The following is a 111,588-nucleotide window of genomic DNA, read 5'->3' as shown; positions in this document are numbered from 1 at the left end:
CAAGCCCCTCGCCACGGGAAACGGGTAAGCCATAAGGCAGCATGCGTCCTTCAGGAGAGTAGGAACGTTCCACGTTACGCAACGAAATATCCGACATGCTTTTAGGGTTGCCGCTCGGAAGTGGGCTCTCTAACCTTTTCCTGTCGCTGCCATTCAGCGACCGGGCGTGAGAAACCCGAATAATAGGCATCCAGCCTCTGTACCTGCATAATTGCCGCCAGCTTATCCGCTGCCTGTAGTAGATGCGTTTATGGCGGCTGTGTGCGGGCAGGCCTCGGTCTGGCCGAGTACCTATTCTCGGATTTCTCACCCCTGCACACAGCTGCCACCCACTTAACCGAGTGAGAAACGGTGAGTGATGGCTCACATCACTAAATAGGTACAACTAAAATGGATAAGTCAGTCCCCGACCCACCTTCAACAGGACAAATCCCCTGGCAGAATTCGACGGCATCGAAGACCTGCTGAAAGACCGCGCCGCCGCCGAGCGCGCCCTCAATCATTACCTCAACCCCAAACCTTCAGAACCTAGCACCGATCAGCGCATCGACAGCCTGTTCTCCGTCACCGCCAAAGCCGACGCCGATGCGTTGCTGACCAGCACCTGCGAAACCCTGGCCTCGATCAAAGCCATGGCCGAGGACCTGGCGTTTGAAGTGGAGGGTACGCGGCGCAGCGTGGCGCTGGGGATTCATCAGTTGGTGGAGTTGTGTCAGTTGCTGGTGGACAAGGCGTTGGATCAGCTTGAAGCGCCGGCCAGCCCAGCACCTTGAGAACCTCTGTATAGGCATACACCTGACAGATCTGACAGTAGCGACGCTGTGCGCCTGGAGGTACGTTGGATCCAGGCGCGCTCCTCTTCTGTAGCGATGCCGTTATTACTGAATTCATTGGAAGAGGTGTAATCATGGCTGCTAAAGAAATTCGCATGTCATTCGAAGATTTTGAGGGCGACGGTAAAAAAGAGCTGGTGGTTGAGTTTTACGCCAGAAAACAGCTCAAATTTGCGACGTATCTGACATCGTCAAGAGGCAACGGAACGTATGACAAGGTCGAGGTCAAAGGCGACGTCGACGGAGATGGCGATTTCGATGCCCGCGACAAGAAATTGATCCTCAAACTCGCTCAGGCCGCGACGGCTATGTTGAAGTAGTTTCGCGGTCTGCGTTGTGCTTGCTTCACGTGCGACTCCGATAAGCTTGATGGATGGCGTATGACCATGACGGCCGAAGAAATTCGCATCACATTCAGAAACCTGGACGATGGTGATTGTCCTGAAGTCAGGCTCGAATTCTACTGCGACGAAAGGTGCTATTTCGCGACCTTTGTTTCATCTTTGTTGAAGAATGGGATCTATAACGAGGTCGGTATAAAAATTGACCTGGATGGGGATGGTAAGCGAGATACCGACGATATTCTTCTGCTTACCCGCCTCGCTCAGGCAGCCGCGCCGTTGCTCAAGGTTGCTCCGTAAAGTCACTCTATAGACGGTATTCTCCGTTTCATGCACCCAGGTGTCAGGCTTGGGGCTGCTGCGCTCTAAGCATCGGACCAGTCCAGTGGGAACAAGCTCCCTCGCTACAGGTTTTCGGTGGTTCAGCCAGCAAACGAACTGGCTGAACCACGCCCAACTTATTGCATCAACACCTCAACAACCCCATCCGCCGTCATCGTCACTTTGCTGGTGCCTGCTTCCACTTCCGGCGTGACCGACTCGGCATCCATGGACGCCGCTTTCATCATCATCTGCGGGCGCATGTACGGTTGTGGATAACCGTTGGTGTTGAAGTTCAGGTTGACGATCTTGTAACCCTTGCCGCCCAAGGCTTCGGTGGCGAGTTGGGCGCGGGCCTTGAAGGCGTTGACGGCGTCCTTGAGCAGGGCGTCTTCGCTGGTCTGGCGGGTGGCGGTGGCGGTGGCGAAGTCCATGCCGGCCATTTTCATGTCGGTGAGCAATTCACCGGTGAGTTTGGACAGGGCGGCGAAGTCGGCGCTTTCCAGGCGCAGCTCGGCGCGTTCGCGCCAGCCGGTGATCTTCTGGCCCTTGTTATCGTAGACCGGGTAGCTGTTGCGGCTGCCTTGGCGCAGGTTGATGTCCTTGACCTGCTTGGCCTGGCCAATGGCTTTGTTCAGTGTGGTGCTGACGGTGGCCGCGAGTTTGGCCGGGTCGGTGTTCTGTTCCTCGGTGTAGAGGGTGACGATCATCAGGTCGCGGGCCACTTCCTGGCTGGCTTCGGCGCGCAGGGAAATCTGGTTGTAATGAAGCTCATCGGCGGCCACGGCCGGCAGGCTGGCAACGGTGCCGAGGCTGAGGGCGAGCAGGGCGGCGGGGCGACTGAACGTGTGCATGAAAGCTCCTTGGGATGATGCGCAGGGGTAGGTTCCGGGCCTGCGTGAACGATAAGACTCTAGCGTTTATGGTGCGGTTCGCACAGTTACAACTTCTATACAGATCGCAGCAAAGTGGCGCTTTTGTGGCGAGGGGATTTATCCCCGCTGGGGCGCGAAGCGGCCCCCAAATTTCACCGGTGAACATCTTAGGGCCTGCTGTGCAGTCCAGCGGGGATAAATCCCCTCGCCACAGGTTGGTGTGCCATTTCAGAGCTGTGGCGCTTTGCCGCATATCCGCCGCTGCAAGCCCTGCCTTGGTTATACTCCGTGCGATCCGCCTGGAGCGCTCATCAGGAGAGCTCATGCTCGCCCCTTTGCAAATGACTTCCGCTTCGCGCCAGAACCTATGGCGCCTGACGTTTATCCGCATTCTGGTCCTCGCAGCCCAGGCCGGCTCGGTGGGGCTTGCCTATTGGTTCGACCTGCTGCCGCTGCCTTGGCTGCAACTGGCAATCACGCTGGTCTTTTCCAGCGTACTTTGCGCGTTGACTGCGATTCGCCTGCGCACCTCATGGCCAGTGACCGAACTTGAATATGCTGTGCAACTGGCCTGCGACCTGTTTATCCACAGCGCGCTGCTGTATTTCTCCGGCGGCTCCACCAATCCTTTCGTCTCTTATTACCTGGTGCCGCTGACCATCGCCGCCGTGACACTGCCGTGGCGTTTTTCGCTGATCCTGTCCGGTATCGCCCTGGCGCTGTACACCTTGTTGCTGGCGCGCTTCTATCCGCTGGAAACCTTCCCCATCGCCCGGGAAAACCTGCAGATCTACGGCATGTGGCTGAGCTTCGCCCTGGCGGCTGCGGTCATCACCTTTTTTGCCGCGCGCATGGCCGAAGAATTGCGTCGCCAGGAAGAGTTGCGGGCGATCCGTCGTGAAGAAGGCCTGCGGGACGAGCAACTGCTGGCCGTGGCGACCCAGGCCGCCGGCGCTGCCCATGAACTGGGCACGCCGCTGGCGACCATGAGCGTGCTGCTCAAGGAAATGCGCCAGGACCATAAAGACCCGGCGTTGCAAGAAGACCTCAGTGTGCTGCAAGACCAGGTCAAGCTCTGCAAGGAAACCCTGCAATACCTGGTGCGCGCCGCCGAAGCCAACCGCCGGCTGGACATCGACATGCAGGCGGTCACGTTCTGGCTCGACGATGCCCTGAACCGTTGGCACCTGATGCGCCCCGAAGCCAGTTATCGCTTCCAGTGCCTGGGCAAGGGCACGGTGCCGCGCATGGCGCCGCCGCCGGACTTGACCCAGGCCTTGCTGAACCTGCTGAACAATGCCGCCGACGCCTGCCCGGAAAACTTGGAAGTGGTGCTGGACTGGGACGCCTATGAACTGACGATCTGTATTCGCGATCACGGCGCCGGTGTGCCGCTGGCGATTGCCGAGCAGATCGGCAAACCGTTTTTCACTACCAAGGGCAAGGGTTTCGGCCTGGGCCTGTTTTTGAGCAAGGCCAGCGTGACACGCGCCGGCGGCTCGGTGAAACTCTACCCCCATGAGGAAGGCGGTACGCTCACCGAGCTGCGCCTGCCCCATGCCGACCGAGGAGACGAATATGAGTGACGAGATCCAAGTCGACGGCGAAGAACTGCCGCACCTGCTGCTGGTGGATGACGACGCCACCTTTACCCGCGTCATGGCCCGGGCCATGTCCCGTCGCGGTTTTCGGGTCAGCACCGCCGGTTCCGCCGAAGAGGGCCTGACCATCGCCCAGGCCGACCTGCCGGACTATGCCGCCCTCGACCTGAAAATGGACGGCGACTCCGGCCTGGTGCTGCTGCCCAAGCTGCTGGAGCTGGACCCGGAGATGCGCGTGGTGATCCTCACCGGTTATTCGAGCATTGCCACCGCGGTCGAGGCCATCAAGCGCGGCGCGTGCAACTACCTGTGCAAACCGGCGGATGCCGACGATGTGCTGGCGGCGCTGCTGTCCGAGCACGCCGACCTCGATACCCTGGTGCCGGAAAACCCCATGTCGGTGGATCGCCTGCAATGGGAACACATCCAGCGGGTGCTGACCGAGCACGAAGGCAATATTTCCGCCACGGCTCGTGCCTTGGGCATGCACCGGCGGACCTTGCAGCGCAAATTGCAGAAGCGTCCGGTGCGTCGCTGAACCTGCGCTGAACGAATGCTGTCCCTCTCGCGACAGATCGGGCCGTTGCTCTATCATCGGCCCGAGTTATTCCTTTATTGAGCCTTAACCATGAATCAGAACGCTGAATATTCCGCGGTCAATGACGCGGTGCGCGGCCATTTTTTGCGCCGTGTCTGGCAGATGACCACGCCATACTGGCGCAGTGAGGAGAAGGGCAAGGCCTGGACGCTATTGATCGCCGTGATCGCGCTGTCGTTGTTCAGCGTGGCGATTTCGGTGTGGGTCAACAGTTGGTACAGGGATTTCTACAACGCCCTGCAAGAAAAGGACACCGTGGCATTCTGGCGGTTGATCCTGTACTTCTGCGGCATCGCGGCGGTAGCGATCCTGGGCGCGGTGTACCGCTTGTACCTCACGCAAATGCTCACCATCCGCTGGCGGGCCTGGCTCACCGAGCAGCATTTCGCCCGCTGGCTCAACAACAAGAACTACTACCGGCTGGAGCAGGGTGGCTACACGGACAACCCCGACCAGCGGATCTCCGAAGACCTCAACAGTTTTACCAGCAACACGCTGGAGCTGGGCCTGGGGCTGCTTCGCACGGTGGTCAGCCTGGTGTCGTTCTCGATTATCTTGTGGGGCGTGTCTGGCAGCATCGAGGTGTTCGGCTACACCATCCCTGGCTATATGTTCTGGTGCGCGTTGGTCTATGCGGCGGTGGGCAGTTGGCTGACGCACCTGATCGGCCGTCGCCTGATCGGTCTGAACAACAACCAGCAGCGCTTCGAAGCCGACCTGCGTTTCTCCATGGTGCGGGTGCGCGAGAACGCCGAGAGCATCGCGCTCTATGGCGGCGAGCCTAATGAGAATCGTCGCTTGAGTGGTCGTTTCGGCCTGGTCTGGCACAACTTCTGGGACATCATGCGGGTGTCCAAGCGCCTGACATTCTTCACGTCCGGCTACGGCCAGATCGCAATCATTTTCCCATTCATCGTCGCCGCGCCGCGTTATTTCGCGGGCAAGATCCAACTGGGCGAGCTCATGCAGATCAATTCGGCGTTCGGTAATGTGCAGGAGAATTTCAGTTGGTTCATTACCGCCTACGCCAACCTCGCCGCGTGGCGCGCCACCTGTGACCGTCTGCTGAGTTTCCGCCAGGCGATGAGCGACAACGAAGAGCGCGTGCCGGCCATTGATGTACAGAGCCAGGGCAACGAGCTGAAGGTCCACGATCTCGGGCTGGACCTGAACGATGGTCGGCATCTGCTGACCCATGGCGAACTGAGCGTGGAGCCGGGCGAGCGGGTGATGCTCAGTGGTCGCTCCGGCAGCGGCAAGTCAACGTTGCTGCGGGCGATGGGGCATCTGTGGCCTGCGGGGCATGGCAGCATTCTCCTGCCCTCGGCGCGTTATCTGTTCCTGCCGCAAAAGCCCTACTTGCCGATTGGCAGCCTGCGGGAAGTGCTGAGTTACCCACAGGCCGGCGATGTCTACCCCAACGAACGTTATGCACAGGTGCTCGAAACCTGTCGCCTGCCGCATCTGGTGGCGCGGTTGGATGAAAGCAACCACTGGCAGCGCATGCTCTCGCCCGGCGAGCAACAACGCCTGGCCTTTGCCCGTGCGTTGCTTTACGCGCCACTGTGGTTGTACATGGACGAAGCGACTTCGGCGATGGATGAAGAAGACGAGGCGACGTTGTACCAGGCGCTGATCGACCAGTTGCCAGGCCTGAGCATTGTCAGTGTCGGGCACCGAAGCAGCTTGAAACGTTTCCATCCGCGACACGTGCGTATCGAAAATGGCCAACTGGTGGAGCAGGCCGTGACCGCTTGATTGTCATTGTCGAACGCTGTTGTGGCGAGGGGATTTATCCCCGCTGGGCGCGAAGCGCCCCTTTCAAATCAACGGTCTCGATATTGAGTCTGCCAATAGACCAAGGGGCTGCTACGCAGCCCAGCGGGGATAAATCCCCTCGCCACAGCGATGCATGGCAGTAACCTTTGAAAAGGCCCACCAGTGAGCACGGTGATCGTACAACCACGTTGCGCTATGATGCATACTTAGCCGCCTGTCAGATAGAGACACACCATGGAAAACCCGATCAACGTCCCACGCCTTCCCCGCAAGCGCCGCAGCCTGGCGCAGGAGCTGGTGACGGTGCTGACCGAGCAGATTCGCGACGGCCTGCTCAAGCGTGGCGATAAGTTGCCCACCGAGTCGGCGATCATGGAAGCCCATGGCGTCAGCCGCACGGTGGTGCGCGAGGCAATTTCCCGTTTGCAGGCGGCCGGCCAGGTTGAAACCCGCCATGGCATCGGCACCTTCGTGCTGGACACACCCAGCCCGAGCGGCTTTCGCATCGACCCGGCGACGGTGGTCACGCTGCGCGATGTGCTGGCGATCCTGGAGTTGCGCATCAGCCTGGAAGTGGAATCCGCCGGGCTCGCGGCGCAGCGCCGCAGCGATGAGCAACTGTCGGCGATGCGGGCGGCGCTCGATGCCTTGAACGAAAGCGCGGCCCACGCCAGCGACGCGGTGGCCTCGGACTTCGCCTTCCATCTGGAAATCGCCCTGTCCACCGGCAACCGTTACTTCACGGACATCATGACCCACCTGGGCACCAGCATCATCCCGCGCACCCGGCTGAACTCGGCGCGCCTGGCCCATGACGACCAACAGCACTACATGGATCGACTGAGTCGCGAGCACGAGGAAATCTACGAGGCCATCGCTCGCCAGGATTCCGATGCGGCCCGTGCGGCCATGCGCTTGCACCTGACCAACAGTCGTGAGCGGCTGCGCCAGGCCCATGAAGAGGCGCAGGCGCAGGGCTGAAAGTCGCTCACTGCTCGGGCGCCGAGGATGCTGTTGTGGCGAGGGAGCTTGCTCCCGCTGGGCTGCGAAGCGGCCCCCTCAGCTCTTTGAGCGATCCGTCCTTCTACAGGTTGGCGACTGCTTCGCAGTCGAACGGGAGCAAGCTCCCTCGCCACAGGGTAGTGGTGTCCAGCTTTACGACTTTGCACCGTTCGATAAAGAGTGAATGCGCAGTCCTACGCCTTGATCCGCAACATTAGCGGGTCGGATTTGTCATCCCCGCCGCTCTCATAGGTCACTTCGTAACGAAGCTCAACCGATTCGCCTTTGAAAGCTTCCAAGTCGGCGTTAGTTAGAGCCACTTTCACATTCATGCGTAGCGTACCTTCCTCGCCATCGGTCAAGGGTGTAAACGCGCCTACGGAACGCGTAAGAGTCAGAGTCAGCATGGCGTTCGAGTACTTGTGGAATTCTGCATCCGGAATGTTCACGGTTAACGTCTTTGTCTTTGACAGGTTGATCGTCACTGCGTCTTGGTCTGGAAATTCCTCGAGCGTGGGCTTTGCATACGTCTCCATGTGTCACTCCTGTGAGGCGGCCCTGATCGTCACGTACGGGCGACTCACTTACAGTTTATGAAAAGGATCATGGCCGAGCTTTGCACGGCCATGCCTGGGTTATGCCCCCATGCCGCAACGGCGCCTACTGGCAGAGTTGACAGTGGCGACAAGCGGTTCCGGTTCTCAGTCCACAAGTTTCATCCGTCTCCCATCACCCAAAGCCCCGTTCTACAAGGCTTCCCGCCAAACACCCGTTGCCCGCTTCCCGACAAAAGACGAAATACAGTTGACGCCCACATTTTAAGTTGTACGATGACCTACAACTTCACATGAAGCTGAACCATTTCCACAACACAACATTTGCGTCCAGGGTGTTCGAATAATGAATCCACAAGAACTGAAGTCCATCCTCTCGTCGGGCCTGCTGTCGTTCCCGGTTACCGATTTCACTGCCAATGGCGATTTCAATCGCGACAGCTACATCAAGCGCCTCGAGTGGCTGGCCCCGTACGGCGCCTCTGCATTGTTCGCGGCGGGCGGCACCGGTGAATTCTTCTCCCTGGCCGCCAGTGAGTATTCGCAAGTCATCAAGACTGCCGTCGATACCTGCGCCACCAGCGTGCCAATCCTCGCCGGCGTCGGCGGTGCCACCCGCCAGGCTATCGAATACGCTCAGGAAGCCGAGCGCCTGGGCGCCAAGGGTCTGTTGCTGCTGCCGCACTACCTGACCGAAGCCAGCCAGGACGGCGTTGCCGCCCACGTTGAAGCCGTGTGCAAATCGGTGAAGATCGGCGTGGTGGTGTACAACCGCAACGTCTGCCGCCTGAACGCGACCCAGCTGGAACAACTGGCCGAGCGCTGCCCGAACCTGATCGGCTACAAGGACGGCCTGGGCGACATCGAACTGATGGTGTCGATCCGTCGTCGCCTCGGCGACCGTTTCAGCTACCTGGGCGGCCTGCCGACCGCTGAAGTCTACGCCGCGGCCTACAAGGCCCTGGGCGTGCCGGTCTACTCCTCGGCGGTGTTCAACTTCATCCCGAAAACCGCGATGGACTTCTACCACGCCATTGCCCGCGAAGATCACGAGACTGTCGGCAAGATCATCGACGACTTCTTCCTGCCATACCTGGACATCCGCAACCGCAAGGCGGGTTACGCGGTGAGCATCGTCAAGGCCGGCGCGAAGATCGTTGGTTATGACGCGGGCCCAGTGCGCACGCCGCTGACCGACCTGCTGCCAGAAGAGTACGAAGCCCTGGCCGCGCTGATCGACAAGCAAGGCAAGCAGTAACAGACCCGACAAGGCCGCTGAGCAATCAGCGGCTTTTTGCGTAAGGCTTGATCGTTTCCACGTGCGCGTGGAAACGCAGCCAGGGACGCCCTGCGTTCCTAGACAGCTTTTGTGAGAGGAGAAGCTCCGTGGCAGATGCAAAGCGTTTCGATAACTACATCAACGGTGAGTGGGTGGCCGGTGCTGACTATTGCACCAACATCAACCCGTCTGACTTGTCCGACGTCATCGGTGAATACGCCAAGGCTGACACAGCGCAAGTCAACGCCGCCATCGAAGCCGCCCGTGCCGCGTTCCCGGCCTGGTCGACCTCGGGCATCCAGGCCCGTCACGATGCGCTGGACAAAGTCGGCAGCGAAATTCTCGCCCGTCGCGAAGAGCTTGGCCAACTGCTGGCCCGGGAAGAGGGTAAGACCCTGCCCGAAGCCATCGGCGAAGTAACCCGCGCTGGCAACATTTTCAAATTCTTCGCCGGTGAATGCCTGCGCCTGTCGGGCGACTACGTGCCGTCGGTGCGCCCGGGCGTCAACGTCGAAGTGACCCGCGAAGCCCTCGGCGTGGTTGGTCTGATCACTCCGTGGAACTTCCCGATCGCCATCCCTGCGTGGAAAATTGCCCCGGCCCTGGCCTACGGCAACTGCGTGGTGATCAAGCCCGCCGAGCTGGTGCCGGGCTGCGCCTGGGCCCTGGCCGAAATCATTTCCCGTGCCGGCTTCCCGGCCGGTGCGTTCAACCTGGTGATGGGCAGCGGCCGTGTGGTCGGTGACATTCTGGTCAACAGCCCGAAAGTCGATGGCATCAGCTTCACCGGTTCCGTGGGCGTCGGCCGGCAGATCGCGGTCAACTGCGTGGCGCGCCAAGCCAAGGTCCAGCTGGAAATGGGCGGCAAGAACCCGCAGATCATCCTCGACGACGCCGACCTCAAGCAGGCGGTCGAATTGGCGGTGCAGAGCGCGTTCTACTCCACCGGCCAGCGTTGCACGGCATCGAGCCGACTGATCGTCACTGCCGGTATCCACGACAAGTTCGTTGCGGCCATGGCCGAGCGCATGCAATCGATCAAGGTCGGTCACGCGCTGAAGGCTGGCACCGACATCGGCCCGGTCGTTTCCGAAGCCCAGCTCAACCAGGACTTGAAGTACATCGACATCGGCCAGAGCGAAGGTGCGCGGCTGGTCAGCGGTGGTGGTGTAGTGACTTGCGACACCGAAGGTTACTTCCTGGCGCCGACCCTGTTCGCCGACAGCGAGGCTTCGATGCGCATCAGCCGCGAAGAGATCTTCGGCCCGGTGGCCAACGTCGTGCGCGTGGCTGACTACGAGGCGGCGCTGGCGATGGCCAACGACACCGAGTTCGGCTTGTCGGCCGGTATCGCCACCACGTCGTTGAAGTACGCCAACCACTTCAAGCGCCACTCCCAAGCAGGCATGGTGATGGTCAACCTGCCGACCGCCGGCGTGGATTACCATGTTCCGTTCGGTGGGCGCAAAGGTTCGTCCTACGGTTCGCGCGAGCAAGGTCGCTACGCGCAAGAGTTCTACACCGTGGTGAAGACCTCCTACATCGGCTCGTAATACGCAAGACCGGTCGGCGCCGGGCTCTGGCGCCGACCGTACAATTTGATTTCCCGCATAAAAATAAATAGTGGAAGTAGATTACATGCAAGAGACCAAGCCGACGCACGTCCGCTATTTGATCCTGCTCATGCTGTTTTTGGTGACGACGATCAACTATGCCGACCGCGCCACCATCGCCATCGCTGGTTCCAGCCTGCAAAAAGACCTCGGCATCGACGCCGTCACCCTCGGTTACATCTTCTCCGCTTTCGGCTGGGCCTACGTGGCCGGGCAGATTCCTGGCGGCTGGCTGCTCGACCGTTTCGGGTCGAAGAAAATCTATGCACTGAGCATTTTCACCTGGTCGCTGTTCACCGTGCTGCAGGGCTATGTCGGTGAGTTCGGCATGTCCACGGCGGTGGTTGCGCTGTTCATGCTGCGCTTTCTGGTCGGGCTGGCCGAAGCGCCTTCTTTCCCCGGCAACGCCCGTATCGTCGCGGCCTGGTTTCCCACCGCCGAACGTGGCACCGCCTCGGCGATCTTCAACTCGGCGCAGTATTTCGCCACCGTATTGTTCGCGCCGCTGATGGGCTGGATCGTCTACCGCTTCGGCTGGCAGCACGTGTTCATCGTCATGGGCGTGATCGGCATCGTGTTCTCGCTCGTCTGGCTGAAGGTCATCTACAGCCCGCGCCAGCACCCGATGATCAACGAGGCCGAGTTCAACCACATCGCTTCCAATGGCGCGATGGTCGACATGGACCAGGACAAGGGCAAGGAAAAGAAAGCCGACGGTCCGAAGTGGGATTACATTCGCCAACTGCTGACCAACCGCATGATGCTCGGCGTGTACCTGGGCCAGTACTGCATCAACGGCATCACCTATTTCTTCCTGACCTGGTTCCCGGTGTACCTGGTGCAGGAGCGCGGCATGACCATCCTCAAGGCCGGTTTCATCGCGTCCTTGCCGGCCATTTGCGGTTTCATTGGTGGCGTCCTCGGCGGGGTGATTTCCGACTACCTGCTGCGCAAGGGCCATTCGCTGACCTTCGCCCGCAAGGCGCCAATCATCGCCGGGCTGCTGGTGTCCAGCAGCATCGTGGCGTGCAACTACGTCGATATCGAATGGATGGTGGTGGGCTTCATGGCCCTGGCATTCTTCGGCAAGGGCGTGGGCGCATTGGGTTGGGCCGTGGTGTCCGACACGTCGCCAAAACAGATCGCCGGCTTGAGCGGTGGCCTGTTCAACACCTTCGGCAACCTGGCGTCGATCACCACGCCAATCGTCATCGGCTACATCATCAGCTCCACTGGCTCGTTCAAATGGGCCCTGGTGTTCGTCGGTTGCAACGCGCTGATGGCGGTGTTCAGCTATCTGGTCATCGTGGGCCCGATCAAGCGTGTGGTGCTCAAGGAGCCCACGGCCAGGGAAGCCGACCTATCCAGCCTGTCTGAAGCCAAATCCTGAGGAATGGCGTCCATGAATCTGATTGAACATGCCGATTCGCCCCGTTACATCCGCCTGCACGAGCGGGACAACGTGGTGATTGTTGTCAACGACCAGGGCGTACCCGCCGGGACCGAGTTCCCGGACGGCCTGGTCACCGTGGACTTCGTGCCACAGAGCCACAAGGTCACCCTGGTGGACATTCCCGAGGGTGGCGAGGTGATTCGCTACGGCCAGGTCATTGGCTACGCGCTGCAACCGATCCCTCGTGGCAGCTGGGTCAAGGAAGACCAATTGCGCATGCCCACCGCGCCACCCTTGGACAGCCTGCCGCTGTCCACCGATGTGCCGGCGGCGGATGCGCCACTGGAAGGCTACACCTTCGAGGGCTACCGCAACGCCGACGGCACCGTCGGCACGCGCAACATCCTGGGCATCACCACCACGGTGCAGTGCGTCACCGGGGTGCTGGACCATGCGGTCAAGCGCATCAAGGAAGAGCTACTGCCCAAGTACCCGAACGTCGATGACGTGGTGGCGCTGACCCACAGCTATGGCTGCGGTGTGGCGATCACCGCCACCGACGCCTACATCCCGATCCGCACCGTGCGCAACCTGGCGCGCAACCCGAACCTGGGTGGCGAGGCGCTGGTGATCAGCCTGGGCTGCGAGAAATTGCAGGCCGGGCAGGTGATGCACGAAGGCGATAGCTCGGTGGACCTCAGCGAGCCATGGTTGTATCGCTTGCAGGATTCCAGCCACGGCTTTACCGAGATGATCGAGCAGATCATGGAGTTGGCCGAGACGCGCCTGAAGAAACTCGACCAGCGTCGCCGCGAAACCGTGCCCGCCTCGGAACTGATCCTGGGCATGCAGTGCGGCGGCAGCGATGCGTTCTCCGGCATCACCGCCAACCCGGCCCTGGGCTACGCCTCGGACCTGTTGCTGCGGGCCGGTGCGACGGTGATGTTCTCTGAAGTCACCGAAGTGCGCGATGCGATCTACCTGCTGACCTCCCGGGCGCAAACCCAGGAAGTCGCCCAGGAACTGGTGCGCGAAATGGACTGGTACGACCGTTACCTGGCCAAGGGCGAGGCCGATCGCAGCGCCAACACCACGCCGGGCAACAAGAAGGGTGGGTTGTCGAACATCGTCGAGAAGTCCTTGGGCTCGATCGTCAAATCCGGCAGCAGCGCAATCAGCGGCGTGCTTGGCCCGGGTGAGCGCTTCAAGCAAAAGGGCCTGATCTTCTGCGCCACGCCGGCCAGCGACTTTGTCTGCGGCACGCTGCAACTGGCGGCGGGGATGAACCTGCACGTGTTCACTACCGGTCGGGGCACCCCGTACGGCTTGGCCATGGCGCCGGTGGTGAAGGTCTCGACCCGTACCGAACTGGCCCAGCGCTGGCCGGACCTGATCGACATCGACGCCGGCCGCATCGCCACCGGGCGCGCGACCATCGAAGAGTTGGGCTGGGAGCTGTTCCACTACTACCTGGACGTGGCCAGCGGCAAGAAACAGACCTGGGCCGAGCGGCACAAGTTGTTCAACGACATTACCTTGTTCAACCCGGCGCCGATTACCTGATCCGGCGCTGATCGCGAGCAGGCTCGCTCCCACAGGGATGTGGGGGTGAATGTGGATTCTGTTATCGCTGGAGATCCAATGTGGGAGCGAGCCTGCTCGCGAAGAGGCTCGACCAGACGCCAACGTCGTGAGTGGCTTATCATTAGCCACCTAACGACACCTCCTTCTCAAGGTCCTCGGCATGCTGGCAATTTTCCTCGAAACCCTGAACGTCACCGCGCCGGTGTTCGCCATGCTGTTTCTGGGGACGCTGCTCAAGCGCATCGGCTGGATCAACGACAACTTCATCCACATCGCCTCGTCGCTGGTGTTCAACGTCACCATGCCGGCGCTGTTGTTCCTTGGCATTCTGCACGCTGATTTGCACGCGGCGTTGCAGCCAGACCTGCTGATCTATTTCTCGATTGCCACCCTGGTGAGTTTCGCCATGGCCTGGGGCTGGGCGATCTGGCGTTGCCCGCGGGAGGATCGCGGGATCTACACCCAGGGCGCGTTTCGTGGCAACAACGGCGTGATCGGCCTGGCATTGGCCGCGAGCATGTATGGCGACTATGGGATTTCCCTGGGGGCGATTCTCGCGGCGCTGGTGATCCTGTTCTACAACACCCTGTCGACCATCGTCCTGGCGGTCTACAGCCCGGTGATCAAGTCCGACCCCTGGAGCATCTGCAAGAGCGTGATCAGCAACCCGCTGATCATCAGCGTGCTTGCCGCCGCGCCGTTCGCCTATTTACAGATCGGCCTGCCGAACTGGTTCGAGACGTCGGCCAAGTATCTGTCCCAAATGACCTTGCCCCTGGCGCTGATCTGCATCGGCGGCACGCTGTCCCTGGCGGCCTTGCGCAAGAGCGGCAAGATGGCCCTGAGTTCGAGCCTGGTGAAGATGGTCGGCTTGCCGTTGGTGACTACTCTGGGCGCATGGTTGTGGGGTTTTCGCGGGGCGGAACTGGGGATCTTGTTCCTGTACTTCGGCAGCCCCACCGCCGCCGCCAGCTACGTCATGGCCCGCGCCGCGAATGGCAACCACGAGCTGGCGGCGGCGATCATCGTCATCACCACCTTGATGGCGGCGATTACCACCAACCTGGGGATCTTTGTGTTGCAGTGGGGTGGGTGGATCTAGCTTCAGGTTTGCAGCGTTCTATCGATCCTTTCGCGAGCAGGCTCGCTCCCACAGGGGATTCTTGGTGGGCACAAATCTGGTGTTCACCACCGGCCAAATGTGGGAGCGAGCCTGCTCGCGAAGGCGATCGCCCAATTCACTCAGGTTTCTGGTAACTATCGATCACTTCCTGCGCCGCCCGAAACGCATCGATCGCCGCTGGCACGCCCGCGTACACCGCGCAATGCAGCAACGCTTCGCGAATTTCTTCTACCGTGCAGCCATTGTTCAGCGCGCCACGCACGTGGCCCTTGAGTTCCTGCGGGCACTTGAGGGCGGTGAGGGCGGCGAGGGTGATCAGGCTGCGGGTCTTCAGCGGCAGGCCTTCGCGGCTCCAGACGCTGCCCCAGGCATGTTCGTTCACGAAATCCTGCAGCGGCTGGGTGAATTCGGTGGCGCTGCCCAGGGCGCGGTCGACGAACGCATCGCCCATCACTTTGCGACGCATATCGAGGCCGGTCTTTGGATTGTCAGTCATGGCAAATCCCTCTTGTGGTGTTGGCGGCGCCAGGCGCGCAAGGATGTGAACAGCAGAAACGCGAGCAGGGCCGGCAGCACGTAGAACAACATCAGTCGTTCTAGCTGGCCGGCCAATGGCATGCCGGTGGTGAACGACACCACGTGCAGCCCGTACGCCGTGTACAAGCCCAGGAACAGCAGCCCTTCGGCACGGGTGACGCGATAGCCGGAATAGAACACCGGCAGGCACAGCACCGCGACGCCAAGCATCACCGGCAGGTCGAAGGCCAGGGCATTGGGCGAGACCGAGAGCGCAGAAGGCGCGGCGAGGGCGGTCACGCCCAATACACCCAGAAGGTTGAACAGGTTGCTGCCGATTACGTTGCCTACCGCGATGTCCCGTTGACCCCGAAGGGCGGCGATCAACGAAGTGGCGAGCTCCGGCAGCGAGGTGCTCACGGCAACGATGGTCAGGCCGATGATGCGCTCGGACAACCCCAGGTCGGTCGCCACTTCCACCGCCGCGCCCAATAACAGGTGCCCGGCGAAGACCAGCATCGCCAGGCCCGAAACGATCATCACCAGGCTCTTGGGCCAGGAACCATGGGCAACTGCGCCTCCCAGCGGATGCGGTCGCGCGGAGTGCCGGGACTGGCGCAGCAACAGGCCCAGGTACACCGCCAGGGCTACCAGCAGCAGGACGCCGTCGAGTCGGGTCAGTTCTTCGTTCCAGGCCAGCACGAACACCAGCAGGCTGGCGCCGATCATCAGCGGGATGTCCAAGCGCACCAATTGACGCGAGACGCGCAGCGGAATGATCAGCGCCGACAGCCCGAGGGTGACGAGGATGTTGAAGGTACTGCTGCCGATCACACTCCCCACGGCGATATCAGCGTTCTGTGCCAGGGTCGCTTGCAGGCTGACAGCCATTTGCGGTGCGCTGCTGCCGAATGCGACGACGGTCAGGCCGATAATCAGCGGCCGCACCTGCAAGCGTGCCGCCAGCCCCACGGCGGCACGCACCAGCAACTCGGCGCCGGCGACCAGCAACAGCAGGGCGCCACACAGTTCGATCAGGCTGAGCAGCGGTAAAGCATTGATCAGGGAAATGGCCGGGCTCCGTCTATCAGTCGTCGAGGGCTTGCACACGCACACGCGCGGTACCGCTGCGCAGCATGCCCAATTGTTCGGCCGCGGCGCGGGACACATCGATCAGGCGCCCACGGGTATACGGGCCACGATCGTTGATACGGACCACGACGCTGTCGTTGTTTTTCAGGTTGGTGACTTTCACCCGGGTGCCGAACGGCAACTGGCGATGCGCGGCGGTCAGGCCGTGCTGGTCGAAGCGCTCGCCGCTGGCGGTACGCTTGCCATGGTGCCTGGAGCCGTAATAGGAGGCGACGCCGGTCTGGTCGTAGCCGTGTGGATCGACCGTCCCGCTCTGGCTGGCGCAACCGGCCAGCAGGGACAGCAGGGCGCAGGCGCCGAGGAGACGCTTCATCTGAGAGGTTCCAAATACAAATGTGGGAGCGAGCTTGCTCGCGATGGGGCCATCACATTCAACATCTAGGTTGACTGTCATACCGCTATCGCGAGCAAGCCCGCTCCCACAGGGGGTTGAGCCAGATTCAAAGACTGGCTCCATGGCAATCAGCCCTCGAGCTTGCTTTTCAGCAGTTCGTTGACTTGCTGAGGGTTGGCCTTGCCCTTGGAAGCTTTCATGGCCTGGCCGACGAAGAAGCCGAACATCTTGCCGCGCTTGGCTTCGTCCGCCGCACGGTATTGCTCGACCTGCTCGGCGTTGGCCGCGAGCACTTCATCGAGCACGGCGCTGATCGCACCGGTGTCGGTGACCTGCTTCAAGCCGCGCTTGTCGATGATTTCGTCTGCGCTGCCCTCACCATTGGCCATGGCTTCGAATACCATTTTGGCAATCTTGCCGGAAATGGTGTTGTCCTTGATCCGCAACAGCATGCCGCCCAGTTGCTCGGCCGACACCGGCGACTCGTCGATTTCCAGGCCCTGCTTGTTCAACAGGCTGCCCAACTCGACCATCACCCAGTTGGCCGCCAGCTTGGCGTCGCCGCCGATGCTCACGACTTTCTCGAAGTAGTCGGCCTGTTCGCGGCTGGTGGCCAGGACGTTGGCGTCATAGCTCGACAGCCCGAACTGCGCCTGGAAGCGCTCGCGTTTCTGTGGCGGCAGTTCCGGCAGGGTGGCGCGTACTTCATCGAGGAACGAATGCTCGATGACCACCGGCAGCAGGTCCGGGTCGGGGAAGTAACGGTAGTCGTTGGCTTCTTCCTTGCTGCGCATCGGACGGGTCTCGTCCTTGTTCGGGTCGTACAGGCGGGTCTGCTGGATGACCTTGCCGCCGTCCTCGATCAGTTCGATCTGGCGTTGGATCTCGCTGTTGATCGCCTTTTCGATGAAGCGGAACGAGTTGACGTTCTTGATCTCGCAGCGGGTGCCGAACTCGGCCTGGCCCTTGGGACGGATCGACACGTTGCAGTCGCAACGCAGCGAGCCCTCGGCCATATTGCCGTCGCAGATGCCCAGGTAGCGCACCAGGGCATGGATCGCTTTGACGTAGGCCACGGCTTCCTTGGCGCTGCGCATGTCCGGCTCTGAGACGATTTCCAGCAGCGGCGTGCCGGCGCGGTTCAGGTCGATGCCGGTGGCGCCGTTGAATTCTTCGTGCAGGCTTTTGCCGGCGTCTTCTTCCAGATGCGCGCGGGTGATGCCGACGCGCTTGACCGTGCCGTCTTCCAGGGCGATGTCCAGGTGGCCCTTGCCGACGATCGGCAGCTCCATCTGGCTGATCTGGTAGCCCTTGGGCAGGTCCGGGTAGAAGTAGTTCTTGCGGGCGAACACGTTGTGCTGGCCGATCTCGGCGTCAATCGCCAGGCCGAACATCACCGCCATGCGCACCGCTTCGGCGTTGAGCACGGGCAGTACGCCGGGCATGCCCAGGTCAACCAGGCTGGCCTGGGTGTTGGGCTCGGAACCGAAGGTGGTCGAGCTACCGGAAAAGATTTTCGACCGGGTGGTGAGCTGGGTATGAATCTCCAGCCCGATCACGACTTCCCATTGCATGTGTTTCTCCTCAGAAGTCTTATCAGGGGATTTTGAAACGTCGCGAGCGAAGGTAAGGCAAGGCGAAAACTGGCGAGAAAGCGGAGTTGACTTTAGTCAATGAGCATTTCGAGCCAGTTTTCAACGCAGCATTACCGAGCGCAGCAGTTTCAAAACCCCTGAGGGGTGCGGGTGTGCCAGTCAGTGTTTAACTGGTACTGGTGCGCCACGTTGAGCAGGCGGCCTTCCTGGAAATACGGCGCGAGCAACTGCACGCCCACCGGCAGGCCATCGACGAAACCGGCCGGCATGGACAGGCCCGGCAAGCCGGCGAGGTTGGCGGTGATGGTGTAGACGTCTTCCAGGTACTCGGCGACCGGGTCGCTGTTCTTAGCGCCGAGCTTCCAGGCCGGGTTCGGCGTGGTCGGGCCGAGGATGATGTCGACCTCGTTGAAGGCGGCCATGAAGTCGTTCTTCACCAGGCGGCGGATTTTCTGCGCCTTCAGGTAATAGGCATCGTAGTAACCGGCGGACAACGCGTAGGCGCCAACCATGATCCGGCGCTGCACTTCGGCGCCGAAGCCTTCGCCACGGGAGCGCTTGTACAGGTCGACCAGATTTTGCGGGTTCTCGCAGCGATAGCCGAAGCGCACGCCGTCGAAGCGCGACAGGTTCGAGGACGCTTCCGCCGGGGCGATCACGTAATACGCAGGGATCGCGTGCTGCATGTTCGGCAGGCTGATTTGCTTGATGACCGCGCCGAGCTTTTCCAGCTCCTTGATGCTGTTTTGAATCAGATCGGCGATGCGCGGGTCGAGGCCGGCGCCGAAATATTCCTTCGGCACGCCGATGCGCAGGCCTTGCAGCGAACCGTTGAGGCTGGCGCTGTAGTCCGGCACCGGTTCATCGATGCTGGTGGAATCGTTCGGGTCGAAGCCGGCCATGCCTTGGAGCAGGATCGCGCAGTCTTCGGCGGTGCGGGCCAGCGGGCCACCCTGGTCGAGGCTGGAGGCGTAGGCAATCATGCCCCAGCGCGAGACGCGGCCGTAGGTCGGTTTCAGGCCGGTGAGGTTGGTGAACGCAGCTGGCTGGCGAATCGAGCCACCGGTGTCGGTGGCGGTGGCGGCCGGCAACAGGCGCGCGGCCACCGCGGCGGCGGAACCACCGGACGAGCCGCCCGGTACGTGTTCAAGGTTCCACGGGTTTTTCACCGCGCCGTAATGGCTCGACTCGTTGGCCGAGCCCATGGCGAACTCGTCCATGTTGGTCTTGCCCAGGGTCACGGTGCCGGCGGCGGCCAGCTTGGCGACCACGGTGGCATCGTACGGGGCCTTGAAATTGTCGAGCATCTTCGAGCCGCAGCTGGTGCGGATGCCCTGTGTGCAAAACAGGTCCTTGTGGGCAATCGGCGCGCCAAGCAGGGCGCCGTTCTCACCCTTGGCGCGACGGGCGTCGGCGGCCTTGGCCTGGCTCAGGGCCAGTTCTTCGGTGAGGCTGATGAAACTGTTGAGCTGCGGATCGAGCTGGGCGATGCGCGCCAGCAGGGCCTTGGTCAGCTCTTCGGAGGAAAACTTTTTGTCGGCGAGTCCGCGGGCGATCTCGGCCAGGGTCATCTGATGCATGAGAGGCTCTTTCCCTTTAGTCGATGACTTTCGGAACCAGGTACAGGCCGTTTTCGACCGCTGGCGCGATGGACTGGTAGGCCTCGCGGTTATTGGACTCGGTGACGACGTCGGCGCGCAGGCGCTGGCTGGCTTCCAGTGGGTGGGCCAGCGGCTCGATACCGTCGGTATCGACCGCCTGCATTTCGTCGACCAGCCCGAGGATGCTGTTCAGGGCAGAAGTAATGTGTGGAAGATCGGCTTCATTGAGGCCCAGGCAGGCCAGATGAGCGATTTTTTCCACGTCGGAGCGTTCAAGCGCCATGGGATTCTCCAGTGGAAAACAAAACGGACGCAGTCTGTCCGTGTGTTAGATTGTCGGAACACTACCGCATTTCTACGGCGCTACGGCCGCGATTGTAGGGTTTGGTGCACAGAAAAGCGGCCAATTTAACATATTGGCGCCTTGCCCAAAATCCCTGTCGTTGTTAGAGTTTGCCGCACTTTTTTACCCACGCGTTGCCTAGGGTCCCTTTCCCATGTTCAAGAAACTGCGTGGCATGTTTTCCAGCGATCTCTCCATCGACCTGGGCACTGCCAACACCCTTATTTACGTGCGCGAGCGCGGTATCGTCCTGAATGAACCCTCGGTCGTGGCCATCCGCACCCACGGTAACCAGAAAAGTGTCGTGGCTGTCGGTACGGAAGCCAAGCGCATGCTGGGCCGTACACCGGGCAACATTGCAGCCATTCGCCCCATGAAGGACGGCGTGATCGCCGACTTCAGCGTCTGCGAAAAGATGCTGCAGTACTTCATCAACAAGGTTCACGAAAACAGTTTTCTGCAGCCCAGCCCTCGTGTGCTGATCTGCGTGCCCTGCAAGTCCACCCAGGTGGAGCGTCGCGCCATCCGTGAATCGGCCCTGGGTGCCGGTGCTCGCGAAGTATTCCTGATTGAAGAGCCAATGGCCGCAGCCATCGGTGCCGGCCTGCCGGTGGAAGAAGCCCGTGGTTCGATGGTCGTCGATATCGGTGGTGGTACCACTGAAATCGCCTTGATCTCCCTCAACGGTGTGGTCTACGCCGAATCCGTGCGTGTGGGCGGCGACCGTTTCGACGAAGCGATCATCACCTACGTACGTCGCAACTACGGCAGCCTGATCGGCGAATCCACCGCCGAGCGCATCAAGCAGGAAATCGGCACGGCCTACCCGGGCGGTGAAGTGCGCGAAGTCGATGTTCGCGGTCGCAACCTGGCCGAAGGCGTTCCACGCGCGTTCACGCTCAACTCCAACGAAGTGCTCGAAGCGCTGCAAGAGTCGCTGGCAACCATCGTCCAGGCCGTCAAGAGCGCCCTGGAGCAATCGCCGCCGGAGCTGGCCTCGGACATCGCCGAGCGCGGCCTGGTGCTGACCGGTGGTGGCGCGCTGTTGCGTGACCTCGACAAACTGCTGGCCCAGGAAACCGGCCTGCCGGTGATCGTTGCCGAAGACCCGCTGACGTGCGTTGCCCGCGGTGGTGGCCGTGCGCTGGAAATGATGGACAAGCACACCATGGACCTGCTCTCCAGCGAATAAATCTGGCGCAGTGGTCTATGTTGTTTGCGCTCGGGCGGCACTTTGCAGTGCTGCCCGTTGGCGTTTATCTTCTGTCATTCGTATCCAGGCCGGTTCGATACCGTATGAATAAAGACAACGTTTGCCTGGGAGGAGCGGCTTATTAAACCGCTTTTTGCCAAAGGCCCCTCATTGGGTGTACGCCTGCTGGTGTTGACCGTGCTGTCGGTTGCGCTGATGGTGGTGGATGCCCGCTTCACGCTGCTCAAGCCAGTGCGCAGCCAGATGTCGCTGGTGTTGATGGAGTCCTACTGGATCACCGACCTGCCGCAACGGTTGTGGCAGGGTGTGGCCAGCCAGTTTGGCAGCCGGACCGAACTGGTCGCCGAGAACGAAAAACTCAAGACTGAAAACCTGCTGCTGCAGGGACGCATGCAGAAGCTGGCGGCCCTCACCGAGCAGAACGTGCGGCTGCGCGAGTTGCTCAACTCCTCGGCGCTGGTCAATGAGAAAGTCGAAGTGGCCGAGCTGATCGGCATGGACCCGAACCCGTTCACCCACCGCATCATCATCAACAAGGGCGAGCGCGACGGCGTGGTCCTCGGCCAGCCGGTGCTCGATGCCCGTGGCCTGATGGGGCAGGTGGTGGAATTGATGCCTTATACGTCTCGTGTGCTGTTGCTGACCGATACCACCCACAGCATTCCGGTGCAGGTCAATCGCAACGGCTTGCGGGCAATCGCAAGCGGCACCGGCAACCCCGAGCGCCTCGAACTTCGCCATGTTGCCGATACCGCCGACATCAAGGAAGGCGACCTGCTGGTCAGTTCCGGCCTTGGCCAGCGGTTTCCGGCTGGTTATCCCGTGGCGACGGTCAAGGAAGTCATTCATGACTCTGGCCAGCCGTTCGCGATCGTGCGGGCGGTGCCGACGGCTGCGTTGAACCGCAGCCGCTACCTGCTGCTGGTATTCAGCGACAACCGCACGCCTGAAGAGCGCGCCAACGATGCCGCCGTGGCCCAGGAGGCCCAGGACCAGCAGAGCGGCGAATCGCCTGCTCCGGCCACACCTGCGCCCGCGCCCGCACCTGTACCAGCCACTGTGCCCAAGCCCCAGGCTGCGACGGCCCCGGCAACAACAGCTCCGGCCGCACACGCCGCGGCTCCCGCCCGACCGGCCGCAGCCCAGCAGCCGGCGGTCCAACCCGCCCGGCCCGCGACCAAGCCACCGGCCCCAGCGCCTGCCGCTACGCCCGCCACCAGGGGAGCACGTGAAGAATGAGCAGTACTCGATCCGGTAATGGCTGGATGGTCTGGCTGACCTTTGCCATCGGCCTGTTGCTCAGCGTTTCCCCGCTGCCGCAGTTCATGGAAATCCTGCGCCCGCTGTGGCTGGCCTTGCTGCTGGCCTTCTGGGCCCTGGCCTTGCCGCACAAGGTCGGCATGGTCACGGCCTGGTGCCTGGGGCTGGCCGAAGATGTGCTCTATGGCACGTTGCTGGGTCAGAACGCGCTGATCCTGACCTTGATCACATTCCTGGTGCTGTCGTTGCAACAACGCCTGCGCATGTTCCCGATGTGGCAACAGTGCTTGGTGATCCTGGTGATCTTCGGCTTGGCGCAACTGGTGCAATTATGGCTCAGCGCCTTGACCGGTAATCGCCAGCCGACCCTGGCGCTGGTCTTGCCGGCCCTGGTCAGCGCATTGCTGTGGCCGTGGATAAGTTTCGGTTTGCGCGGCTTGCGGCTGCGTTTCAAAATCAACTGATTCGGTCAGGATATCTACACTTTTTTGATGACTTACATCCCTGTGGCGAGGGAGCTCCCTCGCCACAAAAGCCGGTCGCCTATAAGGGAGATGTCTTGATGAAACCGCTTTACCTCGCCTCTGGGTCGCCGCGCCGGCGTGAATTGCTCACGCAGATCGGGGTGCCATTTACCGCCATCGGTGCGGACATCGACGAAACTCCCCACGATCACGAAACCCCATCGGCCTATGTAGAGCGCTTGGCGCGTGGCAAGGCCGATGCTGGACGACGTGCCCTATCAAATGACATCGATGGCTGCGTGCTCGGCGCGGACACCGCCGTGGTGCTGGATGGACGAATTCTCGGCAAGCCTCAGGATCAGGCCGACGCCGTGTCGATGCTCCTGGGCCTGTCCGGGCGCGATCATGAGGTACTGACCGCCATTGCCGTGCTGGATGCCGAACGCTGCGAATCCCGGGTGGTTCGCAGCCGCGTGCGCTTTCGCCTGATCACGGAACAGGAAGCGCTCGCCTATTGGGCCAGCGGCGAACCGCGAGACAAGGCCGGCAGCTATGGCATCCAAGGGCTGGGCGCGGTGTTCGTCGCCGGGCTTGAAGGCAGTTATTCGGCCGTCGTCGGCCTGCCGCTCTGCGAAACCGCAGAATTGCTCGGCCATTTCGGCATACCCTGTTGGCAAACCTTGAGCGCGCGTTGAGCGCCGTCTGACTAGATGCGGCCATAATCGTGAATATGCCTGAACGAGACCCTGCCATGAGTGAAGAGATTCTGATCAACATCACGCCGATGGAGTCGCGCGTGGCGGTGGTTGAAAACGGTGTCCTGCAAGAAGTTCACGTCGAGCGCACGCAAAAGCGTGGCATCGTCGGCAATATTTACAAGGGCAAGGTGGTGCGGGTTTTGCCGGGCATGCAGGCAGCCTTCGTTGACATCGGCCTGGATCGCGCGGCGTTCATCCACGCTTCGGAAATTTCCATGCGCGAAGGGCCAGCGGTGGAAAGCATCAGTGCGCTGGTCCATGAGGGCCAGAGCCTGGTGGTGCAGGTCACCAAGGACCCCATCGGCTCCAAGGGCGCGCGCCTGACCACCCAGCTGTCGATTCCGTCGCGCTACCTGGTGTACATGCCGCGCACCGCCCACGTCGGCATATCCCTGAAGATCGAAGACGAAGCCGAGCGTGAGCGCCTCAAAAAAGTGGTCAGTGACTGCGTGGAAAAAGAAGGCATCAAGGAAGCCGGCGGCTTCATCCTGCGTACGGCCGCCGAAGGCGCCGGGGCCGATGAGATCCTCATGGATATCCGCTACCTGCGCAGGCTCTGGGACCAGATCGCCGCGCAGATCAAGACCATCGCCACTCCCAGCGTGATCTACGAAGATCTGGGCCTGGCGTTGCGAACCCTGCGTGACCTGGTCAGCCCGAAGATCGAGAAGATCCGCATCGATTCCCGGGAAACCTTCCAGAAAACCACCCAGTTCGTCGCCGAGCTGATGCCGGAAATCGCCGACCGCCTGGAGCACTACCCTGGCGAGCGGCCGATTTTCGACCTGTACGGCGTCGAAGATGAGATCCAGCGCGCCCTTGAACGCAAGGTGCCGCTCAAGTCCGGCGGTTACCTGGTGGTCGATCCGGCCGAGGCGATGAGCACCATCGACGTCAACACCGGTGCCTTTGTCGGCCATCGCAATCTCGAGGAAACCATCTTCAAGACCAATCTTGAAGCGGCCACGGCCATTGCCCGGCAATTGCGCCTGCGCAACCTCGGCGGGATCATCATCATCGATTTCATCGACATGGAAGACGAAGAGCACCAGCGCCAGGTGCTGCGCACCCTGGAAAAACAGCTGGAGCGCGATCACGCCAAGACCAACATCATCGGCATCACCGAACTGGGCCTGGTGCAGATGACCCGCAAGCGCACCCGCGAAAGTCTTGAACAAGTGCTGTGCGAACCATGCAGCAGTTGCCAGGGCCGGGGCAAGCTCAAGACCCCGGAAACCGTGTGTTACGAAATCTTCCGGGAAATCCTCCGGGAAGCGCGCGCCTACCAGGCCACTGGCTATAGAGTGTTGGCGAACCAGAAAGTGGTGGACCGGTTGCTCGATGAAGAGTCGGGCAACGTCGCGGAGCTGGAAACCTTTATCGGCCGCACGATCCGTTTCCAGGTGGAGACCATGTATTCACAGGAACAATACGACGTGGTGTTGCTCTGACGTGGCATGCGCAGTGGCGAGGCCGCGGCGAGAATGCCTTTGCCAAGGGGGGCTGCTGACATGGAGCGTCTGACACGCCTGTTGGGCACATTGACACGCTGGGGGCTTGGCCTGTGTGCGCTGCTGCTGGTGGTGCTGGCCTTGTACGTGAGCCTCGGCCGGGAGTTGGTCCCGCTGGTGGCTGAATACCGTAGCGAGGTCGAGGCCCGTGCCGGCGAAGCGCTCGGCATGCCGGTGCACGTCGGTAGCCTCGAAGGCGGCTGGAACGCTCTGGCCCCCATCTTCGCCGCTCGCGATGTAGTGGTCGGCGACGGCCCCAATGCCCTGCACCTGGATCATGTGCGCGCCGTGCCCGCGGTGTGGGACAGCCTGGTGGCCCGCCAGGTGCGCATCGCCCATCTGGAAATCAGCGGCCTGAAGATCAGCCTCAAGGAAGGCGCCGACGGGAAATGGGCCCTGGAAGGCCTGCCGGTACGGGACGACCAGCCACTCGATCCGCAGCAACTGTTGAACCGCATGCAAATGGTCTCGAAGCTGTCGGTGCTCGACAGCCAAGTCACGTTGCAGCCACTGGACCATCCGCCCCTGAGCCTCACCTACGTTGGCTTGAGCCTGCGCACCGGTGTCTCCCGCCAGCGCCTGGACGCTCGGCTGACCCTGCCCGACGGCCAGCCCGTGGCGATCAACCTGCGTACCCGCATCCGCGCCAGCGATTGGAAAAATGGCGTGGCCGATGCCTACCTGAGCCTGCCGCAAAGCGATTGGTCCCAATGGCTGCCTAAACGCCTGACCCGGCAATGGAATTTTTCCGAAATCAAGGCGGGGGGCGAGTTCTGGCTCAGCTGGGGCGCGGGCACGGTGCAAAGCGCGGCCGTGCGCTTGAACGCGCCGCAGCTCCAGGGCGCCTATGCCGACCGCAAGCCCGTGCAAATCCATAACCTGGCCCTCAACGGCTATTTCCAGCGCAGCAGCCAAGGATTTATCGCAACCTTCGACACTCTGGCGATGAGCCTGGGTGACACCCGCTGGGAGTCGCGCCTGAAGCTGCAGCAGACCGACGCCTCCGACAAGGCCGAGGAACGCTGGCACGTGCAGGCCGATCGTCTCGACTTGACGCCGCTCACGCCGCTACTCAATGCCCTGGCGCCATTGCCGGAAGGCGTCGCCACCGCCATCGACCGACTCAAGGTGACCGGTGGCTTGCGCAACGTCTTGCTCGACTACCGGCCACACAATACCGGTGATCAGAAAGTCAGCTTCGCCACCAACCTCGACACGGTGGGTTTCAACGCCTATCACGGGGCCCCGGCGGCACGTAATGTTTCGGGCAGCCTGAGCGGCGACCTCGGCGGCGGCGAACTGCGCATGGACAGCAAGGATTTCTCCCTGCACCTGGACCCGATCTTCGCCAAGCCCTGGCAGTACTTGCAGGCCAACGCACGGCTGACCTGGAAGTTGGACAAGCAAGGGTTCACCTTGATCGCGCCTTACCTGAAGGTGCTGGGCGAGGAGGGCCGGATTGCCGGGGATTTCCTGATTCGCCTGCATTTCGATCACAGCCAGGAAGATTACATGGACCTGCGGGTCGGCCTGGTGGACGGTGATGGGCGCTACACCGGCAAGTACCTGCCGGCCGTTCTCAGTCCGGCGCTGGACGAGTGGCTGCGCACCGCAATTGTCAAAGGCGCGGTGGATGAGGGCTTCTTTCAGTATCAAGGCTCGCTGAACAAAGGCGCCGAGGATGCGGCTCGCAGCATCAGCCTGTTTTTCAAGGTGCATGACGCTGAGCTGGCGTTCCAGCCCGGCTGGCCTTCGGTCAGTAAGGTCAGCGGCGATGTGTTTGTCGAGGACAGCGGCGTACGCATCTTCGCCAGCCAGGGGCAACTGCTGGGTACCCAGGTAAAAGACGTTTCGGTGAACATTCCCCACGTGCCGACCGGGCAAAACTCTCATTTGCTGCTCGACGGTGGGTTTGCCGGAGGGCTCGGCGACGGGTTGAAGATCCTCCAGACCGCGCCCATCGGCACGGCCGAAACATTCGCCGGCTGGGAAGGCGAGGGCGACCTGCGCGGCAGCGTAAAGCTCGATATCCCGCTCGTGAAAGGCGAGCAACCGAAGATCCTCGTGGATTTCTCCACGGACAAGGCTCGGCTCAAACTCAGCGAGCCGGCCTTGGAATTGACTCAGCTCAAGGGGGATTTCCGCTTCGACAGCAGCAAGGGGCTGAGCGGCAAGAACATTGCGGCCCGGGCATTCGACCGACCCGTGACCGCGCAGATATTCGCCGAGGGCCGCACCGGCGCGCTCAATACGCGTGTCACGGCGTCCGGACGGGTTGAGGTGAAGAAACTCACCGACTGGCTGAGCGTGACCCAGCCGTTGCCCGTCTCCGGCGTGATTCCTTACCAGTTGCAAGTGATCCTCGACGGCGCCGACAGCCAGCTGTCGATCAATTCCAATCTCAAAGGCGTCGCGGTGGATCTGCCGGCGCCCTTCGGCATGGCGGCTGATGCCGGGCGCGACACCGTGTTCCGTATGACATTGCAGGGGCCGGAGCGGCGTTACTGGGCCAATTATGGCGACCTGGCCAGCTTCACTTATGCCGCCCCGAGCGGAAAAACGGCCGATGGCCGTGGCGAATTGCTCCTGGGCGGGGGCGATGCAGTGCTGCCGGGAGCCAAGGGGCTGCGCCTGCGAGGTACGCTATCGGAGCTGGACGTGGGTCCCTGGCAGGATCTGTTGGGCAAATACGCCGGCCAGGACCCGGGCGGCAGCGCCCGGCAAGTGCTCAGCGGTGTCGACCTGAAAGTAGGCAAACTCACGGCGATGGGCACGACGCTGGACCAGGCATCGGTGCAACTGGACCGCAAGCCGGACGCCTGGGCCATGCGGCTCGACAGCCAGCAGGCCAAGGGCAGCGTCAACGTGCCGGACGCAAAGGCCGCCCCCATCGGTATCAAGCTGGACTACGTGCGCCTGCCCGCTGCCGACCCGACGGTGCAGGCCGACGAAAACGCCCCGGATCCGCTGGCTTCGGTTGATCCGAGCAGGATACCGGCCCTGGATATCGCCATCGACCAGTTGTTCCAAGGGCCTGATCTGATCGGCGCCTGGTCGTTGAAGGTGCGTCCAACCGGTAAAGGTATTGCGTTGAACGATCTGGACATGGGCCTCAAGGGCATGGTCCTCAATGGCAATGGCGCTTGGGAAGGTGCGCCGGGCTCGACCAGCAGTTGGTACAAGGGGCGGATCAAGGGCAAGAACCTGGCCGATGTGCTGAAAGGCTGGGGATTCGCCCCCAGCGTGACCAGCCAGGAGTTTCGCCTGGACGTTGACGGCCGTTGGCCTGGTTCGCCCGCCTGGGTGGCCACCAAGCGCTTTTCCGGGAGTCTCGATGCGTCGCTTACCAAGGGGCAGTTCGTCGAGGTCGAAGGCAGCGCCCAGGCGTTGCGGGTATTCGGCCTGTTGAACTTCAACTCCATCGGCCGCCGCCTGCGCCTGGATTTCTCCGACCTGTTTGGCAAGGGGCTGAGCTATGACCGGGTCAAGGGCTTGCTGGTGGCGAGCAATGGCGTCTATGTAACGCGTGAGCCCATCGCCTTGACGGGACCTTCGAGCAACCTGGAACTGAACGGAACGCTGGACATGGTCACTGACCGGGTCGACGCCAAGCTGCTGGTGACGTTGCCGGTGACCAACAACCTGCCCATCGCCGCGCTGATTGTCGGCGCCCCGGCGGTGGGTGGGGCATTGTTTTTGATCGACAAACTGATCGGTGACCGCGTAGCGCGTTTTGCCAGCGTAAGATACGACGTCAAGGGGCCGTGGAAAGAGCCGAAGATCAGCTTCGATAAGCCGTTCTGACGAGTAACGCTAGCCCTTGTGGGAGCGAGCAAGCTCGCTCCCACACGGGGATGATGCACGAAATGAAGGAGACAGCATGCCAGTCGCCGTGATTCAAATGGTCAGCCAAAGCGATGTCCTCGCCAACCTGGCCCGCGCCCGTGTGCTGTTGGAACAGGCAGCGGCTGGCGGTGCGAGGCTGGCGGTGCTGCCGGAAAACTTCGCCGCCATGGGACGGCGGGACGTTGCCGACATCGGTCGCGCCGAAGCCTTTGGTCAGGGACCGATCCTGCCGTGGTTGAAACAGGTCGCTCGCGACCTCAGGTTATGGATTGTCGCCGGCACGTTGCCATTACCGCCGGAGGGCGAGCCCGAAGCCAGGGCTCATGCCTGTTCGTTGCTGGTGGACGACCAGGGCCATATCGTGGCGCGTTACGACAAGCTGCACCTGTTTGACGTGGACGTGGCGGACAATCGTGGGCGCTACCGCGAATCCGATGACTATGCTTATGGTCGCAACGTGGTGGTTGCCGATACTCCCGTGGGCCGGGTGGGCCTGACGGTCTGTTACGACTTGCGTTTCCCGGAGCTCTACAGCGAGTTGCGAGCGGCCGGGGCTGAGTTGATCACCGCGCCTTCGGCCTTTACAGCAGTAACCGGCGCCGCCCATTGGGACGTATTGATTCGCGCCCGAGCCATCGAGACCCAGTGCTACCTGCTGGCGGCAGCCCAAGGCGGGACGCATCCGGGGCCAAGGGAAACCTTCGGCCACGCTGCAATTATCGACCCATGGGGGCGGGTGCTGGCGCAACAGGATCAAGGCGAGGCGGTGCTGCTGGCCGAGCGCGACAGCAGCGAACAGGCGTCCATCCGGGCGCGCATGCCGGTGGCGAGCCATCGGCGCTTTTTCTCGCAGGGCGCCCGACAGCGACCTGCCCAAGACGACGAATTCAAGGCGTAAAACATATGAGCGGGTTGTTGTCCTCAGTCAGTGAACACCTTTTAGCCCCCGGTGGCGTGACCCTCGAAAGCCTGCAAGGCGTGCTGGGTGACCTGGCCGGCCCGGGCATCGATGCCGCCGACCTGTATTTCCAGGGGCAGATTTCCGAGTCCTGGTCGTTGGAAGACGGCATCGTCAAGGAAGGCAGTTTCAACCTTGACCAGGGCGTCGGCGTACGGGCCCAGTCCGGTGAAAAGACCGGTTTTGCCTACAGCAACGCCATCACCCTCGAAGCCCTCGGCGCCGCGGCCCGTGCCGCTCGTTCGATCTCGCGCGCCGGGCAAAACGGCACGGTCCAGGCGTTCAGCAGCCAGGACGTGGCGCAGCTGTATGCGCCGGATAATCCGTTGGAGGTCATGAGTCGCGCCGAGAAAGTCGAGCTGCTCAAACGCATCGACGTTGCCACTCGCGCCCTCGATCCACGGATCCAGCAGGTGTCGGTGAGCATGGCGGGCGTCTGGGAGCGAATCCTGGTGGCGTCCACCGATGGTGGCCTGGCGGCGGACGTCCGGCCCCTGGTGCGGTTCAATGTCAGCGTGATCGTCGAGCAGAACGGCCGGCGTGAGCGCGGCGGTCATGGCGGCGGCGGGCGCACCGACTATCGTTATTTCCTCAGCGAAGACCGCGCCATGGGCTACGCCCGCGAAGCCTTGCGCCAGGCGCTGGTCAATCTGGAAGCGATTCCGGCCCCGGCCGGCACGTTGCCGGTGGTGCTGGGCTCCGGCTGGTCCGGCGTGCTGCTGCATGAAGCGGTCGGCCACGGCCTGGAAGGCGATTTCAACCGCAAGGGCAGCTCTGCCTACAGTGGTCGCATGGGTGAAATGGTCGCCTCGAAACTCTGCACGATCGTCGACGACGGTACATTGGCCGGGCGTCGGGGCTCCCTGAGCGTCGATGACGAAGGCACCCCGACCGAGTGCACCACCTTGATCGAAAACGGCGTGCTCAAGGGCTACATGCAGGACAAGCTCAATGCTCGCCTGATGGGCGTCGCTCGCACCGGCAACGGTCGTCGCGAATCCTACGCGCACCTTCCGATGCCGCGCATGACCAATACCTACATGCTGGGCGGCCAGAGCGATCCGGCGGAAATCATCGCCTCGGTGAAAAAAGGCATCTATTGCGCCAACCTCGGCGGTGGCCAGGTGGACATCACCAGCGGCAAGTTCGTGTTTTCCACCAGCGAGGCCTACCTCATTGAAGACGGCAAGATCACCGCGCCGGTCAAGGGCGCGACCCTGATCGGCAACGGGCCGGAGGCGATGAGCAAAGTGTCGATGGTCGGTAATGACCTGTCGCTGGACAGTGGCGTGGGCACGTGTGGCAAAGACGGCCAGTCGGTGCCGGTGGGTGTCGGCCAGCCGACCTTGAAGATCGATGCAATTACCGTGGGTGGCACGGGCGCATGACGGAGCCTTGGGTGGAGTGCAAGGCCTCCACCCAAGGACGAGACTCAGCGCAGGCCGCGTTGAGTCTCGTCCAGCTCACGGATGTATTTGAAGATTTTACGGCTCGAGGCCGGCGGCTTGTTGTGCGCCAGTTCGTGCTGGGCCTGACGGATCAGGGAGCGCAATTGCTGGCGATCGGCCTCCGGGTAGTCGATGACGAATTTTTCCAAGGTGCCGTCATCGCCAGCGATCAAGCGATCACGCCAGCGTTCCAGGTTGTGGAAGCGCTCGTTGTACTGGCGGGTGGAGGCATCGAGCTGGTCGAGCAAAACCAGGATCGCGTCAGTGTCCTGGTCGCGCATCAGTTTGCCGATGAACTGCAGGTGCCGTTTACGCGCGATATTCGCGGTGTGCTTGGGCGCATCGGCCAGGGCCCGGCGCAAGGCGTCGGTCAATGGCAGTTTGGCCAGCAAGTCAGGCTTGAGTGTTGTCAGGCGCTCGCCGAGGTCAACCAGAGCATGCAGCTCTCGTTTGACCTGGGATTTGCTTTTTTCACCCTCGTAGAGGGAGTCGTCGTAAGAATCAACCATGGTGGCAGTCCGCAAAGAAACGCCGCCATGATAACCAGTCGGGGGCCGCTTGTCCGGCCCGGTCGCTAGAAGGCCAAGGGTTTGTACGAAAAACAGCGCAGGCAGTTTGCGTGCAAACCCGATACCGAAAGCAGAATTTGAGTGGAGAACACCATGAGTGCAGTTCAGAGCGTCGGCCCCCAGGCATTGCCGGCACTGCAGGAGCAAGTCGAGCAGATTCTCGCCGAAGCCAAGCGACAAGGTGCCAGCGCCTGTGAGGTGGCGGTATCGCTGGAGCAGGGATTGTCGACTTCGGTGCGCCAGCGCGAAGTGGAAACCGTTGAGTTCAATCGGGATCAGGGTTTCGGCATTACCTTGTACGTAGGCCAGCGCAAGGGATCGGCCAGCACTTCGGCCAGCGGGCCCGACGCCATTCGCGAAACGGTGGCCGCGGCGCTGGCGATCGCCAAGCACACGTCCGAGGATGACGCCTCGGGGTTGGCCGATGCCGCCCTTATGTGCAAGGAACTGAAGGATTTCGATCTGTTCCACGCCTGGGACATCACGCCCGAGCAAGCCATCGAACAGGCGCTGCGCTGTGAGGCGGCGGCATTCGATGCCGACCGCCGGATCAAGAATGCCGACGGTACGACGCTCAATACGCACCAGGGTTGCCGGGTTTATGGCAACAGCCATGGCTTTATCGGCGGTTACGCTTCGACCCGTCACAGCCTCAGTTGTGTGATGATCGCCGAGGCGGACGGGCAGATGCAGCGCGACTACTGGTATGACGTCAGTCGCCAGGGCACGTTGCTGGCGGACCCGGTGAGCATCGGCCAGAAAGCCGCACAACGGGCAGCCAGCCGCTTGGGCGCGCGGCCGGTGCCGACCTGTGAGGTGCCGGTGCTGTTTTCTGCCGAGCTGGCCGGTGGTCTGTTTGGCAGCTTCCTGTCGGCGGTGTCTGGCGGCAACTTGTACCGCAAGTCGTCGTTCCTGGAAGGCGCGCTGGGGCAGAAGCTGTTCCCGGAGTGGATGACCATTGACGAGCGTCCGCACCTGATGCAGGCCATGGGCAGCTCGGCATTCGACGGCGATGGCCTGGCCACTTACGCCAAGCCGTTCGTGGAAAACGGCGAGCTGGTGTCCTACATCCTTGGTACCTATTCGGGCCGCAAACTCGGCATGCCGAGCACCGCCAACGCTGGCGGTGTGCATAACCTTTTCGTTACCCATGGCGAAGAAGACCAGGCGGCATTGCTTCGGCGCATGGGCCGGGGGCTGTTGGTAACGGAGTTGATGGGCCATGGGCTGAACATGGTGACCGGGGATTATTCCCGTGGCGCGGCGGGTTTCTGGGTCGAGAATGGCGAGATCCAGTTCCCGGTTCAGGAAGTCACCATCGCCGGAAACATGCGTGACATGTTCAAGCAGATCGTGGCGGTGGGGAATGATTTGGAGCTGCGCAGCAACATCCGCACGGGCTCGGTGTTGATCGAGCGGATGACCGTGGCGGGTAGCTGATACTCAAGGCCACAAAAAAAGGCGCGTCATTCATGTGGATGACGCGCCTTTTTTGTGTCGATTAGAGCTCATGGCAAGACCGTTTTTGTGGCGAGGGAGCTTGTTCCGCTGAGCCGCGAAGCGGCCCCAACATCTTGCGGCCGCTGCGCGCTGGAGCGCCAGCCCGGCCGAGCGGGGGCAAGCTCCCTCGCTACGAAATGGCCTTGGGTCCGGAGGAGTTATTCCCCCTCGTCGAAATAGTTGTTGATCAGCGCCACCAAGGCATCCATCGCCTCCTGGGCCTGTTCGCCCTCGGTGCTCAAGTGGATCTTGGTGCCCTTACCAGCGGCGAGCATCATCATCGCCATGATGCTTTTACCATCGACGGTACTCTCAGGCGTGCGCCCGACCCGGATCGTGGTCTCAGGAAACTGACCCGCCACACCTACGAATTTCGCCGACGCTCGGGCATGCAAACCCAGCTTGTTGATGATTTCAATTTCACGAGCAGGCATCGCGGTGTGAATCCTTTAGCTGAGGTCGCGGTGGCGAACCTGGACGTTCTTCAGGGATTGTTGCAGGAGCTGACCCAGGCGTTCGGTCAGGTAGACGGAGCGGTGATGGCCACCCGTACAGCCAATGGCGATCGTGACGTAGGCGCGGTTGCTAGCGGCAAAGCGGGGCAGCCATTTGAGCAGGTAGCTGGAAATGTCCTGGTACATCTCTTCGACATCCGGCTGGGCAGCCAAGTAGTCGATTACCGGTTGGTCCAGCCCGGACTGCTCGCGCAGTTCCGGTTTCCAATAAGGGTTGGGCAAACAGCGGACATCGAACACCAGGTCGGCATCTACCGGCATTCCGCGTTTGAAACCGAACGATTCGACGAGAAAGGCCGTACCCGGTTCTGGCTGGTTCAGCAGGCGCAACTTGAGGGTGTCGCGCAGTTGATACAGGTTCAGGTTCGTGGTGTTGAGCTTGAGGTCCGCCAGGTCCGCGATGGGCCCGAGCAGTTGGCTTTCGTCATGGATCGCTTCGGCCAGGGAGCGGCTCGCATTGCTCAGTGGATGGCGCCGGCGAGTTTCGGAGAAACGCTTGAGCAAGGTTTCTTCGTCGGCATCCAGGTAGAGCACATCGCATTGGATATGGCGGCTGCGCACTTCCTCGAGCAGTTCGGGGAAGCGCGACAAGTGGCTGGGCAGGTTACGGGCATCGACCGACACGGCGACCAGCGGTTGCGCCAGTTCGGTGTGGATCAGGGCGCGCTCGGCCAACTCCGGAAGCAGGCCTGCCGGCAAGTTGTCGATGCAGTAGTAGCCGCTGTCCTCGAGCACATTGAGGGCGGTACTTTTACCGGAGCCGGAGCGGCCACTGACGATGATCATGCGCATGTTTAATGACCGTTCTGCTCGTCCAGGACAACCTGATACAAAGCGTCGTTACTCGTTGCGCTGCGCAGTCTTTCGCGCACTTCCTTGCGGTCCAGCATGCTGGCGATCTGGCGCAGCAGCTCAAGGTGCGCATCGGTCGCCGCTTCCGGAACCAGCAATACGAACAGCAGGTCGACCGGGGCGCCGTCGATGGCGTCAAAATCTATGGGCGCTTCAAGGTGCAGTAGCGCGCTGATGGGCGACGTACAGCCTTTGAGGCGGCAATGTGGAATGGCGATGCCGTTGCCAAAACCGGTGGAGCCTAGTTTTTCACGGGCGATAAGGGCCTCGAAGACGTCCTGCATTTCCAGATCCGGCACTTCGCGGTGGATCAGGTTGGCAATTTGTTCGAGGGCTTTCTTCTTACTGCCACCCGGCGCGTTCACCTGGGAACGGCCGGGGGTCAGGATGGTTTCTAGTCGGATCATGGATTGGGGGGGTTAACGACCGGTTGCGCCCTGGAGGAGGCTCTGGGTCTTTTCCTTATGCTTTTTGAGTTGGCGATCCAGCTTGTCGGTCAGCAGGTCAATCGCGGCGTACATGTCATCATGCTCCGCATTGGCAACCACTTCTCCGCCGGGAATATGCAGTGTGGCTTCGATCTTCTGCTTCAGCTTTTCGACGTTCAGAATGACTTGCACGTTGGTGATTTTGTCGAAATGCCTCTCCAATCGGTCGAGTTTTTCGCCGATGTAGGTGCGCAGGGGTTCGGTCACTTCCAGTTGGTGTCCACTGATGTTGACTTGCATACAGCTTCTCCTTCGTTGCCAGTGCATAAAGCGGCAGGCTGGGTGCCTGCCACTGGAACGCTGTGGCGTGGCCTGTTACATCAACCGCTTGCGTTCGCTCGAAGGTGCGATCCCCAGGGATTCGCGGTATTTGGCGACGGTACGGCGGGCCACCTGAATGCCTTGTGCCTCCAGTAAACCAGCGATCTTGCTGTCACTCAACGGCTTTTTCTGATTTTCCGCAGCGACCAGTTTTTTGATGATCGCGCGGATGGCCGTGGACGAGCATTCGCCGCCTTCGGAGGTGCTGACGTGGCTGGAGAAAAAGTATTTCAATTCATAGATGCCCCGAGGGGTATGCATGAATTTCTGGGTGGTCACCCGTGAAATCGTCGATTCGTGCATGCCCACCGCCTCGGCAATGTCATGCAGGACCAATGGCTTCATCGCTTCGTCGCCATATTCCAGGAAGCCGCGCTGATGCTCGACGATCTGGGTGGCGACTTTCATCAGGGTTTCGTTGCGGCTCTGCAGGCTCTTGATGAACCAGCGCGCTTCCTGCAACTGGTTGCGCATAAAGGTGTTGTCGGCGCTGGTGTCGGCGCGTTTGACGAAACCTGCGTACTGGGCGTTGACGCGCAGCTTGGGCATCGACTCCTGGTTGAGCTCCACCAGCCAGCGATCGTTGTGCTTGCGCACGATTACGTCGGGGACGACGTATTCGGGCTCGGTGGATTCGATCTGTGAGCCAGGACGCGGGTTGAGGCTTTGCACCAGCTCGATGACCTGGCGCAGTTCATCTTCCTTGAGCTTCATGCGACGCATCAGTTGGCTGTAGTCGCGTCCGCCCAAAAGGTCGATGTAATCGGTCACCAGGCGCTTGGCTTCGGCCAGCCACGGGGTTTTGGCGGGCAATTGGCGCAGCTGCAGCAACAGGCATTCGCCCAGGTTGCGAGCACCGATGCCGGCGGGTTCGAACTGCTGGATGCGATGCAAGACGGCTTCGATCTCGTCCAGCTCGATGTCGAGCTCGGGGTCGAAGGCTTCGAGGATTTCTTCCAGCGTCTCGTCCAGGTAACCCTGGTTGTTGATGCAATCGATCAGGGTCACGGCGATCAGGCGATCGGTATCGGACATCGGCGCCAGGTTCAATTGCCAGAGCAGATGACTCTGCAAGCTCTCGCCGGCGGACGTGCGGGTAGTGAAATCCCATTCGTCGTCATCGCCGCTCGGCAGGCTGCTGGCGCTGGTCTGATAGACGTCTTCCCAAGCCGTGTCCACGGGCAGGTCGCTGGGAATGCGCTCGTTCCATTCGCCATCCTCAAGGTTGTCCACCGTGGGGGCGGCTTCCTGTTGGTAGGTTGGTTCCTGGATTTCCGGGGTGGTTTTCTGCTCGACATTGTCGGCCAGTGGATCGGTGTTGTCGAAGTCGTCGCCCTCTTCCTGGCGTTCGAGCATCGGATTGGATTCCAGGGCCTCTTGGATTTCCTGTTGCAGGTCCAGGGTCGACAATTGGAGCAGGCGGATGGCCTGTTGCAGCTGCGGTGTCATCGTCAGCTGCTGGCCCATTCTCAAGACTAGCGATGGTTTCATGGCAGGGGCTTAACACCTTATTTGCCGGCGCACATGCGCCATCCACTACAGGGCGCCGGAGCGCCAAACTTAAGCAAATTATATGCCTGAAACTGAAGTGTTTGCCTAGGGGGCGTCTTCAATTAATTGAGAGCGCCCCACGGGTCGTCATCGGAAATTCGGCACCACCCAGGCCTTCGCCTGAGGCTTCGTGGCTTAAAGGCGGAACTCGTGGCCCAGATACACTTCCTTGACCAGCTCGTTGGCCAGGATGGTGGCCGAGTCGCCCTCGGCGATCAACTGGCCGTCGTTGACGATATAGGCGGTCTCGCAGATGTCCAGTGTCTCGCGCACGTTGTGGTCGGTGATCAGCACGCCGATCCCCTTGGCCTTGAGATGATGGATGATCTGCTTGATGTCGCCCACCGAAATCGGGTCTACGCCGGCGAAGGGTTCGTCGAGCAGAATGAATTTCGGCGCGGTGGCCAGGGCGCGGGCAATTTCCACGCGACGACGTTCGCCGCCGGACAGGCTCATGCCCAGGTTGTCGCGAATGTGGCTGATATGGAATTCCTGCAGCAGGCTCTCCAATTCCTGGCGGCGGCCGGCCTTGTCGAGCTCCTTGCGGGTCTCGAGGATGGCCATGATGTTGTCGGCCACCGACAGTTTGCGGAAGATCGACGCTTCTTGCGGCAGATAACCGATACCGGCCTTCGCCCGGCCGTGCATCGGCTGGTGGCTGACATCCAGGTCGTCGATCAGTACGCGGCCCTGGTCGGCCTGAACCAGCCCGACGATCATGTAGAAACAGGTTGTCTTGCCCGCGCCGTTGGGGCCGAGCAAGCCAACGATCTGGCCGCTGTCGATGGACAGGCTGACATCGCGCACAACCTGGCGGCTCTTGTAGCTCTTGGCCAGGTGCTGGGCTTTCAGAGTTGCCATTACTGCGCCTTCTGCTCGTCGGTTTTCTTTTTCGGCTGGATCACCATGTCGATCCGCGGACGCTGTTCGGTCACCTTGCTGCCAGTGGCACGGCCGGCGCTGGCCAGCTTCTTGACCGTGTCGTAGACGATCTTCTCGCCTTGGGTCACGTTGTTGTCCTTGTCGACGACCTTGGCGCGGTCGATCAATACAACGCGGTCCTGGGCGGCGTGATACTGGATGGTGACCCCGTAACCCTGCACAGGCTTGGTGTCGCCTGCGGTCTGCAACTGTTCGAAGTACGCCAGGTTGCCCACGGATGTCACTACGTCGATATCGCCGGACTGGGTGCGGGTGATGGTGACGGTATTGCCGGTCACCTTCATCGAGCCCTGGGTAATGATCACGTCACCCTTATAGGTGGCGACACCGTTCTTGTCGTCCAGTTGCGCGTCGTCGGCCTGGATGCGGATAGGCTGGTCGCGGTCGTTGGGAAGGGCCCAGGCGCTCGCGCTTCCCAGTGCAGCGCCCAGACTGAGCAAAATAGGGAGGGTTTTAGCGAGCTTCATACTGTCCTCTTACTTTCGATAGCAGGTGTATCCTGCTTTCCTTCAAATACGCCTTCATTCCCACGCCGGTCGACACGCCGCCAGCGCCGTCGATTCTAACGGGTTGCTCGGTCTGCGCATATTCTCGCTGCGGGAAGACCGTCATGCGACTGCTGGTGATGATGGTCGTACGGTTCTTTTCATCGGTCCGTGCGATGCGCACCGAGTCGATCAGTTCGACTTCGGTGCCGCCGGGATTGACCTCGGCCCGTTCGCTCTGCACGTGCCATGGAAATTCGGTACCCCGGAACATGTTCAGGTCCGGTTTGGTCACCAGCGTGACGTCGCTGGCCTTTACATGATCGACCTTGTCGGCCGTCATCTCGTACTGCACCTTTCCGTCCGGCAGGTATTGCAGGGTATGCGTATTGGTCGCATACCAGTCGATGTCATTTTCCTCGACCTTGGCCGCGGGTTGGTCAAGGAAGCGTTCCGGGCTGATGTTCCAATAGCCCACCGCAGCGAAAATCGCGGCGATGCAGCTGAACACCAGAATGGTGCGAATCTTCTTGCTTAGCATAAATGGCTCACAAGTATGCGGCGTTGGCCGCTTCGAGGTGGCCCTGGGCACGCAGGATCAGTTCACAGAATTCACGGGCTGCACCTTCGCCGCCCCTTGCCGTGGTGACGCCATGGGCGTGCTCGCGCACGAACGCCGCTGCGTTGGCCACTGCCATGCCCAGGCCGACCCGACGGATGACCGGCAGGTCCGGCAGATCGTCGCCCAGGTAGGCGACCTGTTCATAGCTTAGATTGAGTTGGCCAAGGAGCTCGTCCAGAACCACCAGTTTGTCTTCGCGGCCCTGGTAAAGGTGGGGGATGCCCAGGTTCTTCGCCCGCCGTTCGACCACCGGGGTCTTGCGGCCGCTGATAATGGCCGTTTGCACGCCCGAGGCCATCAGCATCTTGATGCCTTGGCCGTCGAGTGTGTTGAAGGTCTTGAATTCGCTGCCGTCTTCGAGGAAATAAAGGCGGCCGTCGGTGAGTACACCGTCGACGTCGAATACGGCGAGCTTGATGGTCTTGCCCCGTTGCAGCAGGTCGGTCGTCATTACATTACTCCAGCACGCAGCAGGTCGGACAGGTTGAAGGCGCCGATCGGGCGGTCTTCGTCATCCACTACCACCAGTGCGTTTATCCTGTGGTCTTCCATGATTTTAAGGGCTTCGGCAGCCAGCATGTCGGCGCGGGCGGTCTTGCCGTGCAGCGTCATGACTTCGTCGATGGTTGCGTTGCGAATGTCGATCGCGCGGTCGAGGGTGCGGCGCAGGTCGCCGTCTGTGAAAATCCCGGCGAGCTTGCCGTCGGCTTCGAGGATCACGGTCATGCCCAGGCCCTTGCGGGTCATTTCCATCAGCGCATCTTTGAGCAGCGTGCCGCGTTGCACCTGCGGCAGCTCTTCTCCGGCGTGCATCACGTTTTCGACTTTCAGCAACAGGCGACGGCCCAGCGCGCCACCGGGATGGGAAAAGGCGAAATCCTCGGCCGTGAAGCCCCGGGCTTCCAGCAGGGCCACGGCCAGGGCATCGCCCATGACCAGTGCCGCGGTGGTGGAGGAGGTCGGGGCCAGGTTCAGCGGGCAGGCTTCGTGCTCGACATGGACATTGAGGTTCACCTCGGCGGCCTTGGCCAACGGGGAGTCCGGGTTGCCGGTGATGCTGATCATCTGGATGCCCAGGCGCTTGATCAGCGGCAGCAACGTGAGGATTTCATTGGTCGAGCCGGAGTTGGACAGGGCCAGGATGACATCGTCCCGGGTAATCATGCCCATGTCGCCATGGCTGGCTTCGGCCGGGTGGACAAAAAAAGCCGTCGTGCCCGTGCTCGCCAGGGTGGCGGCGATCTTGTTGCCGATGTGGCCGGACTTACCCATGCCGACCACGACCACGCGGCCCTTGCTGGCCAGAATCATCTCGCAGGCACGTACGAAATCAGCGTCGATGTGGGCCAGTAAGCCTTGTACGGCTTCGAGCTCGAGGCGGATGGTACGTTGTGCCGATTGAATCAGGTCGCTGGATTGGCTCATGTCAGATCGTATAGCCCGATGAAAAGGCGGCGATTATAGCGGTAATGAACGATTCGCTCACGTTAGTTCGTCACGCTTTGTTCGAACGGTTGCAAGGCTGGACATAAAATGTGGTGTTTTACCTTAAGCCAGGCTTAACGGGCGGGGGGTTGGCCTTGGGCGCCTGACGCTTGCAGTGATATAGTTCGCCGCCGGTTCGTGTGCCCGGCGGTACCGGCATTTGTCGGCTGGCCTGGGCATTCGGATATGAGGCTGCATCGCAAGGAGTTTAGATGAGTGCCGACAACGCCTACGCGGTCGAGCTGAAGGGACTGTCCTTCAAGCGAGGGACGCGCAGCATTTTCAATGACATCGATATTCGCATCCCGCGCGGCAAGGTGACCGGCATCATGGGGCCTTCCGGGTGCGGAAAGACCACGCTGCTGCGGCTGATGGGGGCACAACTGCGCCCTAGCGCCGGCGAAGTCTGGGTCAATGGCCAGAACCTTCCAAAGTTGTCGCGCAGCGATTTGTTCGATGCGCGCAAGCATATGGGGGTGCTGTTCCAGAGCGGCGCGCTGTTTACCGACCTCGATGTGTTCGAGAACGTGGCGTTTCCCCTGCGGGTCCATACCGAACTGCCGGACGAAATGATCCGCGACATCGTTTTGCTCAAGCTGCAGGCCGTCGGGCTGCGCGGGGCCCTGGATTTGATGCCGGATGAACTGTCCGGTGGCATGAAGCGTCGCGTGGCGTTGGCGCGGGCCATCGCCCTCGATCCAAAAATCCTCATGTACGACGAGCCCTTTGTTGGCCAGGACCCCATTGCGATGGGCGTGCTCGTGCGGTTGATCCGCCTGCTCAATGACGCCCTGGGCATCACCAGCATCGTGGTGTCCCACGACCTGGCCGAAACCGCGAGCATCGCCGACTACATCTATGTCGTTGGCGATGGCCAGGTGCTGGGGCAGGGTACGCCCAAGGAATTGAAGGATTCGGACAACCCACGCATTCGCCAATTCATGAAAGGTGACCCGGACGGTCCGGTGGCGTTTCATTTTCCGGCCACGGATTACCGTACCGATCTGCTGGGGAAGCGCTGATGCGCAAGAAATCATTAATAGAAAGAATTCGCCTGTTCGGCCGTTCCGGCATCGACGTGCTGGCCGTGCTGGGGCGTTCCACGCTGTTCCTGATGCACGCACTGCTCGGACGCAATTCGACCGGAGGCGGTTTTGGCCTGCTGGTCAAGCAATTGCATTCGGTGGGGGTGATGTCCCTTGTGATCATCGTCGTCTCGGGCATCTTCATTGGCATGGTACTGGCGCTCCAGGGCTTCAGCATCCTGTCCAGCTATGGATCGGAGCAAGCGGTCGGGCAAATGGTCGCGCTGACCTTGTTGCGCGAGCTCGGGCCCGTGGTGACGGCGCTGCTGTTCGCTGGGCGTGCCGGGTCGGCGTTGACCGCTGAAATCGGCAACATGAAGTCCACCGAGCAGTTGTCCAGCCTGGAAATGATTGGTGTCGATCCACTCAAGTACATCATTGCCCCGCGCCTGTGGGCCGGCTTCATCTCGCTGCCGGTGCTGGCGATGATCTTCAGTGTCGTGGGGATCTGGGGAGGCTCCTGGGTGGCCGTCGATTGGCTGGGGGTCTATGAAGGTTCCTACTGGTCCAACATGCAGAACAGCGTCGACTTCCTCGACGATGTGCTCAACGGTGTGATCAAGAGTGCCGTATTCGCTTTCGTGGTCACCTGGATCGCCGTGTTCCAAGGTTATGACTGTGAGCCCACGTCAGAGGGGATCAGCCGTGCCACAACCAAGACCGTGGTCTATGCCTCGTTGGCCGTCCTGGGCCTTGACTTTATTCTGACCGCCTTGATGTTTGGAGATTTCTGATGCAAAACCGCACCCTGGAAATCGGTGTCGGCCTTTTCTTGCTGGCTGGCATCCTGGCTTTGCTGCTGCTGGCCCTGCGAGTCAGTGGACTGGCGCCGACCGCGAGCACCGATACTTATAAACTTTATGCTTATTTTGACAATATCGCCGGTTTGACGGTCAGAGCCAAGGTAACCATGGCCGGTGTCACCATCGGCAAGGTCACGGCAATCGATCTGGACCGCGACAGTTTCACCGGTCGGGTGACGCTGCAACTGGAAAAGCGGGTGGATAACCTGCCGACTGACTCCACTGCATCGATTCTCACGGCTGGGCTGTTGGGCGAGAAATACATCGGTATCAGCGTGGGTGGGGAAGATGCCTTGCTCAAGGACGGTGGGACCATCCACGATACACAGTCGTCCCTGGTGCTCGAGGACCTGATCGGTAAATTCCTACTCAATACCGTGAACAAAGACGCCAAATGAGGAGCTATTGAATGATCTCTATCCTGCGACGCAGCCTGCTGGTCTTGCTGGCGGCCCTGCCGCTGATGGGCAATGCCGTGGCGGCGCCTTCGGCGCACGACATCATCAAGACCACCACGGATCAACTTCTGGCGGATCTCTCTGCCAATAAGGAAAAGTACAAGCAGGACCCGGGTGCGTTCTATGAATCCCTGAACCGTATCGTCGGGCCGGTCGTGGATGCCGATGGCATTTCCAAGAGCATCATGACCGTCAAATACTCGCGCAAGGCTACGCCCGAGCAGATGACCCGCTTCCAGGAAAACTTCAAGCGCAGCCTGTTCCAGTTCTATGGCAACGCCTTGCTCGAGTACAACAACCAGGGCATCACGGTCGATCCGGCCAAGGATGAGTCAGGTGATCGCACCAGCGTCGGCATGACGGTCAAGGGCAATAACGGCGCCGTATATCCGGTGTCCTACACGCTCGAGAAAATCAGCGGCGAGTGGAAAGTACGCAACGTGATCATCAACGGCATCAACATCGGCAAGTTGTTCCGCGATCAGTTCGCCGATGCGATGCAGCGCAACGGCAACGACCTGAACAAGACCATCGACGGTTGGGCGGGGGAAGTCGCCAAGGCGAAGGAAGTTGCCGAAGATGCCCAAGAGAAGCAGCAACAATGAATGCGTCGGTGAGTGAGTCGGCCATTCGCCTGGGCGAGTCTGGCGAGTTGCTGCTCAGTGGCGTGCTGGATTACCGCACCGGCCCGGGTATGCGCAAGCAGGGCCAGGCGTTGATCCAATCCGCCAAGGCCGCCGAGTTGGTCATTGACTGCTCGGCGGTGGAGAAGTCCAGCAGCGTCGGCCTGTCCCTCCTGCTGTGCTTCATGCGCGACGCCAAGGCCGCCGGCAAGACGTGGAGCATCCGTGGGATGCCTGAGGACATGCGCGAAATAGCCCAGGTCAGCGAATTGACCGAGCTGTTGGAGCACCCCTGATTCACAACTTCGTAAAAGCCCCCCGTCAGAGTCCTGCTTCGCGGGGTTCGCAGGCGCGGGGCTTTTTTGTATGATGTGCGACCCGTGCGCACAGGGCGCCGATTGAGGTTGAGCATGCAGGCTGTAGAAGTGAAGAGCTTCCTTGAAGGAAAGCTGCCTGGTACGCAGGTGGAAGTTGAAGGCGAAGGCTGCAATTTCCAGCTGAACGTGATCAGCGATGAACTGGCGGCGTTGAGCCCGGTGAAGCGTCAGCAGAGCATCTATGCCCATTTGAACCCATGGATCGCCGATGGCAGCATCCACGCGGTCACTATGAAATTTTTCAGCCGCGCGGCCTGGGCCGAGCGCACCTGAGCCCAAGGGCGTCGAGATTCTTATGGATAAATTGATTATTACCGGCGGCGTTCGCCTCGATGGCGAAATCCGTATTTCCGGAGCAAAGAACTCCGCGCTGCCGATCCTGGCCGCGACGCTGCTGTGCGATGGCCCTGTGACCGTGGCCAACCTGCCGCACCTGCACGACATCACCACGATGATCGAGCTGTTCGGCCGCATGGGCATCGAACCTGTGATCGACGAGAAACTCGCCGTCGAAATCGACCCACGTACCATCAAGACCCTGGTCGCGCCGTACGAGCTGGTCAAGACCATGCGTGCCTCGATCCTGGTGCTCGGCCCGATGGTCGCCCGTTTCGGTGAAGCCGAAGTGGCGCTCCCTGGCGGTTGCGCCATCGGTTCGCGTCCAGTGGACCTGCACATCCGTGGCCTGGAGGCCATGGGCGCGGTGATCGATGTCGAGGGCGGCTACATCAAGGCCAAGGCCCCTGAAGGCGGCCTGCGTGGCGCGCATTTCTTCTTCGATACCGTCAGCGTGACCGGGACCGAGAACATCATGATGGCCGCCGCATTGGCCAAGGGCCGCAGCGTGCTGCAAAACGCCGCTCGCGAGCCCGAGGTGGTGGACCTGGCGAACTTCCTGATCGCCATGGGCGCCAAGATCAGCGGCGCTGGCACCGACACCATCACCATCGATGGCGTCGAGCGCCTGCACTCGGCCACTTACAAAGTGATGCCGGACCGTATTGAAACGGGCACCTACCTGGTTGCCGCCGCCGTCACCGGTGGCCGCGTCAAGGTCAAGGACACCGATCCGACCATCCTTGAAGCTGTGCTGGAAAAACTCAAGGAAGCTGGCGCCGAAGTCACCTGCGGCGAAGACTGGATCGAAGTGAACATGCACGGCAAGCGGCCGAAAGCCGTCAACGTGCGGACCGCTCCCTACCCAGCGTTCCCGACCGACATGCAGGCGCAGTTCATCTCCCTCAACGCCATTGCCGAAGGCACGGGCGCGGTGATCGAGACGATCTTCGAAAACCGCTTCATGCACGTCTATGAGCTGCACCGCATGGGCGCCAAGATCCAGGTCGAAGGCAACACCGCCATCGTCACCGGCGCCGAGAAACTCAAGGGCGCGCCGGTCATGGCAACCGACCTGCGGGCCTCGGCCAGCCTGGTGATCTCGGCCCTGATCGCCGAGGGCGATACCTTGATCGACCGCATCTACCACATCGACCGCGGCTACGAGTGCATCGAAGAAAAACTGCAGATGCTCGGCGCCAAGATCCGCCGCGTGCCGGGCTAGTTCCGGCTGCATGGCACAAGGATGTGCCAGGATTTCGTTTCAAATCGAGGGTGGTTGCGCCCTCGATGTATGTCCGGCGCCGCTTGCGACCGGGCATGAGTACCTTGATTAGGACTGACGTTTCCCATGTTGACCATCGCACTGTCCAAGGGCCGCATCCTTGACGACACCCTGCCGCTTCTGGCTGAAGCGGGCATTGTGCCGACCGAGAATCCGGACAAGAGCCGCAAGCTGATCATCCCCACGACCCAGGCCGACGTGCGCTTGTTGATCGTGCGCGCCACCGATGTGCCGACGTACGTGGAGCATGGCGCCGCCGACCTGGGCGTTGCCGGCAAGGACGTACTGATGGAATACGGCGGCCAGGGTTTGTACGAGCCGCTGGACCTGCGCATCGCTCGCTGCAAGCTGATGACCGCTGGCAAGGTCGGCGCGCCCGAGCCCAAAGGGCGCCTGCGGGTCGCGACCAAGTTCGTCAACGTTGCCAAGCGCTACTACGCCGAACAAGGCCGCCAGGTCGACATCATCAAGCTCTACGGCTCGATGGAGCTGGCGCCGTTGATCGGCCTGGCGGACAAGATCATCGACGTGGTCGACACGGGCAACACCCTGCGCGCCAACGGCCTGGAACCCCAGGATTTCATCGCCGACATCACCTCCCGGCTGATCGTCAACAAGGCTTCGATGAAAATGCAGCACGCCCGTATCCAGGCTTTGATCGATACCCTGCGCAAGGCAGTGGAATCGCGACACCGCGGCTGATTCACCTGCGCGACCTTGAGTCGCGCCCGTCTATCCGCGTCATAGCCAATTTTCTCAGGTGCCCCCGCGAATGGACTGGTAGCTTAGGGCGCCTGAGCATTTGCCATTAATGAGGCCCTCGCTATGACCGCTCCCACCTCGATTCGCCGACTCAACGCTGCCGACCCGGATTTCGCACATCATCTGGATCATCTGTTGAGCTGGGAGAGTGTGTCCGACGACTCGGTCAACCAGCGGGTGCTGGACATCATCAAGGCCGTGCGCGAGCGTGGCGACGATGCCTTGGTGGAATTCACACAGAAGTTCGACGGCCTGCAAGTGGCGTCGATGGCCGACCTGATCCTGCCGCGCGAGCGTCTGGAACTGGCTTTGACCCGAATCACCGTGGCCCAGCGCGAAGCCTTGGAAAAAGCCGCGTCCCGGGTACGCAGTTATCACGAGCGGCAGAGACAGGATTCGTGGAGTTACACCGAGGCCGACGGCACGGTGCTGGGCCAGAAGGTCACGCCGCTGGACCGCGCCGGCTTGTACGTGCCGGGTGGCAAAGCGTCCTATCCGTCCTCGGTGCTGATGAACGCGATCCCGGCCAAGGTCGCCGGCGTGACTGAAGTGGTCATGGTTGTCCCGACCCCGCGCGGCGAAATCAACGAACTGGTGCTGGCTGCCGCCTGCATTGCCGGCGTGGACCGGGTGTTCACCATCGGCGGTGCCCAGGCCGTGGCCGCGTTGGCCTATGGCACGCAAAGCGTGCCGCGGGTCGACAAGGTAGTCGGTCCGGGCAACATCTATGTCGCCACTGCCAAGCGCCACGTGTTTGGTCAGGTCGGCATCGACATGATTGCTGGCCCTTCGGAAATCCTCGTGGTGTGCGACGGTCAGACCGATCCGGACTGGATCGCCATGGACCTGTTTTCCCAGGCCGAGCATGACGAAGATGCCCAGGCCATCCTGGTCAGCCCGGACGCCGAATTTCTCGACAAAGTGGCCGCCAGCATCGACAAGTTGCTGCCGACCATGGACCGCGCCGAGATCATCAACACCTCCATCAATGGCCGTGGTGCCCTGATCAAGGTCGATGACATGGAACAGGCCATCGAAGTCGCCAACCGCATCGCGCCGGAGCACTTGGAACTGTCGGTTGCCGATCCCCAGGCTTGGCTGCCGAAGATCCGCCATGCCGGCGCGATCTTCATGGGCCGTCACACCTCCGAGGCGCTGGGCGACTATTGCGCCGGACCGAACCATGTACTGCCGACCTCCGGCACCGCGCGCTTCTCGTCGCCGCTGGGGGTTTACGACTTCCAGAAACGCTCCTCGATCATTTTCTGCTCGGAGCAGGGCGCGTCCGAACTGGGCAAGACCGCGTCGGTGCTGGCCCGTGGCGAATCGCTGAGCGCCCACGCCCGCAGCGCCGAATACCGCATCAAAGACGAACGGAAGGGGAACTGAAATGAGTAGATTCTGGAGCCCGTTCGTCAAGGACCTGGTGCCGTATGTGCCAGGCGAACAGCCGAAGCTGACCCGCCTGGTCAAGCTCAACACCAACGAGAATCCCTATGGCCCATCGCCCAAGGCCCTCGCGGCGATGCAGACCGAACTCAATGACAACCTGCGCCTGTATCCGGACCCCAATAGCGATTTGCTGAAAAGCGCCGTCGCCCGGTATTACGGTGTGCAAACCAACCAAGTGTTCCTGGGCAACGGTTCGGACGAGGTGCTGGCGCACATCTTCCACGGTCTGCTTCAGCACAACCAACCGGTGTTGTTCCCGGACATCAGCTACAGCTTCTACCCGGTCTATTGCGGGCTGTACGGCATCGAGTTCGACGCGGTGCCGCTGGATGAACAGTTCCGGATCGACCCGACGGATTACGCCAAGCCGAACGGCGGGATCATCTTCCCCAACCCGAACGCGCCGACCGGCTGCCTGCTGGCGCTTGACGCGGTCGAGCAGATCCTCAAGGGCAGCCCGGATTCGGTGGTGGTCGTCGACGAGGCTTACATCGACTTTGGTGGCGAAACGGCCATCAGCCTGGTGGATCGGTATCCGAACCTGCTGGTCACGCAGACGCTGTCCAAGTCTCGCTCGTTGGCGGGATTGCGAGTGGGCCTGGCGGTGGGGCATCCGGATCTGATCGAAGCGTTGGAGCGGATCAAGAACAGCTTCAACTCCTATCCGTTGGATCGTCTGGCAAATGTCGGTGGCGCGGCGGCGTTCGACGATCGTGAGTATTTCGACCGAACCTGCCGGTTGGTGATCGAGCACCGCGAGTGGGTGGTGGCCAAACTGGAGGCCAGGGGCTTTGAAGTGCTGCCATCGGCGGCCAACTTCATTTTCGCTCGTCACCCCCGGTACGACGCAGCGGGGTTGGCGGCGAAACTGCGTGAGCAGGGCGTGATCGTGCGGCACTTCAAGCAGGAGCGCATCGCGCAGTTCCTGCGGATCAGCATCGGTACGCCGGAGCAGAACCAGGCGCTGATCGACGGCCTAGGCGAGCTCTAAAGCCCTGCATGGATCCTGTGGGAGCGGGCTTGCTCGCGAAGGCTGTGTGTCAGTTAACGCCTGGATGACTGACCCAACGCCATCGCGAGCAAGCTCGCTCCCACATTGATTTCAGGGCGTCCTAACGATCAGCGACACTGAAATCCTTTGTGGGAGCGAGCTTGCTCGCGATAGTGGCCAGATCAGCTCCCACAATTTCAGCGCTTACTCGTGATGCGGCTCGCCAAGGAACGTCAGCGACGTAAACACCCCGCGCGTCGCGACATCCTTATTGTCCTTGAGCGGGATTTCCATCTGCGCGGCAATGACATTCAACCCTTCATTACGTACCGGTACCTTGGCCCGTCCCTCGGCGTCGGTTTGCGTGGTGACAGTACCTGGCGCGCTGCGATAGTCGCCCACCAGTTTCACGCCAGCGGCAGGTTTGCCATCGATCAGCACTCGTACCGGCAAGGGCTGGCCGGGGCCGACGGTCAGTGGGTCGACTTCCGGTACGATGACGAACTTGATCTGATCCAGTTTCGGCAGCTTCGCTCCCGGCTCATAGATCGCCAGGCTGTACTTGAAGGTCTGGGTCGATTCGATCGCCCCGGGTACCTTGCTGCGGCCTTCGTTGATCCACTTCTTGTCGGCGGTCTGTGACCACATGCCGTTGTCCAGGGCGACGGCCAGCACGGCCGGCGGCTTGAGGGGTTGCAAGCGAGCGTGGTCCGGCAGGCGCTCCACGGTGACGGGGATCATGTTGCCGCCCAGGTCGTAGGCCCAGGCGCCACTGATTTTCTTCGCCTTGAAGGCGTTGTCCTCGGCGCCGTGACCGTAGATCACTTCGATGTTGCCGCGTCGCTGTTCTGTCCACAGGCCATGGGCCGAAGCCTGGGTGGCCAGGAGCAGGCCGAGCAGGGTGAAGGTCTTGGGGTATTTCATGCTGACTTCCTTATAGATCGAGGGTGAGGCTGACAGTGAAGTTGCGTGGATCGCCGGGCGTGACCCAGTAATTGCTGTAGGAGCGTTCGTAGTATTTTTCGTCGAAAATGTTGTTCAGGTTCAGGCCCCGAGGTCGAACATCCCCCGTCCTTCAAGTTGAGTAATGCTGTCGTGCCAATTGTTGTCTCGCTCGCGGTAACGACGGTTCACCGTGTGGCCGTCGGCATTCAACGGGCGCGCTTCGGAAGCGAATCCCCAGAGTTCACCCTGCTTGTAATGGCTGGCCAGGTGCACATTGATGGCGTCCAGTTCCAGGGGCTGGATTTCTTCGGCAAAAGCCGGATCGCCGAGCAACCCCAGGGTGAGGCTGGCAACGGAAATCCGTTTCAGAGATGACATGTTATGTTGTTCCAATTTTTAGCATTGAAACAATATAACACTACTAATGAGAATTTATGCTATCTGTAATTTCAGGTGTGGTTGTGGTCGCTGGATATCGAGAAGATGTGGCGAGGGGATAAATCCCCTCGCCAAGTAATCTCGCCAAAGTGGCGTGCTTACTGTTCTTCCTTAAGCACCACCGGCGCGGGTGGCGGGCGCAGGCCAATCTCAGCCGTGAGCTTGAGTTCCTTGCCGTTGCGCATGACCTGAATCGTGACCTTGTCGGTGGGTTTGATCCGCGCCACCTGGTTCATCGAGCGCCGGCCATCGCCGGCCGGTTCGCCGTCGATGCTCAGGATGACATCACCCAATTGCAGGCCTGCCTTCTGCGCCGGACCGTCGCGGAAGATGCCCGCCACCACGATGCCGGGTCGCCCGGACAAGCCGAACGACTCCGCCAGTTCCTGGGTCAGCGGTTGGACCTCGATGCCCAGCCAGCCACGAATCACCTGGCCGTGTTCGATGATGGACTTCATTACCTCCATGGCCAGCTTCACCGGAATGGCAAAACCGATGCCCTGGCTGCCACCGGATTTGGAAAAGATCGCCGTGTTGATCCCGGTGAGATTGCCGTTGGCATCCACCAGGGCGCCACCGGAGTTGCCAGGGTTGATGGCAGCGTCGGTCTGGATGAAGTCTTCGTAGTTGTTCAGGCCCAGTTGGTTTCGGCCGGTGGCGCTGATGATGCCCATGGTCACGGTCTGGCCAACGCCGAACGGGTTGCCGATTGCCAGGGTCACGTCGCCGATGCGGATGCTGTCGGAACGGCCGATGGTGATCGCGGGGAGGTTCTTCAGATCGATCTTCAGTACCGCGAGGTCGGTTTCCGGATCGCTGCCGATCACCCGGGCCAGGGTTTCACGGCCGTCCTTGAGCGCTACCACGATCTGGTCGGCACCGCTGGTGACGTGGTTGTTGGTCAGGATATAACCTTCCGGGCTCATGATCACACCCGAGCCCAGGCTCGACTCCATGCGCTTCTGCTTGGGCGAGTTGTCGCCGAAAAAACGCCGGAATTGCGGGTCTTCAAACAGCGGGTGGTTGGGCTTGTTGATGACTTTGGTGGTGTACAGGTTCACCACCGCCGGCGCCGCCAGGGTGACCGCGTCGGCATAGGACACCGGCCCCTGCTGCGGCGCCTTGGCTTGGGGCGCTTGTTGCAGGTTGACGTCGAGGCTTGGCAGCCCGACCCATTCCGGGTAGCGCTGGATAATCAATAAAGCGACAAGCACGCCGGCCAACAGCGGCCAGCCGGAAAAACGCAGCGCCTTGAACATTAAGCACGTCCTACAAAGGTTGCAGGCGGGATGGGACCGCCCATAATGTCGCGCATTATACGAGGCCGCGCGCGCCTCTGGACGGGATATTTAGGAGTCTTTTCATGGCCGTCGCCCTGAACACCCTGGTAGAAGAAGCGGACCGTTACCTGGCAAGCAGCCGGATCGCCGATTATTGCCCCAACGGCTTGCAGGTCGAAGGCGCCCCGCAGGTGATGCGTATCGTCAGCGGCGTGACGGCCAGCCAGGCGTTGCTCAATGCTGCCGTGGAGGCCGAGGCCGACCTGGTCCTGGTGCATCACGGCTATTTCTGGAAGGGCGAGAATCCCTGCATCACCGGGATGAAGCAGCGGCGCCTGAGAACCTTGCTCAAGCACGATATCAGCCTGCTGGCCTATCACTTGCCCCTGGACTTGCATGCCGAAGTCGGCAACAACGTACAACTTGCCCGACAACTGGACATCACCGTCGAAGGGCCGCTGGATCCGGATAATCCAAAGATCGTCGGCCTCGTGGGTTCTCTGTCCGAACCGATGACGCCTCGGGATTTCGCCCGCAAGGTCCAGGAAGTCATGGGCCGCGAGCCGTTGCTGATAGAAGGTGAGCAGATGATCCGCCGAGTCGGCTGGTGTACCGGTGGCGGCCAGGGTTACATCGACCAGGCGGTACTGGCCGGCGTCGATCTGTACCTCAGTGGCGAGGCGTCCGAGCAGACCTTCCACAGCGCGCGGGAAAACGGCATCAGCTTCATCGCCGCCGGGCATCATGCGACCGAGCGCTACGGCGTCCAGGCGCTGGGCGACTACCTGGCGCGGCGTTTTGCGCTGGAACATATCTTCATCGACTGCCCGAATCCGATCTGACTGCCTATAAACGCTGTGGGCACTTATCCCTGTGGGAGCGAGCTTGCTCGCCCCTACAGAAAAGCAAATGCGAGGCCCGAACCACCGGGCATATCCATATGCTGTTTCGATCTAGTTGGCGCCCTGATTAGAAGAGGTCGCTGTGCTAGGATTCCCCGCTCGAACACGGCCCGCTGGCCGTTCATAAGAAAGCTTTCGTGAGTAGCCATGGTCGACAAACTGACGCATCTGAAACAGCTGGAGGCGGAAAGCATCCACATCATCCGCGAGGTGGCCGCCGAGTTCGATAACCCGGTGATGCTGTACTCCATCGGTAAAGACTCCGCCGTGATGCTGCACCTGGCACGCAAGGCGTTCTTCCCCGGCAAGCTGCCGTTTCCGGTGATGCACGTCGACACCCGGTGGAAATTCCAGGAAATGTACAAGTTCCGCGACCGCATGGTCGAAGAACTCGGCTTGGACCTGATCACCCATATCAACCCGGACGGCGTGGCGCAGAACATCAACCCGTTTACCCACGGCAGCGCCAAGCACACCGACATCATGAAGACCGAGGGCCTGAAACAGGCGCTCGACAAGCATGGTTTCGACGCAGCCTTCGGTGGCGCCCGTCGTGATGAAGAGAAGTCCCGCGCCAAGGAGCGCGTCTACTCGTTCCGCGACAGCAAGCACCGCTGGGACCCGAAGAACCAGCGCCCGGAGCTGTGGAACGTCTACAACGGCAAGGTCAACAAAGGCGAGTCGATCCGCGTCTTCCCATTGTCGAACTGGACCGAGCTGGACATCTGGCAGTACATCTACCTCGAAGGCATCCCGATCGTGCCGCTGTACTTCGCCGCCGAGCGTGAAGTGATCGAGAAGAACGGCACGCTGATCATGATCGATGACGAGCGCATCCTCGAGCACCTGTCCGACGAAGACAAAGCCCGAATCGTCAAGAAGAAAGTACGTTTCCGTACCCTTGGCTGCTACCCGTTGACGGGCGCGGTGGAGTCCGAGGCCGAGAGCCTGACGGACATCATCCAGGAAATGCTCCTGACGCGAACTTCCGAGCGCCAGGGCCGGGTCATCGACCACGATGGCGCAGGCTCGATGGAAGATAAAAAACGTCAGGGTTATTTCTAAGGGGTTGTCATGTCGCACGCATCTGATTTGATCAGCGAGGACATCCTCGCCTACCTGGGCCAGCACGAGCGTAAAGAGCTGCTGCGCTTTTTGACCTGCGGTAACGTCGATGACGGCAAGAGCACCCTGATCGGGCGCCTGCTGCACGACTCCAAGATGATCTATGAAGATCACCTGGAAGCCATTACCCGTGATTCGAAGAAAGTCGGCACCACCGGTGACGATATCGACCTGGCGTTGCTGGTCGATGGTCTGCAGGCCGAGCGCGAGCAAGGCATCACCATTGATGTCGCCTACCGCTATTTCTCCACCGCCAAGCGCAAATTCATCATCGCCGACACCCCCGGCCATGAGCAGTACACCCGCAACATGGCCACCGGTGCTTCCACCTGCGACCTGGCGATCATCCTGGTGGATGCCCGCTACGGCGTGCAGACCCAGACCCGTCGCCACAGCTTCATCGCCTCGTTGCTAGGCATCAAGCACATCGTCGTGGCCATCAACAAGATGGACCTCAAGGACTTCGACCAGGGCGTGTTCGAGTCGATCAAGGCCGACTACCTCAAGTTCGCCGAAGGCTTGAAGATGAAGCCCACCAGCATGCACTTCGTGCCGATGTCCGCTCTCAAGGGCGACAACGTGGTGAACAAGTCCGAGCGCTCGCCGTGGTACACCGGCCAGTCGCTGATGGAAATCCTCGAGACCGTGGAAGTGGCGGGCGATCGCAACTTCACCGACCTGCGTTTCCCGGTGCAGTACGTCAACCGTCCGAACCTGAACTTCCGCGGTTTCGCCGGCACCCTCGCCAGCGGCATCGTGCACAAGGGCGACGAAGTGGTGGTGCTGCCTTCCGGCAAGAGCAGCCGCGTGAAATCCATCGTCACCTTCGAAGGCGAGCTGGAGCACGCCGGCCCGGGTCAGGCTGTCACGCTGACCATGGAAGACGAGATTGATATCTCCCGTGGCGACCTGCTGGTGCACGCCGACAATGTCCCGCCGGTCACCGACAGCTTCGAAGCGATGCTGGTGTGGATGGCCGAGGAGCCGATGCTCCCGGGCAAGAAATACGACATCAAGCGCGCCACGAGCTACGTGCCCGGTTCGATTGCCAGCATCGTCAACAAAGTCGATGTGAACACCCTCGAGGAAGGTCCGGCCAGCGCGTTGCAACTCAACGAAATCGGCAAGGTGAAGATCGCCCTTGATGCGCCGATCGCCTTGGACGGTTACGAGAGCAACCGCACCACTGGCGCGTTCATCGTCATCGACCGTCTGACCAACGGCACCGTGGGCGCGGGCATGATCGTGGCCCAGCCGCTGGCCCACGGCAGCAGCACGCACCACGGCAAACTGGCCCATGTGTCGGTGGAAGAACGTACCCAGCGCTTCGGCCAGCAGCCGGCCACGGTGCTGTTCAGCGGCCTGTCGGGCGCGGGCAAGAGCACGTTGGCCTATGCGGTGGAACGCAAGCTGTTCGACATGGGCCGTGCGGTGTTTGTACTCGATGGCCAGAACCTGCGCCACGACCTGAACAAGGGGCTGCCGCAAGACCGTGCCGGACGTACCGAGAACTGGCGTCGTGCGGCTCACGTCGCCCGTCAGTTCAATGAAGCCGGCCTGCTGACCCTGGCTGCGTTCGTCGCGCCGAGTGCCGAAGGCCGTGAACAGGCCAAGGACTTGATCGGCCGCGAGCGCCTGGTGACCGTCTACGTCCAGGCCTCGCCAACGGTATGTGCCCAGCGTGATCCACAAGGGCTGTACGCGGCTGCCGGCGATAACATTCCGGGCGAGTCGTTCCCATACGACGTGCCGCTGGATGCCGACCTGGTGATCGACACCCAGTCGCTGACGTTGGAAGAAAGCGTCAAGCAAGTGCTGGATCTGCTGCGCAAGCGTGGCGCGATCTAAGGGAAACAGCTGCAAGCGGCAAGTAAAAGCCCGCCGATGAGTGATCATCGGCGGGCTTTTTTGTTGTCTGGAGGGACGCCATCGCGAGCAAGCTCGCTCCCACAGGTATTTGCCTCAGCAGTGACCATTGTGGGAGCGAGCTTGCTCCGGGCGGCGATCCGACGATGAGGCCGGTGCAGCCACCTCAAGACTTGTCGGGATATTCGCGATGCATCTGCTCAAGCAGCGCATCCTTGTCCTGCCACAGCTGGTTGATCCAACCCTGGAACTCCAGGCGATATTCCCCGTCGTGGTCGTAGCTTTTGCCAATGAACTGCGGCGGTATCTTCAGCTCCTGGAAGTGCACCACCACCTCGCCAACGTTGCCGCAGAGCAAATCCCAATACCCCGGGCGGCCGCCCGGATAATGAATCGTCACGTTGATGATCGACTCCAATTGTTCGCCCATCGCATCGAGCACAAACGCGATGCCGCCGGCCTTGGGCTTGAGCAGGTAGCGAAACGGTGATTGCTGCTGGACATGCTTGCTTTCGGTGAAGCGCGTGCCCTCAACGAAATTGAAAATACCCACCGGGTTGTTGCGGAATTTCGCACAGGTCCTGCGGGTGGTTTCCAGGTCCTTGCCTTTCTTTTCCGGATGTTTTTCCAGGTAAGCCTTGGAGTAACGCTTCATGAACGGGAAGCCCAGTGCCCACCAGGCCAGGCCAATCACCGGCACCCAGATCAGCTCTTGCTTGAGGAAAAACTTCAACGGTCGGATGCGTCGGTTCAGGACGTACTGCAACACCATGATGTCGACCCAGCTTTGATGATTGCTGGTGACCAGATATGAGTGTTGGTAGTCCAGGCCTTCCAGCCCGCTGATATGCCAGCGGGTACGGCGCAACAGGTTCATCCAGGCCTTGTTGTTGCTGATCCAGGCTTCGTGGATATGGCTCATCAGCCAGTCGGTAAAACGCTGGGCAGCGGGGAAGGGCAGCAACAGTTTGAAGATCGCCACGATGAACAGCGGCGTGCAGCAGGCGATGGTGTTCAACGCCAACAGCAGCGAGGCGATCACGCCCCGTACAGGGGGAGGCAGGAAATCCAGCATTTAAATATCCAGAGGTCGGTTGGCGGCTTGAATCGCGGTCAAGGCGATGGTGTAGACGATGTCATCGACCTGGGCGCCACGCGGCAAGTCATTCACGGGCTTGCGCAGACCTTGCAGCATTGGCCCGAGGCTGACGCAATCGGCGCTGCGCTGCACGGCCTTGTGGGTGGTATTGCCGGTATTGAGGTCCGGGAAAATGAACACGGTGGCCCGACCTGCGACCTGGCTGTTGGGCGCCAGTTGCCGTGCCACGGCTTCGTTGGCGGCGGCATCGTATTGCAGCGGGCCGTCGATCAACAGCCCCTGTTGCGCCTCATGGGCCAGCAGCGTTGCTTCGCGGACCTTTTCCACTTCTTCGCCGCTGGCCGACTCACCGCTGGAATAGCTGAGCATCGCGACCCGTGGCGTGATGCCGAACGCCGCGGCGGAGTCGGCGCTTTGCAAGGCGATCTCGGCCAGTTCCGCAGCGCTTGGGTGCGGGTTCATCACGCAATCGCCATACACCAGCACTTCCTCGGGAAACAGCATGAAGAATACCGACGACACGAGCGAACAGCCCGGCGCGGTCTTGATCAATTGCAACGCCGGGCGGATGGTGTTGGCGGTGGAGTGGATGACGCCGGAGACGAGCCCGTCCACTTCATCCAGCGCCAGCATCATGGTGCCGATCACCACGGTGTCTTCCAGTTGCTGCTCGGCCATGGGGGCGTTCAGGCTTTTGCTCTTGCGCAGCCGCACCATGGGCTCGACGTAACGCTCGCGAATCACATCCGGGTCGAGAATCTCCAGCCCCGGCGGCAGTTCGATACCCTGGGCACGGGCCACGGCCTCGACGTCGGCCGGTTTTGCCAGCAACACGCAGCGGGCGATGCCCCTCGCCTGGCAAATGGCGGCGGCTTGCACTGTCAGCGGTTCGCTGCCTTCCGGCAATACGATGCGTTTGTTGGCAGCCTGGGCGCGCTGGATCAGTTGATAGCGGAACACCGCCGGTGACAGGCGCATCTCCCGTGGCGTGCCGCAGCGCTGGTGCAGCCATCGGGCGTCCAGGTGGCTGGCGACAAAATCGGTGATTATTTCCGCGCGTTCGCGGTCATCGATGGGGATTTCCTTGTTCAAGCCGTTGAGCAGATTGGCGGTGTCGTACGAGCCGGTGCTCACCGACAGCACTGGCAACCCGGCCTGCAACGCACCGCGGCAAAGGTCCATGATGCGTGGATCGGGCAGGGTGTCGCTGGTCAGCAGCAGGCCGGCCAGCGGTACGCCATTGATCGCCGCCAGGCTCACGGCGAGGATGATGTCGTCGCGATCGCCAGGGGTCACCACCAGTACGCCGGGCTTGAGCAGTTCCACGGTGTTGCGCATGGTGCGGGCGCAAATGATGATGTTGCTCATGCGCCGCGTCTCGTAGTCGCCGGCATTGAGCACCTGCGCGCCCATCAGGTCGGCCACATCGCGGGTACGCGGGGCGTTGAGCTCGGGGCGAAACGGGATGCAGCCGAGCAGGCGGAAGTCGCCGCTGCGCAGCAACGGCGAATGTTCCTTCAGGCGCGCGGTGAACGCCTCCATGCTTTCGTCGGTGCGAACCTTGTTCAAGATCACGCCGAGGACTTTGGGGTCCTTGGGGCCGCCAAACAGTTGTGCCTGCAACTCGACGCGACCGGAAAGCTCCGTCAGCACTTCGTTTTCCGGCGCCGACACCAGGATCACTTCGGCGTCCAGGCTCTTGGCCAGGTGCAGGTTGACCCGGGCGGCGTAGCTCGCGCTGCGGGTCGGGACCATGCCCTCGACGACCAGTACGTCCTTGCCGACGGCGGCCTGCTGGTAGAGGGTGATGATTTCTTCCAGCAGCTCATCGAGCTGGCCATCGCCGAGCATGCGCTCCACGTGAGCCAGGCCCAGCGGTTGCGGCGGTTTGAGGCCGTGGGTGCGGGCCACCAGTTCGGTGGAGCGTTCCGGGCCGGTATCGCCAGGATGAGGCTGGGCAATGGGTTTGAAAAAGCCGACTTTGAGCCCGGCCCGTTCCAGGGTACGCACCAGCCCGAGGCTGATGGAGGTCAGGCCCACGCCAAAATCGGTGGGTGCGATAAAAAAAGTTTGCATGCGGATTCTCTAAGGGTGCATGGCCAGTGCCCTGTATTTGCGAAACAGGGCACCAGGGCGCGACCTATGACTGGTCATCTACCCACAATTCAGTCGCCAAGGTTATCGCTAACCGGGCCTTGAGCGCACCAGCCGCAAGCAAAGGGCTGGCCGATTTTTTCAATACGTTGCGCCGGGTCCAGTACCCAGGCCCGGGATTGCCACGGTGGCTGGTGGCGCAGGTGCTGAGTGTGGCCGCAAGACAGCTCGACGACCCAGTGTCCGTCCTCATCCTGGCGGAAACCCGTGACCGTTGGTCTGTTCGAGCTAGCCCGTTTGTCCGGGTTCCGTTCGCTTTCGGGCAAATCCTTGTTTAGACTTGTCCGTTCTTCATTCTTATGCAAAAGGTCTCGCCCCATGCTGATCGCCGCCAATAAGGCTGTCTCCATCGACTATACCCTGACCAACGACGCTGGTGAGGTCATCGACAGCTCTGCCGGCGGCGCTCCGCTGGTCTACCTGCATGGTGCAGGCAACATTATCCAGGGGCTGGAAAAAGCCCTCGAAGGCAAAACCACCGGCGACGAGCTGAACGTGACCGTCGAGCCGGAAGACGCCTACGGCGAGTACTCCGCCGAACTGGTCAGCACCCTGAGCCGCAGCATGTTCGAAGGTGTGGATGAGCTGGAAGTCGGCATGCAGTTCCACGCTTCGGCGCCGGATGGCCAGATGCAGATCGTCACCATTCGCGACCTGGACGGCGATGACGTCACCGTTGACGGCAACCACCCGTTGGCCGGCCAGCGCTTGAACTTCCAAGTCAAGATCGTCGATATCCGTGACGCCAGCCAGGAAGAAGTTGCCCATGGCCACGTCCATGGCGAAGGCGGCCATCACCACTGATTCCTGCGCTACGTTCAAGGAACCAGTGAACTGGAAAGGCGCCATACGGCGCCTTTTTAGTCGCTTGCTGTTAGCATCACCCATGGCTGTATCGAAAAGATCTGCAAACCCTGGAGTTTCGTCATGAGTGCTTTCCACGACCTTAAACTGACAACCCTGGATGGTCAGGAGCTTCCTCTGGCACCGTTCAAAGGGCAAGTCGTGCTGGTGGTCAACGTTGCCTCCAAATGTGGCCTGACGCCTCAATACGCGGCGCTGGAAAATCTCTACCAGCAGTACAAGGACAAGGGCTTCAGTGTGCTGGGCCTGCCCTGCAACCAGTTCGCCGCACAGGAGCCTGGAACCGAGCAGCAAATCCAGGAATTCTGCAGCCTCAACTATGGCGTGACGTTCCCGCTGTCCAGCAAGCTGGAAGTGAACGGTCACGAACGTCATCAGCTCTATCGTCTGCTGGCGGGCGAGGGCGCCGAGTTCCCTGGAGACATCACCTGGAACTTCGAAAAATTCCTGCTCGGCAAGGACGGCCGGGTGCTGGCGCGTTTCTCGCCACGCACGCCGCCCGATGATCCTGCGGTGATCCAGGCGATCGAAAAAGCCCTGAGCTAAACCGTCAGGCGAACCTTTGTGGCGAGGGGATAAATTCCCTCGCCACGTATTGCGGACCTCAAAACAAAAGCGTTCTCTCGGCTCCCTTCTGATCCTTAATCACTCCAATCAATAGTGCTACCCATCACTGCTTCGGCTCCATATTATCGTCGTCATATATGAACCGTGACCGATCCCGTGGAGTGCCCCATGCCTGTACAAGCCCTGTTCAAACCCTTTCAGCTCGGCACGTTCCAGCTGCCGACCCGGGTCGTGATGGCGCCGATGACCCGTTCCTTTTCGCCGGGCGGCGTACCGAACAGCAAGGTGATCGAGTACTACCGTCGTCGCGCGGCGGCCGGGGTTGGCCTGATCATCACCGAGGGCACGACGGTCGGTCACAAGGCGTCCAATGGCTACCCGAACGTACCGCATTTCTACGGTGACGCCGCGCTGGCGGGTTGGAAGAAAGTAGTCGATGCGGTGCACGCCGAAGGCGGCAAGATCGTTCCGCAACTGTGGCACGTAGGCAATGTCCGACGCCTCGGTACCGAGCCGGACGGCGCCGTACCAGGCTATGGCCCGACTGCAAAGCTCAAGGATGGCCAGGTCGTGGTTCACGGCATGACCCAGGCAGACATCGACGAAGTCATCGCCGCCTTCGCCCAAGCGGCAAAAGATGCCAAGGGTATCGGCATGGACGGCGTCGAGATCCACGGCGCCCACGGCTATCTGGTGGATCAGTTTTTCTGGGAAGGCAGCAACCAGCGCACGGACGGTTACGGCGGCGACCTGGCCAACCGTTCGCGCTTCGCCATCGAGCTGATCCGCGCCGTGCGCGCTGCGGTGGGCGAAGATTTTCCGATCATTTTCCGATTTTCTCAATGGAAGCAGCAGGACTACACCGCGCGCCTGGTGCAGACGCCTGAGGCGCTGGAAGCGTTCCTCAAGCCGTTGGCCGATGCCGGCGTGGATATTTTCCATTGCTCCACGCGTCGGTTCTGGGAGCCTGAGTTCGACGGTTCGGACCTGAACCTGGCCGGCTGGACCCGCAAGCTCACCGGCAAGCCAACGATTACCGTCGGCAGCGTCGGCCTGGACGGCGAGTTCCTGCAGTTCATGGTCAATACCGACAAGGTTGCCCAACCGGCCAGCCTGGAAAACCTGCTGGAGCGCCTGAACAAGGAAGAGTTCGACCTGGTGGCGGTGGGCCGTGCTCTGCTGGTGGATCCCGACTGGGCGCAGAAAGTGCGTGACGGGCGTGAGCAGGACATCCTGCCGTTCAGTCGCGAGGCGTTGATGACCTTGGTGTAAGCGGCGTCTGCCTTCGCGAGCAGGCTCGCGATGGCTGCCTCGGCATCATCGGATAATCAACGCACAGTCGGCGCAGCAGGCAGCACCTGCTCGCCGACACAAGCGCTTCGCAATAACGCCTCGAACTGCTCGATCACCGCCCCCCAGCCCTGGCGGCTGGCATGCTGGCGCGCGTTGAGCCTCACGCAACGCAAGGCCTCTGGCTCTTCCAGCAGCCAACGGGCCGCGTCGCAAAATGCCTCTTCATCCCCAGGCATCGCCAATACGCCGTTATAGCCATGACGGATGTGCTGCGCCGCCGCGGCCTGGTCGTAGGCCACCACGCCCAGCCCGGATGCCAGTGCTTCCAGCACAACGTTGCCGAAGGTTTCGGTCAGGCTCGGAAAGACAAACACATCCCCGGACGCGTAATGGGCGGCCAGCGCTTCGCCACGTTGCGCCCCGCAGAATATCGCCTCGGGCAGTTGTTGCTCGAGAGCGAGCCGCTGTGGGCCGTCTCCAACGATCACCAGTTTGATTTGCCGTGTCGCAAAAGCACTGCGCAGGGTGTCGAAACTGCGTTTGAGCAGCGCCAGGTTTTTTTCCGGCGCCAGGCGTCCCACATGAAGCACCGCGATAGCGTCATCATCCAGGCCCCAGCTCTTGCGCAAGGCGGCTGAGCGTTTGGCCGGATGAAACAAATGGCTATCCACGCCACGGGACAACAATGCCACGCGTTCGAAATGCCGGCGTTCCAGTTCCAGGCGCTGGCTGACGCTGGGCACCAGCGTCAGGCTTGAGCGGTTATGGAACCAGCGCAAGTAATGCGTGAGCCCACGGCTCAGCAGGCCGAGGCCGTATTGCTGGGTGTATTGCTGGAAGTTGGTATGGAAGCCACTGACCACCGAAATACCCAGGCGCCGCGCGGCGCGCAACGCAGACAAGCCCAGCGGCCCTTCGGTGGCGATATACAACACGTCCGGGCGATGACGCTTCCAGCGCCGCAACAGCTTGTGCATCGAAGCCTGTCCCCACTGCAAACCCGGATACCCCGGCAATGGCCAGCCCCGGCACAGCAGCAATTGGTCATCACTGGTCAGACCCTGGTCTCCCGCCTGGCGAGGGCGAATCAGTTCTACCCGATGCCCGCGGGCGCGCAAACCGTCATGGAGACGACCCAGGGTATTGGCTACGCCATTGATTTCCGGCGCAAAGGTTTCGGTGACGAGCGTAACGTGCAGGAGTGTGGTCATGGCCCCAGTGTCGACCGGGGCCGTTTCGCCAGTGTGACGTCAGGATGACGGATTCGTGACCGGGTCAGCCCTGTCGCGCCAGCGCCGTCTCGGCGCCTTGCTCCCGCACCCAGAACAACGTCGCCCCGGCCACCGCCGCCGGCATCATCAGAATGTTCACGAAGGGAATCAGCAGCACCAGGTACACGCTGCCGCCAAAACCCAGGCTCTGCCAGCGCTTTTCCCGCAGCCAGGCGAGCATTTCGTTCCAGCCCAGCTTGTGGTTGTCCGCCGGGTAGTCGATGTACTGGATCGCCATCATCCAGATCCCGAACAGCAACCACAGTGGCGCGGCCACCAGATTGACCACCGGGATGAACGAAAGCACGAACAGCCCCAGGGCCCGGGGCAGAAAATAACCGAGCTTGCGCGCCTCTCGAGCCAGGGTGCGCGGGACCATGGCGACCAACTCGCCCCAACTGAACGCTGGGAAATCATCCGTGCCGCGCACTACCACTTCGACCTTCTCGGCGAGAAAACCGTTGAAAGGCGCCGCGATGATGTTGGCAAGCATTGTGAAAGTGAAAAATACCATCAGCACCACAAGGACGACGAACAGAGGCCACAGGACATAGCTCAGGAAACTCAGCCAATCCGGCAGCGACGGCATCAGCGTGTCGACCCACAAGCTGAACTGGTGGCCGGCGAGGTAGATCAGCCCGACGAACAGCACCAGGTTGACAACCAGCGGCAGCAGAACAAAAAGGCGCAGGCTGGGGCTCAGGACCAATTTGAGCCCTTCGCGCAAATATTGCGGGCCGGACAGGACGGGGGCGGGCATAAGTGGCTCCAAGGGTAGTGGACGCGCCCGACCTTACCGACTTTGCCTTGTGCGGGAAAGTCGCGACACGGCGTGTAACAAAGGTTTAGCGCAGGTTTGTCGCTATCGGCGACGTCGCGGCGGATAGAGCTCACCTATGAGCTGGATTGTTAAACCGTATTTCCTTAATCTTCGGTCCCTCGATACGCTGCACCCATTCTTTTTACAGGACTGTCGAACCCAAGCCTTCCCCAAGTGCATCAACAGTCTTTTTTTATTCCCGCCGCTCAGCCGGCGTTCCGGGCCGCAGGGTCCGGTCAACAGGAGCAGGTCATGTCTGAAGTCCGTCATTCGCGTGTGATTATTCTCGGTTCCGGCCCTGCCGGTTACAGCGCCGCGGTTTATGCGGCACGTGCCAACCTCAAGCCGTTGTTGATCACCGGCATGCAAGCCGGCGGTCAATTGACCACCACCACCGAAGTCGACAACTGGCCAGGCGACGTCCACGGCCTGACCGGCCCGGCCTTGATGGAGCGCATGAAAGAACACGCCGAGCGCTTCGAGACCGAGATCGTCTTCGACCACATCAATGCCGTGGATTTCGCCGCCAAGCCATACACCTTGACCGGCGACAGCGCGACCTACACTTGCGATGCCCTGATCATCGCCACCGGCGCCAGCGCTCGTTACCTGGGCCTGCCGTCGGAAGAAACGTTCATGGGCAAAGGCGTTTCGGCCTGCGCTACCTGCGACGGTTTCTTCTACCGCAACAAACCCGTGGCGGTGGTCGGCGGCGGCAACACCGCGGTCGAGGAAGCGCTGTACCTGGCCAACATCGCCAGCACGGTCACCCTGGTTCACCGTCGCGAAACCTTCCGCGCCGAGAAGATTTTGATCGACAAGCTCAACGCCCGCGTCGCCGAAGGCAAGATCATCCTCAAGCTTAACGCGACCCTGGACGAAGTGTTGGGTGACAACATGGGCGTGACCGGCGCGCGCTTGAAGAACAACGATGGCAGCTTCGAAGAAATCAAGGTTGACGGCGTATTCATCGCCATCGGCCACACGCCGAATACTTCGTTGTTCGAAGGCCAGCTGGAGCTCAAGGACGGCTACCTGGTCGTCAAGGGTGGCCGCGACGGCAACGCTACCGCCACCAGCGTCGAAGGTATCTTCGCCGCCGGCGACGTGGCCGACCACGTCTACCGCCAGGCCATCACCTCGGCTGGCGCTGGTTGCATGGCGGCCCTGGACACCGAACGTTACCTGGACGGCCTGCAGAACGTTTCGTTCTGATTCATCGGGCATTAAAAAAAACCGGCTTCGGCCGGTTTTTTTGTGCTTGGTATTTAACGCAACTTCATGGGCGGTTTCTGTGGGAGCGAGCTTGCTCGCGATGGCGTCAGACCAGTCAATGTCGATGTTGGCTGATATACCGCGATCGCGAGCAGGCTCGCTCCCACAAGGTTATGTGTGGTCAGGAACACCTTGATCAGGCCAGTTCCGCCAGGCACGCCTCCAGGATGTCCAAGCCCTCTTCCAGCACCGCCGCTTCGGTCGTCAACGGCGCCAGCAGCCGGATGATGTGCCGCGATTTACCACTGGGCATCAGCAGCAGGCCCGACTCACGTGCCAGGGCCAGCAGTTGTGTCAGTTGTGCCGGGGCCGGGGTGCCATCGGCGTGGGCCAGTTCGATCCCGCGCATGGCGCCGACGCCGGTCAGGCGGCCCAGGTACGGCGACAGCCCACGGCGGCGCCACGACTCGTAGCGGCTGACGATCGCTTCTTCCTGTTGTGCGCCCCACGCGTGGAGATTGGCGTCAGTCATTTCATCCAGCGTTGCCAGCGCGGCGGCGCAGGCGATGGGGTTGCCGGAATAGGTGCCACCGAGCCCACCCTTTGGCAGGTTATCCATCAGCGACTTGCGCCCTACCACCGCCCCCAGAGGGACACCGCCAGCGATGCTTTTGCCCAGCAGGATCAGGTCCGGGTCGATCCCCAGTCGCGAGAACGCGAAGCGCTGGCCGGTGCGGCCGAAACCGGACTGGATCTCATCGACGATCAGCACGATGCCCTTGTCGTCGCAGAACTGCCGCAACGCCTGGGCGAACGCCACGTCCATCGCCAGGAAACCGGCTTCGCCCTGCACCGGCTCGACGATGAAACAGGCCACGTCGTTTACATCGATCTCGACGCTGAACAGCCTGTCCATGGCTTTCAGCGCTTCGGCGCACGTCACGCCATTGTCGTGGCTGGGGTAGGGCAGGTGATAGACCGGTCCGGGCAGTACGCCGACTTTCTGTTTGTACGGCGCGACCTTGCCGTTGAGATTGAGGGTGGCGAGGGTTCGCCCATGGAAGCCGCCGTCGAAAGCAATCACGGCAGTGCGTCCCGTGGCGCCGCGCACGATCTTCAAGGCGTTTTCAGCCGCTTCGGCGCCGCTGTTGGTCAGCATGCCGCTCACCGGATAACCGACCGGGATGAATGCGGCCAGGCGCTCCATCAATTGGAGGTAAGGCGCGTGGGGCGCGGCATTGAAGGCGTAGTGCGTCAGGCGGGTGGCTTGCTCGCGGATCGCCTCGACGATGCGAGGATGACAATGCCCCAGATTCAACACGCCGATGCCACCCACGAAATCAATATAGCGCTTGGCGTCGCAATCCCAGACCTCGGCATTTTTCCCGTGGCTGAGACTGACGGGGTGAACGAAGGAAATCGATTGGCTGATGCTGTCGCGGCTCATGGATGACGGCTCGGAAGAAGAAAGGATTTGCCTTATCTAAGCCGCGAGAAGCAGTGCCCGGCAAACGAAATAAAGTCGCCGGGTCAATCATAAAAGTCGGGATGTGGTGAGGTGCCACTTAACTTGAGACGTATTCCCCGTAGCGAGGGAACAAGCTCCCTCGCTACGGCAGCGGGTGAATCAGCGGCGTTGCAATGGCTGGGCTTCGAACTTCACGCCCGCCAACCCATGGGCTATCAACGCGCGGATATTGCCGTGGTCGCTTCCTTCGGGCGTGTTCAGTACCGAACGGTAATGCTCGCCGAATGCCAGGAGCGCCTCTTTGTCGCTCAAGCCCTCAAGCAGTGCCAGGCCCAACGTCTTGCAGGAGCCTTCGTTCTGCCCGGCCGCGTTCTTCACGCCACCGTTGTCGAAGGCCTGGGGCTGGTAGTCGTAGCCTTCGGCAATGAACGCCAGGGTGTCGGCAAAGACATGCTCACCGCTCTCGAGGCTGGCGCGGAAAGTGTTCAGGTCAAGCATCGGGGTTTCCTTTGGCAAACGCCGCTTGCTGCTCGGCATTGGCTTCTTTCTGGTATTGGGCTTTCCATTCGGCATAGGGCATGCCGTAGACAACTTCGCGCGCATCATCGAGGCTGACCTCGACCTGACGCTCATCGGCGGCGGCCTTGTACCACTTGGACAGGCAGTTGCGGCAGAAACCGGCGAGGTTCATCAGGTCGATGTTCTGCACATCCTTGCGGCTGTCGAGGTGGGCAACCAGCCGGCGGAAAGCGGCGGCTTCAAGTTCGAGGCGTTGTTGGTCGTTCATGAGGGTCTCTGCGAGACAGCTTCAAGCGGCGAGCTTCAAGCTGCAAGTTGGTTTGCGGTGTTCAGGCTTGAAGGTTACAGCTTGAGACTGTTGGCGGCTACGGAGTAGCCCTGCTTGCTGCGAGCGTGATCGATACGGACTCGGCGAAGCGCAGCGCGTGTGGCTTGTCGACTTCGACCTCGGCGTACAGCACCGACTCGTTCGCCATGACCAGGTCCAGCAACTCCTGGGTGAGGCGTTCGAGCAGGGCGAAGCGATTGCCTTCCACATGGGCAATGACTGCCTTGGTAATGGTGCGGTAGTTCAGGGCGTGGTCGATGTCGTTGTCGCGCACGGCCTCTTGAGCCGCGTAGAGGATGGTCAGGTTGATCAGCACATCCTGCTTGTTGAGGATTTCATCCTCATTGATGCCGATGAACGTACGCAGGCGCAGGTCCTTGACCTTGATACGCGCCATGGCGGGTTGAAGTTGAGGCATTTATTGGCTCCGTCGAATCAATTGCAGAAACTCCTGACGCGTGGTGCTGGATTCGCGAAAGGCACCGAGCATCACCGAGGTGTTCATGGTCGAGTTCTGTTTTTCCACACCGCGCATCATCATGCACATGTGTTGGGCTTCGATCACCACCGCAACGCCGGCAGCCTGGGTGACCTCCTGCACGGCGTCGGCAATTTGCCGGGTGAGATTCTCCTGGATTTGCAGGCGGCGGGCGAACATGTCCACCAGCCGGGCGACCTTCGACAGCCCCAGGACCTTGCCCGTTGGAATATAAGCCACATGGGCCTTGCCGATGAAGGGCAGCAGGTGATGTTCGCACAGTGAATAAAGCTCGATGTCGGCGACGATCACCATTTCATCGCTGTCGGAAGCAAACAGAGCGCCGTTGACGATCTGCTGGACGCTTTGCTCGTAGCCATGACACAGGTACTGCATGGCCTTGGCCGCGCGCACCGGAGTATCCAGCAGGCCTTCGCGCTCCGGGTCTTCGCCCAGGCCGATCAGGATCTCACGGTAATGCTGGGGCGAAAGCGCCATGGATACTTCCTCGAACCGTGACTACTTGATGTGCCGCCCGCCATTTACCGTCAGGGTCGTGCCGGTGACATATGAGTTATCCAGCAGATAACGCAAACTCTGGTACATGACTTCGCTGCCGGGCTCGATACCCAGCGCGGACTTGGCCAGGGCCTTGGCACGATAGGTTGGGTCGTCGCCGGGATTGAACAGTAGCAGGGCCGGGGCGATACCGTTGACTTTGATGGCCGGTGCATACTTCGCCGCAAATGACAGTGTCAGACTTTCGAGGCCGGCCTTGGTGGCGCAATAGGCGATGTGCTTGCTGCTGCCTTTGCGTGTCACGTCATCGCTGATGTGCACGATATCCGCTGGGACCGAACGGCGCAGAAGCTCGGCGCAATGCAGGTTGATCAGGTAAGGCGCGAGCATATGGACGCCAAACATGGCGTTGAACGCGGTGGCTTCGCTATCCGGCGTCTCTGCCAGCCAGGCCGAGGCGTTGTGCACGATGGCTCGCAACTGGTCGGTGTGCTGCTTGAGCAGATCGATGAACGCCAGGATTCCCGGTTCGCTGGCAAGATCGGCAAACAGCACCGTGGCCCCCAGGTCCCGCAGCGTCTGCACGCCCGGGCGTTCGGTGCGGTAAGTGGCTATGACCGGCTGCCCGTCCTCCAATAAACGTCGGGCGCAGTGCAGGCCGACGCGTTGGGCTGCGCCGGTGATCAGGATCGGGGCGGTGGACATGGGACGGTTCGGCTCGGTTCGCGGCACAAGCAAAAACTATAACAGCGACGGCCGGCGCCTCCTATGCGTAAAGACGAGTACAGCGCTGGGGCGCTGTCAGGGGTTAACGATTTCGAGACCGGTTCCCTTGACCGGGGACCCAGACATTTTGTTTCGCTTTGTAACGAGCGCTATGGGAAAAACGCCCCGTGGGCGTTGGGCTGCGCCTGGTAGCAGGGTGCGCGAGCATTGTTCCTTTCGAGCAATAAACAACGAATCCGCAGGGCGGACGTGTTTGTCCTTGTCAGCCCATGGCAGGAAAGGGGTAAACTGGGATCCAATTTTCCAGCTGGGAAATCCAGGCAAATGAGCGCGATAGTCGAGGAAAACCACCCTTCTCAGGCATCTGTCGCTTCGACCCGCGAGGATTTGCTTCCGATTCGGGAAGTCGCCCGGTTGACGGGGGTCAACCCGGTGACCTTGCGTGCATGGGAGCGTCGCTACGGCCTGATCCAGCCCACACGCACCGAAAGCGGGCATCGCTTGTATTCTTTGATCGATATCGAAAAGGTGCGGAGCATTCTCGCCTGGATCGAGCGCGGGGTCGCCGTGAGCAAGGTGGGTAGGATCCTTGCGAAAACCGAATCGGTACGGCCAGTCTCCAGGTTTATTTCACCCGATCTGGTTCGTGCCGATTACAGCGATTGGCAGCAGCAGGTGTCGGATGCGGTCGGCAATTTTGACGACATTGAACTGGATCGTGTCTACGGAAAGATTTTCTCGAGTTACGCCGAGCCCGTGGTATTCCAGGACATTCTGATGCCGCTCTGGCGAGACCTGCTGCATCGCCAGCATGAGTTCGGGCATACCAGCGAATGGCTGTTCTTCGACGGTTTCTTGCGTTCGCGGGTCATGCACCGTCTCTTGCTCAAGCGTGAGGCAACCTCGCGGCGAGTGCTGGTCAGTGCCATTGCTGGTCAATGCCGGGAGTTGGAGTTGCTGGTAACAGCGCTGTTCGTTTCCAAGGCAGAGGTGGGCGTGCGGGTCATGACCGTCGGGCAGCCCTTTGATGAACTGACGCTGGTTTGCCAGAAGATCCGGCCGTTGGCGTTGGTGTTGGTCTCCAATCATGCACCGGCCACCGAATTGCCCAGACGGCTGACCAAGTTGGCGATGGGCCTGGATTGTCCCCTGTTGCTGGCCGGCGATGCATCCGACCTGGCGCAGGAAAGCCTGGCGGGATCGCCGATCGCTTGTCTGGGAAATGAGGGTTCGGTGATGGGGCAGCGCTTGCATCAGTTCCTGGCGGGTAACCTGGATACGTGAACCGCGTTTAGAAGTGCATCGCCGGATGAGTCAGGCGGTGCTGTTGCAGGATGTATTGGCGCAGGCGCTCGGTTTCGTCCTGGTCATGCTGGGCCAGGTGATAGGCATACATGCCTTGCTCTGTTTCCCGTTCGAAAGTCCCGCGAAGAGAAATCCTTTCATAGCCAGACGGGCTGAACCACAGGGCGAATTGCTTGGGCGGCTTGGTGCGATTGCGTATTTCCAGCAATACGCCTTTGCAAGAGACCTCGTGCACCCATAAGGGCCCCGGCTGGCCCTTGGCGTTCTCCAGGGCGACTGGCTCATCGAGCGTCAGGCGCCACGGGCGCACCTTCGGCCCCTCTTCATAGATGCTCGGCACACCCAGGCGAAGGTGCATCGCGTGGAATTCATCTTCGACGAGTTGTAACGGAAAGGTCATCTGTTGGTTTTCGAAATTGGCCTGCAGCGTGACCTGTTCGTTCGCCGCCAGGCGTGTCAGCAGATCACGGATCTGCGAACCACCGTTTACCAGCAAGCTCGACGTGACATCCCGCTCGTTCAACTGCGGGTTGTGCTGCATGGTCCGGATGAAATCCAGCTCATCCTGGGTGAGAAGGGCGTCGCGCTGCATAAGGTGCTCGAAAAAGATTACTTTCACCGGTGATTGTAGTGACTGACCGCTAATTCGGGGTTTTGTTTTCGCCATTCGTCGCATGGAGGCGCGCGACGGTTTCCCGTGCTTCAGCCAACTCCGCTTCCAGTTGGGTAATGCGCTGTTGAGCCTTCACTTGGGCCGTTACGTCTTTTTGCACACCGACGAAATAGGTGTGGCCGTCAGCCTCGTTTTTCACCGTGGACAGCGACAACTCGTTCCAGAACGGTGTGCCGTCCTTACGGTAGTTGCGCAGGATCTGCCGGCAGGAGCCGCCTTGCTTCAACGTTGTGCGAATGAACTCGAGGGAAGGCTGGTCGCGATCACCCGACTGCAAAAAACGGCAGTCCTGGTAGAGGATTTCGTCACTGCTATAGCCAGTCAGCCGCTCGAATGCAGGGTTCACGTAGATCAGTATGTTGTCTTCGCCTTCCTTCTCGGCGATGACGATCCCGTCGTTCGAAGCGTTGATCACCAATTGCATCAGATGAGCGTTGATCATGAAACCTTCCCTGTTGAGCAGCCGAATAAACGCTTTATAAAAAGGAACGTCGATCGATGTCTATTTGCCCTTATCTGGTGTTGAGAGTCAATCGCAGCTTTTACCCGCAGCCTGTTACTATTGCGGTCTTCTATTCAGCTTCAGGATCAGATTGATGAAAGTCGCGATTCTTTCCGGCTCCGTATACGGCACGGCCGAAGAAGTTGCCCGCCACGCCGAAACAATGTTGCGTGATGCCGATTTCGAAACCTTCCTTAATCCGCGGGCAACCTTGGCGGATATCCTGTCCTTCGGACCACAAGCGTTGCTGGCCGTAACGTCGACAACGGGCATGGGTGAGCTGCCGGACAACCTGATGCCGCTGTACTCAATGATTCGCGACCAGTTGCCCGCATCGTTCCGCGGCTTGCCTGGCGCTGTCATCGGCCTGGGTGATGCCAGTTATGGCGACACGTTCTGCGGCGGCGGCGAGCAGATGTGTGAATTGTTCGCCGAGCTGGGCGTGCAGCAAGTACTGCCTATGTTGCGCTTGGATGCCAGTGAAAGCGTTACGCCTGAGTCGGATGCCGAACCCTGGCTGAAGGAGTTGATCGGCAAATTGAAGCCGGCCTGATGTGACCCGCTCGGCCAGTAAGCTGGCTGCCAATGCAACTACCGCCCTCGCTGGAGCTGACTAGACTGGTTTTCTTGTTCACGAAGAAGTGGACGTTTTCTTATAACAAGAAGCCAGAGAGAGGTCATAGCCGTGAGCGTAGCGTCCCTTCAATCGGCAGCCGGCATCAGGGATCAGGTCAGTGCAGCCGAATGGCAAACCCGAGTCGATCTGGCGGCCTGTTATCGGCTGATCGCGCTGCATGGCTGGGACGACCTGATCTTCACCCATATCTCTGCGAAGGTGCCTGGCACGGAAGAGTTTCTGATCAATCCGTACGGCTTGATGTTCCAGGAAATCACCGCCTCGAACCTGGTCAAGATCGATCAGGCTGGCAACAAGCTGATGGACAGCCCCTACGAGATCAACCCCGCGGGCTATACCATCCACAGCGCGATTCACGAGGTGCGGCACGACGTGGCGTGTGTGCTGCACACCCACACCGCCGCCGGCGTCGCGGTGTCGGCGCAGAAGCAAGGAGTGCTCCCGATCAGCCAGCAGTCGTTGTTCGTACTGTCGAGCCTGGCGTACCACCCTTATGAAGGGGTGGCTTTGAATCCTGAGGAAAAAGTCCGCCTGCAAGCTGACCTCGGTGAGAACAACTTCCTGATGTTGCACAACCATGGCCTGCTGACCTGCGGCGGGACGATTGCCGATACGTTCCTGATGATGTTCATTTTCCAGCGAGCCTGCGAAATCCAGGTCCTTGCCCAGACCGGCGGCGCCGAGCTGATTGCCATCGAGCCGCAGGTGTTGGCCGGTGCCCGTGCGATGGTGGCCGGCGTGACCAAGAGCGCCCAGGGCATGGGAGGCGCGTTGGCCTGGCCGGCGCTCCTGCGCAAACTCGACCTGCAAGATCCGAGTTATAAGAGCTGATGCCCATGGTCCAGATCCCCTTGCGTATCTGGCGCCAGCGCGGCCAGACGTTCATGTTTCGTGGCCACGCTATCCGTTACTGGACTGCGGGGCACGGCGAGCCATTGCTGCTAATCCACGGGTTCCCTACCGCAAGCTGGGATTGGCACTACCTTTGGCAGCCGCTGGCACAACGTTATCGGGTGATTGCCTGCGACATGCTCGGTTTTGGTGACTCCGCCAAGCCAGTGGACCATGTCTACAGCCTGCTCGAACAGGCCGATCTGCAACAGGCACTGCTGGCCCACCTGAATGTGACGCAAGCGATCCATATACTGGCCCATGACTACGGCGACAGTGTGGCGCAGGAGCTCATCGCCCGGCATGGCGAGGCACGCGCCAATGTCGCCAGTTGCACCTTTCTCAATGGCGGTTTATTCCCGGAAACCCATCGTCCGGTGCTGATGCAAAAACTGTTGCTCAGCCCTCTGGGTTGGCTGATCGGCCGGGCGTTTTCCAGGGATGGCCTGGTCAAGAGTTTCCGACGGATCTTCGGCCCTTGGACTGCTCCCACCGAGAGTGAACTGGATGATTACTGGAGCCTGGTCGAAACCCATCGCGGGCCTCGGATCATGCACAAACTCATTGCCTATATCCCGGAGCGGCGCGTGCAGCGTGATCGCTGGGTCAAGGCGATGCAGCGCGGCGAGGTGCCCATGCGGGTGATCGATGGGGCGTTCGATCCCATTTCCGGCGCGCATATGGTGGCGCGCTACCAAGCCCTGGTTCCCAACGCCGACACAGTGTTGTTGCCCGATATTGGTCACTACCCCCACACCGAGGCGCCTGTACAGGTGCTCAAGCATTACCTCGCGTTTCGTGAAGCCATCGCTGCGCCTTCCCGGCAACTGGCGTGTTCCTGACGCTTGCCTTCAGGGCGACGTAGCGCAACCGGGGCATCATCCCTGCACCTTATCGGCTGCTATTCACTTTCTCCCTTGTTGATTGTGACTGGTCGGCTTGTACAGGAGACTCGTGGCAATGTCCTATCGGCCTGTTGGAGTTCTGCCCATGAATGATTCTGTGCGCTTCGAAGATAAAGTCGTGATCGTCACCGGAGCCGGTGGCGGCCTGGGTCGCGCCCATGCGCTGTTGTTCGCCAGGCATGGCGCAAAAGTGCTGGTCAACGATCTTGGCGGTTCGGCGCAGGGGGAGGGAGCCAACGCTTCGGCGGCGGATCGGGTGGTCAGTGAAATTCGTGAAGCCGGCGGCGTTGCCGAAGCCAATCACGATTCGGTTACCGATGGCGACAAGCTAGTACAGAACGCCCTCGACGTGTTCGGCAGGGTTGATGTTGTCGTCAACAACGCCGGTATCCTGCGAGACAAGACTTTTCACAAAATGGACGATGCCGATTGGGACCTGGTGTATCGCGTTCATGTCGAAGGCGCTTACAAAGTCACTCGTGCGGCCTGGCCGCATTTGCGCGAGCAGAATTATGGCCGGGTAATCTTCACGGCTTCCACGTCCGGCATCTACGGCAACTTTGGCCAGTCCAATTACGGCATGGCCAAGCTTGGTCTCTATGGCCTGACTCGCACCCTGGCCATCGAAGGTCGCAAGAACAACATCCTGGTCAATGCCATCGCTCCCACCGGCGGCACCCGCATGACCGAAGGCCTGATCCCGCCTCAAGTGTTCGAGCAACTCAAGCCTGAACTGGTCAGCCCACTGGTGGTGTACCTGGCCAGTGAAGCCTGCCAGGAAACCTCCGGATTGTTCGAAGTGGGCGGCGGCTGGATGGGCAAGGTGCGCTGGGAGCGCAGCCTCGGCGCGGGGTTCGACCCGCGCGAAGGTTTCTCGCCGCAAGACGTCGCCGCCCACTGGCAGCAGATCTGCGACTTCCAGGATGCTGTTCACCCGAATGACAACCTCGAAGCCTTGAAAGAGATGATGGCTAACCTGCAGCGTTACGCCGTTTAAACCCATCGCCCGGACCGGTTGCCGTCAGCAGCGGTGACCGGTTCAGGGGAAGTATTTCTTCACCAGGGCAGCCAGGTTCGCGGCGGTCTCGATGTCCATCACACCGTCATACTTGGCCGGGCGGAAGTGCAGTTGGAAGGCGCGTACGAGTCGTTGAAAGCCTACGGTTGTGGTGGCCGCCGACGTGTCATAGCCATACCTCCTGAATAATCCCAGCAATTGTTCGCGAAGCGGGATTCCCTGGGTTTGGTATGCCTGCATGTAAGTTTTCTGGGTGCAATCGTCAAACCAAGCCCCAATTCCCTTGAGATACAGCGCGCGCCAAGGAAACATCGGGCCCGGGTCGCTTTTTCGCCCCGCAGCGATGTCCGAATGCGCCACCACGTTGACCGGGCTGATGTCCGGATATCGCTTGAGAATGTCGGATGCCAAATACTCGATGGCCTCGATTTGCTGGGCCTTATAGGGCGGAAAGGTAAATTGGCCTTGGTTGTCGGTGGCCAGGTTGACAATTTCAACGCCAATCGAAGTGTCATTCAAATTGCTGCGGTTGCCCCAACTGCTCACACCGGCATGCCAGGCCCGCTGGTTTTCGTCTACAAGGTTGAAGATCTGTGGCTCTTTGAAGCCAGCCTTCAAGTAAGTGGGGTCGGCAAAGTCGGGGATAAGGTAATGAGCACTGACCGAAGGACCGGTCAGTGCGGTGATGGAAGAGGCAAAGTTGCCGGCTGTGTAATGGAAGACCAGAAAACGAATGCGGCTATTAAAACTTTTTTTTGAGCGATAACTTGTATTGTTTATCTGCATATCAATAATCCACTGATGAAAATCGAAGCGAAGTGCTGCGATTGACTTCAGCGTAACAGTGAAATTTTTATGTGCGCGTAGTTGGGTTCTCGGTTTGTTGTAGGAACTGGCGCTAGGTGCTTGAGGATTTTTTAATGGCAGTGAGAGTTAGATAGGTAGGAAGAATTTGAATGGCCGAAATAGCTATTCCTGGCGGTCCCGTCGCGAAATTGATAATGGCTAATTAAATAAACTCGGCAGCTGAGGGATTACCTAGGTGTTGTAGGAATCGAGAAGTTTTTATCGAGAAAAATAACCTACAAATAAAAAAGGCCGCTGCAAAAGCAGCGGCCTAAGCATGACGTTGGAAAGGAGCTACAAATCAACGTCAGTTGTACACGGGGACGATGGATTGATGCGCAATCCATCCGAATGACGGTGCGTCAGGCGCGGGGGACGCCAGGCGACTTGTGCTTGCGGGCCCGTTGTCCTGCAAGCCCGGCCAGCATAGTAGGCGCAGGCTGTAGGAAACAGTCCGGTTACGGACATGCACTGTTGCAGTGCGCGCAACAGTTGAGGGCACCATGTTGGTCATGCGCGGCATTGATGACCCCTCATCCAGTCCGTTCATGCTTGCCGCATAAGCCGTTCCCGCACGGGCAGTAATCCTTTTGGGGTACAGCGCGAATACCCCCTTGGTGCGCTTATCGCCCAATGCCGGCGGCAGTAGGGTGAAGGCTCTGTCACTCACCGGGGAAGACGCATGACAACAATAACAATGCGCGCCATCTTCAAGCCGCAGGCGCTGGCCGTCGCGGTGGCCTTGGGTTGCTGTGCCCAGGCGCAGGCCGTTTCTTTCAACATTGGCGAGATCGAGGGGCAGTTCGACTCCTCTCTGTCCGTCGGCGCGAGCTGGGGCATGCGCGATGCCGACAAGGATCTGGTCGGTACGGTCAACGGGGGGAGGGGGCAATCCTCCACCGGTGACGATGGGCGACTTAACTTCAAGAAAGGCGAGACCTTCTCGAAAATCTTCAAGGGCTTGCACGACCTGGAACTCAAGTACGGCGACACCGGTGTGTTCGTGCGCGGCAAGTACTGGTACGACTTCGAACTCAAGGACGAAAACCGGGAGTTCAAGGACATCAGCGACAGCAATCGCAAAGAAGGCGCCAAGTCATCGGGCGCGCAGATTCTCGATGCCTTTGTCTATCACAACTATTCCATCGCCGATTTGCCCGGCACCGTGCGCGCCGGCAGGCAGGTGGTCAGTTGGGGTGAAAGTACCTTCATCGGTAACTCCATCAACAGCATCAACCCGGTGGACGTGTCTGCGTTCCGTCGTCCGGGCGCGGAGATCAAGGAAGGCTTGATCCCGGTGAACATGCTGTTTGCTTCCCAGGGCTTGACGGACAAGCTCACTGTCGAAGGTTTCTACCAGATAGAGTGGGACCAGACGGTCGTCGATAACTGCGGTACGTTCTTCGGCAACGATGTGGTGGCGGATGGATGCACCACTGGTTACACCGTAGGCAGCCCGGCGATTGCGCCGTTCGTGCCGCTGACCGAGGCATTTGGCCAGGGCATCCAGGTGACCAGCGAAGGGGTTGTGATTCCTCGCGGCGGTGACCGCGATGCGCGGGATTCCGGCCAGTGGGGGACGGCGTTGCGCTGGCTCGGCGATGATACCGAGTACGGCCTGTATTTCATGAATTACCACAGTCGTACGCCTACCGTGGGCACCACTACGGCCGGACTGTCCACGTTGTCCGCGCTGCCCGGCATGATTGCGATAGCCGAGGGGATTGCTCCGGGCAGCGGCGCGGGACTGGCACAAAGCGTAATGCTGGGTCGCGGTGGGTATTATCTTGAATACCCTGAAGACATCCGCCTGTACGGGGCGAGCTTCTCCACCACGCTGCCGACAGGCACTGCGTGGACCGGCGAGATCAGCTATCGCCCCAATGCACCGGTGCAGGTCAACACCAATGACCTGACGCTCGCCTTGGTCAACCCGATCGCCGGTGGCGCCGCATCCCCCATCGCCACCTCGCCGGGCGCCGACAATACCGGCTACCGGCGTAAGGAAGTCACCCAGCTCCAGAGCACCCTGACCCACTTCTTCGACCAGGTATTGGGCGCCGATCGCCTGACCGTGGTAGGCGAGGCGGCGGTCGTGCATGTCGGTGGTCTCGAGTCGAAAGACGAGCTGCGTTACGGCCGCGACTCGGTCTATGGCCAGTACGGCTTCAACGGTGACACCGATGGATTCGTCACGTCGACGTCCTGGGGCTACCGCGCTCGGGCGATTCTCGACTACTCCAACGTCATCGGCGGGGTCAACTTCAAGCCCAACGTGTCCTGGTCCCACGATGTGGCCGGCTATGGGCCCAACGGCCTGTTCAACGAAGGCGCCAAGGCCGTCAGCGTCGGCGTCGATGCCGATTACCGCAATACCTACACCGCCAGTCTGAGCTACACCGACTTCTTCGGCGGCGATTACAACGTTCTCGAAGACCGCGACTTCCTCGCGCTGAGCTTCGGCGTGAACTTCTGATCTGGCTGACAAGGAAAACCCAATGCGCAAGACGATCCTGCAATGCGGTGCCCTGGCCCTGAGCCTGCTGGCCGTGAACGTGATGGCGGCGGTCTCGCCGGAGGAAGCGAACAAGCTGGGCACCAGCCTTACGCCTCTGGGCGCGGAAAAGGCCGGCAACGCTGACGGCTCGATCCCGGCCTGGACCGGCGGCATTCCGAAAAACGCTGGCGCCGTGGACAGCAAAGGCTTCCTGGCCGATCCGTTCGCCAATGAAAAACCACTGTTCACCATCACCGCCGCGACCGTGGACAAATACAAGGACAAGCTGTCCGACGGCCAGGTCGCGATGTTCAAGCGCTACCCGGAAACCTACAAGATCCCGGTCTACCCGACACATCGCAGTGTCGGCCTGCCGCCGGAGATCTATGAGGCGGCCAAGCGCAGCGCGCTCAATGTGAACGCCATCAACGACGGCAACGGCCTGGCCAACTTCACCGGCAACCGGTATTACGCGTTTCCGATCCCGAAAAACGGCGTGGAAGTGCTGTGGAACCACATCACCCGGTACCACGGCGGTAACCTGCGGCGCGTCATCACCCAGGCCACGCCACAGACCAACGGTAGCTTCACGCCGATCCGCTTCGAAGAAGAGATCGCCGTGCCGTTCCTGATCAAGGACGCCGACCCGGAAAAAGCCAGCAACGTGTTGACCTACTTCAAGCAGGAGGTCACGGCGCCGGCGCGCCTGGCCGGTAACGTGCTGCTGGTACACGAGACGCTCGACCAGGTGAAGGAACCGCGCCTGGCGTGGATATACAACGCCGGCCAGCGCCGGGTACGACGTGCCCCGCAGGTGGCCTATGACGGCCCGGGGACGGCCGCCGACGGCTTGCGCACCTCCGATAACTTCGACCTGTTCTCCGGCGCGCCGGACCGCTACGACTGGAAGCTGATCGGCAAGAAGGAAATGTACATCCCGTACAACAGCTACAAGCTCGATTCGCCAAGCCTCAAGTACGATGACGTGATCAAGGCCGGCCACATCAACCAGGACCTGACCCGCTACGAATTGCACCGGGTGTGGGAAGTGGTCGGGACGGTCAAGCCGAGCGAGCGGCATATCTACGCCAAGCGTCACATGTACATCGACGAGGACAGCTGGCAAGCGGCGCTGGTGGACCATTACGACGGTCGCGGCCAGTTGTGGCGCGTGGCAGAGGGGCATGCCCAGTTCTACTACGACCATCAGAACCCGGGCTACACCCTCGAGGCGCTCTACGACATCATCGCCGGCCGCTACATCGCGCTGGGCATGAAGAACGAAGAGAAACACGCCTACGTATATGGGTTCGAGGCTCGGGCGGCTGACTATACCCCGGCGGCGTTGCGTTCGAGTGGGGTCCGGTAAGCCCACTGGCGGGACAGCGAAAGGAAGACCGGCAACCGAGTTGCCGGTCTTTTTTTTATGGCCGCCAATCAGCGCGCTGAATACTTCTCCTAAGGTGGTCGACACCGGTCTAGGGTGAAGGAACAACAATAAAAGGGACCTCGCAATGACCGCCATGACCCCGTGTCCGGACCGTCCAGGGCTGCTGCCTCGCCTGTCTTCGACACACGTGCCGCGCAGGTCGTTGAGCGAGCCCCTGTTGGTTTCCGAGGCGCGGGTAAAACTGCTTTGCGCACCGGCGGGAAGTGGCAAGAGCGCATTGTTCGCCGAGTGTTTCCTGCAAGCGCCCGCGGGGTGCCGCTTGCATTGGCTACCCTTGGCGGGCGCGGTGATGGACGCCGCGCAACTGTGCGAATGCCTGGCGCAAGCCCTCGGGCTGCCGGTGACGGATGAGACGAGCCTGTTGGCTCATCTGGCGCGTTTACAAATCCCGACGTGGCTGTTCCTGGACGATTATTGCCGCACGCCCAATCCTGAGCTGGACCTGTTGCTTGACCGTTTGTTGAGCACCAGCAGCCCGGCATTGCACCTGTGGTTGAATGGACGCCGTCGTCCCCATTGCAACTGGCCACGCTTGTTGCTCGATGACGAATTATATGAAGTCGACGCCCCGGCCCTCGCGTTTTCTTGCGACGATGTCCAGCAACTGCTGGTGCATCTGCCCGGCCCGCTGGCAGCGCGCACAGCCCGGGAAGTGATACAGCGTAGCGGCGGCTGGTGTGCCGGCGTGCGCATCACTTTGCTCGAACGCTGTGAATGGGCACGCCGGCACGCAACGCCGGGGCGGCCCGGCACTTTGCTGGATTACCTTGAATACGAACTGTTCGGTACGTTGACCCCGGAGTTGGCCCAGGCCTGGCGCGTGCTGGCGCACCTGCCGCGCTTCAACGGGCAGCTTTGCACCCATCTTTTCGGCGATACGGTGGGCGCCGAATGCCTTCCGTTGCTGCTGGACCTGGGATGCTTTATCGAACCCTCGGAGCAGTCATCGGACTGGCTGCGGATTTTCCCGCCCCTGGCGCGATTGGTGCGTGAGGAGCCCTGGCCACAAGGCCGCTCCTGGCATCGACGAGCCTGCCAGTGGTTTGCGGCCGAGCAGGACTGGCCGATGGCATTCGAACAGGCCATGCAAGCCGGGGAATTCGAGACCGCCGTCAGTCTCCTGCAACACTTTCATTTCGAACATGTCCTGCAAGGCAGCAATGCCCAATTGCTGCTAGCCCTCCATGACCAGCAGGGCGAAGCGCTGTCGCTCGGAACCGCGCAATCGGTCGGGGTGATCACGACCGCCTTGCTCTTCGCCGGACGCTTCGACCAGGCTGAAGGCTGTATCGAACAGCTGACCAGGCTCCTGCCCCAACCCCTGGCTTGTCAGCAGCGAGAGCTGATTGCCCGCTGGCAGGTCTTGCGTGGCTGGTTGTTGCACTTGCGCGGAGACGGCGAACAGGCGCGCGAACATTTTTTCCAGGCCCAGGCCGGCCTGGACCCGGAGGCTTGGGCCCTCAAGGTGCTGTGCCTGATTGGCCAGACACAACAGGCGCTGCTTCAAGGTGAATTGGCGCTGGCGCAGGCGATCAATCGCCAGGCGCTATGTGTCGCGCGCGCCGGGGGCTCGCTGGTGTTCGAAGGGCTATTGGAGTTGGACCACGCGCAAATCCTGGAGCAGCGCGGCGCGCCTCACCGGGCCGACCACTTGTTGGGCGCTGTTCAGGCGTTGCTCGATAAACCAGGGCAGGATTTCTCTGCGTTGCTGGGACGTATCGCCTTGCGGCGGGGACGCCTGGCGTTGCGCATGGGGCTTGAGGAGCAGGCTGGCGAGCATTTTCAGGCAGGGCTCGAAGCCGGCTTGCGCAGCCAGGACAAGCAAGTGCTCTATGGCTTTCTCGGCAAGGCAAGCCTGGCCGCCAACCAGGGCGACTATGGCGAAGCCTTCATGCAGCTTCGCGACGCCGAACGGATCATGCAACAGCGGCACATCCCCGAGACGGTATACCGTGGTGTACTGCTGCAAGTCAGCTGTCAATTCTGGCTGCAGCAGGGGCGCCCGGAACTGGCCCATGAAGTCTTGACCCGAGTGTTGCGGCATTTTCGCGGACCGCAGGCCAAGCACGCGCCGCCAGCGACCCTGGAGTTGATTCCGCGCCTCGAATACTTGCTGGTGCTGACCGAAGTCTATCTGCACCGGGCGCAGGAACCACAGGCCCGGCTCCGGGAAATGATCGCCCAGGCGCAACGTTGCGAAATGCATGGGTTGGAGACCGAACTGGTACTGGTATTGGCGGAAGTCGTCTGGCTGTCGGCCGATCGCTCCCAGGCGCGTGCTCTCATGCAAGAAGGGCTTGAGCGGGTTGCCTGCTGGCGGGCGCAACAAGCCTTGCGCGAGCTGTGCCTGCGTCAACCGGATCTGGTGCGCGCCGCCCAATCCGGTGAACAACTCGAACCGCCACCCACGGTGCCCGAGGAAACCGTGCTCAGCCACCGTGAGTTGGAAGTGCTCGAGTTAATTGCACAGGGTTATTCTAACCAACAGATCGCCGAACAACTGTTCATCTCATTGCACACAGTAAAAACCCATTCGCGTCGCATCCACAGCAAGCTGGGCGTGCAACGACGTACACAAGCTGTCGCCAAAGCCAAGGTCTTGGGCGTGATGAATTAAATAAAGAACTTACGCCCGCTTACATATCATCGGGGAAAGGTCGAAGCGTGTTGGTGTATAAGTTCCGGGCTGAAGTTGGTTCGACTGAAGTTCAGCTGCCCCGGCACCGTAACGAGTGTCGTCAATTCAAGAATCGAACAGGAAGTTTGATTCGATACAGAACAAGGAAGTTTTATGTACGCTCCATTGTTTGCTTCACATTCGCAAAGGCTCGTCGCCCTCAAGAAAACGCGAGTGGACTTCGCTGTGCAGGTGTTATTGGGAGAGGCCCTGGAAGGGCTGGAAGTCAATCCCCACAAAAATTATTTGAACACGCTGACTGATGTTTCTGGCGCCGAGGTGGTTTCTTCCGTCACCTTGTTTGATGAAGCGCTGGCTTGCGTTGAAAAACAACTTGCCCCTCACTACACCCAAGGTGTTAGTGAAGTCTTCAGCAAGCGTTATTCTTTCGCCGCTGAGGATCGGATCAAGGGATTGGACGTGATCGGCTTTGAGAGGATCGTCATCGATATCGTCTCCAGCCTGACTGACGGTCCCTCGATGGATCTATCCCGGCCTGGCCTGAAGTCACTCGCCGTTGCGGACCTTGAGTCGATCCTGAAGGACCACCTGCCAGGCATCGACCTGAATGAAACCTATGTCACCGGTTTTGCGCCCGACGGTCTTGGCGGCCGGGTGATAACCTCATCGCAGAAGTTGGCGGACTATCTCTTGGCTCACTTCGATGATGACAATATTCCCTTTCATGCCAAGGGCGACCATCAGGCCGTGTACACGGTGGCCTTCAGCGGGGAAGCCGGGCACGCTCATCCGCAGCTGACCACTGGCCACCTCAACGACCTACTGATCCGGATCGTGCCGCACTTGCTGGGCTGATCCCGGGGCGCCCTCGTAGCCCATTCGCCAGCTTACGGCCCGGGTCGCCGCCAACAGGCGCTGCGCCGCCGGGCCGTTATCATCGGCGTGGAACAGCGATGTCGGGCCGACAATCGTGATCACCGCCGCGACGTCGCCCATGGCGTTGAACACGGGTGCGGACAACGCATCCACTCCGGGCATCAGCAAACCATGCACATGATGCAGGCCACGATTGCGGATGTGTTCGCACAGCGTTGCATAGGCCTGCTCGTCGGCCAGGACATGGCCGTGGGTGGCGCGTACTTCCTGGTCGCGCAACTCGATGGTCTCGCGCTCCGGCAGATAGGCGCTGAAAACCAGCCCGGTGGATGAGCTGAGCAAAGGGAGTACCGAGCCCAGTTGCGTCACCACGGTCACGGCCCGCACGGCGGGCTCGATCCGCACCACCGTTGCACCGTGGTTACCCCATACCGCCAGGAAACAGGTTTCGTTCAAGTCATCGCGCAACTCGGCCAAGGGCAGGGCTGCCACCTGCAATACATCCATGCCATTCAACGCCGCCAAGCCCACGCGCAAGGCCTCGCGACCCAGGCCGTAGTGATTGGTGGCTGTGTTCTGTTCGGCAAATCCGCTGGCGATCAACGCCTGAAGATAACGATGGACCTTGCTGGCGGGCATTTGCACGTGTTCGGCCAGGCGCGACAGCGACGTGGACGGCGACAGCTCGGCCAAGGCCTTGAGGATATCGGTGCCGACCTCAGCGGAGCGGACTTTCTGTTTACCGTTGCCGGGCGGGTTTTCCATGGAGGTTCGGGTCCGTAGGGCGAATGGGCGTCTTTATAGCTTGACGGTCGTCGCCGAGCAAATTACGTTGTGCGTAATTGGATTACGATAAAAACAACCCGGTACGCCTCAAGTTTTTCATTGAGTGACGGGCCGCATCTCAGGAGGCTCCATGAACCTCGATTCCACGCCGTCGGACGTGCTTTATCAGTCTGGCTTCGGTAACGAATTTTCCAGCGAAGCGCTGCCTGGCGCCTTGCCGGTTGGCCAGAACTCGCCGCAAAAAGCGCCGTACGGGCTGTATGCCGAACTGTTTTCCGGTACCGCCTTCACCATGGCCCGCAGCGAAGCGCGGCGAACCTGGATGTACCGCATCCGGCCATCGGCCAACCATCCGGCCTTTACCAGGCTGGAACATCAGCTGGCCGGCGGCCCGCTGGGCGAGGTCACGCCGAATCGCCTGCGCTGGAGCCCCCTCGAAATTCCCGGCGAACCGACCGATTTCATCGACGGCCTGGTGCGCATGGCCGCCAACGCTGGCGCGGACAAACCGGCTGGCATCAGTATTTATCACTACCGGGCCAACCGTTCCATGGAGCGGGTTTTCTTCAATGCCGACGGCGAATGGCTGGTCGTGCCGCAATCAGGGCGGTTGCGGATTGCCACCGAGTTGGGCGTGCTGGAACTGGCGCCCTTGGAAATCGCCGTGTTGCCCCGTGGCTTGAAATTCCGCATCGAATTGCTCGACGCCCAGGCTCGCGGTTATATCGCCGAAAACCATGGTGCGCCGTTGCGCCTGCCGGACCTGGGGCCCATCGGCAGCAATGGCCTGGCTAACCCGAGGGATTTCCTGTCGCCGGTCGCTCAATACGAAAATCTCGCCCAACCCACTACGTTGATCCAGAAATTTCTCGGGGAGCTGTGGACCTGCGAACTGGACCATTCGCCGTTGGACGTGGTGGCCTGGCATGGCAACAACGTGCCATATAAATATGACCTGCGCCGTTTCAACACTATCGGCACGGTCAGCTTCGACCATCCGGACCCGTCGATTTTCACCGTGCTGACGTCGCCCACCAGCGTCCATGGCTTGGCAAATCTCGATTTCGTGATTTTCCCGCCGCGCTGGATGGTGGCCGAGAATACCTTCCGTCCTCCTTGGTTCCACCGCAATCTCATGAATGAATTCATGGGGCTGATCCAGGGCGCCTACGATGCCAAGGCTGAAGGTTTCCTGCCGGGAGGCGCGTCGCTGCACAGCTGCATGAGCGCCCATGGTCCCGACGGCGAAACTTGCACCAAGGCCATCAATGCCGAACTCAAACCGGCAAAAATCGACAACACCATGGCGTTCATGTTCGAGACCAGCCAAGTGCTGCGCCCGAGCCGTTTCGCCTTGGACTGCCCACAATTGCAAACGGACTACGATGCCTGCTGGGCCTCGTTGCCGGTCACCTTTGACCCGACCCGGAGATAATCCATGACTCAAGTTTCATCCACCCGTAGCTGGGTCGACTCCGCCAACGGCCATGCCGACTTTCCCTTGCAGAACTTGCCGCTGGGTATTTTCAGTCCGGCTGGCGAATCCCCGCGCAGCGGCGTTGCCATCGGCGATCGGATTTTCGACTTGCAGGCGGCGCTGCAAGCAGGCCTGTTCGACGGCGCTGCGGGCGAAGCCATCCGGGCGATGGAAGACGGCCAGTTGAATGCGTTCTTCGACCTCGGCCGTGGCGCCCGCGTTGCCTTGCGTGAACAGTTGCTGGAGTTGCTGCGTGAGGGCAGCCCTCGGCGGGACGAGATCGTGGCCCAGGGTGAAAAGCTGCTGCCACTGGCAGCGAACTGCCAGATGCACCTGCCGGCGAAAATCAACGACTACACGGATTTCTACGTCGGCATTGAGCATGCGCAAAATGTCGGCAAGCTATTCCGGCCGGACAATCCGCTGCTGCCTAACTACAAATACGTTCCCATCGGTTACCACGGACGTGCCTCGACGGTCCGGCCGTCGGGCACCGATGTACGCCGCCCGAAGGGCCAGACCTTGCCGGCTGGGCAGGCCGAGCCAACGTTCGGCCCCTGCGCGCGGTTGGACTACGAGCTGGAACTGGGGATCTGGATCGGCAAAGGCAACGCCCTTGGCGAGCCGATCGCCATCGGCGACGCGGCCGAGCACATTGCCGGTTTCTGCCTGCTCAACGATTGGTCGGCCAGGGATATCCAGGCCTGGGAATACCAGCCGCTGGGGCCGTTCCTGTCGAAGAGCTTCCTGACCAGTGTCTCGCCATGGGTCGTGACCGCCGAAGCCCTCGAACCGTTCCGCCGTCCGCAGCCAACGCGTCCCGAGGGCGATCCGCAACCGTTGCCGTACTTGCTGGACAAACGTGACCAGGCTGAAGGGGCATTCGACATCGAGTTGGAAGTGCTGCTGCTGACCGAAGCCATGCGTGAGCAGAACCTGCCGGCTCATCGACTGACCCTGAGCAATACCCAATACATGTACTGGACGGTCGCGCAAATGGTTGCGCACCACAGCGTCAACGGCTGCCAGTTGAAAGCGGGCGATCTGTTTGGCTCGGGTACGCTGTCGGGACCGCAAAGCGGTCAGTTTGGCAGCCTGCTGGAAATCACCGAGGGCGGGAAGAAGCCGATCGAACTGGCATCTGGCGAAGTCCGCAAGTTCCTGGAAGATGGCGATGAAATCATCCTGCGCGCCCGTTGCAGCCGCGAGGGCGTCGCGTCCATCGGCTTCGGCGAGTGCCGCGGCAAGATCCTGTCGGCACGGTGAGGCATGGGAATGGAACTCTATACGTATTACCGTTCCACTTCGTCCTACCGAGTGCGTATTGCCTTGGCGCTCAAGGGCCTGGATTACCAGGCCCTGCCCGTCAACCTGATCGCCGCGCCGGGGGGCGAGCATCGCCAGCCGGCGTACCTGGCAATCAATCCACAGGGGCGGGTACCGGCGCTGCGCACCGATGAGGGGGCGCTGCTGGTGCAATCGCCGGCCATCATCGAATACCTGGAGGAACGTTATCCACAGGTGCCGCTGTTCAGCGGCGACCTTGCGACCCGCGCCCATGAACGTGGCGTCGCGGCGCTGATCGGTTGCGATATCCATCCCCTGCACAACGTCAGTGTGCTCAACAAGCTGCGCAAATGGGGACACGATGAAACGCAGGTGACTGAGTGGATCGCGGACTGGATCAGCCAGGGGCTGACGGCGGTGGAGCAATTGATTGGTGACAACGGCTACTGTTTCGGCGAATTGCCTGGCGTGGCGGATGTGTACCTGATTCCGCAGCTGTACGCCGCCGAGCGGTTCAATGTTTCATTGCAAGCCTACCCGCGAATCCGCCGTGTCGCGGCGTTGGCGGCTGGGCATGAGGCCTTTAAGCGGGCGCATCCGGCGAACCAGTCCGATGCCCCTGCCTGATTTGGCATAAGTCGGCCTATCGCCGTCGCGAGCAAGCTCTTCAATGCACAATCGAATTGGGCGGCAGATGCCCCAGTCGCTCGGTCAAGCGCAGCCGTTGAATTGGATCTTCACTGAGCATCAAGGCATGCTCAAGGTCAAAACGTTCGGCGTTGGGGCAGTCGAGCCGTTGATAGAGGCTGGCGCGCGCCAGGTAGTCGGCGGCGTTGGCGTTGCCCATTTCCAAGACGCGTTCGGCGTCGATCAGTGCCGCAATGTAATCATCATTGGCCAGATGCAATTGCCGCAGGTTGCGCGACAACCGTTGCAGCATTTGCATCGGCTCGGCATTGATCAGATGTTCAGCCTTGAGTTGCAGGTTCGGGCCATATTGGCGTTGCAGTAATTCCCGGCAATCGTTGGGGTACAACCGACGGCCACCGCATGGGTCGAGCAGATGATCGGCGCCGGGCACCCGCAACAGGAAGTGGCCGGGAAAGTTGACGCCCGCCAGCGGGATTTCCAAGCCGCGAGCCAGTTCCAAGGCTATCAGGCCCAGGGCTAGCGGCTGGCCGTGCTTGCGCGCCAGGACCTTGTCCAGCAACGCCGCGCGAGGGCGTAGCGGGGCGGAATCGTCCTGTGCGAAACCCAGATCATTGAGGCGTCGAAGCAACGGTTGGCCCAGTTCGCTGGCCGGCAGCGTGGGCAGGCCATGGCTGACGTGCCGTTGCAGCTCCTGAAACACCTGCAGCAACGCCGGTACGTCCACCTCTCGATCGTGTTCGGCGGCAATCCATAGCGCGGCTTCGAACAACGCCGGTGGGGAACGGTGCAGACAGTCAAAAAAGGCTTGGCGCGGCTTCATCACAGTCTCCGGACTATGCCTCGTTTTAGCTCTGCCGTGGCTTTTCGTCCAGTCTCGCAAATACGCAGTAACAGGTTATGCCTAAAAAGCTGCGCGACACTTGGGCTTATTCCGGCGTGCTCCAGCAAATTTCGACCGCGCGCCTATACTGGCGAAACAGACAAAAGTGATTCGGGAGCCTGTCGATGTTTGCTCTCATGCAAAGCTCCCGCCTTGAATCGCTGCACTTGAGCGTAGACCCGGCAACCGGGTTGAAGGCGGTGATTGCCATTCATTGCAGCCGTCCGGGGCCTGCCCTGGGTGGCTGTCGTTATCTTTCCTACCCCGACGACGAAAGTGCCGTGGCGGATGCGGTGCGCCTGGCCCAAGGCATGAGCTATAAAGCCGCCTTGGCTGGTTTGCCCGTGGGTGGGGGAGTGGCGGTCATCATGCGTCCGGCGCATGTCGACAGCCGGGCCGCATTGTTCGAAGCCTTCGGGCGCTGCATCGAGCAGTTGGACGGACGCTACATCACCGCCATCGACAGCGGCACGTCCGTGGCCGACATGGATTGTATTGCCCAGCAGACCCGTCATGTCACCAGCACCACCGCCGCGGGAGACCCGGCGCCCCACGCGGCGATGGGCGTTTTCGCCGGCATCCGTGCCACGGCCATGGCCCGCCTGGGCAGCGATAACCTGGAGAGCCTGCGGGTTGCCATCCAGGGCCTGGGCAATGTCGGTTATGCCCTGGCCGAACAACTGCACGCAGCGGGCGCGGAATTGCTGGTCAGCGACATCGATCCCGGCAAGGTCCAATTGGCAATGGAACAATTGGGCGCTCATCCCATCGCCAACGATGCCTTGCTCAGTACCCCTTGCGACATCCTGGCGCCCTGCGGTCTCGGCGGCGTGTTGAACAGCCACAGCGTGGCGCAACTGCGCTGCTCGGCGGTGGCGGGCTCGGCTCATAATCAATTGAGCAATCTGCAAGTCGCTGATCAGCTGGAAAGGCGCGGGATCCTTTATGCCCCGGACTACGTCATCAACTCAGGCGGCCTGATCTACGTCGCCCTGAAGCACCGCGGTGAAGAATTGTCAACCATCACCGCGCACCTGTCGAAGATCGGTGCGCGGCTCACGGAAGTCTACGCCCACGCCCAGGCGGAAAAACGCTCGCCGGCCCGAGTGGCCGACGAATTGGCGGAGCGTTTGTTGTACCGATAAAAAAAGATCGCAGCCTTCGACAGCGTGTGCATGGAATATCTAATGCACGCGCTGCCGAAGGCTGCGATCTGTTGGTTCATTCGTCCGACGGATTGAGCAATTCGGACAGGGCGTCCGGCTGGCTCTTGAATGCCTTGGCGAATACATCGCGATTCTTCGCCATGTAGATTCCCGCTTCCTCCACCTGTTGCTCGCTCAGCGATGGAACGGCTTTTTGCAACACCTCGGCCAGCAATTCGGCGAGCTCCAGCATTTTGTCATGACGGTCAGCTTCGGCTTTATCCATGAACAAGCGCTCCAGATCTCGGCTGCTGCGGTATACCACTTCGACGGCCATTCACCACCTCACATGCCTTCACATTGGTTTGTCTGTGTGACTACTGTATTTATATACAGGGCAAAGAATAAGCGAATCCTTTCCCTTTGGGTAGTGGCTTTTTAATGTAGACCGGTTTCCAGACTTGTCGCGCACGCCATGTTGGTGCTCGGCGTGGCCGATTCAGGTCAGCACGTGTCGAATACCAGCCCATCGCCATCTCATCTCTGACAATGGCCTTTTTTCTGCATGCAGAAAACCGTCACGTCCATCCCGCATCATCCGGTCGAGTCGACCTAAGGAAAACTACATCGTGAAAATCAACTGGGCCGAGAACCTGCGCCAGAACGTGCATCAACTGGCCGAATCCCTGGGCAACCTGTTCGTCGAGACGTTCCATTACCTGGCGTTGTTCGCCATCGGTGCGGTGACCGCCTGGGCGGCGGTGATGGAGTTTATGCAGATGATCGAGGTGGGGCACATCAAGATCGACGATATCTTGCTGTTGTTCATCTATCTGGAACTGGGGGCAATGGTCGGGATTTACTTCAAGACCAACCACATGCCGGTGCGTTTCCTGATCTACGTGGCAATCACCGCGCTGACGCGGCTGTTGATTTCCAACGTCTCCCACCACAGCCCGCCGGACCTGGGAATCATCTACCTGTGCGGCGGCATTTTGTTGCTGGCGTTTGCGATTCTGGTGGTGCGCTACGCCTCGTCGCAGTTTCCGTCGGTAAAGATCGAACATCCGCACCGCAGGATCGGTGCGGGTTCCAGCGAGCATTCGGAGGTTGAGAAAGGCGAGATCTAAACGCCGACAGCGGAGGGTGCCGGGCCTTGTGATTGCGGTGGTGGCACCTTGATGTTGTCGCCGCCGGTCATGGCCTCGAGAATCGCTACGGCGCTATGGCCCTGTTCGATGGCAATGCCGAACTGGATGCTTTGCACCAGGCGTCGAAGCCGTTCCGGATCGTTGCGTTGCTGGGCGCTGATCATGCGCTTGGCGACGATGCGCCCGCCCTTGGACAGGGTCAGCATGATGCTGCCATCCAGGCCCTGGATGCTCAGGTTGATTTGGTATTGCGGCGCGAAGGCGTCCGTAATGATCTGAAAAGGATTGTCCATGATGCGTCACCGCCTGATTGAACGTGCAGTTGTTGACCGGCCTTGATCGGGATTAGTTCGCAACACCGGACCGTCGGCCATTCCATGTTCGTGTTCATCCAGCAATCGAGGGGCCGGGCGGGCGATGGATCGGTAGATCCCTGCCTGCGGCAGCTCCGCCATGAAGTTTGCAAGGCGCATGCCGGAATAACTTCGGACCAATGAGCCGGGGGGCGGGCTGGCGAATGCTCTGCGATGCAGGTCTGGGCGTAGCCCTTTTCAGGGCAGCGAGGGGCGGATGTTCCCTTGCGGTGCAGGCTAAAGAGAGGATTGTCGGGAGGGATGCGGGGCGAGGCAACTCCCGACATTAACAGCGCTTCTGGCGATTGTCCGGCTTTATTTGCAAATGAATATTTATCTTTTTTTGGGGCTTGAATTGTTCCGCTGCCAGCCCGACTCTGTATTCAAGGGGCCGTTGCGCTAACGTCGATGGGCCCCTGGCGAGCTAGCCGAAATAAGGGATGAACTATGCAAATCCAAGTCAACAGCGATAACCATATTCAAAGCAGCATCCGACTGGAGGAGTGGGTACGTACTACCATTGAAAGCACGCTCGAACGTTACGAAGAAGACCTGACACGGGTCGAGGTTCATTTGGGGGATGAGAACGGCGACAAGCCTGGTCCCCACGATTTGCGATGCCAGCTTGAGGCCCGGCCAAAAGGCCATCAGCCAATTTCGGTGACACACAAGGCTGAATCGCTGGAACTTGCCATCGAAGGTGCTGCCACCAAGCTGGAACATAAGCTGGAGCATCTGTTCGGAAAATTGCGCGGCAAGCGTGGCGCCAGCAATGGCCAGACAGAATCGATTGCCCTGGCCGATGCAATGCTGGAGGAAGAATTCCTGGAAAACGAACGAGCCGCGCTCAACGGCTGATCCTTCCGTCTATCGAGACGTCTGACTGAAAACGGGCCTGCAATCGCAGGCCCGTTTACGTTCAGCGCAAAAATGCCTGCCGATATTCTCCGGGCGTCGCGCCCAGGGACTGGCGAAAGCGATTGGCGAAATGACTCGCGCTGGCGAATCCGCAGGCCAGCGCCACGTCGCCCAACGGCTGTGGGGTGGTGCGCAGCAGGTGTCGTGCCCGTGAAAGGCGCCGCGCCAGCAGATACTGATGGGGCGGGAGCCCGAAGCTCTCGCGAAACATCCTGGCGAAATGGTATTCGGACAAGGCACACAGGGCTGCCAGTTGCCCAAGGCTGACGGCCTCGCCCAGATGACTGTCGATGTAGTCCACCAGCAGACGCCGTTGATGAGGCGCCAACCCTCCCTTCAAGCGCAGCCCCTGGCGCGGGCTGACCTGGCTGAGCAGCAGATGACCGAGCAGGTCGTGGGCCAGGCTGGTGCAGAGCAGGCGTTCGGCGGGCTCTTCCCAGTTCAGGCTGATCAACTGATGAAAGCGCCGCGCTTGCTGTGGGTCGTCAAGGAAGGTCGCCTCGTGCAACTGCACCTGCCGGGGTTCGCGGTCGAGCAAAGTGACGCAACCGACGGCAAATTGTTCGGAACTGAAATACAGATGGGCAAGACGGATATCGCCATTGATGACCCACGCCGACTCATGCCCGGCCGGCAAGACGCAGAGCTTGCCCGGCGCCCCGGTGGTATCGGGCCGCTCGCGACGAAACGTACCGGTGCCACCGGCGATGTAGCATGACAGGGTATGGTGAGTCGGCGCCTCGTAATCCCGGGCGTCGTGATGATTGCTCCACAAGGCAGCCGCCATGCCGTCACCGAGCTCGGCGCTGTGCTCGAGGCGAGCATTGGGCGAGCTGTTGAGGGCTTGGAAGACTTGTAGGGTTTGCAGCGTGGCCATGATCGGTTCTCCAACGCTTGCATCCTACTCTGTCGAATGCCCGGTGCCAGCCCGTCATCGGTAAAAACCGCAAGTTTGCGCAAGCGCGGAGCAGGTGTCGGCATGACACTGGAGGCCAATGCCAGGAGTTACCGTCATGAACCTTTCGTTGTATCTGCTCACCGTGCTCATATGGGGCACTACCTGGATCGCCCTGAAGTTGCAGCTAGGCGTCGTTGCCATCCCTGTGTCGATTGTCTACCGCTTCGGTCTTGCAGCGCTGATCCTGTTTGTAATGCTGTTGCTCAGCCGGCGCCTGCAAGTGATGAACCGGCGCGGCCACCTGATTTGCGTTGCGCAGGGGCTGTGCCTGTTCTGCGTCAACTTCATGTGTTTCCTCACCGCGAGCCAGTGGATTCCCAGTGGGCTGATCGCCGTGGTGTTCTCCACCGCAACCCTATGGAACGCTCTGAATGCCCGGGTGTTCTTCGGCCAGCGGATCGCCCGTAATGTCTTGCTGGGCGGAGCCTTGGGATTGTTGGGGTTGGGGCTGCTGTTCTGGCCGGAACTGGCTGGCCACAGCGCAAGCCCGCAGACGTTGCTAGGGTTGGGGTTGGCGCTGCTGGGCACCTTGTGTTTCTCGGCGGGCAACATGCTTTCGAGCCTGCAACAGAAGGCCGGCCTCAAGCCGTTGACCACCAATGCATGGGGCATGGCGTATGGGGCGACGATGCTGGCGGTATGGTGCCTGTTCAACGGCATACCATTCGACATGGAATGGAACGTGCGATATGTCGGCTCGCTGCTGTACCTGGTGATCCCGGGCTCGGTCATCGGTTTTACCGCCTACCTGACCTTGGTCGGCCGCATGGGGCCAGAGCGAGCAGCGTATTGCACGGTCCTGTTCCCGGTGGTGGCGCTGAACGTCTCGGCATTCGCCGAAGGCTATCAATGGACGGCGCCAGCGCTGGTTGGGCTGCTGTTCGTGATGCTGGGCAATGTGCTGGTGTTTCGCAAAGTGCGCCCGGTCGCTATGAAGGTTGCCTTGGGTGCCCGCTGAGCGGGCAAGGATGCAGGCCCGCTGGGGCGGGCCTGGAGTGTGTTTATTTCCAGACTTGCGGGTTGACCAGGTTCGCCGGTCGATCGCCCATCAAGGCGCTGCGCAAGTTTTCCACAGCGAGATTGGCCATGGCCTCGCGGGTTTCGTGAGTGGCCGAGCCGATATGGGGCAAAGTCACCGCATTCTTCAACTGGAACAGCGGCGAAGCGGCCAGTGGCTCTTTTTCATAGACATCCAGCCCGGCGCCGCGAATGCGGTTGTTCTGCAAGGCTTCGATCAACGCCGGCTCGTCCACCACGGGGCCCCGGGAGATGTTGACCAGGATAGCGCTCGGTTTCATCAGGGCCAGCTCGCGTTGGCCTATCAGGTGGCGGGTCTTCTCGCTCAAGGGCACCACGAGGCAGACGAAGTCCGCTTCGGCCAGCAACTGGTCCAGGGAGCGGAATTGCGCGCCCAGCTGATTTTCCAGATCAACCTTGCGGCTGTTCCCGCTGTACAGGATTGGCATGTTGAAGCCCAGTCGACCACGCCGGGCGATGGCCGCGCCAATGTTGCCCATGCCGACGATGCCCAGAGTCTTGCCGTGCACGTCGCTGCCGAACAGCTGCGGCCCGACTGACGCCTGCCACTGTCCGGCCTTGGTCCAGGCGTCCAGTTCAGCGACGCGGCGGGCGCTGCTCATCAGCAGGGCGAAGGCCAGGTCGGCCGTGCTTTCAGTGAGCACGTCGGGGGTATTGGTGAGCATGATCCCGCGTTCGTTGAAATACGCCAGGTCATAATTGTCGTAACCCACCGACACGCTGGAAACCACTTCCAGTTTCGTCGCGTTCTGCAGTTGCTCGCGGCCAAGCTTGCGACCGACACCGATCAGTCCGTGGACGTGGGGCAGGGCTTCGTTGAACTGCGCGTTGATGTCGCCGTTCGATGGGTTGGGCACGATCACGTCGAAGTCCTGTCGCAGGCGCTCGATCATGGGAGGCGTGATACGGCTGAAGGCAAGTACGGTTTTTTTCATCGTGCAAGGCTCTCTGCATGGGATACCAAGCACGCTAACATTCTTGGCGCGGGTTAGGCGAGAGGCGGGGAGTAATCGCAGCAGCGCAAGTCCTTTATGGGGGCGAGCTTGCTCGCGATAGCGGTGCATCAGGCACCGGGAGCTTGGCAAAGATATCGCCATCGCGAGCAAGCTCGCTCCCACTGGTAGTCTCTACGAAATCAGGCGGCCCGCAGGGAAATGAAGGCGTAATTGACCGGTGCCTCGGTGACCACGCTTGCGCCACTGGCCGTGACCTGGCTGGCGATATCATCTCCCGACAAGTGGAACTGCCACTCGGCTTGCTGCTCCAGTGGCTGCAAACGGGCCTGGTCGATAGCCGCGGCAAAGGCCGCCATGTCCGGCAGATACGCGGTAAACCCGTCGCCTTTCAGCGCAGTGGTGTGGATGCCCAGGGACGCGCATATGCGCGCCTTGGTGCCGATTTCGTCACGATCGGCCTGGCGTGAACGAGCGATCAGCCCGGCCAGTTCCTGGTCAACCAGCTCCCCACCGATGATTAACTTCGGGCCCGTTTCCCACGACTCCGGCGGGCAATCCTTGGCGGCGGGATTGAGCGGGATATGCGGGTTGATTTCCATGGGATAGATACGACACACCAGGGGGCGGCGTTCGTAGATACGGCAAAGATTGTCGGCGTCCAGGTTATGGCAGGGGCCAGCGTTATAAGCGGCGAAGGTGATCGCCACCAGGGCTTCGCTCGTGCCACTGCGCACGACGGTGGAACGGCGTTCGGCATGTTCGCGTTGAGCCACCGGCAAGCCGAGGCCATTGGGCAGGAAGGCCTCGGCCAGGACGATCACCTGGCCGCCATCATTGGCCCACATCCGCGCCTCGTCGAGGGTCAGGGGGACGTGGTGACCGGTGCAGCATTTACCACACCCCACACAGGAAAACGTTGTGTTCATTGACTGACCGAATGGGAAAGGCTGGAAGGCGTCGGAAAAACGCCGGCTGAGCCCTGCGTAGCAAATTATGCGCCAGTCACCGGGCAGGACCGGCCGGACGGATCGAGTCCCATTCGGTCACGACGGCGGTCTTGGTTTTCTTGCGGTAAAGGCACAGCTCGGTGCCGGTGGCGCCGTTCATGTGTTTCTGAGGGTACTGGCCTTGCAGCAACAGCGCGGTGTAGCCGACCCGGTCGTCGAATTGAGCGGCGGTGCCGACCGGTTCGGCGTTCTTCAATCCACTGGCCTTGACGCAGCTGGCGAGCACTTTTTTGTCGTAGGCGGCCCAGGCATCGGAGCTCGATGCATGAACCTGCGAAGACACCGCGGCCAGGGCGAGAAGAATCAGGGTAGGGGCTTTCATCAGGAAAATCCTTGTTCTGGGATGCCAAAACAAGAGTATGCCTGAGGTTGCAGGAGAGGGCTGTTATCGAGGCTGATCGCGGTCTCGTTGTGCCTAAAAGCGACAACGAAACCTGCGATCGGCGCCGGTGAAATCAACGACCTTGTTCGGCAACGGCCTTGGCCGCTGTGATCAGGCATTTGGTCAGTTCGGGCGAAGAGAACTTGGTGAGTACGCCGTTGGCGCCGGCCAGCCGGGCTTTTTCGCTGTTCATCGCGCTGTCGAGAGACGTGTGCAGCAGCACGTAGATATGCGCGAAATCGGGCGTTTCGCGCAGGGTCCGGGTGAGGGCGTAGCCGTCCATCTCCGACATCTCGATGTCCGAAACGATCAGGTTGATCTCCTGCGCGGTGCCTTGCAGTTCCAGCAGGCAGTCAATGGCTTCCTTGGCGCTGCGTGCGGTGTGGCATTGCAGGCCCAGGTTGCGCAGGGTATGCACCGATTGTTGCAACGCGACCTGGCTGTCGTCGACCACCAGAATTCGAGCATCGCCGAGCACTTCGGCGTCTTCCATGCTCAGTTCGGTCGGCGCTGTCTCGATTTGCGCCGGTGCGATGCCGTGGATGACTTTTTCGATATCCAACACCTGCACCAAGGTGCCATCCACCGAGGTGACGCCGGTAATGAACGCCCGTACGCCGCCAGAGCCGTAGGGCGGTGGCTTGATGTCTGTCGTCAGGCAATGGACGATCTTGCTCACCGCCTGTACGTGCAGCCCTTGTTTGGAGCGGCTGACGTCCGTCACGATCAGGCAGCCGCCGTCCGGGTCTTCGAGCGGCCGCTCGCCGATGGCACGGCTCAGGTCGATCACCGACAACGATGCCCCGCGCAGCGTGGCGATGCCTTTGACGTGCGGATGCGACTCCGGCAGCTTGGTCAGGGGCGGGCAGGGAATGATTTCACTGACCTTGAGCAGGTTGATCGCCATCAGCTTGCCGCTGCGCAAGGTAAAGAGCAGAAGCGAAAGAGAATCTGCGCGGGCTTTGTTGGAGGACATAAAAACCTTCTGTTGAAAAGGTGGGGCGAGCGCGAACATCGCCAAGACAGCTTTTGATAACGGGTTATCGACGTGTTGGAGGCTGGCTTTAGGTTCTGTTCGAAAACTAATGCGGCGATGGCCGGGCCCTTCTGTCCGAACTGGTATTTCTTACAGGTTCCGATTCGCAGCGTCCGACTCATGCTGCCCCTTCCTTAGCCAGGATGGGAGCAAGCAAATGAATCGGAACAAAGGCATGTTCAAAAGGGCGGTGTGGTGGGTTGTCTCGCTCATCGGCGGGCTTGGGGTCGCAATGACGACATTCGTCCAAGGGGCGGACCTTCAGGGCAAAAGCCCCCAAGGCGTGCGCTATGGCGGTGGCGATGAAATTTTGCTCCAGGGCTTCCATTGGAATTCCACTCGACTGCCTGCGGGCAACTGGTACACGACGCTCATATCTCTTGCTCCCAAGGTTGGCGCCGATGGGTTTACCGGGATCTGGATGCCGCCACCGTGGCGCGATGTCTCCAGTTGGTCGAAGCCGGATGCCGGAACCAGCGGTGGTGGAGAAGGTTATTACTGGAGCGACTTCGACAAGAACGGCGGGTACGGCACTGAGACCCAATTGAAGGCTGTCGTGGCGGCATTACAGGCTGCGAAAGTCAAAGTTATCTTCGATGTGGTGCCCAATCACATGAATCGCCCGAATATCGGGCCGACATTGCAAGCGCTGCTCAATGACAAGACGGCCTGGCGTGACGGTTGCGCGCAATGCGATACCGGGGAGCCCTTCGAAGGAAGTTCTGACCTGAACATTGGCAACAGCAAGATCTTTTCGATGTTCAGGAGCGAATTTGAAAACCTGCGTGACAACTATGGCGCGGCCGGGCTGCGCTTCGATTTTGTTAAAGGTTATGGGGCTGATTCCGTCAACGACTGGATGAACAATTTTGGCAGCACCCATTTTTGCGTGGGCGAATTATGGAAGGGGCCCGGCGAATACCCCGTCGATGACTGGCGCCATAACGCCGGCTGGCAGGACGCGCTCAAGGATTGGTCCGATCGCGCCCACTGCACCGTATTCGATTTCGCGCTCAAGGAGCGCCTGCAGAATGGGACGATCGCCGAATGGCGCAATGGACTCAATGGCAATCCGGATCCTGCCTGGCGCTCCATTGCCGTGACTTTTGTCGACAACCATGACACCGGTTATTCGCCTGGCTTCCTGGGTGGGCAGCATCACTGGGCCCTGCCGGAGCACCTGCGCGACAAGGCCTATGCCTATATCCTCAGCAGCCCGGGTACGCCCATGGTCTATTGGCCGGATATGTACGATTGGCCGAGGGGCGCCTTGATCCGGCAGCTTGTTGCCCTACGTCGAGACGCGGGAGTTCGGGCTGATTCGCCTATTGTGTTTCTTGGAAATTATTCAGGCCTGGTGGCGAAGACCACGGGTGGCAAGCAAACGCTGCTGGTCGCCCTCGGGTCTGATCTTGACAGCGCCAAGGTGCCGGCTGCCTTTACCCCGGCTCTGGACAGCAACAGCGGGGACATCCGTATCTGGCGTTCCGCCCCGCAAGCCAGCAGCGTCAATGTCCAGTTGAAGTGCGACCAAGGCAAGACTCAGCCCGGGGAAAGCGTTTATGCCGTCGGTTCGAGCCTTGAGCTGGGAGACTGGTCGCCGGCTCGGGCCGTGCGCTTGACGGACGTGAGTCAATATCCGCTGTGGCAGGGTCGAATCGACTTGCCTGGGGGCGAGCAATATGAGTGGAAATGCATCGTCCGGCGTGACCAGGACGCGCAGGTGATTCGCTGGCAGGCCGGCGCCAATACGGCATTCGTCGCCAAACAGGACGGGATCAGCGCCGGCAGCTTCTAGAGGATTGCGTACGGCCGGTTACTTGAGTCCCAGCCGTTTCGCCATTCGTCCCAGATTGGCCCGGTCCAGGCCCAGCTCACGGGCCGCGCTGGCCCAGTTATGCTGATGGCGTTCCAGGCAGGCATTGATCATCTGCCGCTGGTAGTTCTCCGTGGCCTGGCGTAAATCCCCCGTCACCGGCACCGTGCAAGTGGATGCTGGGCGGGCGGTAGGAAGGTCTTTCGGCGCGGCATGGGGCAAGTCAAGGTCATTGGCGCTCAAGCTGAGGATTCTCGGTCGTACCGGATGGTTGCCTAATGCTTTCAACGCGCTGCGACCGATCAGGTGTTCCAGCTCGCGCACGTTGCCAGGCCAATCGTAGGCCAGGAGTGCGGCTTGGGCATCGCTGGTCAAGCGCAGGCTGCCCAGGCCCATGCGCGAACGGTTCTGCTCGAGGAAAAAACCGGCAAGAAGCAGCACGTCGCGTCCGCGGTCGCGCAGCGCGGGCACCTGTAGCGGGTACACACTCAGTCGATGATAGAAATCGGCCCGGTAACGGCCGTTGCGCACTTCTTCGGCGAGGTCGCGATTGGTGGCCGCGATCAGACGCACGTCGACGCGGTGTTCCTTGTCCGAGCCCAGGCGCTGCAACTGCCCACTTTGCAGGACGCGCAACAATTTGGCCTGGACAGTCAAGGACAGCTCGCCCACCTCATCGAGGAACAACGTGCCGCCATCGGCCAGTTCGAACTTGCCCCGGCGGTCGTTGGTGGCACCGGTGAAAGCACCGCGTACATGGCCAAACAGCTCGCTCTCCACCAAGGTATCCGGAAGGGCGGCACAATTGAGGCTGATCATCGGCTGGTCGGCACGGTTGGAGGCGGCGTGAATGGCTTGGGCGACCAATTCCTTGCCGACCCCGGTTTCGCCGGTGATCAGCACCGTCAGGTCGCTGCCACCCACGAGCTTGATTTCCTCCACCAGGCGTTTGTGGGCCTTGCTTTGGCCGACCATATCGCGATGCTGCTGGCCGCTCGCCTGACGATAGACCTCGGCGCGGTGATGCTCGTCTTCAGCCTTCAAGGCCAGCCGCTCGATACGTTCGGCAGCGCTGACCGTGGCCGCGGCGAGGCTGGCGAAGGCTTGCAAGGCGCTCAGGTCGATAGGCTCAAAGCGTTCCGGGTCCAGCGAGTCCAGCGTCAGCAAGCCCCACGGCTGCTCATCGACGAACAGCGGGCAACCCATGCAGTCATGCACTTCCAGATGCTCGTCCAAGCCTTCGACCAGCCCATCGTAAGGGTCGGGCAGGTCGCTGTCGGTGGCAAAGCGAGTGGGTAGCGGATTGCCTAGCAATGCCTCGAAGCGGGGGTGTTCGCTGATGCGGAACCGGCGCCCCAGTGTATCGGTACTCAAGCCATCCACCGCCAGCGGCACGAGGCAATCCCCATCCAGGCGCAACAGCGCGGCGGCATCGCACGGCAGCAGGGCGCGCAGGGCGCCGAGCAAGCGGCGGTAGCGCTCGCCCTCCGGCAGCTCGCGGGAGAGGTCTGCCACCAGTGGCAGCAGTGACGTTAGCAGGGAGGTCGCGGTCATAATGACTCCATCTGGTCGTAATGACTATAAACGCTGCCGTGTCTTTATGACTATGTTGTTTTCAACTTACTGAAAAACAAGCATAAATTTTCTGGCATGGAATGTGATAAGCAAGATATCAGTTATCTATGTCACGTGAGGGGTTTACCCATGCTGAGTCAAGAACAGCGCGCCATCATTCGTTCCACCGTCCCGTTGCTCGAGAGCGGCGGGGAAGCGCTCATCACTCATTTCTATCGCATGATGTTGTCCGAATATCCACAAGTGCGCCCACTGTTCAATCAGGCTCACCAAGCCAGCGGCGACCAGCCTCGGGCGCTGGCCAATGGCGTGCTGATGTACGCCCGGCATATCGATCAGCTCGACCAACTGGGCGACCTGGTGGCGAAAATCGTCAATAAGCATGTCGCCTTGCAGATTCAACCCGAGCATTACCCGATTGTCGGCGCCTGCCTGCTGCGGGCGATTGCCGAGGTGCTGGGCGAAGAAATCGCCACGCCTGAAGTGATTTCGGCATGGGGCGCCGCTTATAACCAATTGGCCGATATCCTGATCGGTGCCGAAGCCGGCCTGTATGACCAGAAGGCCGCGGCACCGGGTGGCTGGCGCGGTGAGCGGGCGTTTATCCTGGTCGACAAGGTACAGGAGAGCGCGGAAATCACTTCGTTCTACTTCGAGCCGGCAGACAAGGGCGCCATCCTGCAAGCGGAGCCAGGCCAGTACATCGGCATGAAGCTGCTCCTGGATGGCGAGGAAGTACGCCGCAACTATTCCTTGTCGGCGCTTGCTGACAATGGTCGGTACCGCATCAGCGTCAAGCGCGAGGCGGGTGGTCGGGTGTCCAACTACCTGCACGACCATTTCCCGGTCGGCAGCGGCATTCAGCTGTTTCCGCCGTCCGGAGACTTCTACCTCACCGACAGCGACAAGCCTTTGGTGCTGATCAGCGGGGGCGTTGGCATCACTCCGACCCTGGCGATGTTGCAGGCGGCATTGCAAACCGAACGCCCGGTGCATTTCATCCACTGCGCGCGCAACGGCCGCGTACATGCCTTCCGCGACTGGATCGACGACCTGGCCGGGCGGCATCCGCAACTCAAGCGCTTCTATTGCTACGACGAGCATGACGGCACGAGCCCTGCGGCTGACAAGGTGGGGCTGTTGAGCCAGGATCAACTGGCGCAATGGCTGCCGGAACAGCGTGACCTGGACGTCTATTTCCTTGGACCGAAAGGTTTCATGGCGGCGATCAAGCGCCATCTCAAGGCCTTGGGCGTGCCGGCGGAGCAAAGCCGCTACGAGTTCTTCGGGCCGGCGGCGGCTTTGGAATAGCCTTTATCGCGAGCAAGCTCGCTCCCATAGGGAATCTGTGGCGCGCACAAAATTGTGTCGCCGCGATGAACATTGTGGGAGCGAGCCTGCTCGCGATAGCGGTAGCTCTGCCGACGCGCCATTGGAATTAATCCGCGCTTAACCCCCTTCCTGTTTATTCCCTCGATGCTGCCGGCTGCCGCTCGTTCACTATCTGCGTGTAGACTTCGGCCATCCGACAACGCGCCGAGCACAGTCATGCGGCGCGTCGATCCATGCAGATGAAGGGAAACGCAATGAGTGAACAAATGATGCGCCTGGGCCGTGAGCGGCGCTACCTGGTGTTGCTGGGGGTGATCTGCCTCGCACTGATCGGCGGCGCGCTGTATATGCAGGTCGTGCTGGGTGAGGCGCCATGCCCACTGTGCATCCTGCAACGCTATGCGTTGTTGCTGATCGCCCTCTTTGCCTTCATCGGTGCGGCCATGCGCACCCGCCGCAGCCTGACGATTTTCGAAGGGTTGGTCGTGCTGTGTGCGTTGGCCGGCGCGGGCGTGGCGGGGCATCACGTCTACACGCAGTTTTTTCCGGCGGTCAGTTGTGGCGTCGACGTCTTGCAGCCGATTGTCGATGACCTGCCACTGGCGAAGATCTTCCCGCTGGGCTTTCAGGTTGATGGTTTCTGCTCCACGCCGTATCCCCCTGTCCTGGGATTGTCGCTGGCGCAGTGGGCGTTGGTGGCATTCGTGTTGACCGCCGTGCTGGTGCCCTTGCTGGTGTCCCGTAATCGCAAAGCCCTGCGCTAGAGTCGATCTGCACAGACGCCCCGGTTTTTTACCAAGACCCGGGGCGTTTTTCATTTCGGCGCCGTCTGGGGCCCGCCTTGATCCGAAGCAAGAATGCCCTGCGACGATGTGCGACACGTTGTCACACATCGTGCCTCTGCGTTCCTTTCAAGCGGTGAATTGACGCTGCAACCTGTAACAAATAAACGGCCTGTTATCCTCCCCGACCGCAATATTGTCATCTTCCAAGCAGGCATTTTTAACAGCGAAGCGCCGTGACGCCTAGGCCCCGTAAAACGGGCGCTGACGGGTCATGCAAGCCCGGCGAAAACGTACGCAGCTGTCTAAATCGGGCGTAGTAGCCTTACGTTTTTTGGGGTTCTTGTTGAGAATGTATTTCGATAACATGCTGGCCCGTTGCAATATCGGCGATAGATTGTTGCCGGATCGGATAAAAATTATTTCGGGTTAAGACATGGTCTCCAACGCCGCAGCTCACTACAATCGCCCGCACCGATTTTCCGACCCGGCTCAGGCTTGAGCACGAGAGTGGTCGAAGGGCGCCAGCGCCCCATGCGACCCCAGGTGTCGGTGCCTCCAACTACCCGCACCAAATGGAATTGGGCTTGAGAACTAGGCCTTTGACCAACGAATAAGAACTCACTGCTGGCCCGGGATGTGTCGAACAGCCGCTGACGTTCGACGGGCAGCCCTTATTCAATCCAAGAAAATGCCAACCCTTGGCAGGGTGAAGTGTTGGCGATCAAAACCCAACTGCATTGCGCAAGCTGCTTTAGAGGTCGTGAGATGAGTAAAAACAGGTACCCCCGATTACTAGGCTTGTTGCCGCTGCTCGGCACGTTGCTGCTGGGAGGCTGCAACATGACCCTGCTCGATCCCAAGGGCCAGGTCGGCCTGGATGAACGAAACCTGATCATCACCGCCACGCTGCTGATGTTGCTGGTCGTTGTGCCGGTTATCGTCATGACGTTCTTGTTCGCCTGGAAATACCGCGCGTCCAACACCAGTGCCACCTACACCCCGAAATGGTCCCACTCGACCAAGATCGAAGTCGCGGTGTGGACCATTCCGGTATTGATCATCATTGCCCTGGGTTACATCACCTACAAGTCGACCCACGCACTGGACCCGTACCGTCCGCTGGATTCCGACGTCAAGCCAATCACCATTGAAGTGGTCTCGATGGACTGGAAGTGGCTGTTCATCTATCCGGAACAAGGTATCGCCACGGTCAACAAGATCGTGTTCCCGGCCCACACGCCGATCAACTTCAAGGTCACCTCCGACACCGTGATGAACTCGTTCTTCATCCCGGGCCTGGGCGGCCAGATCTACGCGATGGCCGGCATGCAGACCAAGCTGCACCTGATCGCCAACCAGAACACCGAACTTGAAGGTATCTCCGCCAACTACAGCGGCGCGGGTTTCACCGGCATGAAGTTCAAGGCGACCGCCACCACCCAGGAAGAATTCGACGCCTGGGTAAACGAAGTGAAGAAGGCACCTAAACAGCTTGAAAAAGCTGAATACGAAGCCCTTTCCAAGCCGAGCCAGAACAACCCAGTCGAACTCTACTCGTCGGTCACGCCGAACCTGTTCCAGACCATCATCGATAAGTATGAAGGGATGAATCCGGGCAAGCCGATGCATCACGAGAAGAAAGAGAAGGAAGTGGCCCACAACATGGAAGGGATGGACATGAGCTCGCATTCAGCTGCCGGGGCAGAGGAGTAAACGATGTTTGGTAAATTAAGTTGGGAAGCGATCCCGTTCCACGAGCCGATTGTCATGGTGACCCTCGCCATCATCGGGCTCGGTGGCCTGGCGCTGTTTGCGGGTATCACTTATTTCAAGAAGTGGACGTACCTGTGGACTGAATGGTTGACCTCGGTCGACCACAAGAAGATCGGCGTGATGTACATCATCGTCGCCATGGTCATGTTGCTGCGCGGTTTTGCCGACGCGATCATGATGCGTACCCAGTTGGCCATGGCCACCGAGGGCTCGCCCGGCTACCTGCCGCCTGAACACTATGACCAGATCTTCACCGCCCACGGTGTGATCATGATCATTTTCATGGCGATGCCATTCTTCACCGGCCTGATGAACCTCGCAGTGCCGCTGCAGATCGGCGCCCGTGACGTTGCCTATCCGTTCCTGAACTCCTTGAGCTTCTGGCTGCTGGTTTCCGGCGTCGTGCTGATCAACGTTTCCCTGGGTGTCGGCGAATTCGCCAAGACCGGTTGGGTTGCCTATCCGCCGTTGTCGGGGCTGCAATACAGTCCGGGCGTGGGGGTGGACTACTACATCTGGGCGCTACAGCTATCCGGGTTGGGGACAACGCTGACAGGGGTCAACTTCCTGGCCACCGTGCTGAAGATGCGTACCCCTGGCATGAAGCTGATGGACATGCCGATCTTCACCTGGACCTGCACCTGGGCCAACGTGCTGATCGTCGCTTCGTTCCCGATCCTCACCGCTACACTGGCTCTGCTGACGCTTGACCGCTACATGGATTTCCACATTTTCACCAATGAACTGGGTGGAAATCCGATGATGTACGTCAACCTGTTCTGGGCTTGGGGTCACCCTGAGGTGTACATCCTGATCCTGCCGGCGTTCGGTATCTTCTCCGAAGTCATCTCGACCTTCTCCGGCAAGAAACTGTTTGGCCACCACTCGATGATCTACGCTTCGGGCGCGATCTCGGTACTGGGCTTCATGGTCTGGCTGCACCACTTCTTCACCATGGGTTCGGGTGCAAGCGTCAACGCCTTCTTCGGCTTGGCGACCATGCTGATCTCGATCCCGACGGGTGTGAAGCTGTTCAACTGGCTGTTCACCATCTACCAGGGCCGCCTGCGTTTCACCAGCCATGTGCTGTGGACTCTGGGCTTCATGGTGACCTTCGCCATCGGCGGTATGACCGGCGTACTGCTGGCCATTCCGGGTGCTGACTTTGTGCTGCACAACAGCCTGTTCGTGATCGCGCACTTCCATAACGTGATCATCGGCGGCGCCGTGTTCGGCTACATCGCGGGCTTTGCGTTCTATTTCCCGAAAGCGTTCGGCTTCAAGCTGCACGAAGGCTGGGGCAAGGCAGCGTTCTGGTTCTGGATCTCGGGCTTCTTCGTCGCGTTCATGCCGCTCTATGCATTGGGCTTCATGGGCATGACCCGTCGCCTGAACGCCACCACCAACCCTGAGTGGGTGCCGTACCTGTACGTCGCCATGTTCGGCGCGGTGATGATTGCCGTGGGTATCGCCTGCCAGCTGATCCAGTTGTACGTCAGCGTGCGTGACCGCAAGAAGCCGGAAAACATGTGCGAACACGGTGACCCGTGGAATGCCCATACCCTGGAATGGTCGACTTCTTCGCCACCGCCGTTCTACAACTTTGCCGTGCTGCCGAAAGCGGACGTCATCGACCCGTTCACCGAAGCCAAGGAAAACGGCACCGCGTACCAGGCTCCGGCCAAGTACTCGCCGATCCACATGCCCAACAACACCGCCACCGGTGTGGTCATGGGCGGGCTGTTGACCGTGTTCGGTTTCGCGATGATCTGGCACATCTGGTGGCTGGCCATCGCCAGCCTGGTCGGCACCGTGGTGTATTTCGCCATCCATGCCGCCCGTGACGATCAGGGCTACATGGTGCCGGTGGATGTCATCGAACGCATCGAAGCCGAGCAGCACAAGCGTCTGGTCGCGGCCGGGAAAGTCCCTGCCACCGCCACCCGTGTTGAAACCTCGTTGGAACAGGCTTAAACCATGTCGAACTTAGTGACCAATGTTGGACACGCCCATGGTCATGACCATGGGCACGATGACCATCACCACGACTCGGGCGAGATGACCGTATTCGGTTTCTGGCTCTACCTGATGACCGACTGCATTCTGTTTGCGTCGATCTTCGCGGTGTACGCGGTGCTGGTTAACAACGTCGCCGGTGGCCCGTCGGGCCACGACATCTTCGAACTGCCTTATGTACTGGGCGAAACCGCGCTGCTGCTGTTCAGTTCGATCACCTACGGCTTCGCCATGCTGGCGTTGTACAAGGGCAAGAAAACCCAGGTCCTGGGCTGGTTGGCGATGACCTTCCTGCTGGGCGCCGGCTTTATCGCCATGGAGATCAATGAGTTCCATATCCTGATCGCCGAAGGCTACGGCCCGAGCCGCAGCGGTTTCCTGTCCGGGTTCTTCACCCTGGTCGGCACCCACGGTCTGCACGTGACCAGCGGTCTGATCTGGATGGCGATCATGATGTACCAGGTCCAGAAAAACGGCCTGACCGCCACCAACAAGACGCGCCTGAGCTGCCTGAGCCTGTTCTGGCACTTCCTGGACGTGGTGTGGATCTGCGTATTCACCGTTGTTTATCTGATGGGGACCCTGTAAATGGCTAACGCTCATTCCCATGATGGCCACGACGCCGGCCACGGCAGCGTCAAGTCCTACGCCATCGGTTTCATCCTGTCGGTGATCCTGACCGTCATTCCGTTCGGCCTGGTGATGTACCCATCGCTGCCCAAGAGCCTGACGCTTTGGATCATTCTGATCTTCGCCGTGGTCCAAGTATTGGTCCACCTGGTGTACTTCCTGCACCTGGACCGTTCGGCCGCCCAGCGTAACAACGTGATTGCGTTTGTCTTCGCTGCGCTGGTGATCGTACTGCTGGTCGGCTTGTCGCTGTGGATCATGTTCAGCATCCACACCAACATGATGGCGCACTGAGGAAAGTCCGGATGTCACTGAAGCACTTTATCCAAATCACCAAGCCGGGGATCATTTTCGGTAACGTGCTTTCTGTGGCGGGCGGGTTTTTCCTGGCCTCGAAAGGGCATGTCGATCTGGCCATCTTCCTGGCGGCGATGATCGGCACTTCCCTGGTGGTGGCGTCCGGTTGCGTGTTCAACAACTGCATCGACCGTGATATCGACATCAAGATGGAACGCACCAAGAACCGGGCGCTGGTCCAAGGCCTGATTCCGGTGCAACTGGCCCTGGTGTTTGCCACGGTGCTGGGTGTGGCCGGCGTGGCGCTGCTGTACTGGGTCGCCAACCCGCTGGCGGCGTTGTTCGCGGTGATCGGCTTTGTCATCTACGTCGGCCTCTACAGCCTGTACCTCAAGCGCAAGTCGGTTCACGGCACGCTGGTGGGCAGTCTGTCGGGGGCGATGCCGCCGGTGATCGGTTATGTCGCGGTCAGCAACAGCTTCGACATGGCGGCGGTGACGCTGCTGGTGATGTTCAGCCTGTGGCAGATGCCGCATTCCTATGCCATCGCGATCTTCCGCTTCAATGATTACCTGGCGGCCTCGATTCCGGTATTGCCGGTCAAGCGCGGTATCCAGGTGGCCAAGAAACACATCCTGCTCTACATCCTGGCCTTCCTCGTGGCGACCTTGATGCTGACCTTCAGCGGCTACGCCGGCATGAGCTACCTCGCCGTCGCCGCTGCCATGGGCATGTACTGGCTGTACATGGCGTGGACCGGCTACAAGGCGGTGGATGACACGGTCTGGGCACGCAAGCTGTTCGTGTTCTCGATCTTCACCATCACTGCCCTGAGCGTGATGATGTCCCTGGATTTCAAGGTGCCGAGTGAGTTGTTGCTGACTTACGCGCCTTAAGCGACAGAGGCAGTAAAAAAGCCCCGCCTTCGAGAGAAGCGCGGGGCTTTTTCATGATCGTTGTTACGAAAATTATCGACTTTCCTGTGGTAGCGAGCTTGCTCGCGAAGGCGGTGGGTCAGTTGAGGTGATGTCGGCTGACCGGGTGCCATCGCGAGCAAGCTCGCTCCCACAGGATTTCGCCAGGCTTTATTGCTGGGCGATGCTGTAGCCGTCGAACGCTTTCTGCTGTTGCAGGGCAGTGACGATGCTTTTACGGGTAACTGGTTGTTCGGTGCCGTCATTGTCCAGGAAGGTCTCGCTTTCCAGTTCGGCTTCGTCGCCTTCACCAACAAAGTTGAAACCCAGGAACTCGAAGGCCTCGCGGTCGACGTTCGGCTTGGAGCGCGGGGTGCGCAGGGGCAGGGTGACGCTGATGCCGTCCTTGCTGATGACGAACACCTCGGCTTCCTTCTTGGGCCGCGAGGCCTTGCCTTTGCTACCGCTTGGGTTGCTGATCGCCTGGTGGGTCTGGTTCAGCACTTTCAAGGCCAGGCCGTAGACCAGTTCCTGGAAATCCGCATCATCCTTGTAGCTGGAGAGAATGCGGCTGATGGGGAAGCGGCTGCTCAGGTCTTCCAAAGCAGCAAAATCCGCAGCTTCGGCGTCCTTGAGTTGCTTGAGCTGGCCCATCAGTTCGTAGGCCTTGTCGTCATCGAACGCGTCGTGAGCCTGGCGGATGGCGGTGCGCAGTTCGCGGATCTGGTCGCTTTCGCGGTTCGACTGGAACGCATCCAGGACCATCTCGCTGATGGTCTTGGCCTGGGGCAGATGCTGTGAAAGATTGATGGAGTTTTCGTATTCCGCTTTGGACGACAGGGTGATTACGGATTCAGCGGTATTGGAATCGGACATTGAAATTTCACTACTTCTGTTAGCGGGATATGGCGAGAAAGGGGTTGAGCTTTTTTCCGGCCGCCTAATCTATTGGACGCAGGCGGTGTTGTCACGGTCGGACCGGTCGCCGGTACGCATTTCATCCGCGCAACAGCGCCATCAACCGCAACGCGTCCGGGGTCGCTGCGCCGCTGGCCGTGTTATCGAATATGCACCAGGTCGGTGTGTCCGGGGCGGCTTTCAAGGCTTGGGCGATTTGCTTGAGCCGGACATCATCGTAAGGGGTGTAATAAATCTTCGGCGAACCGTGCATACGGTAATAACGAATGCCGGGCCACCCCGCCGGTTGGTCGCCCCCCGGCAGCGGCGAGGGATCGGCGGCCACGCGACCGATTCGCTGGGTCTGCAGCATCGCCATGGCGGGTGGTGCGAGCCAGCTCGGGTGTCGAGGTTCAAGCACCGCATCGCCTTGGTAACGATCACGCAAAACCTTGAAGAAGGTCTCGGCCTGGGCGTCGTCAAAGGCCAGCGAAGGTGGCAGTTGAATCAGCAGGCAGCCGAGTTTTTCCCCCAGTTGCGAGCACTGCCCGAGGAATTCTTCCACAAGCCCCTCGCAATCGACCAAGCGTCGTTCGTGAGTGATCTGCTTTGGCATTTTCACCGAGAAGCGAAATTCTGCGGCCACGCTGTCCGCCCATTTTGCATACGTGGCGGGGCGGTGCGGGCGATAGAACGAACTGTTGATCTCCACGGCTGGAAAGCGTGCGCTGTAGCGCTGCAGATGGGTGCCTTCATCGGGAAAGGACGGCCATTGCGCCCTGGGCAATGACCAGCCCGCGCAGCCCAGGAAAAGGATTGAAGAGCGTGAGAGTCGAGTTGCCAATGTGGGAGGCCTGATTGCGGGGACAAAGCTATGACCGCAACAAACGCCTCATGGATTCATTCTTCGCAAGCAAAGGTCAGTCGCATATCACGTTCTTGCCGGCCATCTTCGAGCGATACAGCGCCTGGTCCGCCCGATCCATCAATACCTCTTGGGTTTCGTCTTCGATCCGCTGCACCACACCAAAACTCATGGTGATCTGGAAATCCCCTACCGGGAGCAGGTCGGACAGGCTGCGGCGTATGGTTTCGGCCATCAGGACCGCATCGGCCAAGGATGTATTTGGCAAAATCATAATGAATTCATCGCCACCCCAACGCACCAACAGGTCGCTGTCGCGCTCACAACGCTTGACCGCCTGCACCACTTGCACCAGCGCCGCATCACCGAATGCATGGCCGTATCGATCGTTGATGTCCTTGAAATCGTCGATGTCCATGGCGATCAGCGACAACGGTTCGCGAAAGCGCTGGGCGCGTTCGCAAGCCTGAGGCAGCGTCTGCTCCAGGCGATACCGATTAGCGACCAGGGTCAATGCGTCGGTTTCGGCGAGCCTGCGGTTTTCGTCGAGTTGGATCTGCAATTGATGGTTGACCCGCGACAACTCACGGGTGCGCTCTTCGATGACCGCTTCCAGGGATTTGTTGCGCCGTTCAAGTTGCTCGAACAGACGCTTCTTGTCGTCGATGCTGCGATGGGCGCCGATCATTCGGGCCACGCTGCCGTCGGGGTTGCGAGCGATGACGTAGCCGCGGTCTTCGATCCAGATATACGAGCCGTCATGCGTGCGACAGCGGTATTCGGCTTGGTATTTTGCCGAGCGTTGTTGAAGGTAGTCATCGAACAGTGACATCACCTGAGGATAATCCTGCGGATGGATCACGCTCTCCCAAGTCAACACGGTGTTGCTCAGCGAATGAGGCGAGTAGCCGAGCATGGTGTACCAACCGGGGTTGCGATAAACGAACCCAGTATTGGCGTTCCAGTCCCAGATGCCATCGCTGACCAGTTCCATGATGGTGTGCAGCACGCTTTCGTCCAGATCGGACAAATCGAACCGCAGCAAATCGATCTTCGAGGCGTCGTCCATCATTGTTCCCTCAATCAGCCCTGATATCAAAATGCTCTCCGAGGGTGAAGAGTAGCCGATGGGCTTAGGGGTCACTAGGGGT

The 111,588-nt window shown here is 60.6% G+C and carries 110 protein-coding genes and 1 pseudogene; 62 read left to right on the top strand and 49 right to left on the bottom strand.

Annotation, left to right across the window (positions count from 1 at the left end; genetic code table 11):
• Positions 1–590: 590 nt before the first annotated feature.
• From ACLK1G_RS11520 to ACLK1G_RS11510, 3 genes are all read left to right on the top strand, one after another.
• Positions 591–773, top strand: a complete 183-nt coding sequence (locus tag ACLK1G_RS11520; RefSeq protein ID WP_420765542.1) for a DUF6124 family protein — start codon at positions 591–593, stop codon at positions 771–773.
• 134 nt (positions 774–907) lie between these two features.
• Positions 908–1,153, top strand: coding sequence for a hypothetical protein (locus ACLK1G_RS11515; protein ID WP_420765541.1), 246 nt, complete (start codon positions 908–910; stop codon positions 1,151–1,153).
• 60 nt (positions 1,154–1,213) lie between these two features.
• Entirely contained in the window at positions 1,214–1,474 is a 261-nt protein-coding gene (locus tag ACLK1G_RS11510) for a hypothetical protein (RefSeq protein WP_420765540.1), read from the top strand.
• A gap of 158 nt (positions 1,475–1,632) precedes the next feature.
• Here ACLK1G_RS11510 and ACLK1G_RS11505 read toward each other — a convergent pair whose 3' ends face one another.
• Positions 1,633–2,349, bottom strand: coding sequence for an SIMPL domain-containing protein (locus ACLK1G_RS11505; protein WP_420765539.1), 717 nt, complete (start codon positions 2,347–2,349; stop codon positions 1,633–1,635).
• Positions 2,350–2,693: 344 nt separating this feature from the next.
• On the opposite strand from ACLK1G_RS11505, the gene ACLK1G_RS11500 reads away from it, so the two are divergent.
• From ACLK1G_RS11500 to ACLK1G_RS11485, 4 genes are all read left to right on the top strand, one after another.
• Positions 2,694–3,956, top strand: coding sequence for an ATP-binding protein (locus ACLK1G_RS11500; RefSeq protein ID WP_420765538.1), 1,263 nt, complete (start codon positions 2,694–2,696; stop codon positions 3,954–3,956).
• The gene (locus ACLK1G_RS11495; protein ID WP_003177957.1) at positions 3,949–4,509 is read left to right on the top strand and encodes a response regulator transcription factor; all 561 of its coding nucleotides are present in this window, start codon (positions 3,949–3,951) and stop codon (positions 4,507–4,509) included. The genes ACLK1G_RS11500 and ACLK1G_RS11495 overlap by 8 nt, the downstream gene beginning before the upstream one ends.
• 90 nt (positions 4,510–4,599) lie before the next feature.
• Complete coding sequence (locus tag ACLK1G_RS11490) at positions 4,600–6,327, top strand: ABC transporter ATP-binding protein/permease (RefSeq protein ID WP_420765537.1); 1,728 nt, start codon at positions 4,600–4,602, stop codon at positions 6,325–6,327.
• Positions 6,328–6,582: 255 nt separating this feature from the next.
• Positions 6,583–7,329, top strand: coding sequence for a FadR/GntR family transcriptional regulator (locus tag ACLK1G_RS11485; protein WP_420765536.1), 747 nt, complete (start codon positions 6,583–6,585; stop codon positions 7,327–7,329).
• Between the two features lie 215 nt (positions 7,330–7,544).
• On the opposite strand, the gene ACLK1G_RS11480 is transcribed toward ACLK1G_RS11485, so the two are convergent.
• Positions 7,545–7,886: a hypothetical protein gene (locus ACLK1G_RS11480; RefSeq protein WP_420765535.1), complete on the bottom strand. Its 342-nt coding sequence runs from the start codon at positions 7,884–7,886 to the stop codon at positions 7,545–7,547.
• A gap of 364 nt (positions 7,887–8,250) precedes the next feature.
• Here ACLK1G_RS11480 and kdgD point away from each other — a divergent pair, with 364 nt between their 5' ends.
• The 5 genes from kdgD (at position 8,251) to ACLK1G_RS11455 (ending at position 14,875) form a co-directional block, all read left to right on the top strand.
• A complete protein-coding gene (gene kdgD, locus ACLK1G_RS11475; protein WP_186613371.1) occupies positions 8,251–9,162 on the top strand; it encodes a 5-dehydro-4-deoxyglucarate dehydratase in 912 nt (303 codons plus the stop codon).
• 128 nt (positions 9,163–9,290) lie between these two features.
• Positions 9,291–10,736 (top strand): aldehyde dehydrogenase family protein, encoded by a 1,446-nt coding sequence (locus ACLK1G_RS11470; protein WP_420765534.1) that lies wholly within the window; start codon positions 9,291–9,293, stop codon positions 10,734–10,736.
• 85 nt (positions 10,737–10,821) lie between these two features.
• A complete protein-coding gene (locus ACLK1G_RS11465) occupies positions 10,822–12,186 on the top strand; it encodes an MFS transporter (protein WP_420765533.1) in 1,365 nt (454 codons plus the stop codon).
• Positions 12,187–12,198: 12 nt separating this feature from the next.
• Entirely contained in the window at positions 12,199–13,752 is a 1,554-nt protein-coding gene (gene garD / locus ACLK1G_RS11460) for a galactarate dehydratase (protein WP_420765532.1), read from the top strand.
• Between the two features lie 181 nt (positions 13,753–13,933).
• Positions 13,934–14,875 carry an AEC family transporter gene (locus tag ACLK1G_RS11455; RefSeq protein WP_420765531.1) on the top strand — a complete coding sequence of 314 codons (942 nt, stop codon included), beginning with the start codon at positions 13,934–13,936 and terminating at the stop codon, positions 14,873–14,875.
• A 136-nt stretch (positions 14,876–15,011) separates the two neighbouring features.
• Here ACLK1G_RS11455 and ACLK1G_RS11450 read toward each other — a convergent pair whose 3' ends face one another.
• From ACLK1G_RS11450 to gatC, 6 genes and pseudogenes are all read right to left on the bottom strand, one after another.
• Positions 15,012–15,392, bottom strand: a complete 381-nt coding sequence (locus ACLK1G_RS11450; protein ID WP_420765530.1) for a carboxymuconolactone decarboxylase family protein — start codon at positions 15,390–15,392, stop codon at positions 15,012–15,014.
• A complete protein-coding gene (locus tag ACLK1G_RS11445; RefSeq protein ID WP_420765655.1) occupies positions 15,389–16,450 on the bottom strand; it encodes a calcium/sodium antiporter in 1,062 nt (353 codons plus the stop codon). Before ACLK1G_RS11445 ends, ACLK1G_RS11450 begins: the two co-directional genes overlap by 4 nt.
• Before the next feature lie 49 nt (positions 16,451–16,499).
• Positions 16,500–16,877 carry a septal ring lytic transglycosylase RlpA family protein gene (locus tag ACLK1G_RS11440; RefSeq protein WP_420765529.1) on the bottom strand — a complete coding sequence of 126 codons (378 nt, stop codon included), beginning with the start codon at positions 16,875–16,877 and terminating at the stop codon, positions 16,500–16,502.
• A gap of 149 nt (positions 16,878–17,026) precedes the next feature.
• Positions 17,027–18,478, bottom strand: a pseudogene (gatB, locus tag ACLK1G_RS11435) (Asp-tRNA(Asn)/Glu-tRNA(Gln) amidotransferase subunit GatB); the annotation flags it as partial.
• 143 nt (positions 18,479–18,621) lie between these two features.
• On the bottom strand, positions 18,622–20,073 hold the full coding sequence (gatA, locus tag ACLK1G_RS11430) for an Asp-tRNA(Asn)/Glu-tRNA(Gln) amidotransferase subunit GatA (RefSeq protein ID WP_420765528.1): 1,452 nt from the start codon (positions 20,071–20,073) through the stop codon (positions 18,622–18,624).
• Between the two features lie 16 nt (positions 20,074–20,089).
• Positions 20,090–20,377, bottom strand: a complete 288-nt coding sequence (gatC, locus tag ACLK1G_RS11425) for an Asp-tRNA(Asn)/Glu-tRNA(Gln) amidotransferase subunit GatC (protein ID WP_039592252.1) — start codon at positions 20,375–20,377, stop codon at positions 20,090–20,092.
• Positions 20,378–20,591: 214 nt separating this feature from the next.
• On the opposite strand from gatC, the gene mreB reads away from it, so the two are divergent.
• The 8 genes from mreB (at position 20,592) to tldD (ending at position 31,835) form a co-directional block, all read left to right on the top strand.
• Positions 20,592–21,629: a rod shape-determining protein MreB gene (gene mreB, locus ACLK1G_RS11420; protein ID WP_002555108.1), complete on the top strand. Its 1,038-nt coding sequence runs from the start codon at positions 20,592–20,594 to the stop codon at positions 21,627–21,629.
• A gap of 141 nt (positions 21,630–21,770) precedes the next feature.
• Positions 21,771–22,889: a rod shape-determining protein MreC gene (mreC, locus tag ACLK1G_RS11415; RefSeq protein ID WP_420765654.1), complete on the top strand. Its 1,119-nt coding sequence runs from the start codon at positions 21,771–21,773 to the stop codon at positions 22,887–22,889.
• On the top strand, positions 22,886–23,374 hold the full coding sequence (gene mreD, locus ACLK1G_RS11410) for a rod shape-determining protein MreD (protein ID WP_249876151.1): 489 nt from the start codon (positions 22,886–22,888) through the stop codon (positions 23,372–23,374). Before mreC ends, mreD begins: the two co-directional genes overlap by 4 nt.
• A gap of 98 nt (positions 23,375–23,472) precedes the next feature.
• Positions 23,473–24,069 (top strand): Maf family protein, encoded by a 597-nt coding sequence (locus ACLK1G_RS11405; RefSeq protein WP_420765527.1) that lies wholly within the window; start codon positions 23,473–23,475, stop codon positions 24,067–24,069.
• Positions 24,070–24,125: 56 nt separating this feature from the next.
• Positions 24,126–25,583, top strand: a complete 1,458-nt coding sequence (rng, locus tag ACLK1G_RS11400; RefSeq protein WP_420765526.1) for a ribonuclease G — start codon at positions 24,126–24,128, stop codon at positions 25,581–25,583.
• 60 nt (positions 25,584–25,643) lie between these two features.
• Positions 25,644–29,447 (top strand): YhdP family protein, encoded by a 3,804-nt coding sequence (locus ACLK1G_RS11395; protein ID WP_420765525.1) that lies wholly within the window; start codon positions 25,644–25,646, stop codon positions 29,445–29,447.
• A gap of 76 nt (positions 29,448–29,523) precedes the next feature.
• Positions 29,524–30,387 carry a carbon-nitrogen hydrolase family protein gene (locus ACLK1G_RS11390; RefSeq protein WP_420765524.1) on the top strand — a complete coding sequence of 288 codons (864 nt, stop codon included), beginning with the start codon at positions 29,524–29,526 and terminating at the stop codon, positions 30,385–30,387.
• A gap of 5 nt (positions 30,388–30,392) precedes the next feature.
• Positions 30,393–31,835: a metalloprotease TldD gene (tldD, locus tag ACLK1G_RS11385; RefSeq protein ID WP_186710681.1), complete on the top strand. Its 1,443-nt coding sequence runs from the start codon at positions 30,393–30,395 to the stop codon at positions 31,833–31,835.
• 44 nt (positions 31,836–31,879) lie between these two features.
• On the opposite strand, the gene yjgA is transcribed toward tldD, so the two are convergent.
• Complete coding sequence (yjgA, locus tag ACLK1G_RS11380; protein ID WP_420765523.1) at positions 31,880–32,404, bottom strand: ribosome biogenesis factor YjgA; 525 nt, start codon at positions 32,402–32,404, stop codon at positions 31,880–31,882.
• A 153-nt stretch (positions 32,405–32,557) separates the two neighbouring features.
• Here yjgA and pmbA point away from each other — a divergent pair, with 153 nt between their 5' ends.
• Positions 32,558–33,904: a metalloprotease PmbA gene (gene pmbA / locus ACLK1G_RS11375; RefSeq protein ID WP_420765522.1), complete on the top strand. Its 1,347-nt coding sequence runs from the start codon at positions 32,558–32,560 to the stop codon at positions 33,902–33,904.
• A gap of 218 nt (positions 33,905–34,122) precedes the next feature.
• Here the strand turns inward: pmbA and ACLK1G_RS11370 are convergent, their stop codons facing one another.
• The 10 genes from ACLK1G_RS11370 to ACLK1G_RS11325 all read right to left on the bottom strand — a co-directional run bounded on the left by ACLK1G_RS11370 (position 34,123) and on the right by ACLK1G_RS11325 (position 41,165).
• Positions 34,123–34,398, bottom strand: a complete 276-nt coding sequence (locus tag ACLK1G_RS11370) for an HPr family phosphocarrier protein (RefSeq protein WP_420765521.1) — start codon at positions 34,396–34,398, stop codon at positions 34,123–34,125.
• A gap of 15 nt (positions 34,399–34,413) precedes the next feature.
• Positions 34,414–35,271 (bottom strand): RNase adapter RapZ, encoded by an 858-nt coding sequence (gene rapZ, locus ACLK1G_RS11365; RefSeq protein WP_420765520.1) that lies wholly within the window; start codon positions 35,269–35,271, stop codon positions 34,414–34,416.
• A gap of 2 nt (positions 35,272–35,273) precedes the next feature.
• Positions 35,274–35,738 carry a PTS IIA-like nitrogen regulatory protein PtsN gene (ptsN, locus tag ACLK1G_RS11360; RefSeq protein ID WP_420765519.1) on the bottom strand — a complete coding sequence of 155 codons (465 nt, stop codon included), beginning with the start codon at positions 35,736–35,738 and terminating at the stop codon, positions 35,274–35,276.
• A gap of 12 nt (positions 35,739–35,750) precedes the next feature.
• Positions 35,751–36,059 (bottom strand): ribosome hibernation-promoting factor, HPF/YfiA family, encoded by a 309-nt coding sequence (gene hpf, locus ACLK1G_RS11355; protein WP_090281780.1) that lies wholly within the window; start codon positions 36,057–36,059, stop codon positions 35,751–35,753.
• Positions 36,060–36,134: 75 nt separating this feature from the next.
• Entirely contained in the window at positions 36,135–37,631 is a 1,497-nt protein-coding gene (locus ACLK1G_RS11350) for an RNA polymerase factor sigma-54 (RefSeq protein ID WP_420765518.1), read from the bottom strand.
• A gap of 195 nt (positions 37,632–37,826) precedes the next feature.
• Positions 37,827–38,552 carry an LPS export ABC transporter ATP-binding protein gene (gene lptB / locus ACLK1G_RS11345; protein WP_047228667.1) on the bottom strand — a complete coding sequence of 242 codons (726 nt, stop codon included), beginning with the start codon at positions 38,550–38,552 and terminating at the stop codon, positions 37,827–37,829.
• Positions 38,552–39,100: a lipopolysaccharide transport periplasmic protein LptA gene (gene lptA / locus ACLK1G_RS11340; protein ID WP_420765517.1), complete on the bottom strand. Its 549-nt coding sequence runs from the start codon at positions 39,098–39,100 to the stop codon at positions 38,552–38,554. Before lptA ends, lptB begins: the two co-directional genes overlap by 1 nt.
• On the bottom strand, positions 39,087–39,659 hold the full coding sequence (gene lptC, locus ACLK1G_RS11335) for an LPS export ABC transporter periplasmic protein LptC (RefSeq protein WP_420765516.1): 573 nt from the start codon (positions 39,657–39,659) through the stop codon (positions 39,087–39,089). The genes lptA and lptC overlap by 14 nt, the downstream gene beginning before the upstream one ends.
• Positions 39,660–39,666: 7 nt before the next feature.
• Positions 39,667–40,191 carry a KdsC family phosphatase gene (locus ACLK1G_RS11330; RefSeq protein ID WP_039592232.1) on the bottom strand — a complete coding sequence of 175 codons (525 nt, stop codon included), beginning with the start codon at positions 40,189–40,191 and terminating at the stop codon, positions 39,667–39,669.
• Complete coding sequence (locus ACLK1G_RS11325) at positions 40,191–41,165, bottom strand: KpsF/GutQ family sugar-phosphate isomerase (protein WP_420765515.1); 975 nt, start codon at positions 41,163–41,165, stop codon at positions 40,191–40,193. Before ACLK1G_RS11325 ends, ACLK1G_RS11330 begins: the two co-directional genes overlap by 1 nt.
• A gap of 272 nt (positions 41,166–41,437) precedes the next feature.
• Between ACLK1G_RS11325 and ACLK1G_RS11320 the strand changes: the two genes are divergently transcribed.
• From ACLK1G_RS11320 to hisC, 10 genes are all read left to right on the top strand, one after another.
• Complete coding sequence (locus tag ACLK1G_RS11320; protein WP_420765514.1) at positions 41,438–42,247, top strand: ATP-binding cassette domain-containing protein; 810 nt, start codon at positions 41,438–41,440, stop codon at positions 42,245–42,247.
• The gene (mlaE, locus tag ACLK1G_RS11315) at positions 42,247–43,044 is read left to right on the top strand and encodes a lipid asymmetry maintenance ABC transporter permease subunit MlaE (protein ID WP_420765513.1); all 798 of its coding nucleotides are present in this window, start codon (positions 42,247–42,249) and stop codon (positions 43,042–43,044) included. Before ACLK1G_RS11320 ends, mlaE begins: the two co-directional genes overlap by 1 nt.
• A complete protein-coding gene (mlaD, locus tag ACLK1G_RS11310; protein WP_420765512.1) occupies positions 43,044–43,511 on the top strand; it encodes an outer membrane lipid asymmetry maintenance protein MlaD in 468 nt (155 codons plus the stop codon). The genes mlaE and mlaD overlap by 1 nt, the downstream gene beginning before the upstream one ends.
• Before the next feature lie 11 nt (positions 43,512–43,522).
• Positions 43,523–44,176, top strand: coding sequence for an MlaC/ttg2D family ABC transporter substrate-binding protein (locus ACLK1G_RS11305; RefSeq protein WP_420765511.1), 654 nt, complete (start codon positions 43,523–43,525; stop codon positions 44,174–44,176).
• A gap of 8 nt (positions 44,177–44,184) precedes the next feature.
• Entirely contained in the window at positions 44,185–44,490 is a 306-nt protein-coding gene (locus tag ACLK1G_RS11300; RefSeq protein WP_420765653.1) for an STAS domain-containing protein, read from the top strand.
• A 114-nt stretch (positions 44,491–44,604) separates the two neighbouring features.
• Entirely contained in the window at positions 44,605–44,844 is a 240-nt protein-coding gene (locus ACLK1G_RS11295) for a BolA family protein (protein ID WP_003221710.1), read from the top strand.
• A gap of 22 nt (positions 44,845–44,866) precedes the next feature.
• Positions 44,867–46,132, top strand: coding sequence for a UDP-N-acetylglucosamine 1-carboxyvinyltransferase (gene murA / locus ACLK1G_RS11290; protein ID WP_144922830.1), 1,266 nt, complete (start codon positions 44,867–44,869; stop codon positions 46,130–46,132).
• A 126-nt stretch (positions 46,133–46,258) separates the two neighbouring features.
• On the top strand, positions 46,259–46,894 hold the full coding sequence (hisG, locus tag ACLK1G_RS11285) for an ATP phosphoribosyltransferase (RefSeq protein ID WP_047699553.1): 636 nt from the start codon (positions 46,259–46,261) through the stop codon (positions 46,892–46,894).
• Positions 46,895–47,017: 123 nt separating this feature from the next.
• Entirely contained in the window at positions 47,018–48,343 is a 1,326-nt protein-coding gene (hisD, locus tag ACLK1G_RS11280) for a histidinol dehydrogenase (RefSeq protein ID WP_420765510.1), read from the top strand.
• A gap of 1 nt (position 48,344) precedes the next feature.
• Positions 48,345–49,397 (top strand): histidinol-phosphate transaminase, encoded by a 1,053-nt coding sequence (gene hisC / locus ACLK1G_RS11275; protein WP_420765509.1) that lies wholly within the window; start codon positions 48,345–48,347, stop codon positions 49,395–49,397.
• Between the two features lie 204 nt (positions 49,398–49,601).
• On the opposite strand, the gene ACLK1G_RS11270 is transcribed toward hisC, so the two are convergent.
• The 3 genes from ACLK1G_RS11270 to algW all read right to left on the bottom strand — a co-directional run bounded on the left by ACLK1G_RS11270 (position 49,602) and on the right by algW (position 52,039).
• On the bottom strand, positions 49,602–50,321 hold the full coding sequence (locus ACLK1G_RS11270; protein ID WP_420765508.1) for a DUF4198 domain-containing protein: 720 nt from the start codon (positions 50,319–50,321) through the stop codon (positions 49,602–49,604).
• A gap of 120 nt (positions 50,322–50,441) precedes the next feature.
• Positions 50,442–50,720, bottom strand: a complete 279-nt coding sequence (locus tag ACLK1G_RS11265) for a hypothetical protein (RefSeq protein ID WP_420765663.1) — start codon at positions 50,718–50,720, stop codon at positions 50,442–50,444.
• Between the two features lie 158 nt (positions 50,721–50,878).
• A complete protein-coding gene (algW, locus tag ACLK1G_RS11260; protein ID WP_420765507.1) occupies positions 50,879–52,039 on the bottom strand; it encodes a Do family serine endopeptidase AlgW in 1,161 nt (386 codons plus the stop codon).
• 104 nt (positions 52,040–52,143) lie between these two features.
• Between algW and ACLK1G_RS11255 the strand changes: the two genes are divergently transcribed.
• The 3 genes from ACLK1G_RS11255 (at position 52,144) to cysN (ending at position 55,935) form a co-directional block, all read left to right on the top strand.
• Positions 52,144–52,902, top strand: a complete 759-nt coding sequence (locus ACLK1G_RS11255) for a Nif3-like dinuclear metal center hexameric protein (protein ID WP_420765506.1) — start codon at positions 52,144–52,146, stop codon at positions 52,900–52,902.
• A gap of 207 nt (positions 52,903–53,109) precedes the next feature.
• A complete protein-coding gene (cysD, locus tag ACLK1G_RS11250) occupies positions 53,110–54,027 on the top strand; it encodes a sulfate adenylyltransferase subunit CysD (protein ID WP_030139871.1) in 918 nt (305 codons plus the stop codon).
• A gap of 9 nt (positions 54,028–54,036) precedes the next feature.
• The gene (cysN, locus tag ACLK1G_RS11245; RefSeq protein WP_420765505.1) at positions 54,037–55,935 is read left to right on the top strand and encodes a sulfate adenylyltransferase subunit CysN; all 1,899 of its coding nucleotides are present in this window, start codon (positions 54,037–54,039) and stop codon (positions 55,933–55,935) included.
• A 184-nt stretch (positions 55,936–56,119) separates the two neighbouring features.
• On the opposite strand, the gene yihG is transcribed toward cysN, so the two are convergent.
• The 3 genes from yihG to ACLK1G_RS11230 all read right to left on the bottom strand — a co-directional run bounded on the left by yihG (position 56,120) and on the right by ACLK1G_RS11230 (position 59,556).
• A complete protein-coding gene (yihG, locus tag ACLK1G_RS11240) occupies positions 56,120–57,028 on the bottom strand; it encodes a 1-acylglycerol-3-phosphate O-acyltransferase, YihG family (RefSeq protein ID WP_420765504.1) in 909 nt (302 codons plus the stop codon).
• On the bottom strand, positions 57,029–59,128 hold the full coding sequence (gene pta, locus ACLK1G_RS11235; RefSeq protein ID WP_420765503.1) for a phosphate acetyltransferase: 2,100 nt from the start codon (positions 59,126–59,128) through the stop codon (positions 57,029–57,031).
• A gap of 89 nt (positions 59,129–59,217) precedes the next feature.
• Positions 59,218–59,556, bottom strand: a complete 339-nt coding sequence (locus ACLK1G_RS11230) for a DUF3565 domain-containing protein (protein WP_420765502.1) — start codon at positions 59,554–59,556, stop codon at positions 59,218–59,220.
• Between ACLK1G_RS11230 and ACLK1G_RS11225 the strand changes: the two genes are divergently transcribed.
• The 3 genes from ACLK1G_RS11225 (at position 59,525) to ACLK1G_RS11215 (ending at position 61,909) form a co-directional block, all read left to right on the top strand.
• A complete protein-coding gene (locus ACLK1G_RS11225) occupies positions 59,525–60,010 on the top strand; it encodes an FKBP-type peptidyl-prolyl cis-trans isomerase (protein WP_265066092.1) in 486 nt (161 codons plus the stop codon). The two genes, ACLK1G_RS11230 and ACLK1G_RS11225, sit on opposite strands and share 32 nt — an antisense overlap.
• Before the next feature lie 123 nt (positions 60,011–60,133).
• Positions 60,134–60,616, top strand: coding sequence for a glutathione peroxidase (locus tag ACLK1G_RS11220; protein ID WP_420765501.1), 483 nt, complete (start codon positions 60,134–60,136; stop codon positions 60,614–60,616).
• Positions 60,617–60,805: 189 nt separating this feature from the next.
• Positions 60,806–61,909, top strand: a complete 1,104-nt coding sequence (locus ACLK1G_RS11215) for an NADH:flavin oxidoreductase (protein ID WP_420765500.1) — start codon at positions 60,806–60,808, stop codon at positions 61,907–61,909.
• A gap of 56 nt (positions 61,910–61,965) precedes the next feature.
• Here the strand turns inward: ACLK1G_RS11215 and ACLK1G_RS11210 are convergent, their stop codons facing one another.
• Both ACLK1G_RS11210 and cysZ read right to left on the bottom strand, forming a co-directional pair.
• Entirely contained in the window at positions 61,966–63,141 is a 1,176-nt protein-coding gene (locus tag ACLK1G_RS11210; protein ID WP_420765499.1) for a glycosyltransferase family 4 protein, read from the bottom strand.
• A 64-nt stretch (positions 63,142–63,205) separates the two neighbouring features.
• A complete protein-coding gene (gene cysZ, locus ACLK1G_RS11205; protein WP_420765498.1) occupies positions 63,206–63,961 on the bottom strand; it encodes a sulfate transporter CysZ in 756 nt (251 codons plus the stop codon).
• Between the two features lie 312 nt (positions 63,962–64,273).
• On the opposite strand from cysZ, the gene trxB reads away from it, so the two are divergent.
• Positions 64,274–65,236 (top strand): thioredoxin-disulfide reductase, encoded by a 963-nt coding sequence (gene trxB, locus ACLK1G_RS11200; protein ID WP_420765497.1) that lies wholly within the window; start codon positions 64,274–64,276, stop codon positions 65,234–65,236.
• 196 nt (positions 65,237–65,432) lie between these two features.
• Here the strand turns inward: trxB and ACLK1G_RS11195 are convergent, their stop codons facing one another.
• The 6 genes from ACLK1G_RS11195 to folM all read right to left on the bottom strand — a co-directional run bounded on the left by ACLK1G_RS11195 (position 65,433) and on the right by folM (position 69,253).
• On the bottom strand, positions 65,433–66,683 hold the full coding sequence (locus ACLK1G_RS11195) for a 2-aminoadipate transaminase (RefSeq protein ID WP_420765496.1): 1,251 nt from the start codon (positions 66,681–66,683) through the stop codon (positions 65,433–65,435).
• 180 nt (positions 66,684–66,863) lie between these two features.
• A complete protein-coding gene (locus tag ACLK1G_RS11190) occupies positions 66,864–67,202 on the bottom strand; it encodes a HopJ type III effector protein (RefSeq protein WP_420765495.1) in 339 nt (112 codons plus the stop codon).
• A complete protein-coding gene (locus tag ACLK1G_RS11185; protein WP_420765494.1) occupies positions 67,195–67,491 on the bottom strand; it encodes a DUF1244 domain-containing protein in 297 nt (98 codons plus the stop codon). The genes ACLK1G_RS11190 and ACLK1G_RS11185 overlap by 8 nt, the downstream gene beginning before the upstream one ends.
• A 97-nt stretch (positions 67,492–67,588) precedes the next feature.
• Positions 67,589–67,969 (bottom strand): dihydroneopterin triphosphate 2'-epimerase, encoded by a 381-nt coding sequence (gene folX, locus ACLK1G_RS11180; RefSeq protein WP_420765493.1) that lies wholly within the window; start codon positions 67,967–67,969, stop codon positions 67,589–67,591.
• Entirely contained in the window at positions 67,970–68,527 is a 558-nt protein-coding gene (gene folE, locus ACLK1G_RS11175; RefSeq protein WP_420765492.1) for a GTP cyclohydrolase I FolE, read from the bottom strand.
• 21 nt (positions 68,528–68,548) lie between these two features.
• Positions 68,549–69,253 (bottom strand): dihydromonapterin reductase, encoded by a 705-nt coding sequence (gene folM / locus ACLK1G_RS11170; RefSeq protein WP_420765491.1) that lies wholly within the window; start codon positions 69,251–69,253, stop codon positions 68,549–68,551.
• Positions 69,254–69,598: 345 nt separating this feature from the next.
• Here folM and ACLK1G_RS11165 point away from each other — a divergent pair, with 345 nt between their 5' ends.
• Positions 69,599–70,558: a MerR family transcriptional regulator gene (locus tag ACLK1G_RS11165; protein ID WP_420765490.1), complete on the top strand. Its 960-nt coding sequence runs from the start codon at positions 69,599–69,601 to the stop codon at positions 70,556–70,558.
• A 7-nt stretch (positions 70,559–70,565) separates the two neighbouring features.
• On the opposite strand, the gene ACLK1G_RS11160 is transcribed toward ACLK1G_RS11165, so the two are convergent.
• Positions 70,566–71,171 (bottom strand): hypothetical protein, encoded by a 606-nt coding sequence (locus ACLK1G_RS11160; protein ID WP_420765489.1) that lies wholly within the window; start codon positions 71,169–71,171, stop codon positions 70,566–70,568.
• A gap of 49 nt (positions 71,172–71,220) precedes the next feature.
• The gene (locus ACLK1G_RS11155; RefSeq protein ID WP_420765488.1) at positions 71,221–71,694 is read right to left on the bottom strand and encodes a PAS domain-containing protein; all 474 of its coding nucleotides are present in this window, start codon (positions 71,692–71,694) and stop codon (positions 71,221–71,223) included.
• 154 nt (positions 71,695–71,848) lie between these two features.
• Here ACLK1G_RS11155 and ACLK1G_RS11150 point away from each other — a divergent pair, with 154 nt between their 5' ends.
• The 4 genes from ACLK1G_RS11150 to ACLK1G_RS11135 all read left to right on the top strand — a co-directional run bounded on the left by ACLK1G_RS11150 (position 71,849) and on the right by ACLK1G_RS11135 (position 75,184).
• Positions 71,849–72,307: a flavodoxin gene (locus ACLK1G_RS11150; RefSeq protein ID WP_420765487.1), complete on the top strand. Its 459-nt coding sequence runs from the start codon at positions 71,849–71,851 to the stop codon at positions 72,305–72,307.
• A gap of 132 nt (positions 72,308–72,439) precedes the next feature.
• Positions 72,440–73,222 (top strand): class II aldolase/adducin family protein, encoded by a 783-nt coding sequence (locus ACLK1G_RS11145; protein ID WP_420765486.1) that lies wholly within the window; start codon positions 72,440–72,442, stop codon positions 73,220–73,222.
• Entirely contained in the window at positions 73,222–74,124 is a 903-nt protein-coding gene (locus tag ACLK1G_RS11140) for an alpha/beta fold hydrolase (RefSeq protein ID WP_420765485.1), read from the top strand. Before ACLK1G_RS11145 ends, ACLK1G_RS11140 begins: the two co-directional genes overlap by 1 nt.
• 148 nt (positions 74,125–74,272) lie before the next feature.
• The gene (locus tag ACLK1G_RS11135; protein ID WP_420765484.1) at positions 74,273–75,184 is read left to right on the top strand and encodes an SDR family oxidoreductase; all 912 of its coding nucleotides are present in this window, start codon (positions 74,273–74,275) and stop codon (positions 75,182–75,184) included.
• A gap of 42 nt (positions 75,185–75,226) precedes the next feature.
• Here ACLK1G_RS11135 and ACLK1G_RS11130 read toward each other — a convergent pair whose 3' ends face one another.
• The gene (locus tag ACLK1G_RS11130) at positions 75,227–75,991 is read right to left on the bottom strand and encodes an N-acetylmuramoyl-L-alanine amidase (RefSeq protein ID WP_420765483.1); all 765 of its coding nucleotides are present in this window, start codon (positions 75,989–75,991) and stop codon (positions 75,227–75,229) included.
• Positions 75,992–76,733: 742 nt separating this feature from the next.
• On the opposite strand from ACLK1G_RS11130, the gene ACLK1G_RS11125 reads away from it, so the two are divergent.
• The 4 genes from ACLK1G_RS11125 to ACLK1G_RS11110 all read left to right on the top strand — a co-directional run bounded on the left by ACLK1G_RS11125 (position 76,734) and on the right by ACLK1G_RS11110 (position 83,491).
• Entirely contained in the window at positions 76,734–78,527 is a 1,794-nt protein-coding gene (locus ACLK1G_RS11125) for a DUF1302 domain-containing protein (protein ID WP_420765482.1), read from the top strand.
• Between the two features lie 22 nt (positions 78,528–78,549).
• The gene (locus ACLK1G_RS11120; protein WP_420765481.1) at positions 78,550–79,917 is read left to right on the top strand and encodes a DUF1329 domain-containing protein; all 1,368 of its coding nucleotides are present in this window, start codon (positions 78,550–78,552) and stop codon (positions 79,915–79,917) included.
• Positions 79,918–80,062: 145 nt separating this feature from the next.
• A complete protein-coding gene (locus ACLK1G_RS11115; RefSeq protein ID WP_420765480.1) occupies positions 80,063–82,615 on the top strand; it encodes a LuxR C-terminal-related transcriptional regulator in 2,553 nt (850 codons plus the stop codon).
• 174 nt (positions 82,616–82,789) lie between these two features.
• Positions 82,790–83,491: a hypothetical protein gene (locus ACLK1G_RS11110; protein ID WP_420765479.1), complete on the top strand. Its 702-nt coding sequence runs from the start codon at positions 82,790–82,792 to the stop codon at positions 83,489–83,491.
• On the opposite strand, the gene ACLK1G_RS11105 is transcribed toward ACLK1G_RS11110, so the two are convergent.
• Positions 83,456–84,277: an IclR family transcriptional regulator gene (locus tag ACLK1G_RS11105; RefSeq protein WP_420765478.1), complete on the bottom strand. Its 822-nt coding sequence runs from the start codon at positions 84,275–84,277 to the stop codon at positions 83,456–83,458. The genes ACLK1G_RS11110 and ACLK1G_RS11105 overlap by 36 nt on opposite strands.
• A gap of 151 nt (positions 84,278–84,428) precedes the next feature.
• Here ACLK1G_RS11105 and hmgA point away from each other — a divergent pair, with 151 nt between their 5' ends.
• The 3 genes from hmgA to maiA are packed head-to-tail and all read left to right on the top strand — an operon-like array spanning position 84,429 to position 87,689.
• Positions 84,429–85,733 (top strand): homogentisate 1,2-dioxygenase, encoded by a 1,305-nt coding sequence (gene hmgA, locus ACLK1G_RS11100; protein WP_420765477.1) that lies wholly within the window; start codon positions 84,429–84,431, stop codon positions 85,731–85,733.
• Between the two features lie 3 nt (positions 85,734–85,736).
• Entirely contained in the window at positions 85,737–87,041 is a 1,305-nt protein-coding gene (gene fahA, locus ACLK1G_RS11095; protein WP_420765476.1) for a fumarylacetoacetase, read from the top strand.
• A gap of 9 nt (positions 87,042–87,050) precedes the next feature.
• On the top strand, positions 87,051–87,689 hold the full coding sequence (gene maiA / locus ACLK1G_RS11090) for a maleylacetoacetate isomerase (protein WP_420765475.1): 639 nt from the start codon (positions 87,051–87,053) through the stop codon (positions 87,687–87,689).
• Positions 87,690–87,729: 40 nt separating this feature from the next.
• Here the strand turns inward: maiA and ACLK1G_RS11085 are convergent, their stop codons facing one another.
• Positions 87,730–88,533 (bottom strand): SirB1 family protein, encoded by an 804-nt coding sequence (locus ACLK1G_RS11085; RefSeq protein ID WP_420765474.1) that lies wholly within the window; start codon positions 88,531–88,533, stop codon positions 87,730–87,732.
• 185 nt (positions 88,534–88,718) lie between these two features.
• Here ACLK1G_RS11085 and ACLK1G_RS11080 point away from each other — a divergent pair, with 185 nt between their 5' ends.
• Positions 88,719–89,738, top strand: a complete 1,020-nt coding sequence (locus ACLK1G_RS11080) for a Glu/Leu/Phe/Val dehydrogenase family protein (RefSeq protein WP_420765473.1) — start codon at positions 88,719–88,721, stop codon at positions 89,736–89,738.
• A gap of 76 nt (positions 89,739–89,814) precedes the next feature.
• Here the strand turns inward: ACLK1G_RS11080 and ACLK1G_RS11075 are convergent, their stop codons facing one another.
• Positions 89,815–90,075, bottom strand: a complete 261-nt coding sequence (locus ACLK1G_RS11075) for a YebG family protein (RefSeq protein ID WP_003205410.1) — start codon at positions 90,073–90,075, stop codon at positions 89,815–89,817.
• 292 nt (positions 90,076–90,367) lie between these two features.
• On the opposite strand from ACLK1G_RS11075, the gene ACLK1G_RS11070 reads away from it, so the two are divergent.
• Positions 90,368–90,868, top strand: a complete 501-nt coding sequence (locus ACLK1G_RS11070; RefSeq protein WP_420765472.1) for a phosphate-starvation-inducible protein PsiE — start codon at positions 90,368–90,370, stop codon at positions 90,866–90,868.
• On the opposite strand, the gene ACLK1G_RS11065 is transcribed toward ACLK1G_RS11070, so the two are convergent.
• A complete protein-coding gene (locus ACLK1G_RS11065; protein WP_420765471.1) occupies positions 90,865–91,182 on the bottom strand; it encodes a DUF3509 domain-containing protein in 318 nt (105 codons plus the stop codon). The genes ACLK1G_RS11070 and ACLK1G_RS11065 overlap by 4 nt on opposite strands.
• Before the next feature lie 507 nt (positions 91,183–91,689).
• Here ACLK1G_RS11065 and ACLK1G_RS11060 point away from each other — a divergent pair.
• Entirely contained in the window at positions 91,690–92,100 is a 411-nt protein-coding gene (locus ACLK1G_RS11060) for an HPF/RaiA family ribosome-associated protein (protein WP_039591615.1), read from the top strand.
• A gap of 61 nt (positions 92,101–92,161) precedes the next feature.
• On the opposite strand, the gene ACLK1G_RS11055 is transcribed toward ACLK1G_RS11060, so the two are convergent.
• A complete protein-coding gene (locus tag ACLK1G_RS11055) occupies positions 92,162–93,037 on the bottom strand; it encodes an AraC family transcriptional regulator (RefSeq protein ID WP_420765470.1) in 876 nt (291 codons plus the stop codon).
• 136 nt (positions 93,038–93,173) lie between these two features.
• On the opposite strand from ACLK1G_RS11055, the gene ACLK1G_RS11050 reads away from it, so the two are divergent.
• On the top strand, positions 93,174–94,076 hold the full coding sequence (locus tag ACLK1G_RS11050; protein ID WP_420765469.1) for a DMT family transporter: 903 nt from the start codon (positions 93,174–93,176) through the stop codon (positions 94,074–94,076).
• A gap of 43 nt (positions 94,077–94,119) precedes the next feature.
• On the opposite strand, the gene ACLK1G_RS11045 is transcribed toward ACLK1G_RS11050, so the two are convergent.
• The 4 genes from ACLK1G_RS11045 to ACLK1G_RS11030 form a co-directional block, all read right to left on the bottom strand.
• Positions 94,120–95,091, bottom strand: coding sequence for a 2-hydroxyacid dehydrogenase (locus ACLK1G_RS11045; RefSeq protein WP_420765468.1), 972 nt, complete (start codon positions 95,089–95,091; stop codon positions 94,120–94,122).
• A gap of 200 nt (positions 95,092–95,291) precedes the next feature.
• Positions 95,292–96,038, bottom strand: coding sequence for a YkgJ family cysteine cluster protein (locus tag ACLK1G_RS11040; protein ID WP_420765467.1), 747 nt, complete (start codon positions 96,036–96,038; stop codon positions 95,292–95,294).
• Positions 96,039–96,114: 76 nt separating this feature from the next.
• Entirely contained in the window at positions 96,115–96,441 is a 327-nt protein-coding gene (locus ACLK1G_RS11035; protein WP_420765466.1) for a hypothetical protein, read from the bottom strand.
• Positions 96,442–96,574: 133 nt separating this feature from the next.
• Positions 96,575–97,477, bottom strand: coding sequence for a chemotaxis protein CheV (locus ACLK1G_RS11030; protein WP_420765465.1), 903 nt, complete (start codon positions 97,475–97,477; stop codon positions 96,575–96,577).
• A 292-nt stretch (positions 97,478–97,769) separates the two neighbouring features.
• Between ACLK1G_RS11030 and ACLK1G_RS11025 the strand changes: the two genes are divergently transcribed.
• Positions 97,770–99,335: a glucan 1,4-alpha-maltotetraohydrolase domain-containing protein gene (locus ACLK1G_RS11025; protein ID WP_420765464.1), complete on the top strand. Its 1,566-nt coding sequence runs from the start codon at positions 97,770–97,772 to the stop codon at positions 99,333–99,335.
• Between the two features lie 18 nt (positions 99,336–99,353).
• Here ACLK1G_RS11025 and norR read toward each other — a convergent pair whose 3' ends face one another.
• Positions 99,354–100,907 carry a nitric oxide reductase transcriptional regulator NorR gene (gene norR, locus ACLK1G_RS11020; protein WP_420765463.1) on the bottom strand — a complete coding sequence of 518 codons (1,554 nt, stop codon included), beginning with the start codon at positions 100,905–100,907 and terminating at the stop codon, positions 99,354–99,356.
• A 150-nt stretch (positions 100,908–101,057) separates the two neighbouring features.
• On the opposite strand from norR, the gene hmpA reads away from it, so the two are divergent.
• From hmpA to cyoE, 7 genes are all read left to right on the top strand, one after another.
• Positions 101,058–102,239: an NO-inducible flavohemoprotein gene (gene hmpA, locus ACLK1G_RS11015; RefSeq protein ID WP_420765462.1), complete on the top strand. Its 1,182-nt coding sequence runs from the start codon at positions 101,058–101,060 to the stop codon at positions 102,237–102,239.
• A gap of 275 nt (positions 102,240–102,514) precedes the next feature.
• A complete protein-coding gene (locus tag ACLK1G_RS11010; RefSeq protein ID WP_420765461.1) occupies positions 102,515–103,024 on the top strand; it encodes a disulfide bond formation protein B in 510 nt (169 codons plus the stop codon).
• 786 nt (positions 103,025–103,810) lie between these two features.
• Complete coding sequence (gene cyoA / locus ACLK1G_RS11005) at positions 103,811–104,758, top strand: ubiquinol oxidase subunit II (protein ID WP_420765460.1); 948 nt, start codon at positions 103,811–103,813, stop codon at positions 104,756–104,758.
• A 3-nt stretch (positions 104,759–104,761) separates the two neighbouring features.
• Positions 104,762–106,792, top strand: a complete 2,031-nt coding sequence (gene cyoB, locus ACLK1G_RS11000; RefSeq protein WP_420765459.1) for a cytochrome o ubiquinol oxidase subunit I — start codon at positions 104,762–104,764, stop codon at positions 106,790–106,792.
• A 3-nt stretch (positions 106,793–106,795) separates the two neighbouring features.
• Positions 106,796–107,422 carry a cytochrome o ubiquinol oxidase subunit III gene (locus ACLK1G_RS10995; protein WP_039591598.1) on the top strand — a complete coding sequence of 209 codons (627 nt, stop codon included), beginning with the start codon at positions 106,796–106,798 and terminating at the stop codon, positions 107,420–107,422.
• The gene (gene cyoD / locus ACLK1G_RS10990; protein ID WP_039591596.1) at positions 107,423–107,758 is read left to right on the top strand and encodes a cytochrome o ubiquinol oxidase subunit IV; all 336 of its coding nucleotides are present in this window, start codon (positions 107,423–107,425) and stop codon (positions 107,756–107,758) included.
• Between the two features lie 11 nt (positions 107,759–107,769).
• On the top strand, positions 107,770–108,657 hold the full coding sequence (gene cyoE, locus ACLK1G_RS10985; protein WP_420765458.1) for a heme o synthase: 888 nt from the start codon (positions 107,770–107,772) through the stop codon (positions 108,655–108,657).
• Positions 108,658–108,846: 189 nt separating this feature from the next.
• Here cyoE and ACLK1G_RS10980 read toward each other — a convergent pair whose 3' ends face one another.
• From ACLK1G_RS10980 to ACLK1G_RS10970, 3 genes are all read right to left on the bottom strand, one after another.
• Positions 108,847–109,551: a hypothetical protein gene (locus ACLK1G_RS10980; RefSeq protein ID WP_420765457.1), complete on the bottom strand. Its 705-nt coding sequence runs from the start codon at positions 109,549–109,551 to the stop codon at positions 108,847–108,849.
• A gap of 121 nt (positions 109,552–109,672) precedes the next feature.
• Positions 109,673–110,416 (bottom strand): DUF72 domain-containing protein, encoded by a 744-nt coding sequence (locus ACLK1G_RS10975; protein WP_457968169.1) that lies wholly within the window; start codon positions 110,414–110,416, stop codon positions 109,673–109,675.
• A gap of 76 nt (positions 110,417–110,492) precedes the next feature.
• A complete protein-coding gene (locus tag ACLK1G_RS10970; protein WP_420765652.1) occupies positions 110,493–111,506 on the bottom strand; it encodes a diguanylate cyclase domain-containing protein in 1,014 nt (337 codons plus the stop codon).
• Positions 111,507–111,588 lie beyond the last annotated feature (82 nt).

Source organism: Pseudomonas algeriensis (assembly GCF_048847255.1).
GTDB lineage: Bacteria > Pseudomonadota > Gammaproteobacteria > Pseudomonadales > Pseudomonadaceae > Aquipseudomonas.
This window is presented reverse-complemented; position numbering and strand designations above follow the sequence as displayed.

Coding starts and splice junctions, on each gene's coding strand:
- ACLK1G_RS11165 (WP_420765490.1), top strand. CDS start 69,599: ATGAGCGCGATAGTCGAGGAAAACCACCCTTCTCAGGCATCTGTCGCT.
- ACLK1G_RS11160 (WP_420765489.1), bottom strand. CDS start 71,171: ATGCAGCGCGACGCCCTTCTCACCCAGGATGAGCTGGATTTCATCCGG.
- hisG (WP_047699553.1), top strand. CDS start 46,259: ATGTTGACCATCGCACTGTCCAAGGGCCGCATCCTTGACGACACCCTG.
- ACLK1G_RS11330 (WP_039592232.1), bottom strand. CDS start 40,191: ATGACGACCGACCTGCTGCAACGGGGCAAGACCATCAAGCTCGCCGTA.
- lptB (WP_047228667.1), bottom strand. CDS start 38,552: ATGGCAACTCTGAAAGCCCAGCACCTGGCCAAGAGCTACAAGAGCCGC.
- gatA (WP_420765528.1), bottom strand. CDS start 20,073: ATGCATCAGATGACCCTGGCCGAGATCGCCCGCGGACTCGCCGACAAA.
- rapZ (WP_420765520.1), bottom strand. CDS start 35,271: ATGCGCATGATCATCGTCAGTGGCCGCTCCGGCTCCGGTAAAAGTACC.
- ptsN (WP_420765519.1), bottom strand. CDS start 35,738: ATGATCCGACTAGAAACCATCCTGACCCCCGGCCGTTCCCAGGTGAAC.
- cysZ (WP_420765498.1), bottom strand. CDS start 63,961: ATGCCCGCCCCCGTCCTGTCCGGCCCGCAATATTTGCGCGAAGGGCTC.
- folX (WP_420765493.1), bottom strand. CDS start 67,969: ATGCCTCAACTTCAACCCGCCATGGCGCGTATCAAGGTCAAGGACCTG.
- ACLK1G_RS11350 (WP_420765518.1), bottom strand. CDS start 37,631: ATGAAACCATCGCTAGTCTTGAGAATGGGCCAGCAGCTGACGATGACA.
- ACLK1G_RS11255 (WP_420765506.1), top strand. CDS start 52,144: ATGGCCGTCGCCCTGAACACCCTGGTAGAAGAAGCGGACCGTTACCTG.
- yjgA (WP_420765523.1), bottom strand. CDS start 32,404: ATGGTTGATTCTTACGACGACTCCCTCTACGAGGGTGAAAAAAGCAAA.
- ACLK1G_RS11025 (WP_420765464.1), top strand. CDS start 97,770: ATGACGACATTCGTCCAAGGGGCGGACCTTCAGGGCAAAAGCCCCCAA.
- cysN (WP_420765505.1), top strand. CDS start 54,037: ATGTCGCACGCATCTGATTTGATCAGCGAGGACATCCTCGCCTACCTG.
- ACLK1G_RS11195 (WP_420765496.1), bottom strand. CDS start 66,683: ATGAGCCGCGACAGCATCAGCCAATCGATTTCCTTCGTTCACCCCGTC.
- ACLK1G_RS11485 (WP_420765536.1), top strand. CDS start 6,583: ATGGAAAACCCGATCAACGTCCCACGCCTTCCCCGCAAGCGCCGCAGC.
- ACLK1G_RS11050 (WP_420765469.1), top strand. CDS start 93,174: ATGAACCTTTCGTTGTATCTGCTCACCGTGCTCATATGGGGCACTACC.
- lptC (WP_420765516.1), bottom strand. CDS start 39,659: ATGCTAAGCAAGAAGATTCGCACCATTCTGGTGTTCAGCTGCATCGCC.
- ACLK1G_RS11455 (WP_420765531.1), top strand. CDS start 13,934: ATGCTGGCAATTTTCCTCGAAACCCTGAACGTCACCGCGCCGGTGTTC.
- ACLK1G_RS11185 (WP_420765494.1), bottom strand. CDS start 67,491: ATGAACGACCAACAACGCCTCGAACTTGAAGCCGCCGCTTTCCGCCGG.
- kdgD (WP_186613371.1), top strand. CDS start 8,251: ATGAATCCACAAGAACTGAAGTCCATCCTCTCGTCGGGCCTGCTGTCG.
- ACLK1G_RS11080 (WP_420765473.1), top strand. CDS start 88,719: ATGTTTGCTCTCATGCAAAGCTCCCGCCTTGAATCGCTGCACTTGAGC.
- ACLK1G_RS11035 (WP_420765466.1), bottom strand. CDS start 96,441: ATGAAAGCCCCTACCCTGATTCTTCTCGCCCTGGCCGCGGTGTCTTCG.
- ACLK1G_RS11060 (WP_039591615.1), top strand. CDS start 91,690: ATGCAAATCCAAGTCAACAGCGATAACCATATTCAAAGCAGCATCCGA.
- ACLK1G_RS11115 (WP_420765480.1), top strand. CDS start 80,063: ATGACCGCCATGACCCCGTGTCCGGACCGTCCAGGGCTGCTGCCTCGC.
- algW (WP_420765507.1), bottom strand. CDS start 52,039: ATGTTCAAGGCGCTGCGTTTTTCCGGCTGGCCGCTGTTGGCCGGCGTG.
- mlaD (WP_420765512.1), top strand. CDS start 43,044: ATGCAAAACCGCACCCTGGAAATCGGTGTCGGCCTTTTCTTGCTGGCT.
- ACLK1G_RS11505 (WP_420765539.1), bottom strand. CDS start 2,349: ATGCACACGTTCAGTCGCCCCGCCGCCCTGCTCGCCCTCAGCCTCGGC.
- ACLK1G_RS11495 (WP_003177957.1), top strand. CDS start 3,949: ATGAGTGACGAGATCCAAGTCGACGGCGAAGAACTGCCGCACCTGCTG.
- ACLK1G_RS11325 (WP_420765515.1), bottom strand. CDS start 41,165: ATGAGCCAATCCAGCGACCTGATTCAATCGGCACAACGTACCATCCGC.
- hmgA (WP_420765477.1), top strand. CDS start 84,429: ATGAACCTCGATTCCACGCCGTCGGACGTGCTTTATCAGTCTGGCTTC.
- norR (WP_420765463.1), bottom strand. CDS start 100,907: ATGACCGCGACCTCCCTGCTAACGTCACTGCTGCCACTGGTGGCAGAC.
- ACLK1G_RS11110 (WP_420765479.1), top strand. CDS start 82,790: ATGTACGCTCCATTGTTTGCTTCACATTCGCAAAGGCTCGTCGCCCTC.
- ACLK1G_RS11270 (WP_420765508.1), bottom strand. CDS start 50,321: ATGAAATACCCCAAGACCTTCACCCTGCTCGGCCTGCTCCTGGCCACC.
- ACLK1G_RS11230 (WP_420765502.1), bottom strand. CDS start 59,556: ATGGAGACAGCCTTATTGGCGGCGATCAGCATGGGGCGAGACCTTTTG.
- folM (WP_420765491.1), bottom strand. CDS start 69,253: ATGTCCACCGCCCCGATCCTGATCACCGGCGCAGCCCAACGCGTCGGC.
- ACLK1G_RS11515 (WP_420765541.1), top strand. CDS start 908: ATGGCTGCTAAAGAAATTCGCATGTCATTCGAAGATTTTGAGGGCGAC.
- ACLK1G_RS11055 (WP_420765470.1), bottom strand. CDS start 93,037: ATGGCCACGCTGCAAACCCTACAAGTCTTCCAAGCCCTCAACAGCTCG.
- ACLK1G_RS11030 (WP_420765465.1), bottom strand. CDS start 97,477: ATGTCCTCCAACAAAGCCCGCGCAGATTCTCTTTCGCTTCTGCTCTTT.
- pmbA (WP_420765522.1), top strand. CDS start 32,558: ATGAGTGCAGTTCAGAGCGTCGGCCCCCAGGCATTGCCGGCACTGCAG.
- ACLK1G_RS11210 (WP_420765499.1), bottom strand. CDS start 63,141: ATGACCACACTCCTGCACGTTACGCTCGTCACCGAAACCTTTGCGCCG.
- ACLK1G_RS11500 (WP_420765538.1), top strand. CDS start 2,694: ATGCTCGCCCCTTTGCAAATGACTTCCGCTTCGCGCCAGAACCTATGG.
- fahA (WP_420765476.1), top strand. CDS start 85,737: ATGACTCAAGTTTCATCCACCCGTAGCTGGGTCGACTCCGCCAACGGC.
- ACLK1G_RS11040 (WP_420765467.1), bottom strand. CDS start 96,038: ATGAACACAACGTTTTCCTGTGTGGGGTGTGGTAAATGCTGCACCGGT.
- ACLK1G_RS11225 (WP_265066092.1), top strand. CDS start 59,525: ATGCTGATCGCCGCCAATAAGGCTGTCTCCATCGACTATACCCTGACC.
- trxB (WP_420765497.1), top strand. CDS start 64,274: ATGTCTGAAGTCCGTCATTCGCGTGTGATTATTCTCGGTTCCGGCCCT.
- hmpA (WP_420765462.1), top strand. CDS start 101,058: ATGCTGAGTCAAGAACAGCGCGCCATCATTCGTTCCACCGTCCCGTTG.
- ACLK1G_RS11395 (WP_420765525.1), top strand. CDS start 25,644: ATGGAGCGTCTGACACGCCTGTTGGGCACATTGACACGCTGGGGGCTT.
- ACLK1G_RS10995 (WP_039591598.1), top strand. CDS start 106,796: ATGTCGAACTTAGTGACCAATGTTGGACACGCCCATGGTCATGACCAT.
- ACLK1G_RS11320 (WP_420765514.1), top strand. CDS start 41,438: ATGAGTGCCGACAACGCCTACGCGGTCGAGCTGAAGGGACTGTCCTTC.
- ACLK1G_RS11480 (WP_420765535.1), bottom strand. CDS start 7,886: ATGGAGACGTATGCAAAGCCCACGCTCGAGGAATTTCCAGACCAAGAC.
- ACLK1G_RS11450 (WP_420765530.1), bottom strand. CDS start 15,392: ATGACTGACAATCCAAAGACCGGCCTCGATATGCGTCGCAAAGTGATG.
- garD (WP_420765532.1), top strand. CDS start 12,199: ATGAATCTGATTGAACATGCCGATTCGCCCCGTTACATCCGCCTGCAC.
- ACLK1G_RS11150 (WP_420765487.1), top strand. CDS start 71,849: ATGAAAGTCGCGATTCTTTCCGGCTCCGTATACGGCACGGCCGAAGAA.
- ACLK1G_RS11510 (WP_420765540.1), top strand. CDS start 1,214: ATGACCATGACGGCCGAAGAAATTCGCATCACATTCAGAAACCTGGAC.
- murA (WP_144922830.1), top strand. CDS start 44,867: ATGGATAAATTGATTATTACCGGCGGCGTTCGCCTCGATGGCGAAATC.
- folE (WP_420765492.1), bottom strand. CDS start 68,527: ATGGCGCTTTCGCCCCAGCATTACCGTGAGATCCTGATCGGCCTGGGC.
- ACLK1G_RS11125 (WP_420765482.1), top strand. CDS start 76,734: ATGACAACAATAACAATGCGCGCCATCTTCAAGCCGCAGGCGCTGGCC.
- ACLK1G_RS11135 (WP_420765484.1), top strand. CDS start 74,273: ATGAATGATTCTGTGCGCTTCGAAGATAAAGTCGTGATCGTCACCGGA.
- cyoD (WP_039591596.1), top strand. CDS start 107,423: ATGGCTAACGCTCATTCCCATGATGGCCACGACGCCGGCCACGGCAGC.
- cyoA (WP_420765460.1), top strand. CDS start 103,811: ATGAGTAAAAACAGGTACCCCCGATTACTAGGCTTGTTGCCGCTGCTC.
- mreB (WP_002555108.1), top strand. CDS start 20,592: ATGTTCAAGAAACTGCGTGGCATGTTTTCCAGCGATCTCTCCATCGAC.
- ACLK1G_RS11440 (WP_420765529.1), bottom strand. CDS start 16,877: ATGAAGCGTCTCCTCGGCGCCTGCGCCCTGCTGTCCCTGCTGGCCGGT.
- ACLK1G_RS11305 (WP_420765511.1), top strand. CDS start 43,523: ATGATCTCTATCCTGCGACGCAGCCTGCTGGTCTTGCTGGCGGCCCTG.
- ACLK1G_RS11405 (WP_420765527.1), top strand. CDS start 23,473: ATGAAACCGCTTTACCTCGCCTCTGGGTCGCCGCGCCGGCGTGAATTG.
- ACLK1G_RS11190 (WP_420765495.1), bottom strand. CDS start 67,202: ATGCTTGACCTGAACACTTTCCGCGCCAGCCTCGAGAGCGGTGAGCAT.
- pta (WP_420765503.1), bottom strand. CDS start 59,128: ATGCAAACTTTTTTTATCGCACCCACCGATTTTGGCGTGGGCCTGACC.
- ACLK1G_RS10980 (WP_420765457.1), bottom strand. CDS start 109,551: ATGTCCGATTCCAATACCGCTGAATCCGTAATCACCCTGTCGTCCAAA.
- ACLK1G_RS11075 (WP_003205410.1), bottom strand. CDS start 90,075: ATGGCCGTCGAAGTGGTATACCGCAGCAGCCGAGATCTGGAGCGCTTG.
- rng (WP_420765526.1), top strand. CDS start 24,126: ATGAGTGAAGAGATTCTGATCAACATCACGCCGATGGAGTCGCGCGTG.
- tldD (WP_186710681.1), top strand. CDS start 30,393: ATGAGCGGGTTGTTGTCCTCAGTCAGTGAACACCTTTTAGCCCCCGGT.
- ACLK1G_RS11120 (WP_420765481.1), top strand. CDS start 78,550: ATGCGCAAGACGATCCTGCAATGCGGTGCCCTGGCCCTGAGCCTGCTG.
- cyoB (WP_420765459.1), top strand. CDS start 104,762: ATGTTTGGTAAATTAAGTTGGGAAGCGATCCCGTTCCACGAGCCGATT.
- hpf (WP_090281780.1), bottom strand. CDS start 36,059: ATGCAAGTCAACATCAGTGGACACCAACTGGAAGTGACCGAACCCCTG.
- hisC (WP_420765509.1), top strand. CDS start 48,345: ATGAGTAGATTCTGGAGCCCGTTCGTCAAGGACCTGGTGCCGTATGTG.
- cysD (WP_030139871.1), top strand. CDS start 53,110: ATGGTCGACAAACTGACGCATCTGAAACAGCTGGAGGCGGAAAGCATC.
- ACLK1G_RS11045 (WP_420765468.1), bottom strand. CDS start 95,091: ATGAAAAAAACCGTACTTGCCTTCAGCCGTATCACGCCTCCCATGATC.
- mlaE (WP_420765513.1), top strand. CDS start 42,247: ATGCGCAAGAAATCATTAATAGAAAGAATTCGCCTGTTCGGCCGTTCC.
- ACLK1G_RS11065 (WP_420765471.1), bottom strand. CDS start 91,182: ATGGACAATCCTTTTCAGATCATTACGGACGCCTTCGCGCCGCAATAC.
- lptA (WP_420765517.1), bottom strand. CDS start 39,100: ATGAAGCTCGCTAAAACCCTCCCTATTTTGCTCAGTCTGGGCGCTGCA.
- ACLK1G_RS11130 (WP_420765483.1), bottom strand. CDS start 75,991: ATGCAGATAAACAATACAAGTTATCGCTCAAAAAAAAGTTTTAATAGC.
- ACLK1G_RS10970 (WP_420765652.1), bottom strand. CDS start 111,506: ATGGACGACGCCTCGAAGATCGATTTGCTGCGGTTCGATTTGTCCGAT.
- hisD (WP_420765510.1), top strand. CDS start 47,018: ATGACCGCTCCCACCTCGATTCGCCGACTCAACGCTGCCGACCCGGAT.
- ACLK1G_RS11490 (WP_420765537.1), top strand. CDS start 4,600: ATGAATCAGAACGCTGAATATTCCGCGGTCAATGACGCGGTGCGCGGC.
- ACLK1G_RS11220 (WP_420765501.1), top strand. CDS start 60,134: ATGAGTGCTTTCCACGACCTTAAACTGACAACCCTGGATGGTCAGGAG.
- ACLK1G_RS11215 (WP_420765500.1), top strand. CDS start 60,806: ATGCCTGTACAAGCCCTGTTCAAACCCTTTCAGCTCGGCACGTTCCAG.
- mreD (WP_249876151.1), top strand. CDS start 22,886: ATGAGCAGTACTCGATCCGGTAATGGCTGGATGGTCTGGCTGACCTTT.
- ACLK1G_RS11105 (WP_420765478.1), bottom strand. CDS start 84,277: ATGGAAAACCCGCCCGGCAACGGTAAACAGAAAGTCCGCTCCGCTGAG.
- ACLK1G_RS11085 (WP_420765474.1), bottom strand. CDS start 88,533: ATGAAGCCGCGCCAAGCCTTTTTTGACTGTCTGCACCGTTCCCCACCG.
- gatC (WP_039592252.1), bottom strand. CDS start 20,377: ATGGCGCTTGAACGCTCCGACGTGGAAAAAATCGCTCATCTGGCCTGC.
- cyoE (WP_420765458.1), top strand. CDS start 107,770: ATGTCACTGAAGCACTTTATCCAAATCACCAAGCCGGGGATCATTTTC.
- yihG (WP_420765504.1), bottom strand. CDS start 57,028: ATGCTGGATTTCCTGCCTCCCCCTGTACGGGGCGTGATCGCCTCGCTG.
- ACLK1G_RS11155 (WP_420765488.1), bottom strand. CDS start 71,694: ATGATCAACGCTCATCTGATGCAATTGGTGATCAACGCTTCGAACGAC.
- ACLK1G_RS11465 (WP_420765533.1), top strand. CDS start 10,822: ATGCAAGAGACCAAGCCGACGCACGTCCGCTATTTGATCCTGCTCATG.
- ACLK1G_RS11370 (WP_420765521.1), bottom strand. CDS start 34,398: ATGCCTGCTCGTGAAATTGAAATCATCAACAAGCTGGGTTTGCATGCC.
- ACLK1G_RS11140 (WP_420765485.1), top strand. CDS start 73,222: ATGCCCATGGTCCAGATCCCCTTGCGTATCTGGCGCCAGCGCGGCCAG.
- ACLK1G_RS11295 (WP_003221710.1), top strand. CDS start 44,605: ATGCAGGCTGTAGAAGTGAAGAGCTTCCTTGAAGGAAAGCTGCCTGGT.
- maiA (WP_420765475.1), top strand. CDS start 87,051: ATGGAACTCTATACGTATTACCGTTCCACTTCGTCCTACCGAGTGCGT.
- ACLK1G_RS11265 (WP_420765663.1), bottom strand. CDS start 50,720: ATGTCATCTCTGAAACGGATTTCCGTTGCCAGCCTCACCCTGGGGTTG.
- ACLK1G_RS11010 (WP_420765461.1), top strand. CDS start 102,515: ATGAGTGAACAAATGATGCGCCTGGGCCGTGAGCGGCGCTACCTGGTG.
- ACLK1G_RS11390 (WP_420765524.1), top strand. CDS start 29,524: ATGCCAGTCGCCGTGATTCAAATGGTCAGCCAAAGCGATGTCCTCGCC.